General features: G+C 56.5%; 84 protein-coding genes, 1 tRNA gene, 1 other RNA gene and 22 pseudogenes (1 of these 108 running past the window's edge). 43 read left to right on the forward strand and 65 right to left on the reverse strand.

What is annotated here, in order from left to right:
* Positions 1-211: 211 nt before the first annotated feature.
* On the forward strand, positions 212-1639 hold the full coding sequence (gene pdxR, locus JCM25354_RS00010; RefSeq protein WP_025884488.1) for a MocR-like pyridoxine biosynthesis transcription factor PdxR: 1428 nt from the start codon (positions 212-214) through the stop codon (positions 1637-1639).
* A 21-nt stretch (positions 1640-1660) separates the two neighbouring features.
* Here the strand turns inward: pdxR and JCM25354_RS00015 are convergent, their stop codons facing one another.
* Positions 1661-2077, reverse strand: a complete 417-nt coding sequence (locus JCM25354_RS00015) for an EVE domain-containing protein (RefSeq protein ID WP_025884489.1) — start codon at positions 2075-2077, stop codon at positions 1661-1663.
* A 174-nt stretch (positions 2078-2251) separates the two neighbouring features.
* Here JCM25354_RS00015 and JCM25354_RS00020 point away from each other — a divergent pair, with 174 nt between their 5' ends.
* From JCM25354_RS00020 to JCM25354_RS00085, 14 genes and pseudogenes are all read left to right on the forward strand, one after another.
* Entirely contained in the window at positions 2252-3040 is a 789-nt protein-coding gene (locus JCM25354_RS00020) for a heme ABC transporter permease (protein WP_025884490.1), read from the forward strand.
* Positions 3037-3204 carry a heme exporter protein CcmD gene (ccmD, locus tag JCM25354_RS20870; protein ID WP_148301318.1) on the forward strand — a complete coding sequence of 56 codons (168 nt, stop codon included), beginning with the start codon at positions 3037-3039 and terminating at the stop codon, positions 3202-3204. The genes JCM25354_RS00020 and ccmD overlap by 4 nt, the downstream gene beginning before the upstream one ends.
* 47 nt (positions 3205-3251) lie before the next feature.
* Positions 3252-3766: pseudogene (ccmE, locus tag JCM25354_RS15410) on the forward strand (cytochrome c maturation protein CcmE).
* 457 nt (positions 3767-4223) lie between these two features.
* Positions 4224-5757: pseudogene (locus tag JCM25354_RS15415) on the forward strand (heme lyase CcmF/NrfE family subunit).
* Positions 5757-6317, forward strand: coding sequence for a redoxin domain-containing protein (locus JCM25354_RS00040; protein WP_035446525.1), 561 nt, complete (start codon positions 5757-5759; stop codon positions 6315-6317). The pseudogene JCM25354_RS15415 and the gene JCM25354_RS00040 overlap by 1 nt, the downstream one beginning before the upstream one ends.
* Entirely contained in the window at positions 6314-6787 is a 474-nt protein-coding gene (locus JCM25354_RS00045) for a cytochrome c-type biogenesis protein (RefSeq protein ID WP_025884492.1), read from the forward strand. Before JCM25354_RS00040 ends, JCM25354_RS00045 begins: the two co-directional genes overlap by 4 nt.
* Positions 6784-7518, forward strand: a complete 735-nt coding sequence (gene ccmI / locus JCM25354_RS00050; protein ID WP_025884493.1) for a c-type cytochrome biogenesis protein CcmI — start codon at positions 6784-6786, stop codon at positions 7516-7518. The genes JCM25354_RS00045 and ccmI overlap by 4 nt, the downstream gene beginning before the upstream one ends.
* A gap of 67 nt (positions 7519-7585) precedes the next feature.
* Positions 7586-7996, forward strand: coding sequence for a hypothetical protein (locus JCM25354_RS21835; protein WP_243443802.1), 411 nt, complete (start codon positions 7586-7588; stop codon positions 7994-7996).
* A gap of 64 nt (positions 7997-8060) precedes the next feature.
* On the forward strand, positions 8061-9212 hold the full coding sequence (lptF, locus tag JCM25354_RS00060; RefSeq protein ID WP_025884495.1) for an LPS export ABC transporter permease LptF: 1152 nt from the start codon (positions 8061-8063) through the stop codon (positions 9210-9212).
* Positions 9202-10350 carry an LptF/LptG family permease gene (locus tag JCM25354_RS15420; protein WP_243443803.1) on the forward strand — a complete coding sequence of 383 codons (1149 nt, stop codon included), beginning with the start codon at positions 9202-9204 and terminating at the stop codon, positions 10348-10350. The genes lptF and JCM25354_RS15420 overlap by 11 nt, the downstream gene beginning before the upstream one ends.
* Positions 10350-12662: an LPS-assembly protein LptD gene (locus JCM25354_RS00070; protein WP_025884496.1), complete on the forward strand. Its 2313-nt coding sequence runs from the start codon at positions 10350-10352 to the stop codon at positions 12660-12662. The genes JCM25354_RS15420 and JCM25354_RS00070 overlap by 1 nt, the downstream gene beginning before the upstream one ends.
* A gap of 10 nt (positions 12663-12672) precedes the next feature.
* Positions 12673-14178: a peptidylprolyl isomerase gene (locus tag JCM25354_RS15425; protein WP_084294588.1), complete on the forward strand. Its 1506-nt coding sequence runs from the start codon at positions 12673-12675 to the stop codon at positions 14176-14178.
* A complete protein-coding gene (gene rsmA, locus JCM25354_RS00080) occupies positions 14175-14993 on the forward strand; it encodes a 16S rRNA (adenine(1518)-N(6)/adenine(1519)-N(6))-dimethyltransferase RsmA (RefSeq protein WP_025884498.1) in 819 nt (272 codons plus the stop codon). The genes JCM25354_RS15425 and rsmA overlap by 4 nt, the downstream gene beginning before the upstream one ends.
* A gap of 165 nt (positions 14994-15158) precedes the next feature.
* Positions 15159-15365, forward strand: a complete 207-nt coding sequence (locus JCM25354_RS00085; RefSeq protein WP_025884499.1) for a cold-shock protein — start codon at positions 15159-15161, stop codon at positions 15363-15365.
* 284 nt (positions 15366-15649) lie between these two features.
* On the opposite strand, the gene JCM25354_RS19560 is transcribed toward JCM25354_RS00085, so the two are convergent.
* From JCM25354_RS19560 to JCM25354_RS00130, 10 genes and pseudogenes are all read right to left on the reverse strand, one after another.
* Positions 15650-16741, reverse strand: coding sequence for a TonB-dependent receptor (locus tag JCM25354_RS19560; RefSeq protein WP_084294572.1), 1092 nt, complete (start codon positions 16739-16741; stop codon positions 15650-15652).
* On the reverse strand, positions 16699-17889 hold the full coding sequence (locus JCM25354_RS22855; protein WP_051537103.1) for a TonB-dependent siderophore receptor: 1191 nt from the start codon (positions 17887-17889) through the stop codon (positions 16699-16701). The genes JCM25354_RS19560 and JCM25354_RS22855 overlap by 43 nt, the downstream gene beginning before the upstream one ends.
* Positions 17890-18052: 163 nt before the next feature.
* Positions 18053-19266, reverse strand: a pseudogene (locus JCM25354_RS15435) (class I SAM-dependent methyltransferase).
* Positions 19267-19403: 137 nt separating this feature from the next.
* Positions 19404-19982, reverse strand: a complete 579-nt coding sequence (rplI, locus tag JCM25354_RS00100; protein WP_025884500.1) for a 50S ribosomal protein L9 — start codon at positions 19980-19982, stop codon at positions 19404-19406.
* A gap of 10 nt (positions 19983-19992) precedes the next feature.
* Positions 19993-20274, reverse strand: coding sequence for a 30S ribosomal protein S18 (rpsR, locus tag JCM25354_RS00105; RefSeq protein ID WP_023977644.1), 282 nt, complete (start codon positions 20272-20274; stop codon positions 19993-19995).
* A gap of 5 nt (positions 20275-20279) precedes the next feature.
* Positions 20280-20744: a 30S ribosomal protein S6 gene (gene rpsF, locus JCM25354_RS00110; RefSeq protein WP_025884501.1), complete on the reverse strand. Its 465-nt coding sequence runs from the start codon at positions 20742-20744 to the stop codon at positions 20280-20282.
* A 188-nt stretch (positions 20745-20932) separates the two neighbouring features.
* Positions 20933-21523: a GNAT family N-acetyltransferase gene (locus tag JCM25354_RS00115; protein ID WP_025884502.1), complete on the reverse strand. Its 591-nt coding sequence runs from the start codon at positions 21521-21523 to the stop codon at positions 20933-20935.
* Between the two features lie 2 nt (positions 21524-21525).
* Positions 21526-23472: pseudogene (gene rpoD, locus JCM25354_RS23650) on the reverse strand (RNA polymerase sigma factor RpoD).
* A 247-nt stretch (positions 23473-23719) separates the two neighbouring features.
* Positions 23720-25528: a DNA primase gene (gene dnaG / locus JCM25354_RS00125; protein ID WP_025884503.1), complete on the reverse strand. Its 1809-nt coding sequence runs from the start codon at positions 25526-25528 to the stop codon at positions 23720-23722.
* A gap of 14 nt (positions 25529-25542) precedes the next feature.
* On the reverse strand, positions 25543-25995 hold the full coding sequence (locus tag JCM25354_RS00130) for a GatB/YqeY domain-containing protein (protein WP_025884504.1): 453 nt from the start codon (positions 25993-25995) through the stop codon (positions 25543-25545).
* Positions 25996-26160: 165 nt separating this feature from the next.
* Between JCM25354_RS00130 and carA the strand changes: the two are divergent.
* The 4 genes and pseudogenes from carA (at position 26161) to JCM25354_RS15455 (ending at position 32827) form a co-directional block, all read left to right on the forward strand.
* A pseudogene (gene carA, locus JCM25354_RS15445) lies at positions 26161-27511 on the forward strand (glutamine-hydrolyzing carbamoyl-phosphate synthase small subunit).
* A 3-nt stretch (positions 27512-27514) separates the two neighbouring features.
* Positions 27515-30768 (forward strand): annotated as a pseudogene (gene carB, locus JCM25354_RS15450) (carbamoyl-phosphate synthase large subunit).
* A 319-nt stretch (positions 30769-31087) separates the two neighbouring features.
* Positions 31088-31561 carry a transcription elongation factor GreA gene (gene greA / locus JCM25354_RS00145; RefSeq protein ID WP_025884505.1) on the forward strand — a complete coding sequence of 158 codons (474 nt, stop codon included), beginning with the start codon at positions 31088-31090 and terminating at the stop codon, positions 31559-31561.
* Between the two features lie 163 nt (positions 31562-31724).
* Positions 31725-32827, forward strand: a pseudogene (locus tag JCM25354_RS15455) (threonine ammonia-lyase).
* A gap of 13 nt (positions 32828-32840) precedes the next feature.
* Here JCM25354_RS15455 and JCM25354_RS21245 read toward each other — a convergent pair.
* The 9 genes from JCM25354_RS21245 to aroA all read right to left on the reverse strand — a co-directional run bounded on the left by JCM25354_RS21245 (position 32841) and on the right by aroA (position 44804).
* Positions 32841-32990 carry a hypothetical protein gene (locus JCM25354_RS21245; protein ID WP_159103418.1) on the reverse strand — a complete coding sequence of 50 codons (150 nt, stop codon included), beginning with the start codon at positions 32988-32990 and terminating at the stop codon, positions 32841-32843.
* Between the two features lie 217 nt (positions 32991-33207).
* Complete coding sequence (locus JCM25354_RS00160) at positions 33208-34221, reverse strand: CgeB family protein (protein ID WP_025884506.1); 1014 nt, start codon at positions 34219-34221, stop codon at positions 33208-33210.
* A gap of 58 nt (positions 34222-34279) precedes the next feature.
* Complete coding sequence (locus JCM25354_RS21850) at positions 34280-36154, reverse strand: glycosyltransferase (RefSeq protein ID WP_243443804.1); 1875 nt, start codon at positions 36152-36154, stop codon at positions 34280-34282.
* 384 nt (positions 36155-36538) lie between these two features.
* Positions 36539-37237, reverse strand: a complete 699-nt coding sequence (locus JCM25354_RS21855) for a hypothetical protein (protein WP_243443805.1) — start codon at positions 37235-37237, stop codon at positions 36539-36541.
* Positions 37238-37257: 20 nt separating this feature from the next.
* Entirely contained in the window at positions 37258-37911 is a 654-nt protein-coding gene (locus JCM25354_RS21860; protein WP_243443806.1) for a hypothetical protein, read from the reverse strand.
* A 26-nt stretch (positions 37912-37937) separates the two neighbouring features.
* On the reverse strand, positions 37938-40613 hold the full coding sequence (locus tag JCM25354_RS15465) for a glycosyltransferase family protein (protein ID WP_243443807.1): 2676 nt from the start codon (positions 40611-40613) through the stop codon (positions 37938-37940).
* Between the two features lie 201 nt (positions 40614-40814).
* Entirely contained in the window at positions 40815-42509 is a 1695-nt protein-coding gene (gene rpsA / locus JCM25354_RS00175; RefSeq protein ID WP_025884507.1) for a 30S ribosomal protein S1, read from the reverse strand.
* 319 nt (positions 42510-42828) lie between these two features.
* A complete protein-coding gene (gene cmk / locus JCM25354_RS00180; protein WP_025884508.1) occupies positions 42829-43461 on the reverse strand; it encodes a (d)CMP kinase in 633 nt (210 codons plus the stop codon).
* Positions 43461-44804 carry a 3-phosphoshikimate 1-carboxyvinyltransferase gene (gene aroA / locus JCM25354_RS00185; RefSeq protein ID WP_243443808.1) on the reverse strand — a complete coding sequence of 448 codons (1344 nt, stop codon included), beginning with the start codon at positions 44802-44804 and terminating at the stop codon, positions 43461-43463. The genes cmk and aroA overlap by 1 nt, the downstream gene beginning before the upstream one ends.
* Before the next feature lie 183 nt (positions 44805-44987).
* Here aroA and JCM25354_RS00190 point away from each other — a divergent pair, with 183 nt between their 5' ends.
* From JCM25354_RS00190 to JCM25354_RS19575, 3 genes are read left to right on the forward strand one after another with little or no spacing between them, the layout of a single operon-like run.
* Positions 44988-45314 carry a TIGR02300 family protein gene (locus JCM25354_RS00190; protein ID WP_025884510.1) on the forward strand — a complete coding sequence of 109 codons (327 nt, stop codon included), beginning with the start codon at positions 44988-44990 and terminating at the stop codon, positions 45312-45314.
* Positions 45314-45571 carry a hypothetical protein gene (locus JCM25354_RS19570; protein ID WP_051537104.1) on the forward strand — a complete coding sequence of 86 codons (258 nt, stop codon included), beginning with the start codon at positions 45314-45316 and terminating at the stop codon, positions 45569-45571. The genes JCM25354_RS00190 and JCM25354_RS19570 overlap by 1 nt, the downstream gene beginning before the upstream one ends.
* Complete coding sequence (locus tag JCM25354_RS19575) at positions 45568-45867, forward strand: hypothetical protein (protein ID WP_051537106.1); 300 nt, start codon at positions 45568-45570, stop codon at positions 45865-45867. The genes JCM25354_RS19570 and JCM25354_RS19575 overlap by 4 nt, the downstream gene beginning before the upstream one ends.
* A gap of 15 nt (positions 45868-45882) precedes the next feature.
* Here JCM25354_RS19575 and JCM25354_RS00200 read toward each other — a convergent pair whose 3' ends face one another.
* The 9 genes and pseudogenes from JCM25354_RS00200 to JCM25354_RS00235 all read right to left on the reverse strand — a co-directional run bounded on the left by JCM25354_RS00200 (position 45883) and on the right by JCM25354_RS00235 (position 55580).
* Positions 45883-47820 carry a glycosyltransferase family 2 protein gene (locus JCM25354_RS00200; RefSeq protein WP_025884511.1) on the reverse strand — a complete coding sequence of 646 codons (1938 nt, stop codon included), beginning with the start codon at positions 47818-47820 and terminating at the stop codon, positions 45883-45885.
* The gene (locus tag JCM25354_RS00205; protein WP_035446527.1) at positions 47789-48553 is read right to left on the reverse strand and encodes an SDR family oxidoreductase; all 765 of its coding nucleotides are present in this window, start codon (positions 48551-48553) and stop codon (positions 47789-47791) included. Before JCM25354_RS00205 ends, JCM25354_RS00200 begins: the two co-directional genes overlap by 32 nt.
* On the reverse strand, positions 48550-49146 hold the full coding sequence (gene recR, locus JCM25354_RS00210) for a recombination mediator RecR (RefSeq protein ID WP_025884513.1): 597 nt from the start codon (positions 49144-49146) through the stop codon (positions 48550-48552). The genes JCM25354_RS00205 and recR overlap by 4 nt, the downstream gene beginning before the upstream one ends.
* 28 nt (positions 49147-49174) lie before the next feature.
* Positions 49175-49497, reverse strand: a pseudogene (locus JCM25354_RS15475) (YbaB/EbfC family nucleoid-associated protein).
* An 18-nt stretch (positions 49498-49515) separates the two neighbouring features.
* Positions 49516-51566: pseudogene (locus tag JCM25354_RS15480) on the reverse strand (DNA polymerase III subunit gamma/tau).
* A gap of 32 nt (positions 51567-51598) precedes the next feature.
* An RNA gene (ffs, locus tag JCM25354_RS20455) (signal recognition particle sRNA small type) lies at positions 51599-51695 on the reverse strand.
* 58 nt (positions 51696-51753) lie between these two features.
* Positions 51754-53477, reverse strand: a pseudogene (gene ggt, locus JCM25354_RS15485) (gamma-glutamyltransferase).
* 92 nt (positions 53478-53569) lie between these two features.
* A complete protein-coding gene (gene map / locus JCM25354_RS00230; protein ID WP_025884514.1) occupies positions 53570-54388 on the reverse strand; it encodes a type I methionyl aminopeptidase in 819 nt (272 codons plus the stop codon).
* A gap of 121 nt (positions 54389-54509) precedes the next feature.
* The gene (locus JCM25354_RS00235; RefSeq protein WP_408734970.1) at positions 54510-55580 is read right to left on the reverse strand and encodes a D-alanyl-D-alanine carboxypeptidase family protein; all 1071 of its coding nucleotides are present in this window, start codon (positions 55578-55580) and stop codon (positions 54510-54512) included.
* A gap of 238 nt (positions 55581-55818) precedes the next feature.
* Here JCM25354_RS00235 and clpS point away from each other — a divergent pair, with 238 nt between their 5' ends.
* Both clpS and clpA read left to right on the forward strand, forming a co-directional pair.
* Positions 55819-56235: an ATP-dependent Clp protease adapter ClpS gene (gene clpS / locus JCM25354_RS15490; RefSeq protein WP_025884516.1), complete on the forward strand. Its 417-nt coding sequence runs from the start codon at positions 55819-55821 to the stop codon at positions 56233-56235.
* Positions 56236-56356: 121 nt separating this feature from the next.
* Positions 56357-58692 (forward strand): annotated as a pseudogene (gene clpA, locus JCM25354_RS15495) (ATP-dependent Clp protease ATP-binding subunit ClpA).
* A 53-nt stretch (positions 58693-58745) separates the two neighbouring features.
* Here clpA and JCM25354_RS00250 read toward each other — a convergent pair.
* The 8 genes from JCM25354_RS00250 to JCM25354_RS00285 all read right to left on the reverse strand — a co-directional run bounded on the left by JCM25354_RS00250 (position 58746) and on the right by JCM25354_RS00285 (position 66132).
* Positions 58746-59162, reverse strand: coding sequence for a DUF3465 domain-containing protein (locus JCM25354_RS00250; protein ID WP_148301339.1), 417 nt, complete (start codon positions 59160-59162; stop codon positions 58746-58748).
* A gap of 59 nt (positions 59163-59221) precedes the next feature.
* A complete protein-coding gene (locus JCM25354_RS00255) occupies positions 59222-59434 on the reverse strand; it encodes a hypervirulence associated TUDOR domain-containing protein (protein ID WP_025884518.1) in 213 nt (70 codons plus the stop codon).
* A gap of 128 nt (positions 59435-59562) precedes the next feature.
* Positions 59563-60303, reverse strand: a complete 741-nt coding sequence (locus JCM25354_RS00260; protein WP_035446558.1) for an HAD family hydrolase — start codon at positions 60301-60303, stop codon at positions 59563-59565.
* Between the two features lie 951 nt (positions 60304-61254).
* Entirely contained in the window at positions 61255-61494 is a 240-nt protein-coding gene (locus JCM25354_RS20460) for a porin (RefSeq protein WP_159103419.1), read from the reverse strand.
* Positions 61491-63041, reverse strand: a complete 1551-nt coding sequence (locus JCM25354_RS00265; RefSeq protein WP_025884520.1) for a porin — start codon at positions 63039-63041, stop codon at positions 61491-61493. Before JCM25354_RS00265 ends, JCM25354_RS20460 begins: the two co-directional genes overlap by 4 nt.
* Entirely contained in the window at positions 63038-64375 is a 1338-nt protein-coding gene (gene tcuC / locus JCM25354_RS00270; protein WP_084294576.1) for an MFS transporter, read from the reverse strand. Before tcuC ends, JCM25354_RS00265 begins: the two co-directional genes overlap by 4 nt.
* A gap of 530 nt (positions 64376-64905) precedes the next feature.
* Complete coding sequence (locus JCM25354_RS00280; RefSeq protein ID WP_025884523.1) at positions 64906-65610, reverse strand: HAD family hydrolase; 705 nt, start codon at positions 65608-65610, stop codon at positions 64906-64908.
* Positions 65611-65862: 252 nt separating this feature from the next.
* Positions 65863-66132 carry a putative hemolysin gene (locus JCM25354_RS00285; protein WP_025884524.1) on the reverse strand — a complete coding sequence of 90 codons (270 nt, stop codon included), beginning with the start codon at positions 66130-66132 and terminating at the stop codon, positions 65863-65865.
* A gap of 398 nt (positions 66133-66530) precedes the next feature.
* Here JCM25354_RS00285 and JCM25354_RS00290 point away from each other — a divergent pair, with 398 nt between their 5' ends.
* The 3 genes and pseudogenes from JCM25354_RS00290 (at position 66531) to JCM25354_RS20465 (ending at position 68802) form a co-directional block, all read left to right on the forward strand.
* A complete protein-coding gene (locus JCM25354_RS00290; protein WP_025884525.1) occupies positions 66531-67322 on the forward strand; it encodes an SDR family NAD(P)-dependent oxidoreductase in 792 nt (263 codons plus the stop codon).
* Between the two features lie 130 nt (positions 67323-67452).
* A pseudogene (locus JCM25354_RS15500) lies at positions 67453-68252 on the forward strand (SDR family NAD(P)-dependent oxidoreductase).
* A gap of 271 nt (positions 68253-68523) precedes the next feature.
* Positions 68524-68802, forward strand: coding sequence for a DUF1090 family protein (locus JCM25354_RS20465; RefSeq protein WP_159103420.1), 279 nt, complete (start codon positions 68524-68526; stop codon positions 68800-68802).
* A 92-nt stretch (positions 68803-68894) separates the two neighbouring features.
* Here the strand turns inward: JCM25354_RS20465 and JCM25354_RS00305 are convergent, their stop codons facing one another.
* From JCM25354_RS00305 to JCM25354_RS15505, 8 genes and pseudogenes are all read right to left on the reverse strand, one after another.
* Positions 68895-69392, reverse strand: a complete 498-nt coding sequence (locus JCM25354_RS00305) for an MliC family protein (RefSeq protein WP_051537111.1) — start codon at positions 69390-69392, stop codon at positions 68895-68897.
* Between the two features lie 185 nt (positions 69393-69577).
* A tRNA-Thr gene (locus JCM25354_RS00310) sits at positions 69578-69652 on the reverse strand.
* A gap of 68 nt (positions 69653-69720) precedes the next feature.
* Positions 69721-70134, reverse strand: a complete 414-nt coding sequence (gene dksA / locus JCM25354_RS00315; RefSeq protein WP_025884528.1) for an RNA polymerase-binding protein DksA — start codon at positions 70132-70134, stop codon at positions 69721-69723.
* 446 nt (positions 70135-70580) lie between these two features.
* Positions 70581-71240 (reverse strand): glutathione S-transferase family protein, encoded by a 660-nt coding sequence (locus JCM25354_RS00320; protein ID WP_025884529.1) that lies wholly within the window; start codon positions 71238-71240, stop codon positions 70581-70583.
* A gap of 15 nt (positions 71241-71255) precedes the next feature.
* Complete coding sequence (mnmA, locus tag JCM25354_RS00325) at positions 71256-72320, reverse strand: tRNA 2-thiouridine(34) synthase MnmA (RefSeq protein WP_025884530.1); 1065 nt, start codon at positions 72318-72320, stop codon at positions 71256-71258.
* A gap of 56 nt (positions 72321-72376) precedes the next feature.
* A complete protein-coding gene (locus JCM25354_RS00330; RefSeq protein WP_025884531.1) occupies positions 72377-72691 on the reverse strand; it encodes a ferredoxin family 2Fe-2S iron-sulfur cluster binding protein in 315 nt (104 codons plus the stop codon).
* Between the two features lie 23 nt (positions 72692-72714).
* Positions 72715-73863, reverse strand: a complete 1149-nt coding sequence (locus JCM25354_RS00335; RefSeq protein WP_025884532.1) for a cysteine desulfurase family protein — start codon at positions 73861-73863, stop codon at positions 72715-72717.
* Positions 73860-74962 (reverse strand): annotated as a pseudogene (locus JCM25354_RS15505) (cysteine desulfurase family protein). Before JCM25354_RS15505 ends, JCM25354_RS00335 begins: the two are co-directional and overlap by 4 nt.
* Before the next feature lie 471 nt (positions 74963-75433).
* Between JCM25354_RS15505 and JCM25354_RS00350 the strand changes: the two are divergent.
* The 4 genes and pseudogenes from JCM25354_RS00350 (at position 75434) to JCM25354_RS00365 (ending at position 79544) form a co-directional block, all read left to right on the forward strand.
* Positions 75434-76099, forward strand: coding sequence for an alpha/beta hydrolase (locus JCM25354_RS00350; RefSeq protein ID WP_025841477.1), 666 nt, complete (start codon positions 75434-75436; stop codon positions 76097-76099).
* Positions 76100-76256: 157 nt separating this feature from the next.
* A pseudogene (tyrS, locus tag JCM25354_RS15510) lies at positions 76257-77512 on the forward strand (tyrosine--tRNA ligase).
* Positions 77513-77838: 326 nt separating this feature from the next.
* The gene (locus tag JCM25354_RS19580; protein WP_025884533.1) at positions 77839-78933 is read left to right on the forward strand and encodes a sensor histidine kinase; all 1095 of its coding nucleotides are present in this window, start codon (positions 77839-77841) and stop codon (positions 78931-78933) included.
* On the forward strand, positions 78930-79544 hold the full coding sequence (locus JCM25354_RS00365) for a response regulator transcription factor (protein WP_035446531.1): 615 nt from the start codon (positions 78930-78932) through the stop codon (positions 79542-79544). The genes JCM25354_RS19580 and JCM25354_RS00365 overlap by 4 nt, the downstream gene beginning before the upstream one ends.
* Here JCM25354_RS00365 and JCM25354_RS00370 read toward each other — a convergent pair whose 3' ends face one another.
* From JCM25354_RS00370 to JCM25354_RS00385, 4 genes and pseudogenes are all read right to left on the reverse strand, one after another.
* Positions 79545-80702, reverse strand: a complete 1158-nt coding sequence (locus JCM25354_RS00370; protein ID WP_051537114.1) for a glycosyltransferase family 4 protein — start codon at positions 80700-80702, stop codon at positions 79545-79547.
* Positions 80699-82465: a heparinase II/III family protein gene (locus JCM25354_RS00375; RefSeq protein WP_025884536.1), complete on the reverse strand. Its 1767-nt coding sequence runs from the start codon at positions 82463-82465 to the stop codon at positions 80699-80701. Before JCM25354_RS00375 ends, JCM25354_RS00370 begins: the two co-directional genes overlap by 4 nt.
* A gap of 27 nt (positions 82466-82492) precedes the next feature.
* Positions 82493-83166: pseudogene (rpe, locus tag JCM25354_RS15520) on the reverse strand (ribulose-phosphate 3-epimerase).
* A gap of 31 nt (positions 83167-83197) precedes the next feature.
* Positions 83198-84460, reverse strand: coding sequence for an RsmB/NOP family class I SAM-dependent RNA methyltransferase (locus JCM25354_RS00385; RefSeq protein ID WP_025884537.1), 1263 nt, complete (start codon positions 84458-84460; stop codon positions 83198-83200).
* Between the two features lie 127 nt (positions 84461-84587).
* Between JCM25354_RS00385 and JCM25354_RS15525 the strand changes: the two are divergent.
* The 5 genes and pseudogenes from JCM25354_RS15525 (at position 84588) to JCM25354_RS00410 (ending at position 90137) form a co-directional block, all read left to right on the forward strand.
* Positions 84588-85216, forward strand: a pseudogene (locus JCM25354_RS15525) (YggS family pyridoxal phosphate-dependent enzyme).
* Positions 85217-85391: 175 nt separating this feature from the next.
* Positions 85392-87331: pseudogene (locus JCM25354_RS15530) on the forward strand (potassium transporter Kup).
* Positions 87328-88485 carry a radical SAM family heme chaperone HemW gene (hemW, locus tag JCM25354_RS00400; protein WP_035446561.1) on the forward strand — a complete coding sequence of 386 codons (1158 nt, stop codon included), beginning with the start codon at positions 87328-87330 and terminating at the stop codon, positions 88483-88485. The pseudogene JCM25354_RS15530 and the gene hemW overlap by 4 nt, the downstream one beginning before the upstream one ends.
* Before the next feature lie 141 nt (positions 88486-88626).
* Positions 88627-89711, forward strand: a pseudogene (locus JCM25354_RS15535) (nucleoside hydrolase).
* Between the two features lie 3 nt (positions 89712-89714).
* Complete coding sequence (locus tag JCM25354_RS00410; RefSeq protein WP_025884539.1) at positions 89715-90137, forward strand: DUF1489 family protein; 423 nt, start codon at positions 89715-89717, stop codon at positions 90135-90137.
* A 6-nt stretch (positions 90138-90143) separates the two neighbouring features.
* On the opposite strand, the gene JCM25354_RS00415 is transcribed toward JCM25354_RS00410, so the two are convergent.
* The 13 genes and pseudogenes from JCM25354_RS00415 to rimP all read right to left on the reverse strand — a co-directional run.
* Positions 90144-92093: an FUSC family protein gene (locus JCM25354_RS00415; RefSeq protein ID WP_025884540.1), complete on the reverse strand. Its 1950-nt coding sequence runs from the start codon at positions 92091-92093 to the stop codon at positions 90144-90146.
* Between the two features lie 28 nt (positions 92094-92121).
* A pseudogene (locus JCM25354_RS15540) lies at positions 92122-93550 on the reverse strand (NAD(P)H-dependent flavin oxidoreductase).
* Between the two features lie 57 nt (positions 93551-93607).
* A pseudogene (pnp, locus tag JCM25354_RS15545) lies at positions 93608-95759 on the reverse strand (polyribonucleotide nucleotidyltransferase).
* Positions 95760-96007: 248 nt separating this feature from the next.
* Positions 96008-96277: a 30S ribosomal protein S15 gene (rpsO, locus tag JCM25354_RS00430; protein ID WP_025884541.1), complete on the reverse strand. Its 270-nt coding sequence runs from the start codon at positions 96275-96277 to the stop codon at positions 96008-96010.
* Entirely contained in the window at positions 96261-97214 is a 954-nt protein-coding gene (gene truB, locus JCM25354_RS00435; RefSeq protein ID WP_025884542.1) for a tRNA pseudouridine(55) synthase TruB, read from the reverse strand. Before truB ends, rpsO begins: the two co-directional genes overlap by 17 nt.
* 10 nt (positions 97215-97224) lie before the next feature.
* Positions 97225-97650 (reverse strand): 30S ribosome-binding factor RbfA, encoded by a 426-nt coding sequence (gene rbfA, locus JCM25354_RS00440; protein WP_025884543.1) that lies wholly within the window; start codon positions 97648-97650, stop codon positions 97225-97227.
* Complete coding sequence (infB, locus tag JCM25354_RS15550; protein WP_408734972.1) at positions 97647-99944, reverse strand: translation initiation factor IF-2; 2298 nt, start codon at positions 99942-99944, stop codon at positions 97647-97649. Before infB ends, rbfA begins: the two co-directional genes overlap by 4 nt.
* Positions 99933-100453: pseudogene (locus JCM25354_RS23655) on the reverse strand (translation initiation factor IF-2 associated domain-containing protein); the annotation flags it as partial. The gene infB and the pseudogene JCM25354_RS23655, both read right to left, overlap by 12 nt.
* Positions 100454-100661: 208 nt before the next feature.
* Positions 100662-100928, reverse strand: coding sequence for a hypothetical protein (locus JCM25354_RS23195; RefSeq protein ID WP_369345700.1), 267 nt, complete (start codon positions 100926-100928; stop codon positions 100662-100664).
* A complete protein-coding gene (locus tag JCM25354_RS23200) occupies positions 100925-101098 on the reverse strand; it encodes a hypothetical protein (protein WP_369345701.1) in 174 nt (57 codons plus the stop codon). Before JCM25354_RS23200 ends, JCM25354_RS23195 begins: the two co-directional genes overlap by 4 nt.
* A 31-nt stretch (positions 101099-101129) precedes the next feature.
* The gene (nusA, locus tag JCM25354_RS00455; protein WP_025884544.1) at positions 101130-102674 is read right to left on the reverse strand and encodes a transcription termination factor NusA; all 1545 of its coding nucleotides are present in this window, start codon (positions 102672-102674) and stop codon (positions 101130-101132) included.
* A gap of 67 nt (positions 102675-102741) precedes the next feature.
* Entirely contained in the window at positions 102742-102864 is a 123-nt protein-coding gene (locus JCM25354_RS22860) for a hypothetical protein (protein WP_279379521.1), read from the reverse strand.
* A gap of 10 nt (positions 102865-102874) precedes the next feature.
* Positions 102875-103365, reverse strand: a pseudogene (rimP, locus tag JCM25354_RS15560) (ribosome maturation factor RimP); the annotation flags it as partial.
* Between the two features lie 199 nt (positions 103366-103564).
* Between rimP and JCM25354_RS19585 the strand changes: the two are divergent.
* From JCM25354_RS19585 to JCM25354_RS00480, 4 genes are read left to right on the forward strand one after another with little or no spacing between them, the layout of a single operon-like run.
* Entirely contained in the window at positions 103565-104176 is a 612-nt protein-coding gene (locus JCM25354_RS19585) for a hypothetical protein (RefSeq protein WP_025884545.1), read from the forward strand.
* Positions 104173-105441: an AAA family ATPase gene (locus JCM25354_RS00470; protein ID WP_025884546.1), complete on the forward strand. Its 1269-nt coding sequence runs from the start codon at positions 104173-104175 to the stop codon at positions 105439-105441. The genes JCM25354_RS19585 and JCM25354_RS00470 overlap by 4 nt, the downstream gene beginning before the upstream one ends.
* Positions 105442-105462: 21 nt before the next feature.
* Positions 105463-106251 carry a P-loop NTPase family protein gene (locus JCM25354_RS00475; RefSeq protein WP_025884547.1) on the forward strand — a complete coding sequence of 263 codons (789 nt, stop codon included), beginning with the start codon at positions 105463-105465 and terminating at the stop codon, positions 106249-106251.
* A complete protein-coding gene (locus tag JCM25354_RS00480) occupies positions 106245-106439 on the forward strand; it encodes a hypothetical protein (RefSeq protein WP_025884548.1) in 195 nt (64 codons plus the stop codon). The genes JCM25354_RS00475 and JCM25354_RS00480 overlap by 7 nt, the downstream gene beginning before the upstream one ends.
* Before the next feature lie 114 nt (positions 106440-106553).
* On the opposite strand, the gene JCM25354_RS00485 is transcribed toward JCM25354_RS00480, so the two are convergent.
* The 3 genes from JCM25354_RS00485 to acnA all read right to left on the reverse strand — a co-directional run bounded on the left by JCM25354_RS00485 (position 106554) and on the right by acnA (position 111542).
* Positions 106554-108089 (reverse strand): ABC transporter substrate-binding protein/permease, encoded by a 1536-nt coding sequence (locus JCM25354_RS00485; protein ID WP_035446532.1) that lies wholly within the window; start codon positions 108087-108089, stop codon positions 106554-106556.
* On the reverse strand, positions 108086-108778 hold the full coding sequence (locus JCM25354_RS00490; RefSeq protein ID WP_084294579.1) for an amino acid ABC transporter ATP-binding protein: 693 nt from the start codon (positions 108776-108778) through the stop codon (positions 108086-108088). The genes JCM25354_RS00485 and JCM25354_RS00490 overlap by 4 nt, the downstream gene beginning before the upstream one ends.
* A gap of 70 nt (positions 108779-108848) precedes the next feature.
* Positions 108849-111542 carry an aconitate hydratase AcnA gene (gene acnA, locus JCM25354_RS00495; RefSeq protein ID WP_025884551.1) on the reverse strand — a complete coding sequence of 898 codons (2694 nt, stop codon included), beginning with the start codon at positions 111540-111542 and terminating at the stop codon, positions 108849-108851.
* 116 nt (positions 111543-111658) lie between these two features.
* Between acnA and ccmA the strand changes: the two genes are divergently transcribed.
* The 3 genes from ccmA to JCM25354_RS15570 all read left to right on the forward strand — a co-directional run.
* Entirely contained in the window at positions 111659-112351 is a 693-nt protein-coding gene (gene ccmA, locus JCM25354_RS00500) for a heme ABC exporter ATP-binding protein CcmA (protein ID WP_051537115.1), read from the forward strand.
* Positions 112296-112961: a heme exporter protein CcmB gene (ccmB, locus tag JCM25354_RS00505; RefSeq protein WP_025884553.1), complete on the forward strand. Its 666-nt coding sequence runs from the start codon at positions 112296-112298 to the stop codon at positions 112959-112961. Before ccmA ends, ccmB begins: the two co-directional genes overlap by 56 nt.
* A gap of 72 nt (positions 112962-113033) precedes the next feature.
* Positions 113034-115343 carry the 5' portion of a S41 family peptidase gene (locus JCM25354_RS15570; RefSeq protein ID WP_051537118.1) on the forward strand. The gene runs 912 nt beyond the window's last position, so the window shows 2310 of its 3222 coding nt (coding positions 1-2310); its start codon is at positions 113034-113036; its stop codon lies off the right edge, out of view.

Below are 115343 nucleotides of genomic sequence, written 5' to 3' on the forward strand. Positions count from 1 at the left end.
CCTTCGGCAACAAAACCAACATGGCCCACAAGACCCGTATCAAGAATGGCGTGAATGGTCGCCTCGTCATAATGCGCGCGCCTGCCCTGACGGGCCTTTGCGTAATCGGGAACCATCTTCCTCTCCTGCTTTCCAGAAAAACCAGCTTGACGTCAGATGATCTATCAACCGAACTGGACCACTTCGATATCCGGTTTCTTGGTATTTTTTCATGCCAGTTTTTCTGCCTGCCTTCTGGTCGCCTGATCCCGCAAGCAACGAGACGCTGCCCGTGCAGCTTTTTCACGCGCTTGGTGCCGCGATACGAACTGGTCGTGTTTCTGATGAGGCCGTTCTTCCGTCTACCCGTCAGGCGGCTGCGATACTCGGTTTATCGCGCAGCTCGATCAGCAGTGCTTACGACCTTCTGCGCGCTGAAGGGCTTGTCGAGATGCGGCCTGGTAGCCGTCCAGTAGTCCGTCTGCCTGCTGCACCTCCCGTCAACCGGCAAGGCCCTGTCGCGCCAGATCTGTCTGAACGAGGCAGACAGATGTCTCTCGATGCACGCGCCCCGAGCTACGCAACCAATGCTGGAAGACTGGCGCCAGGCCTGCCAGACGAAACTGAATTCCCTGCTGATCTCTGGGCACAGATGCTACGTCGTCAGGCACGCCACAGGTATGGAGACGAAGCCGGATATGAAGGCTATTGTGGAGCTCGCATTTTACGGGAGACGCTTTGCACAAGGCTTGCCCGTGATCGTGGCCTTGACATAAGTCCCGATCAGATACTCATCACATGTGGCACACAGGCGTCGCTGGATCTGATTACCCGGATCATGACGGATCCGGGTGACAGCATTGCGATCGAGGATCCTGGCTATCTTGGTGCAAGAGCTGTTTTTCTGGCCAATGGGGTGCAAATCCGGTCAGTGCCTGTTGATGAGGAAGGCATGCAGGCCGGGGCCGTGCCAACGGATGCCCGTCTCATCTATATCACGCCGTCAAACCAGTATCCGCTTGGCGGACGAATGGGGCTGGAACGACGCCTCGCTCTGCTCGATCAGGCACGCCGGCAGGGTGCGCTTATCCTTGAAGATGATTATGACAGCGAGTTTCTCTGGCACGGGCGCGAAATTGCTGCGCTTACCGCTCATTCCTCCGGGGCAGAGTGCGTGTATCTTGGCTCGGTATCAAAGACACTTCTGCCGGGCCTGAGGCTTGGCTGGATGGTCGTGCCTGAACCCCTCATCACTCCCATGAGAACAGCCCATCGCAGTACAGGGTGTGCCGCCAATCTGCATGCACAGATGGCGCTGGCCAAATTCATGCAATCCGGTCATTATCGCAAGCATCTTCGACATATTTCCCGGCTCTATCAGAAACGGGGAAACGCATTATTCGATGCGCTTTCCACCTGCCCGGATCTCGTTGTCATGCGCCCTCGAGGCGGTGTTCAGCTCAGCGTCCGTTTCAGAAAACCGGGCCATGAAACACGATGCCAGAATGTATTGGCCAACGCAGGCTATCGTGTGGTCCGTCTTTCTGCACTTTGTCTGACAGCCCGGCATGAAGGACTTGTCATCGGTTTTGCATCCCTCCGCCCCGAGGATCCTGCACGCATTACTACCCTCCTTTCTGACGCGATCGCCCTGGACTGAGTTGAGGCACGACAGCTCCTGTCAGGGTTTCTGCCACTGTCCGATCTGACAGAGATAGTGCCACTCCGCCTCACGCACCGGCGCAACAGAAAGGCGCGACTGACGCAGAAGGGCCATTTCTGACAGTGCCGGATCAGCCTTGATCATGGCGAGGGAAACCGGCACAGCGAACGCACCCCTCGCTGCCACATCGACACAAACCCACTTCCCCCCTTCGGCGGTCGGATCGGGATAGGCTTCGCGCACGACTTCAACGACCCCCACGATCTCCTTGTCTGAGACCGAATGATAGAAAAAGGCGAGATCGCCGCACCGCATTGCCGAAAGATTGTTACGCGCCTGATAATTCCTGACACCCGTCCAGGGTTCGATCCCGTTCCCGACCTGCTGCTGCCAGGAAAAGGTCTCAGGCTCGGATTTGATCAACCAGTACTGCATCGACACCCTTTCATTATAAATCCAACCTGTCACACCTGCCGCGACAAACCATCGGCTCTCACTCTCTTCCGGGATTTTTATCGTGCCGAGACGGGTTTCGATCAAAAAGAACTTCATAGGCCGGGGCCTTTACGGGCTATATCACGGCCACAGACCCCAGAAGAGAGGCCAAGAGTGACGAAAGCGACGCAACAGACCCTCGCAGGGCGTCCCGTGCCGGGGCGATTCCTGCATCGCTTTGCCAATCCCGGTCAGTTCCTGCGCCTTTCCCATTGGCTTCTTCCGCTGCTTTGTCTTCTGTCTTTCTGTTTTCTGGCCGTCGGCCTTCTCTGGGGATTGCTTTTCTCGCCTGCAGACTGGCAACAGGGTGACAGCGTGAGAATTATGTATCTGCATGTTCCCATGGCGATCCTGGCTTCGACAGGCTATGCCGCACTGGCCATATGCGGCGTCCTGTCCCTCGTCTGGAAGCATCCGCTCGCCGATCTGGCCGCTGTCGAGATCGGCCCTGTAGGCGCTGTCGTCACTGCGCTCTGTCTGATCACTGGTGCCTTATGGGGCAAACCCATGTGGGGCGCCTGGTGGGTATGGGATGCAAGATTGACTTCCGTGCTGGTACTGTTCTTTCTTTATCTCGGGCATATCGCGCTTATTCAGGCCTTTGACGATCCGCAACGCGGTTATCGGGCGGCAGCGGTTCTGGCGATTGCGGGTATCATCGACTTGCCGATCATCAAGTTCAGTGTCAGCTGGTGGAACACACTGCATCAGCCGGACAGCATCACGCTGACCCATGCCCCCACCATGCCAGCCTCAATGCTGATACCGCTCTCCCTCTGCATGATCGGTTTCGCAGCCGGGTTTGCTGCCCTGGTCACGGGCCGACTCAAAGCCGCTGTTCTGGAGTCGCGTGCCCAGCAACTGATGACCCGACGCTCCTGGGGGATGGGAGACACTGCATGATCCATCTCTCCTTTACCCACTGGCCTTATATTGCGGCTTCCTATGGCTGCACGATAATGGCTGTTTCTGCTCTGGCCCTTCAACTCACTCTTCGTCTGCGTCGTGCGCGTGTCCGTCTGGCCCTGCTGGAAAAAAATGACCACGGAATGAGGCCGACTTCGTGACAGATACGCCCGCCTTTCACACCACCGGAAAACGCCCCCCAAGAAGAATGACCCGCAAGAGCCGCCGCCTGTGGCTTGTTCTGGCCTGTCTTGGCAGTTTCTCCATTGCTACAGGCCTTGTACTGAACGCCTTTTCATCCAGTATCGTGTTTTTCATGGCACCTTCTCAGGTTCTGGCAAGCCCGCCAGCTGCTGATCGCGTAATCCGTCTTGGTGGCATGGTGGTTGCAGGTTCCGTCAGAAGAAGCATCGAAGGACAGACGCCAGTCAACCGGTTCGAGATTACAGACGGACAAGCCGCCATCGATGTACGCTATGAAGCATTCTGCCTGATCTGTTCCGTGAAGGACAAAGCGTGGTGGCGCTGGGGACCTATCGCAAGGGAACAGCCTTCATCGCTTCGGAAGTGCTCGCCAAACACGATGAGACCTACATGCCCAAAGAGGTCGCCGAGGCTTTGCAACGAAGCGGCAAATGGGACCCACGCTTCGGCAAACCACCCTCTGCTGAAAGCCTTGGCAGCATGACGCGCCGTGATACGCACAGCCAGGCCGTCCCCTGATGCGTTTTCTGGGTCCCGAACAGGGACATTATGCCCTCGCTCTCGCCTGCGTACTTGCCCTGACGCAATGCGTCCTTCCTCTATGGGGAGCCTGGCGCAGAAGGCGCTTTCTGCTTGATCTGGCACCAAGGCTGGCTTGCGCCCAGTTTCTTGCGCTTGCCTGCTCCTTTGCCTGTCTGATTGCCTGCGCCGTACAGGATGATTTCTCGGTACAGAACGTCGCAGCGAACTCGGCGCTCAGCAAACCCCTGCTCTATAAAATCACCGGGGTCTGGGGTAATCACGAAGGGTCAATACTCCTCTGGGCGTTCATCCTATCGCTCTGCGGCGGGACTGTCGCCGTGCTGGGCCGGGACCTTCCCCTAATTCTGAAAGCGCGTGTTCTGGCAATACTGGGTGGGGTTTCAACCGGGTTTCAGCTTTTCTGTCTTCTGACTTCGAACCCGTTTGCCCGCATCTGGCCCGCTCCTGCAGATGGGCAGGGCATGAATCCGCTACTTCAGGACCGGGCCTCGCATTCCATCCGCCTGTTCTCTACACCGGCTATGTCGGGTTCGCTGTTCCTTTCGCCTTTGCCGTGGCCGCCCTGATCGAGGGGCGCGTCGATGCGGCATGGGGTCGTTGGGTACGCCCCTGGACCGTTGCCGCATGGTGCTTTCTGACCTGCGGCATCGCCATGGGTTCCTGGTGGTCCTATTATGTGCTGGGCTGGGGCGGATACTGGTTCTGGGATCCGGTCGAGAACGCCTCTCTTATTCCCTGGCTGACAGGAACGGCACTGGTGCATTCGGCCATTGTCGTCGAGAAACGCGATGCGCTGCGTATCTGGACCGTGCTTCTGGCCATAGCCACCTTCTCGTTTTCGCTCTCGGGCACTTTCCTCGTACGTTCAGGAATTCTGAACTCGGTCCACGCCTTTGCCAATGATCCAGCGCGAGGGGTTTTTATTCTCGGGCTTCTGGGTCTCGTTATCGGTGGGTCTCTTCTGCTTTTTGCATGGCGCGCGCCCGGTCTGACAACCGGGGGAATCTTTGCCCCGGTCTCGCGTGAAGGCGGGCTCGTCCTGAACAACATCCTTCTTTGCGCGATTTGTGCTGTAGTCGTCACTGGCACCATGTATCCGCCTTTCATGCAGATCCTGACCGGACGCACACTCTCGGTCGGCAAGCCATTCTTTGATGCCACCACCATACCACTGGCTCTTCCCCTCATGGGCACCATGGCATTCGGCACAATGCTACCCTGGAAGCGCGGCAATCTTCGCCCTGTGATGCATCGCTTGCGTCTCGCCGGGAGCATGGCCCTTCTGGCCCTGATGGGAGGCTTCTTCCTGCTGGAAGGAATTCTGCCCGTTCTCTGCGCTGCGGCGGCGATCTGGGTGATCGTCGCAAGCCTGACCGATCTGGCCGGCAGACTTGGCATGAAAGGAGGATGGCGGATCACGCGTCAGCGTATACGCGGCCTGCCCCGTTCGATCTGGGGCAGTGCTATCGCTCATATTGGCATGGCTGTGACCGTGCTCGGCATTACGGGCATGTCCCAGGCACATCATACGATTGTCGAAATCGGTATCGGCCAGACTATCCGTCAGGGCACGCTCGATTGGACTGCTTGCTGTCAGGGAGCAGAACGGGCCGAATTACAGGGCGCTCGTGGCAGATCTGTCAGTATCACGCCAGGGTCATGCTATTGCAGAGCTCCACCCGTCGCGACGCGATTTCGCCAGCCAGCATCAGATCACGACCGATGTGGCCATTCGCACGAATCTGTTGCGCGATCTGTATGCTGCCCTTGGTGAAAGCCATGGTCGGGGCTCCGATGCCCGATATGTGCTCCGGTTGCACAACAACCCGCTCGCACCCTGGATCTGGCTTGGCGGCATCATCATGGCACTGGGAGGTGCGCTCTCCTTAAGCGACAGGCGCCATCGCTTCGGCGCCCCCAGAAAAACGCAGAATTCTCTCGTCCCAGCTGCACAAGAAGGCCATTGATGACGATCCCGACAAGACGGCGTCTGCTCATGACACTTCCTGTCGCCGGGGCTGGTCTGGCAGGTTTCGGATGCTGGAAAATGCTCTCTTCGATGCAGGACGGCTCGTTTGATCCTCGTGCCATCCACCGTGAGATAACCGGTACGAAGGTGCCTAAATTTTCCCTGCCCGGCCTAGACGGACAGAAAGACGGCTTCGACGCTGAAACGCTCAGAAAAAGCGCAAAGCCGGTTCTGGTCAATTTCTTTGCCTCATGGTGCATTCCCTGCGTCACCGAGATGGCCGCCTTACGCAGTATTGCGCCCCAGATCCCGCTCTGGGGCATAGCCTACAAGGACAAGCCTGATGATGTCCGCCATTTCATCACACGCGATGGCTCTCCTTATGCACGGGTGGCTCTTGATGAAGATGGCATGACGGCAATCAACTGGGGCGTGAGCGGTGTGCCGGAAAGCTTTCTGATCCTGCCCGGTGGCAGAATTGCCTGGCATGGAGCTTCAGCACTTGATGAAACACTGTTCCGGCGAGAGATTCTGCCCCTTGCGACGGCAACACCATGAACAGGGCGCTCCAGCTTGGCCTAGCGTTTTTCTGCTTTGGCATCACGACTCCCGTCGCCCTGGCCCTCGACGATCCTTCCGAGATGCTCCCCAATCAGGCTCAGGAAAAACGGGCAGAACTTCTAGGAGCCAGGCTGCGGTGCCTGGTTTGCCAGAATGAATCCATCGAAGACAGCTCCGCCTCTCTGGCCCGTGATCTGCGCCATGTAGTACGCCAGCATGTAGCCGCCGGTGAGAGTGACCGACAGATCATGGACTGGATGACACAACGTTATGGCGAGTTCATCCGTCTGCAGCCGCGCTTTTCCTTCGCCACCATGATACTCTGGACCACGCCGCTTCTCGCCCTTGTTACAGGTATCTTCCTGGCGGGCAGAATGCTGCGTCGCACTGGCGAAGCCATACCGCTCAGTGAGGCCGAACAGAGACGCCTCGCCGAACTGCTCGGGAACAGGGAGAAAAGAGAATGACCCTGACCGGCTTTGTTTGTATGACGCTGGTCGTTCTTCTGCCGCTGATCCTGCTTCTATGGCGCAGGCACAAACCGGAAGATCTCCCGGTTACTGCCCGTGTCTCCGCACTCAGCCTTTATCGCCATCAGTTGCAGGAGCTTGACCGTGATCGGAAGAACGGGCTTCTGGGCGATGATGAGAGAGCACGGGCCGAGCTCGAGATCCAGCGCCGTATTCTCCTGGCTGACCGTCTCGTGGAGACAAAGACAACAATAGAATCAGGCCAGAAGCGACGCCTCATCCTGCTGCTTGTCATGCTTCCCTGCTTCGGCTTTACGCTTTATCTCATCAATGGTCATCCCTCCCTGCCTGCTCAACCGCATAAGGTCCGTCAGGTCGTGGTGCCCGCCGACATGCTCGCGCTTTTTGAGAAGCTTGCAAAACAGGTTGCCGCCATGACACCGGATGACCCCGATTTCGTGCGTCAATCCGTTCTGCTCGGTCAGGTGGATGAGGCAATGGGCCATCCGGATGCCGCGCTGCATGCCTATCGTCAGGCTCTTGCTGTAGCGTTCATTCCTGAACTCGCTGTGCAGATTGCCGAGCTGCAGACCCGGCAGGAGGGTCACATTTCTGCTGACAGTCTTGCCCTTTATTGCAGGGCGCTTGACGCAGCTCCTCCCGATGCGCCCTGGCGCCTGGCCGTCGAAGCCCGGATTGCAACCGGTGAACACGATCTGGCCCGATAGAGCCTTTCTCAGCCTCGTGCAGTAGACCTTCCTTGTCAGAAGAACACTTTCTTGCAACGGGATCGGCATGAAACGGCCATTTTGCTGTTGCACCAACCTCACCGATAACGGCAAGAGCAGTGTCATGGTGCGTCTCTCCCCCCCTCCCCGGCAGCGTTCTGTCCTGACCGGGAATTATCTTCCCGTGCCGCGCCCCCCTGCGCAGGAAACGATCGTGCTATGCCCGGTTTGCCACGGCAAAATGCAGCGCACTGATGAGGAGTGCCCCAGCTGCCACGCAGAGCGCCATTTCGGCCCAACCAGACGTGAAACCCTGATCAGCGCGCTGACAGGCGTCGTGGGAGCGCCTGCCTTGTCACTGCTGATCATAAGCCCGTCATTCTGGACCGCGATCGTAGCCGCTGCCGGACTGGCAGGTGGCTTCTTCGTGGCCCATAGCCGTCATGCGGGCGACCGCTGGCTGCGCAATCCGCGCTAGAGCGAAGACTTCGTAACAAGATGCAGCTTTCAGCAAGTCTGGCGAAACGCTAAGGGCAATGGTCATGTCTGTTCCGGCTCCACGCCCCCAACGTCGTTCCCCCCTGCTCCTGCGCGAGCGCTATATCCTCCGTCAGCTCTTTCTCGGGTTGCTGGGGATTACAAGCGGCGCCATCGCGCTGATCTGGCTGATGCAGTCACTGCGCTTCGTCTCGCTTGTGGTAGATCGGGGCCTGTCTCTCAGGGTGTTTATCCAGCTTACCTCTCTGATGATTCCCTCTTTTCTTGCGGTAATTCTGCCCATTACGACCTTTCTGGTCGTACTGTTCGGCTATCAGCGCATGTCGGGGGACCGGGAACTGACCGTCATGCAGGCGGCCGGACTTTCACCCTTCCAGCTCGCACGCCCTGCCATAGCCTGCGCTCTTGTCACCACGATCCTGGGTTTTATCCTCAATCTCTGGCTCGTACCCGTTTCCTATCATGCCTTCAGGCGCTACGAATTCGAGATCCGGAACCGCATGGCGGCCTTTTTGCTTCAGGACGGTGTATTCGCCCAGCTTTCGAAGGATATGACCGTCTATGTGCGGAAACGCGACAGCAGCGGAGAGATGCATGGCGTCTTTGTCGAAGATGACCGGCTACCCAATGCACGTGCCACGATCATAGCAGAACGCGGCAACATGGTTGTGATCGACAACCAGCCGCGGGTGGTACTGTTCAATGGATCGCGACAGGAAATAGACCATCATACAGGCCGCCTCAACGTTCTGACCTTTGAGCGGAACTCGATCGATCTTTCAAGCAGCAAGCAGGCTGACAGAGAGGTACGTGATGCTTCCGAAATGTCCCTGCGCGAATTGTTTCATCCTGATCCGCGCTATGTCTCCCAACGCGACTGGGGCAAGTTTGCCGTCGAGGGCTGGCGACGCCTGACTGCCCCACTGACAACCCTCTCCTTCACAATGATCGCCCTGGTGGCCATACTGAGCGGTGTATTTTCGCGTCACGGCAACATCAAACGCCCCCTTGCCGCCATTCTGTCTGTTGTCGGATTGATGGCCATGTCGCTGATGTTGCAGAATCTGGCCGGACGTAATCTCAGCCTTGTTCCCCTGTTGTGGATTGTCGCCGTTGTGCCCGCAATCGGATGCAGCTTATGGCTATTCCTGCCAAGAAACCTGGCTGCAGCGCGAAAGAAAAACCATGGCGCGTAGTCCCATAACCCTGTTCAAGGGGAGCTCGGCCGGTGTCTCGGTTACGCTCTCTCTCTATATATCACGCATCTTCACGCTTTTCGCTCTGGCGATGATCGCGGCACTCACCGGGTTGGTATCGCTTTTCGATTTCATCGATCTGCTGCGGCGCGTTGCGACAAAACCCGACGTCCCCACCAGCCTCGTGACAGAAATTGCCGGGCTGCATGTACCGTATTTCATGATCATGATCATGCCTTTCGGTATCCTGCTTGGCGGTATCGTCTGCTTCTGGCGTCTGACCCGCTCTTCCGAGCTGATCGTCGCCCGCGCCGCCGGAATTTCGGCGTGGCAGTTTCTGGCAGCACCGCTGGCTTGTGCCATCCTGCTTGGCACTTTCGGCACCATGCTCTGTCGCCTCTTTCCTCTTCGATGTTCCGCAAGGCCGAGCTGCTTGACGAGGCCTACCTCAAAACAGGTGGAGGGCCCTTATCGCTCAATGGTGGCGCCCTGTGGCTACGCCAGCTCGATGATGATCAGGGCGCACATGGTGTTGCCATTCTGCATGCGCGTCATGTTTTCAAGCACGATCGAAGATTGCTCATCAACGATATCAGCATTTTCCGTCTCGATGCACATGACCAGCTTATGGTCCGCATTGAATCTCCACGAGGGGAACTGGTGGAAGGAGCGTGGAAGCTCGAGGATGCCGCGACGGTACGCCCCAATCATCTACATACATATCGGGGATTATCTTCTGCCCACCAATCTCTCCCTTACCCGTGTCGAACAGAGTTTCGCGTCGCCCGACACACTCTCGGTATGGACACTGCCCGGCTTTATCCGGTTGCTCGAACGCTCGGGTTTTTCGTCCATTCGGCATCGACTGCACTTCCAGACTCTGTTAGCTCTTCCGATCCTGTGCGGTACAATGGCACTGGTTTCGGCTGGTTTCTCCATGCGCCCCTCACGGCGTGGGGGTGTGGCGCGCATGCTGGGCTCAGGAATCGCGGCGGGGTTTGCGCTTTTCACCATATCCAAGGTGGCAGCGCAGTTTGGTGAATCCGGTGCCCTGCCGCCTGTCATGGCGGCATGGGCTCCGACTGGCGCAGGTCTATGCTTGGCAGTGGCTTTGCTGCTGCATCTGGAGGATGGTTGATGTCGAAACGGCGCGTTGCGCATCACAGACGCAGGTCCTGGCTGGCTGCGTCTATGCTGGCTGGCACTGCAACTTTCGGGGCAATACCGGAAGCCGATGCCACAATGCAGCGCCAGACAGGCCCTAAGGTTGCAGTTGGCAAACCCTCCTCGCAATCTGATGCTGTGACCTATCTTGCCGACCAGGAGAGCTACAGCCGCACCGGGGTTGCCACATGGACAGGCAATGTTCAGGTCTGGCAGGGCGAACACGCCCTGCGTGCCGACAAGATCGTCTATGATCGCAATACCGGGGTCATGACGGCAACCGGCCATGTCGCCATGGTCGAACCCGACGGCAGCACCAGCTACGCAAGCTATGTCGAGCTGAGCAACGGGATGCATGATGGCATTTCGCGTGCGATCTTTCTGCGTATGGAAGATAATGCCAAGCTTGCAGCCAACGGCATGCGCCGGACGAATGGCAAGATCAACGATATGGCCAAGGCCGTTTATACGGCTTGCGAAATCTGCGCCAAGGATCCGTCACGGGCGCCATTCTGGCAATTACGCGCCTATAATGCGACCCAGGATACCGAACACAAGCGCATCGAGTTCAGCCACGCCTATCTCGACATGTTTGGCATTCCGATCGTCTATCTGCCTATCTTCTCGATGACTGATCCCAGCGTCAAACGTCAGAGTGGCTTTCTCATGCCGGGTATCAACCCGCATGACCGCTATCTTGGTACCTATTTTACCATTCCCTATTTCTGGGCGATCGATAACCAGCAGGATCTGACCGTTCAGGGCCTCGTCTCGACCCGAACAGGCCCTCAGATCAGCGGACAGTACCGAAACCAGCTCAATTTCGGCAAGGTGAACCTGACCGGAGGCATTGCCTACAGCACCCGCAAGGAAGGCAGCTACGTCAATACCTTCGGCAATACTGTTGACGGTACAAATGATAATGGCGTGCAGGGTTACGTACGCGGCAACGCCATTTTCGATATCGATGATCACTGGCGCGCAGGAGCAAATGTCAATCTGGCCTCTTCCGCCAACTACATGCGCGATTACCGCATCACGGGTTACGGCAACGAAACCCTCAGCTCTACAGCCTATCTCGAGGGTTTCGGTGTCGGATCCTATACCCGTCTCGATGGCCAGTTCTACCAGGGCCTGAACCAAGGCGTCATTCGCAACTCGAATCTGCCTTTCGTTCTGCCTCGTCTCAATTATGCCTTTCAGGCCGAGACCGATCCTCTGGGCGGCACCTTCTCCCTGAACACAAACGACTTCAACGTCTATCGTCCGGAAGGCACCCGTGATCAGCGTGGCCAGATCCAGATGAACTGGAACCGGCCGTTCCATAATGTGCTTGGCCAGATATGGCTTCTGACAGCACGTCTTGATGCGACCGTTTACCAGGCCAGCCATCTGACCGAGCAGCCGCTCTATTACACATCCACCGGCACCCATACGACCGGCTGGGTTCTGCCTACTGTCGCACTGAAAATGAACTGGCCGTTTCTGCGTAGCTTCGCTCACGGACATGGTTCCCAGATTCTGGAACCGATTGTTCAGGCGATTGCCGCCCCGAACATGGGCAACAGTGCCGCACGCATGATCCCCAATGAAGACAGTCTGCAATACGAGTTCACCGACAGCACGCTGTTTTCACTCAACCGTTATACCGGCACCGATCGTCTTGACGGCGGATTACGCGGCAATATCGGCGTGCACGGCAACTGGACGTGGCGCGGTCATGTAGTGGATTTTCTTGTAGGTGAGAGCATCCAGCAGCACATAACGCATAACCGCATCGCCTATTCAGGCCTTGATCATCATCTTTCCTCGCCAGTTGCCCGTGTGCGCGTAAGCCCCAACCAGTATCTCGATCTGACGGCACGTGGCCGCTATGATCCCTGGCGCAAAAGCTTCGATTATGGTGAAGGCCTTGTCAGTGTCGGTGTGCCAGTATTTCATGTGAATGCCGGCTATATCTACGAGCCGGTAACGCCGTATTATTTCTATGCGACGAATTACCGGCTGAATGGCCCGACACAGGTCTATTACACTAAAACCAATGAGGTAACGGCGGGCGTTTCGACGTCATTCAGGCAATATCATGCTTCGATTTACGGACGTCGCTCGCTCTCTCGCAAGGAATTTGTCAGTCTCGGTGGCGATATCGGCTATTCAAATGACTGCTTCGGCTTGGACATCCTTGCGATCAAGCAATATACGTCGATCGGTGGTCAGCAGCGCAATACGACCGTGCTGTTCAATCTCACCTTCAAGACGATCGGTACCTTCGGAATCAATGGCTGACGGACGCGCAATGAGCTTTTCTGCCCCCATCCTTCGGGCTGCCCCGCACTCCGGCACCTCGCGCCTGGTGCGTGCGTCGCTTCTCGGCTTTACGGCTCTGATCGCCTTTCCGGTGTTCGGCGCACAGGCCGCCACAACGCATCATGGACATACGCAACGCGCGCGTCCGGGTCATGGCAGCGTTACCGAACCGGCAACCCCTCCCGAAGATGCCATTCTCGGCACGATCAATGGACAGGTACTGACCGAACGCGACGTCGATAACCGTGGCAAGCTTTTCGCGCTTTCGACCGGACTGAACATCAGCCCTGATCTCATGCAGCGTCTGCGCCCGCAGATCATTCGCCAGCTGACCGACGAACGCATCAAGACGCAGGAAATTCTCAAGCGTCATATCAATGTCGAGCCGCAGCAGATTGCTCAGGCCATCAACAACATTGAAGCGCGCAATGGCATGCCCAAAAATGCCCTGCGTGACCGCCTGGCGCAGGACGGGGTATCCCTCACCACACTGATCGACCAGATCCGCGTCCAGATCGGCTGGATGCAGGTACTACGCGAGGAAATTTCGGGGCGTGGCCGCATCACGGCGCGCGAGATCGCCCAGCGCGAGGAAGCGCTACGTGCAGAAGAAGGCCGTCCCCAGTACAATGTGAGCGAAATTTTCATACCTGTGGCCGATCCCCGCCATTCGGAGACGGAACTCGAATTCACAAAGACGATCATTACCCAGCTGCGTAATGGTGCGCCTTTCCCGATCGTGGCAGCACAATTCTCCCAGGCCCAGACGGCACTTGACGGCGGGACAATGGGATGGGTCCAGGAAGACAGTCTCGATCCACCTGTGGTGGAGATTGTCCGCCAGATGCCGATTGGCGCCATTTCAAATCCGGTCAAGGTCGCCGGTGGTTACGTGATTGTCACGGTCAATGGCAAACGCACCATCGGTCATCAGAACGTCACGATGATCACAGTTCGTCAGGCTTTCTTCCCGTTCTCCTCCCCCCTGAACCCCCAGGCCCCCACAGACCAGCAGAAACTGACGCTGCAAAAAGCCACTTCTGCCGCCCAATCCGTTCATAGCTGCGAAGCGATGGAAGCCCTCAACCACTCACTGGGTGAGAAACATCCATCTGATCCGGGCGGCCAGCTTGTTCTCGAGCGTCTCAATCCGCAGATGCGCCAGGTTCTGTCTGAACTGCCCATCGGTCAGTCAAGTCGTCCGCTTGTTTCAACAGATGGCATTGCCCTGCTGACAGTCTGCAGCAGAGGTCAGAAGAACATTGCCCAGCAAAGCCCCAGCGAAATAGCTGACAGCCTGATGAACGAGCGTGTCGAACAGGCCTCGCGTCAGCTTGAACGCGATCTTGAGCGCCGCTCCGTGATCGAGATGCGCAAGGACGACAAGGCAGCTGTGGCAAAGCCAAAGGAAGAAACTCCCAGCGATCTGACGCCCATTGATGACGAGAAGCCAGCCAAGAAGCCGCATGGCAAGCTGGCATCGGGCCAGGAATGACACTTCCAAGCCTGCGGGACGCCATCCGTATTCACGGCCTTGATGCAAAAAAATCCTTCGGACAGCACTTTCTTCTCGATCCGGGCATTGTCGCCCGGATTGCCGCACTTGCCGGAGACATGAATGGCCGTCATGTCGTTGAGATCGGCCCTGGTCCCGGTGGCCTGACCCGCGCCCTGCTTGATACCAAGGCAGAGGCTATTCATGCGGTAGAAATCGATCAGCGTGCCTGGCCTCTGCTTGATGAACTCGTTGCGCATGCCGCGGGCAGGCTTGTTCTGGTTAAGGCGGATGCAACAGCTCTCGATACGGCGACCCTTTGTCCGGCACCACGCAAGATTGTGGCAAACCTGCCCTATAATGTCGGCACACCACTCCTTGTCGGCTGGCTGCGCCAGGCGGCATTGTGGGAACGTATGACGCTCATGTTCCAGCTTGAGGTTGCCGAGCGTATCTGCGCAGCACCTGACACATCATCTTACGGGCGCCTCGGGGTTCTGGCCCAGTGGTGTGCGACCTGTAATGTCGTCATGAAAGTCCCTGCCGGAGCTTTTTCGCCGCCTCCCAAGGTAGAGTCAGCCGTGGTCGATCTCGTGCCGAAGCCCGAGCAGCCATCACCTGCCCTTTTCAAGGCCATGGAACATGTCACACATCTGGCATTCGGCCAGAGGCGCAAAATGCTGCGCGCCTCTCTCAAGCCGATTGGTGGTGAGACATTACTTGAAAAGGCCGGAATCCTCCCGACCCGTCGTGCAGAGACCCTGTCGATAGAAGAATTTGCGTCATTGGCAAAACTGGTCTGCCCGGAAATCTGAAAGCGAGAGGCACTTGCACTACAGACCATAAGCGCCCATACCTGTCGCAGACGGGTGCACTTGCCCAAAATCTTGAACGCATGTGGCGTTTCGAGTCGTTTCGCAAGAGCATGTCTGCACGCATAATTCTTCTGCGTGCCCGTCGTACTATCAAGGAGCCTTGTTATGGCAACAGGCACCGTCAAGTGGTTCAATTCAACCAAGGGCTTTGGCTTCATCAAGCCGGATGCCGGTGGTGACGATGTATTCGTACACATCTCTGCTGTTGAAAAAGCCAATCTCTCCACTCTCGCCGACAATCAGGCTCTTTCATACGAGACCGAAGTTGGACGTAACGGCAAGACATCAGCTGTTTCACTCAAGCTGAGCTAAATGCCTTACAGAAGATGAGGCAGGTTGCGGCGGATTATTCGGGACTTAAGGTCCTGAAAGACAGCCCTGCCACATCTCCGAGCCAGGAGACGGGTTTTCCCCTCTCCTGTTATCGCTGAAAATCACAGCGACATGACTGCCCTGCTATTCAGGGTATTTTCTTTATATCCCCTCCTTACATAAACAGTCGTATTCCCGCTTGCTGTTGCATGTGAAGGATATTCTTCTGATTGCCTAGGTTCCTGCCTGACCACGAGTGCCTGACAGGAATGACATTGATGCTTTCAGAAGGCGACCGAAGTCGCAACCGCGAAACTGCGCCCCTGCCCCCAGCTATTGCGAAAGGCCGAACCGGTTGGCGCAATAATATAGCCCTGATTGAGCAGATTGACCGCGTTAAGCTGCAGATTCATCTGCCGCGAAAACAGCTTGGGTACTGTCCATGATGCAAAAGCGTCAACCGTACCATATCCCGGCACCTGAAAACTGTTGTCGAGCGTGGCTGCCCGTGTACCCACAAGGTGGACACCGCCTCCGGCACGCATGGCGACCCGGTACCAGGGCAGTACACCATTCCACGTCAGGAACAGGCTGCCAGCATTCCTTGGCACGCCGATGAGCTGATGCCCTTCTGTTTGCGGTGTATCACGCAGGGTCCGCGCATCAGTCCAGGCATAAGAAAGTATCGTGCTCCAGTGCCGCGTTAAAGTACCTGTCAGACTGGCTTCCAGCCCTTTCGATCCGGCCAGTCCGGTCAGACGCTGGATCAGGTCTCCGTTGGAATTAAGCCCGGCTGTCTGAAGCACGTTTTTCTTCCGTATATGAAACAGCGCGATATCAGCCGTCAGCCCATGGCTTTCATAACGGGCACCCACTTCAAATTCACGACCGGTGGTAGGCTTGTACCCCCCTTCGAGAACCGTCCCTGCAGACAAGAGATTGGCCCCGAATGATTGCGAGTAATCACCATAAAACGATATCCTCTTCAGAGGCTGCCAGACCAGCGCGGCAAAGGGCAATGCCTTGGTGTAGGATGCATCTGTCGTCTGCACGAAAGGGATACCGCTGCCATAGCGAAGGGCAAACCACTGATAACGCACGCCGCCACTCGCAATAAGGCTTTGGGTCAGGTGGATATTATCTTTCAGATAACCTGATACGCTATTGATGTTCTGCTGCAGGTTACTGTTCGCCGCATTGATACGCCCCGTCGGAAGGAGCCTACCATAAACCGGTTTCAGGGGGTTGAAACCTCCCTGACTGGCAGACTGGATGAAAGCGCCCTGATCCTGGTTACGGTTCTCGTAATCGGCCCCGGCAGTGATCTCATGCTTCATGTACCAGAGCTCATGGGTACCGATATAGTCGAGCGCCACGCTGCCATTGGCCTTATCGTGCCACTGTTTGCGCGATACCGTCGGATGAGAATACCCGTGCGCGGGTTATAGCTCGACGGGTCGGCCTGACGATCATGATAGTCATCCCGGTTATAGCCGCCCGACAGACGCAGGCGATCATGCTCACCGATGCGATAGCCGAGATGGGAGGCGATCAGATGACGCGCGCCATATGAGGCCGTCCATGGTTCGTCCAGCCGCTTCTGCGGGCCTGAGATAGGGTTATTACCGACGAACACCGCACCACGGTCGAGCACATTGTCGTAATCGACATATTCATACGACAGGGCTCCATCCCAGCGATCATGTCGCCAGTTCAGGGTAGGCGCGACAAGGATCTGCTTGTTTGCACCAAAATTTCGCCAGTAATTTTCGTTCCGCAGACTCCCGATCAGACGAAAGGCAAGATCGCGGCCAAGAGGACCTGTGAAGTCAACATGACCATTACCACCACCCAGCGAACTCCATTGCGTACCGAACCCTGCGCCCCAACGATGGAAGTCCGGGGCCTTGGTGACAACATTGATCACACCTCCTGGCTCCTGCATGCCATAAAACAGGGAAGCAGGACCTTTCAGCACCTCCACCCGTTCGGCTGTGTCGCCCTGATAATTGCGCCCGATCGGCATTCTGACGCCGTCACGCAGGATCGACCCGTCATCAATTGCACCAAAACCACGTTTGATCAGGGCATCCTGCGTTCCACCGAAATTATTACCTATGGCCATACCAGGCACATATTTGGCCATATCTTCCATGGTCTGGGGTGAAAAATCAGTCAGTGTCTGATGCGTGACGACATTTGTGGTCTGGGTTTGTTGCAGAAAAGGTGTCGAGCGCTTGTCACCAATGCCACTGTCCGGAGCCGCGTAAGAGCCCCGCTCACCATTGACGGTGATCACCTCGTGCCGGTGCGCCACACCTGCAGAAGACTTCCTGCGGTTGCTATTGGCTCTGGAATCCGTGGTTCTGGCACCACTCTCACCAGCAGGATCCGCTTTTTGGGTACCTGTACCTGCTGTATCAGGGTTGCCCTGCGCCGCTTGGGCTTTTGACGGAACCACCGGGCCAAGTACAGTCATGCAGGAGGCAACCAGAACGGAACGTGCAAGCCATAACGCTGACACGTTTTTGTTATTGCGAATTGGTCTCATTCGCTAAAACTGACACAGACAGTGACATCGCGAAACAGTGAATCACGATTCCGGGAGCTCTTGGTGTTACTTATCGTTACTGGAAATCAATTCTGGTTAAACTTTTCTTCCCATTCTCTGTGCAGGCCACAGGAATTTAACGATCAGAGCCGCTCTCACGATAAAGATATTCACGTGTAAGAGGTACAGTATCAATGTCAGGCGTAAGCTGCAGCTGGAAATTCATATGCCCCTGCAACCTGAAGGAGAGTTCTGCCCCGGTGAGATAGAATTCGAACATGCGGCAGAAGCGCTCATCGTAAAGCGCTATGATCCTGTCGCGATTGGCAGCAAAACGCTCTCTCCAGATCCTGATTGTCTTGGCGTAATGCAGCTCAGGATTTCGCAATCAGTCATCCAGAGTCCTGCCCGCTCTATCGAAGGCAAGACCTCACTAAGCGCAGGCGAATACCCGCCCGGGAAGATATATTTGTCCAACCACGGATTGGTTGAACCCGGACAGTCCATGCGCCCGATCGAATGAACAAGGGCAATCCCGTCGGGTCTGAGCGCCTGACGCACCGTTCTGAAATAGATATCGTACTGACCAATCCCGACATGCTCGAACATGCCAACAGAGACAATGCGATCAAACTGTCGGTTCAGGGTCCGGTAATCCCTGAGCAGAAACTGTACCTGTCCCTCCAGCCCCTCGTCGCGCGCGCGCTGCTGCGCCACCTGCAACTGCTCACGTGACAGGGTAATACCTGTTACCTTCGCACCGAACTCCTTGGCCAGGGTGAGCGCCATACCTCCCCATCCACAACCGATATCAAGGACTTCAAGCCCGGGCCGATCAAGACGCAACTTCGCTGCGATATGGCGTTTTTTGGCTAGCTGGGCTTCTTCAAGGCTCATGTCATCAGAAGTGAAATAAGCGCAGGAATACTGACGGTCTTTATCGAGAAACAGATCATAGAGCGCGCCATTAAGGTCATAATGATGAGCGACATTGTGTCGCGAACGACGCTGATTGTTCCACTGCCTGAAAAAGCGTGTAATGAACCGGGCTTTTTCCTCCAGCCGGTTCAGAAAATGATGGCTGCCCTGAATATTCAGCATCAGCACGCCGAGAACATCTTCAAGACTACAGTCAACGGCGACGATCTCGCCGTCCATCCAGCCTTCTCCAAACGCGAGGCCAGAATTGAGCAGAAGCGCCTTGAGTGCTTTCTCTGTTTTGACATGGATTGTAGCGAAAGGACCGGGCTGCTTGCCCTGATAGTGTCGCTTCGTCCCGTCAGGCAGGATGACATCCAATACGCCCGCCTTGATGAACCGCTTCAACACCTGATCAAGCAGAAATACCATTACAGACCCCGATCTTTTCCAGACAATCCAAGTATTTGAACGTCTAAAATCATCGGCCGTCAACAGAGTCAGAAAAAACAAAACCCGACTGCCACAGGCAGCCGGGTTTCATAATTAGCCGGAAATGGCGCTGTCGATCAGACGGCTGCGCCTTCGACTTCACCTTCAGCGTCGGACTCATCGCCCTCGACTTCGGTTTCGAGAACATACTCGTCCTCTTCAGCCACGATGGCTTCGCCACGTGCCTGACGTTCGGCTTCTTCTTCCGAACGGGCAACGTTCACCGTCACCGGAATTGACACTTCCGGGTGAAGGGCAACGCGTGCCTCAACCAGACCAAGCAGCTTGATGGGCTCGGCGAGAACAACCTGGTTACGACCAACGGTGAGACCGGCTGCCGTCACGGCAAGCGCGATATCACGCGTGGTTACGGAACCGTAGAGGCTGCCGCTGTCACCAGCCTGACGGATGATGATAACGCTCAGGCCATGCATACGCTCGGCAAGACGCTCGGCCTCTTCACGGCGCTTGAGGTTCTGGGCCTCAAGCTGAGCGCGTTCGGTTTCGAAACGCTGACGGTTCTGGGCATTGGCGCGGAGCGCCTTGCCCTGCGGCAGCAGGAAGTTGCGCGCATAACCGGGCTTGACGCGGACGATATCGCCCATCTGGCCCAGATGCTCAACGCGCTGCAACAGGATGACTTCAGTCTGTGACATGCCTGGCTCCTCAGTTCATCACATAGGGGAGCAGGGCAAGGAAGCGGGCGCGCTTGATCGCCTGCGCCAGCTCACGCTGCTTCTTGGCCGAAACCGCCGTGATGCGGCTCGGGACAATCTTGCCGCGCTCGGAAAGGAAGCGGCTCAGCAGACGCACGTCCTTGTAGTCGATCTTCGGCGCATTGGGGCCGGAGAACGGGCAGGACTTGCGGCGGCGATAGAACGGACGACGGGCACCTACAGCAATGCGACGGGCGGCCGGGTTGATTTCGTTTGTGTTCTCGTCAGACATCGCGATTACTCCGCATCCATCTCGGCACCCTCACGGGCGCGGTATTCTTCACGATCGTCACCACGACGGCCGCCACGTCCGCTGTCAAAGCGACCAGCAGGCTTGGAGTTGCCACCACGGAAGTTGCCACGATCGCCGCGATCATCGCCCTTGCGGGACAGGATCGGAGACGGGTCCTGGGTGATCTCCTCGACGCGCAGCGTAAGAACACGCAGAACGTCTTCGTTCAGGCTCAGCTGACGCTCCAGCTCGCGGATCTGGTCCGGACGGGCATTCAGACCGAGAAGGACATAATGGCCCTTGCGGTTCTTCTTGATGCGATAGGCGAGCGAACGCAGGCCCCAGAATTCGCGCTTCTCAATGGAACCGCCATCCTGGGTAAGGAGGGTTTCGATCTGCTCGACCAGGGCTTCGACCTGCGCCTGCGAGATATCATTACGTGCGATAAGCACGCTTTCGTACAACGGCATATGAGCTCCCTTCGGATTGCTTCAACCCAACCGCCGACCGCAACCGGCCGGATCAGCGCCTCTTCCACAAGGCTCGGGTATAGCCGGGACGATGCCTTCGTCCGGCAGGGAAAGGCGGGATAAAGCACATTCATCAGGGCCGGAGCAAGACAAAACCGAAGAAACAGAGGGAATAAGTCCGGAAAACCCTACCGTCTTGCCTTCACAAGATGTTCCGGCAAAACCAGCCCCAGATCATCGGGGATATGCCAGTGTTCCTGCTCGACCATAATCGGCACAAATCCGGCGGCCCGGTAAGTGGGCAGAGCATTGGGATGATCGGCCGTACAGGTATTGACACGCAGAACACGGGTCTCGTCCTGCCATGCTTGCTGAATAGCGGCCTTGAGCAGACGCTTGCCCAGTCCTTTCCCTTGTGCAGCGGGAAGCAGACCAAGATAGGAAAGATAGGGCGTCTCAGGCTTTTCAAGGTCAATTTCAAAAAAACCCGCAACACCGTCAGGACCATGCAGCCGACAGATATGGGTGTGCGGTGACGCTATGATCCGGTGCAACATGGCATGCGACATCATGTAGCGCATCCACCAGCAATGCGGTGCACCGACAGCCCTGTAAAGGGCCAGATATTCCTCAACACCGGGATGCCAGCGTGCGATATGGTAGCCGTCGGGCCAGAGGATCCGGCTTGGCAATGGTGGCCTGAGACGCTCAAGGAACGTCACGTCAACCGTTACTTCGGTTGCCGGACGGTCCGGAGCGACCTCAAGCCAGCTATCCACGATCAGTTATCATCAAGGAACGAACGCAGCTTGCGGCTGCGGCTCGGATGCTTGAGCTTGCGCAAAGCCTTCGCCTCGATCTGACGGATACGTTCACGGGTCACGTTGAACTGTTGTCCGACTTCCTCAAGCGTATGATCGGTATTCATGCCAATGCCAAAGCGCATACGCAGCACGCGTTCCTCACGGGGTGTGAGCGAAGCGAGTACTCGTGTGGTTGCCTCACGCAGATTGGTCTGGATCGCGGCATCAAGCGGAATGACCGCCGTCTTGTCCTCGATGAAATCACCCAGATGGCTGTCTTCCTCGTCACCGATCGGGGTTTCGAGAGAGATCGGCTCTTTGGCGATCTTGAGTACCTTGCGCACTTTTTCAAGCGGCATGCCAAGTTTCTCGGCCAGCTCTTCAGGCGCAGGCTCACGACCGATTTCATGCAGCATCTGACGCGAGGTGCGGACCAGCTTGTTGATCGTCTCGATCATATGCACCGGGATACGGATGGTGCGCGCCTGATCGGCGATCGAGCGGGTAATAGCCTGACGGATCCACCAGTCGCGTAGGTGGAGAATTTGTAGCCGCGACGGTATTCGAACTTATCAACGGCCTTCATCAGACCGATATTACCTTCCTGGATCAGATCCAGGAATTGCAGACCACGATTGGTGTATTTCTTGGCGATCGAGATCACGAGACGCAGATTAGCTCGATCATTTCCTTCTTGGCGCGTGTCGTGTCACGCTCGCCGCGCGAGACCACAGCATAGACGCGACGGAACTCTCCAACTGGCAGGCCGGTGCTATGCGCCAGATCGGCCACCTGATTACGCAGATCGATAATCTGCTCGGCGTAGCGCGTCGTGAAGTTCTTCCACGACTTGCCGGTCAGGGCAGAAACCGAAGCCAGCCAGTTGGGGTCGAGTTCGTAGCCACGATATTTCTGAAGAAAATCGTCACGCGATACGCGGCAGCTTTCGGCCATGCGCAGCATGCGGCCTTCAAGGTTGTTGAGGCGCTGGAACTGGACCTTGAGCTGGGTAACCAGCTCTTCAATCCGGTTGTTATGCAGATGAACCTGCTCGACCATCTTGACCAGATCGGTGCGCAGCTTCTCGTATTCCTCTTCCGAGGCGCCGGTCGCTTCAGAACCACTCGTCAGTGTCTCGATGCGACGGACCTGAAGGGCACGCAACGCATCGTAAAGCGGCTCGATGGCCTCAAAATGGGCGAGGATCTCGGGCTTGAGCTTCTCCTCGAGGGCTGAAAGCGACAGGCCGGAGCTCTCCGGATCGCCACCCTCCTCGTTTGCGGGCTCTTCGTCGAGCGAATCGTCGTTTTCTTCGCCATTCTCGCTTTCGGCGGTCTCCTCCTCGGAGGGGCCACCCTGCATGGCCTCAAGATCGACGATGTCGCGCAGCAACATCTCGCCTTCCTTGAGTTTATCATGCCACGAGATAATGGCGCGGAATGTCAGCGGGCTTTCGCACAGCCCACCGATCATTTCATCGCGACCAGCCTCGATACGCTTGGCAATGGCGATTTCGCCTCGCGCGACAGAAGCTCAACAGAACCCATTTCGCGCAGATACATGCGAACGGGATCGTCAGTACGCCCCGCACTTTCACTCACATTGCCGGTAGGGGACTCTTCGGACTCTTCGGCTTCTTCCTTCTCCTCGACTTTTTCCTCGGAGTCGTCAGCTTCCTCATTGTCTTCGTTCTCGACAACCTGAATGCCCATTTCAGAGAAGATCGCCATGATGTCTTCGATCTGTTCCGAAGACATCTGATCCTGAGGCAGAACGGCATTCAGCTCATCGAAAGTGATATGGCCGCGCTCACGTCCCTTGGCGATGAGCCGCTTGACCGCACCGGACTGCGTGTCGAGGACATTGGTATCACCGTCCTGGTCCTGCGCGTTCCGCTCCGTTCCCGTGGCCGCTTTCGTCGCCATACCCTACTCCCTGCATCCGCACGCCCTGTCGAGCGCAACGCTTAAAACCAGCCATGAAAGAAACGCGTCGACCCAGCGCACTGCCAGACAATGCGCCGCCCAACCCGGTCAGCCCACCGGCCAACCTCTCTTCCAACTGCGATCCACCAGCGTCAGCGCTAGCAATTTCGGCAGCGTGCAGGTGGGCGATCCAACGCCCGAAGTCAAGGGTCTGCCCTGTCTTTTCACGTTTGATTACTTGGTTGCGTCAATCCTCGTCATCGCTTTCCTCACCGCGACGCAGGCGATCAAGCGTTCGCAGGCGAACCAGCAATGCTTCAGGCAGCCCCTGAAGAGAGGGATTAGCCAGAGCCGCCTGCATGTCCTGCTCGACCTCACGCACGAAGGCAGGAAAATTCACCAGACCGAAAAAATGCCACCACTGTTGTGCAGGTTCGAGCGAAAACAGTCCGTTCTTCTCTGCCTGTGAAGCCGGCAAAAGACTGTTCTGCAAAAGCGCGCGCGCCTCATCCCCCAATCCGCTCCTGTCGAGGGCCTCCAGACATCCGGATTGGGTCAATTCCTCTTCTGACGATACATCCGCAAACCAGTCCAGAATTCTGTCACGCATGTCATCAAGGGGCTGAGGCAGTTCCAGACGACCGAACTGGTCCTCGATCTGGGGAAGCAGAGAGGGTGTCCGCAGGACCAGAACTGTCAGCAAACGCAGACGTTCCAGCGCACCCGTATCAACGGAAACATGCCGAGAGGAATTCCCGGTCCTTGCTGGCTTCTGACTCCCTCCCCGTGTGCCACGTCGTGATGAAGCAAAAAAACGCTCCATCAATGCTCGGCGGTATTCCGAAGCCAGATCCTTGTCAGCAACAAGCGCCGCCGCCGCTTCCAGACGTTTTTTCAGTGCCGCACGCTGCTCGGGCACGTCCTGCTGAACACCAGCCATCATAAGCTGGAAGAGCTCGTCAGCCAGGGAGGAAGCGCCATCAAGTACCCGGCGCATGGCCTGAGGACCTTCTCGTCGTATCAGACTATCCGGATCGTCCTTGGGATCCAGACGACAGAAACCCAGACTGCGCTCAGGGGTAAGCAACGGCAAAGCCAGTTCGGCGACGCGCAACGCAGCACGTGCACCTGCTGCATCGCCATCAAGACACAGAATCGGATGAGACGCCTCACGCCAGAGCAGTTCGAGCTGCTCAACCCCCATGGCCGTACCGAGAGGAGCAACCGCTGCCTCGAATCCGGCCTGAGCCAAGGCTATGACGTCCATATAGCCTTCGACCACAATCAGTTTCTGTGCTGGATCACGCAGGGCAGCACGGGCCAGATCAAGATTGTAGAGTGCGCGGCGCTTTGAAAAGAGCGCCGTCTCAGGTCCATTCACATATTTCGGCTGGGCATCACCCAGGGTACGCCCTCCAAAGGAGATCAGCCTGCCCCGCCGGTCTCGTATTGGGAACATGACACGAGAGAAAAAGAGTTCTCCTCTGGGTGCGCCGCGCTCATCAACGCGCATGAGTCCGGCCTGCACCAGCTGCTCTGGTGAGATATCCTGGCCACGCAGGGCTTCAAGCAGAGCACCACGCCCCTCACCCGCCCAGCCAAGACCAAAACGCTCAATTGTTGCATCGGACAGGCCGCGTCGACGCAGATAATCCAGAGCCTGGCGCCCACCGGGCTGAAAGAGGGCCAGGCGATAAACCGTCTGCACGGCATCAAGCACATCACCGAGTGACCGCGCCTCCTGGGCACGCGCCTCCTGACGCGGGTCCTGGCGGGGCATCTCGAGCCCGGCCTCGTTGGCGAGTTGCTCGACAGCCTCGGGAAAGCTGCGCCCCTCGCTCTGCATGACAAAGGAAATGACATCGCCATGTACGCCACAGCCGAAGCAGTGGAAGTGGTCGTCATACACATAGAAAGATGGCGTCTTTTCCCCATGAAAGGGGCAGCATGCCTTCCAGTTGCGGCCCGAACGGCTGAGCTTGGTCCGACGCCCGATCACCGCAGCGATCGGGGTACGGGCACGCAATTCATCAAGAAAACCGGGATCGAACGCCATCTTTCAGCCCGAACTCAGGACAGGCGGGCTTTGACAACCGGATTCACGCGACCCATATCCAGCGCACTACCGAATTTGGCCTTCAGCACGCCCATGACCTTGCCCATTTCCTTCATGCTCGTGGCACCTGCCTCGGCAATGGCGGCATCGATTTCAGCTTCGAGCGTGGCCTCGTCCATTTCCGGCGGGAGATAGGCCTTGATCGTCGCAATCTCGGCCTCTTCCTTCTCTGCCAGTTCGGGGCGGCCGCCCTCGCGATACATGGTGGCAGACTCGGTGCGCGACTTGATCATGCTGCGTAGCATCGGGAGAATATCCTCATCCCCGATTTCCTTGCCGCTAGCGCGTGCTGCAACATCCAGATCCTTGATACGCGCTGTAATACCGCGGATCTGCGCTACACGGTCCATTTCCTTCGCCTTCATGGCAATTTTGAGATCGGCAGAGATCTGTTCTCTCAGGGACATTGCTTCTTCCTTTTCCTGACCTGCACCGCATGAGAGTGGGAAAATTTTCCCGCATGTCGGGCATAAATCGGGAGTGGGAAAAAACTTCCCATTCCCATCTCAAAGGCCTATCTAGCACCAACCACGCGAGCGTCCGAGTGGAAAAGGACGTAAGGGAGTACGGGTATGGATATCGAAGAGATCATCGAGAAGGCAGGCGGCGCAGAAGCATTGGCCAGCCTGACCGGCGTCGGCACCGAGGCCATTCGCAAATGGCGCCAGTCGCGCGCCATCCCCGGCAAGCACTGGGCGGCGCTGCTGCGCCTGCCCGGCATCACCCTTTCGGACCTCGATCCGCAGACGCCCAAGGAGGAAAACCTGACCATGACCGATACCTGCCCCGAAGGCGCCAATGCTGTCCTCGTTCTTGCGGACGGGACCGTTCTGTGGGGTGTCGGTTTCGGCGCCCATACCGATGGCGCGGCCATTGGCGAGCTATGCTTTAACACCGGCATGACCGGTTATCAGGAGACGCTCACCGATCCGTCCTTCGCCGGTCAGATCGTGACCTTTACCTTTCCGCATATCGGCAATGTCGGCACTAATGCCGAAGATGACGAGGCCCAGCGCGTGGCCACACGCGGCGTTGTGGTGAAGGAAGATGTCACCCTCCCCGCAAACTGGCGCTCGACCCAGAAATTCGCCCAGTGGATGATCAGCCAGAATCTGCCAGGTATCGCAGGTATCGACACACGTCTGATCACGCGCCGCCTGCGCGATGGCGGCGCACAGACCGCCGTGCTCGCTTTCCGGAAACGGTCAGTTCGATATTGCCGCCCTGCGCGCCCAGGCGGTCTCGTGGCCTGGCCTCGAAGGCATGGATCTGGCGAAGGACGTCACCTGCACCCAGAGCTACACCTGGGATCTCGGTGTATGGCAGAAGCCCGCCGCAGAACGCAGCACGCGCCGCCGGGTGGTGGCCGTTGATTACGGCGCCAAGCGCAATATCCTGCGCTGCCTCGTGACGGCTGGATGCGATGTGACCGTCGTGCCCGCTACAGCCACGGCTGAAGAAATTCTGCGTCACAACCCTGAAGGGGTCTTCCTTTCCAACGGTCCTGGCGACCCGGCCGCAACCGGCGTTTATGCCGTACCTGCCATCAGGGGCGTGCTCGACGCCAATGTGCCGGTTTTCGGCATTTGCCTCGGCCATCAGCTTCTGGCGCAGGCGCTGGGTGCGAAAACCTACAAGCTTGAGCGCGGCCATCGCGGCGCCAATCAGCCGGTGAAGGATCTGGCCTCGGGGCGTGTGGAAATCACCAGCCAGAATCACGGCTTTGCCGTGGATGACAAATCCCTGCCCGAAGACGTGATCATCACCCATACCAGCCTGTTCGACGGCTCGAATGAAGGCATTCGCAGCACAAGGCTCGATGCGTTCTCGGTGCAGTACCATCCCGAGGCGAGCCCCGGACCGTCCGATTCATTCTATCTCTTCGAGCGCTTTGTCGCCCTCATGGACAAGAAGGCAGCCTGACCCATGCCGAAACGTACAGATATTTCGTCGATCCTTATCATTGGCGCTGGCCCCATCGTGATTGGTCAGGCCTGTGAATTCGACTATTCCGGCACGCAGGCCTGCAAGGCACTGAAAGAGGAAGGCTATCGCGTCATCCTCATCAACTCGAACCCGGCAACGATCATGACCGATCCGGGTCTGGCCGATGCCACCTATGTCGAGCCGATCACCCCGGAATTCGTCGAGCGCATCATCCTCAAGGAAAAGCCAGACGCGGTTCTGCCCACCATGGGTGGCCAGACAGCCCTGAACGCCGCCATGGCACTCGACAAGTCGGGCTTTCTGAAGAAGCATAATGTCGAGCTGATCGGCGCCAATGCCGAAGTCATCGACCGCGCCGAAGACCGTCAGAAATTCCGCGAGGCTATGGACGAGATCGGTGTGGAATCACCTCGTAGCACCATCGCGCATACGCTCGAGGAGGCACGTGCAGCCCTCGAGACCGTGGGCCTGCCTGCCATCATCCGTCCTTCCTTCACCATGGGCGGCGCCGGTGGCGGCATTGCTATAACCGTGAGGAATTCGACCAGATCGTGGCTGGCGGTCTCGATGCTTCACCAACCACCGAGGTTCTCATTGAGGAATCCGTGCTGGGCTGGAAGGAATTCGAGATGGAGGTCGTCCGCGACAAAGCGGATAACTGCATCATCGTCTGCTCCATCGAGAATATCGATCCGATGGGCGTACATACGGGCGACTCCATTACCGTCGCCCCTGCACTCACCCTGACCGACAAGGAGTTCCAGAAACTCCGTGACATCTCTATTGCCTGTCTCCGCAAGATCGGTGTTGAGACCGGCGGATCGAACGTACAGTTCGGTATCAACCCCGATGATGGCCGCATCGTCGTCATCGAGATGAATCCTCGCGTGTCGCGCTCCTCGGCCCTGGCCTCCAAGGCGACTGGCTTCCCCATCGCAAAGATCGCGGCCAAGCTGGCCGTCGGCTACACGCTGGACGAACTCGCCAACGACATTACCGGCACGACACCTGCGAGCTTTGAACCGACTATCGATTATGTCGTGGTGAAGATCCCGCGCTTTACCTTCGAGAAGTTCCCCGGCGCCCCCGCCCTGCTCTCGACTTCGATGAAGTCTGTTGGCGAGGCGATGTCAGTCGGCCGCTCCTTTGCCGAGGCCCTGCAGAAGGGCCTGCGCTCGATGGAAACGGGTCTGACCGGCCTCGACCCGGTCGAAGCGCCGGGCGATGGCTCGCTGGATGCCTATCGCGCCGCGCTCTCCGAGCCGCGCCCTGAGCGTATTCTCATGGCTGCCCAGGCCATGCGCGCCGGGCTGTCACTTGAAGACATCAATACAGCCTGCCGCTTTGAACCCTGGTTCCTGCGTCAGCTGCACGACATCATTGTCACCGAGAACGAGATTGCCGCCAACGGCCTGCCCAAGGATGCCCGTAATCTGCGTCGCATCAAGGCGCAGGGTTTCTCCGATCGCCAGCTCGCCCGCCTGACGGGCCAGAGCGTCGAAAATATTGCCGCCTTCAGGCTTAAACTTGGCGTTACGCCCGCCTACAAGCGCATAGACACCTGTGCTGGCGAATTCGCTTCTGACACACCCTATCTCTACTCGACCTATGAGGGCGGGTTCGGCGTGCCAGAATGCGAAAGCCATCCGACAGACCGCAAGAAGATCATTATTCTGGGCGGTGGCCCGAACCGCATCGGACAGGGCATCGAGTTCGATTACTGCTGTGTGCATGCCGCGTATGCACTGCGCGAAGCCGGGTTCGAGACCATCATGGTCAATTGCAACCCCGAGACCGTCTCGACCGATTACGACACGTCCGATCGTCTGTATTTCGAGCCGCTGACCGATGAGGATGTGATCTCCCTCATCCGCACAGAGCAGGCCAATGGCGAAATTCTGGGCTGCATCGTCCAGTATGGCGGCCAGACCCCGCTCAAGCTGTCGCGCGCGCTCGAAGCCGCCGGTATTCCGCTGCTCGGCACACCGGCTGACGCCATTGATCGCGCCGAAGATCGCGAGCGTTTCCAGGCTCTGCTGCGCAAGCTTGGCTTGCGTCAGCCCGAGAACGGCATTGCCCGCACGCCGAGTGAGGCCGAGGCCGTGGCCGAGAAAGTCGGCTATCCGGTCGTTGTGCGCCCGTCCTACGTTCTTGGTGGTCGCGCAATGGAGATTGTCTATGACCCGGCCGGTCTGCAGCGCTATCTGCGCAACACACTGGTTCTGGCCGGAGCCGAAGTCTCCTCCGGCCCCATCCTGCTCGACCGCTATCTGAACGACGCCATCGAGGCCGATGTGGATTGCATCTGCGACGGCCAGGACGTCTATGTGGCGGGCGTGATGGAGCATATTGAGGAAGCCGGCATCCATTCCGGTGACTCTGCCTGCTCGCTACCGCCCTATACGCTGTCCCCCGCCATCGTGACCGAGCTGAAAGCCCAGACCGAAGCCATGGCGCGTGAACTGGGCATCGTCGGCCTGATGAATGTGCAATACGCTATCAAGGACCATGAGGTTTTCGTACTCGAAGTGAACCCGCGCGCCTCACGCACGGTCCCCTTCGTCGCCAAAGCCACTGGCGTGCCGGTGGCCAAGATCGGTGCCTGCGTGATGGCAGGAGCCAGACTGTCAGGCTTCAAACTCGATGGTGATGCCATTGCTCCGCATGTGGCGGTGAAGGAAGCCGTCTTCCCGTTCCATCGCTTTGCCGATACCGACACCATCCTTGGTCCGGAAATGCGCTCGACAGGTGAAGTTATCGGTCTCGACAGCAGCTTCGAACGTGCTTTTGCCAAGTCGCAGCTCGCTGCAGGCGTTGTGCTTCCGCAGACTGGCACGGTACTGCTCTCGGTGCGCGACGGGCACAAGACCCAGGTTCAGGCACTTGGCCGCAAGCTTATCGAAATGGGCTTCAGCATTATGGCCACACGCGGTACCGCTGCACGCCTCGAAGAAGCCGGCATCGCAGTCAAGCGTGTCAACAAGGTTCTGGAAGGTCGCCCGAACTGCGTGGATGCGATCCGTTCAGGTGATATCCAGCTTGTCATCAACACGGCTCAGGGCTCTCAGGCCGTGCGTGACAGCTTCGATATCCGCCGCTCGTCCCTGCTCGGTGGCGTGCCGCATTTCACCACACTGGCTGGTGCGAGGGCTGCGATTTACGCCATCTCGGCTATCAAGGATGGCGGACTCGACGTTGCCCCACTGCAGTCGTACTTCAAACGGGAATTCTGAAGAATACGGGGCTATGCCCCGCTCCCCGGAAAGGGGCATAGCCCCTTTCCTCCCTCAGATGAACCTGCAACAGACAACTGGTCTCTGACTGCTTTCAGAGCAGAAAACCGGGACAATATCGGTAAAGCCCGATCAATTCTGCATAAAACCAGGGTGGAACCTGCGGCTTGCCTTGAACTTGCCCCCCGGAAGACCTAGCTTAGATGATCAATTTGCGGGCTGGGATTGTCTCAAGCCCGGCTATGCCCCGTGCAGGGCCTCGGGACAGGGTGTTCCAGAGGCGCTGCGCGTGGGCCAAACTCGTTTTGGGGAATGCGCTGTGCAGAAGATTCCGATGACCGGTGAAGGTTTGACCCGTCTAGAAGATGAACTGCGTCGTCTGAAAAGCGAAGACCGCCCAGCAGTCATCCGTGCCATTGCGGAAGCCCGCGCCCATGGGGATCTGTCCGAAAATGCCGAATATCACGCTGCACGTGACCGCCAGTCTTTCATTGAAGGGCGCGTGCTCGAGCTTGAGGAGATCATCTCCACAGCCGAGGTTATCGATCCGTCACAACTCTCGGGCGATACCGTAAAATTCGGTGCCCATATCGAGCTGGTTGATGAGGAAACCGACAAGGAAAGCGGGTATCAGATTGTTGGCGTGCATGAAGCCGACATCAAGCTTGGTCGTCTTTCTGTTTCCTCTCCGCTTGCCAAGGCACTGATCGGCAAATCAGTCGGTGACAGTGTAACTGTTCCGACACCAGGCGGTGACAAGAGTTACGAGATCCTGACCGTCACCTACAAGTAATCCGCGTCCTGAAACCGAGCGGGTCGGCCTGACCCGCTAACGAGAAAAGAAGAACGTGTCCGAAGTCCTCACTCTCACTTTCGCTGATATCCTTTCCGCCCACGAGCGGATCGCTCCGTATATTACACGCACGCCCAGCATTCGATGCGCGGCGCTTTCGAAAATGACGGGTGCGGATATCTGGCTGAAGCTGGAGAACCTGCAGGCTGTGGCATCTTTCAAGGAGCGGGGAGCTGCCAATAAACTGGCACTTCTGACCGAGGAGGAAAAAAGACGCGGTGTTATTGCAGTCTCGGCCGGCAATCATTCACAGGGCGTTGCCCGCCATGCCAGTCTGCTCGGCATCGACGCCACCATCGTCATGCCGCGTCACACGCCTTCAGCCAAGGTAGAGCGTACACGAGGCTGGGGCGCACGTGTCGTGACAGAAGGCGAGGACTTCGCCGAAGCTCGAAAGTCGCTGAAGAATTGCGACAGCGTGAAGGACTGGTGCTTGTCCACCCTTTCAATGACATTGCTGTCATGGCGGGTCAGGGTACATTCGCCATCGAACTGATCGAGGACAGCCCTCCTCTTGATATCCTTGTACTGCCAATCGGTGGCGGCGGACTGATCAGCGGATCGGCCATTGCAACCGCATCTCTGAGCCCGAAAACGAAAATTATAGGCGTCCAGGTTGAGAGCCATGCCTCACTTTCTGCCTTTCCGGAGGCTGCTGTAACCGCTCGTGGCGGCTCAACCATTGCCGAAGGCATAGCGGTACTGCAAATCGGGGATCACTGCCTGCAGACGGTCAGTCCATTGCTTGACCGTGTGCTCGTTGTGAGCGAACTTCAGGTTGAGTCAGCCATTGCGCATCTGGCAGAACAGGCCAAACAGGTTTCCGAAGGTGCAGGCGCTGCAGCTCTGGCAGCCGTGATGACCTATCCGGAAATCTTTTCGGGCAAACGCGTGGCTCTACCCATAACAGGCGGAAATATCGGTACGCGTATTTTTGCCAATACGCTGCTACGTGCCTTGCGCCGCGACGGACGACTTTTGTCCCTCACCCTGCAGATTCCTGATCGTCCGGGCGTGTTGGCAGATATTTCAACGCGTATTGGTAATGCAGGCGGGAATATCATCGAGGTATCGCATCAGCGCCTGTTTGCCGCGCCATCAGTCCAGACCGCCGAGCTGGAAATCATGATAGAGGCACGTGACGGAACGCATGCGGATGAAATCGAGGCCGATCTGCGCCGTCATTATCATCTTACACGGGGTTGAACGCACTGCCCGCTCAGGGTGAGCGGGCTTCTGCGTAAAAATGCTCGGCCATCCAGTTCACAGCGTCAGATCGATTGTATCCCTCCGGCAAGACATAGGGCATTCTGAACAGCGCCTTGTCGTAGGTACCTCCCATCGCTGAAGCAGGCGAATAGATCGACACAATAGCCTGATGACAACGCACTCAGTGTCGAACTGACGCTCGCTTAGTGGAGCCGGACGATTTTTTGGAGAAAGATCCGTTTTTACAGTCGCTGCATATCCGGCTCTCCAGGTACGAAACGATGCAACATAAAGAGCATTACAGAAATCTTGTCCTGAACCATTCCGACAATTCCATTGAAATAAATCTCAATGGAATTGGGGAAAAAAACCCAGGATCAGCCCTCCATGAGCCCTTCTCTTTTGAGAACCTCGATAGCGTCACGGATGCGGTGACCATAAGTGTGTTCATTCATGGTACGCGCCTGGGCCCGGCGGGCCATTTCGATACAGAGTGGTGTATTGTCGATATAGCGTGCAACAAGGTTGTCAAAATCGATCTTGTTGGAAAAAGTCGGAATTTCCTCTGCCGTGAAATAACGGCGCAACTCGTAAGTATCTTCATGAAAGATCTGAAACGCCCCTGCTGCTGCAGCCTCGAACGTGCGCGGCCCCGGTGTTGAAGGCGCAATCATGAAGCGCTTGTTTTCGAAATGCAGAGAGCGACCCAGATTCAGCACCAGCTTCGAACGACGATACAGTTCAATAAGCTGGGCCTTTTCAATACGCGCATCCGAGAAGCCAATACCAAATTCGCCCCAGCCCGGGCCAATAATCTTGATGTTTAGATTACGCAAAGTGGGCATCAGATTGCGTACGATATCCTTGCGGCTGGTGAACGCCACGCCACAGAACAGCACGTCTATGGTTTTCTCGAACTCTGTCTCGATCGGAGCATAATGCAGCTTTCGGCTGGCCGCGAGAGGTAGATGGTACACCCGTTCACGCTGGTAGAAATTATGGCCCCAGCGGTCACACGAGAAAATGGCGTCAAAATCATCCGTGATGCGGTAATTCGCATCCTGCTCATAGGGATCTTCCGTAGCCCAGAAAACGGTTGTTGCGCCTATCTTCTTGGCTTCACGACAAACCTCGCCGAAATAGGTGCTTTCAGGCAGATAGGAGCCGATCGCAAAGACGATAGTCGGTTGCAGTCGTGCGATCGACGCTGCCGCGCCACTGATATGCACGGCGATGACATTTTCCTCGCCGAAGCATTCTGCCCAGCCATCCATGATCGACTCACGAATCTGCGCATTGGCCTGGGATTCGTAACGACCACCGCTGCAAACGAGCACGCGTTGCGTTGTGCCAGCGGCCCTGGATCTTGCGTTTTTCTTACCTGCTGACATGGTTTCTCATTCCGTTTCTTTAATGGAGCGACACTTCCTGGAACTGCCGATCCTTATATCAGATAGGGCCATCGGACTGGACAACGCTATTCTCGATAATCTCGTTTAGCGTCATCCGGAACTGTGCAGGATCACAATCACGCTCGATGGCCTGCAGACCACCAGCACGGATCATTTCCCATTTTTCTTCGTTTTCGTAGGTCTCAGCCATTGCGAGCGCAAAGGCGATCGGATCTTCGCATGATGCGCTGACAAGATGATAACCATCCATCCAGTCCATCTGCTTGGCAAGCAGTCGGGTGGCAACCACGGGCAAACCGTAGGAGGTAGCTTCATGGACCTTGTAGGGCAGACCGCCTGCATAGCGCGTCGGGGCTACAAAGAGACGATGCGTCGCATAAAGGGCTGCGAGATCATCGACCGGTCCCAGCCAGTTCACGCGTTTCGTGCTTCGCAGAATTGTCACATCAACAGACGGATGTACAAATCCTGCGACTGTCAGCTTCACATCCTCAGGCAGATACTCGTCAAGCTCCGGCAGCACCTCATTGATCAGCCAGAGAAGACTGTCGAAATTCGGAGCATCGACCTCATGAAGTGCGCCGACAAAAAGGAAATCACGACGATCCGAGAACGAGGCCGGCGTTGGTCTCAGGGGCAGAGAGTGTCCAAGTATTGAAACATTCTCATACCCTGCCTTTCTAACCAACCCGGCATCATGGGCTGAAACGACCACGATCTGCTGACAATAATTGGCTGTTTCCAGCTCATTCGTAACCAACTGATCGAGAGAAGGAAGAGTTTTTTTCGGTGGATGAAAACGGGCTTTCTCTATCGTTCTTGGTGCCGCAATGACTTCGGTATCAAGTATGATGCTCCCGAAAGGCAGGTGACGACTCTGCTCGGAGAACAAGGGCAGCAAACGCACCAGATTATGCGTGCGACCGACCCAGATAGCGTCGTAATAGCCTGCTCGCTCCTCAATAAAGGTACCGAGCGTCTCCATATCGCTCTGGATCATCAGCTCAACATCATCGGGAAAATCGGTGGCCAGATCTGTCTGGCTGGCAGCGCGGGGCAGGACAGGAAAGACCGTCACCTGAAAGCCCAATGCACTCATCGCCCAGACGAGATCATTGGAACGCACGTATCCCGAGCCAAGAGACCGCAATGGTATACGATCCTCTATAAAAAGTATCTTGCGGCGTGTACTGCGATGCGAACGGGCCAGAACAGCATTATGTAGATGCGCCGGCATTTGCTTGCGCAGGTAATCCTGATGCTGACGTCCGAAAATACGGTGATTGATGATCATCTGCGCCTGGGAACCGGCCGTGCCAGAGCTCCCGTATTCCAGATGTTCAACCATCACAGACGGATCATAAACGATACGTTTTCCTGACCGTGCAATACGCAGGCAGAAATCGGTATCCTCGAAATAGGCAGGCCGAAAAATCGTATCGTATCCGCCCATCAGCCGGGCTGTCTCGGTACGCACCAGCAGGAATGCCGCCGAACAGTAATCCACATCACGCACGAAATTAGCTTCAGCAATATCCGGATGATCATCACGCCGATAACCGTAGGTTGACCCATCCCGCCAGATAATCGATCCGGCCTCCTGCAGGCGCATATTGGTCCGGACCAGCTTGGCGCCAACGGCAGCACAATCCTCTGACTGATGCAGACGCTTGAGCGCATTACGTATCGCGTGAGGATAAAGACGCAGATCGTTGTTCAGATAGAGCACTGCAGGCGCACGTACATGTGCCAGAGCTTCGTTACAGCCATCGAGATAGCCGATATTATACCGGTGCCTCAGAACCAGCGCGCCCTGTACGACCTTTTCAATATGAGCTGTATCGTCACTTGAAGCCGAGTCAACAAGTATAAGCTGGATGTTACCAGGATAATTGGCACGCAGAGACGCCAAGGCTGGAGAGTCAAAGCATATTTATTGTACAGGACAACGATAACTGATATTTCAGGAATATTCTGATAAGAAAAATCAAGCCCTGTGCGATCCGTAATTTTTCTCTGTAGTGTAGCCTCGGCCTCAAAATAACGACGGGTCTGAGGCTCACCAGGCGGGGGTAGGTCCACGCTTTCGCCGTAACGCAGGCGTTGGGCAACCCAACAGGCGTAAAGACTGTCATAGCTCCCGACTTGATCAGAGCCCTGACCTCGGGTCGTTCGCCGAAAGCCTTTAATACGACGCCATCTACAGGATTGCGTCCCTCCTTTCCGCCGAACTGAACGAAATGGTCATATCCATTCCGAAAAATTCCACCCTCGACACATTCCGCAACATCGGCATTTACACGGGTATAATATGTCTCATCGAATTGGGCCTGAGGGCTGAAGCGCTTGGAGTCTGATTGGTCAGATAATGATTCAGGGTCGAACTGTAGCGGCCTGTTTCAATTTCACGAATGACTTCCGGATAGGTCTCCCGATACCAGACCGGATCAAAATACCAGGACAGCCGTCCATTATCAGGCAGATCAGGTGCATGCTCTATAATGGTACGAAACGCGCCCTGCTTTACTCCTGCGTCATCCTCCCCGACAAGCATGGCAAAGCATTCGGCATCGAGAAACCAGTGTCCTGTCAGACCTTCGCTATCACCTGTTTCAAGAAAATGATCATATCCATTACGATACAATCCGCGAATGACTGGCTCAAGCACCTGATCCGCATAGCGTGTACGATAATACCGCTCAGAAAAAAGCCAGTGCGGTGAGTTCGATGCGTATCCTGCCGTACAATAGTGATCGAAACCGGAGCTCAATCCACCACGGCATATCTCCGCATAGACATCCGGATAGGCCTGACGATACCAAGCCTCGTCAAAGTAACGGTTGGGAGAAAGTCCAAACGACTTTCCCACACCCTCATAATGTTCTGTAGCAGTGGCATACCCATGAGTGGCCATTTCCTCAGCCACTGACAGATACTGACCAAGGTACCATTCTTCATCGACGACTTGCCACTTGGGTTTGCGCTCGTACTGCATGCAGGCGTTCCGTACGCGTTTCAGGCGGCCAATACAGGGACAAGGCTTGATTCAATGGTCCGAACGGCATGCCGCACAGCATCTTCATCCAGATCTGCATGCACTACCGAAGTAATAACACCTCCTGAGACTGTCACGATTACATCAAGCGCCTTGATACCAATCTGTTCCCCCACCGTATTGACAAGGCAAAGTCTGTATCTACCGTTCATTTCGACTGCATAGCCGGAAGAAACTGACAGCCAGCCCTCAAACCCGACGCAAAGCGGCGCATCAGAGAAAATCGTCTTTACATCATGACGCAGGAAGCGGTTGAGAGAAAAGAAAAAGGCTTCGTTTGTTTCGCCACCAGTCAATGCTACCGACATTGTGCCTGCGCGCTCGAGGTGACGCAGGAAACCCCAGCCACGGATAAAGAGATTTCCATCATCGGTCAGCAAAGGCGCCGGATCGCCGATCAGTCCACTGAGCGAGTCTATATAATGCTGGAAGTCGTTATCTGTAGCATGGAACTGGATCTGACGATGTAGCCGGTTCAGTTTGATACCGCGCAAATGACCATCAGCATGAGAGACCCGGTCAAAATCGCGCATGATCTGGTCGTTGGAAGGACGCTCAACCTGAATTTCTTCGATCTTGCCTTCCTTGACGGTTATTTCAATCGAAGTAACCATGAAGGCGCCCATGCCATTAATGACATTTACCAGAGCAACGCGGAATATACCCTCACACCATTTACCGCGCAGTGCTGCCTGCCCGGAAAACCCTGCCCGACGAGGTGCGTTGGGTAGATGGAGAGAATGTCCGCACGTGTTTCCCTGATGCAAGGCAGAAAGATCAGTGGTGTTCTGTCATCGCCAACCAACACGGCATACATCGAGCCCGCAGAACTGACACCTGGGAGGACATGCCAACCCCGGATGTGAAATTCATGGGCACCGCCGAAATCTTCCGGTTCATTATCTGCCAGAACAAAATGACAAACGTCATCAATATAATATTCAGCCCCTTGGATAGCGAACCAGTCCGAAACGGGCTCAGGCATTTCTACAGAGAGATCGCGAATGGTTGGCGGATCGAAAATATGACGCGGCGGAGCCTGGTGACGCCATGAAGCATGCGGCAGCAGATGCACCTGTCCGGCATCAATCTGCATCTCCGCCGTACCCAGCTCACGCACGGGTGCCGCTTCGCGATAAACAGTACGCATGTCGTTTGCGTAGGTCTCGGCCTGCGTCCAGAGGGCGGGAGTAATATTCTCCATAATCGATCGACGGATCGTTTCGGAAGAACGCAGCAGTTCAAGACGCTCCAGAACCATATTGGCACGACCGATCGGCACCTTGAACCCGTTAATGCCGTCTTCCACACGATCGCCCAGCGCGCCCACATCAGTCACGATCGGAATCAGGCCGTTCTGCCAGGCCTCGGAGAGAGAAATGCAATAGGTCTCAGGCCATATGGAAAGATTCAGAGCAACATCAGCCACCTGAAGCGCTACGATATCACCTGCTGAATAACGGCCATAAACCTTCACATTCGGGCGCGGTTTGCCACTGATCACCGCATCATATTCGGGGTGGATATAGCCGAATATATGGAACTCGATATGTTCGGGATGGGCAATCTCGATCAGATTCAGGATCGTGTCAGCACCTTTGGTACGCAGGAAATTACCGACAATCGCAACCCGAAGCGGACGATCACCCAGCGGTTCATAAACCTTGGGCACAATGGGAATTGTATTCTCGGGTGAAGGAATACCGAGAACCAGACTGCGCTTCTGATCAAGGATCGGGTAGATTTCATGTGTCAGGTTGCGCGAATGCCTGGTACCGAACAGGATCATATCAACCGAGTGCAACATCTTCGCAATGAAGGCACGTCGTGTTTGTTCGCCACCATATTCGATATTCTCGGCAACCTTGAGAATAATATCGCTAGCGACGACTGATTTTACCTCATCCTCGACATAGCGTAGATCCTGATTGAGCAGATTGTAGCGCGAAGAGATCAACCAGAAATCATGAGCTGAGAATACCACTCCGGTGCCACACGCTTTCGCGATAATGGGGAGTGACAAGGCGTGGTGACCAAGGTGCTGGAAATGCACAATATCGAAATTATACTGACTGATCGCATTCGAAAAGGCCATCTCTTCCGGCCCATCGCACATTGCATCCATCCAGCCTACTTCAGGCACGTCATAACGTTCGACTTCCTGCCCGTTTGCCGTGGTCAGACGGCAATGAGTACCACGACGCAGCCAGTAAAAGAATTCTATCTCGCGCCCCAGCATCGAGCAGAGGGTTTGCTGATAAACCTCGACCCCTCCCCAAGCTGCTTCATGAATTGTGGAATGAGTGCACATCAGCACGCGCAGACGACGGCGACGAGGCAGCAATTCGGTTCCGGGCGTAATACGACCGAAATTGGCACCTGTAATTTCTGCCATCCGAAGCAGACGATGCTCGTAAAGATGCGCTTCCTGCGCAGATTTCTGACCTGACAAGGCCGCATCATGTCGCAGTTTGTGATCACCAAGCAAGGCAGCAACGGCGCTTACTACGCCATCGACATCGCGGGCGAGAAACGTACCTTCGATATCTGCGAAATATTTTGTATCCATACTCTCGGGGGCCTCGACCACCTGAGCGGCACCAGCAAGAGCAAGCTCATAAAACCGGGGCCCAGGCGCCGTGGCCTGACTGACATCACCATGGCTTGCATAATCGCGAAACATGGTAAGCGTTACGGCACTCGCATTCGCGAAATCGATGAACGCCTCATGACTCACCGGCCGCTGAATGGCCAGTTCAGCCAGATCAGCCGGAAGCGGAGGCAGATATTCATTGCCTGGGCAGATCAGCTTGAGCCGAGCCTGTGGAAAGGCCGCGATGATGCGACGAAGCGTTTCGACACGGTTGGGCCACATGGTGCCCGCGAAAAAAATATCGTAATCGAGTGCTTCACCATCCTTCACCTCACGCTGATGGATAGTCCGACTGGCTCCAAGCGGCAGATAATGCCCCTTGCCACGATAATGATCGACGCAGGAGGGATCATTGGTGAAGACATAATCAAAGAGACTGGAATTCTGAACATTGAAATCCAGCATGAAGGGATCTTCAAAGGTCCAGAGAATCATGGTCTTGAAAGCCGGGCGGATACGACGCATCAGCTGCATGTTGATCCGCTGCCCGTCAATACAGATCAGCGTATCATGCTCGCCCGACGCAGCAGCAGCACCAAGGGTCATATTATCTGCCAGCAGGATCTGATCGGCACCAAACAACTCACGTGCCGCACGCTCTACCGCAAGGGTCAGATATGAATTGGGGTTATGGGTGTAATTCGTATTGTAGATAACAGCCATAAAGCCCCCCGCTATCGTGTCTTCGCAACAAGTAGGGGCAATTCCCTCTTGCCGTTCAGATTATCCTTACCTCAAAGACCATATTAGCAAAAGTCTCAGAAGACAGATTTCAGATCAAGTTACCTTCCGGGGAAACAATAAAAAAAGAAAAAGGGCTGCCGAAGCAGCCCTTTCCCAGTGTCTCGATAGATGATCTATTGATTACACTTCTGTATTACGACGACGGATCGCTGCACCGAGGATATCACCAAGCGATGCACCACTGTCGGACGAACCGTATTCGTTAATCGCTGCCTTATCTTCCTCGACCTCACGGCCACGGATGGTCAGAGCCAGCTTGCGCGAAGCGCGATCGACGGACACAACCTTCGCATCGACCTTCTCGCCAACGGCGAAGCGCTCGGGGCGCTGCTCGGCCTTGTCACGAGCCAGTTCGGCGCGACGGATGAAACCGGTCAGAACATCGTCAACCTTGACTTCGATGCCGTTGGTCTGAACCGACGTCACGAGGCAGGTCACGATGTCGCCCTTATGGACGCGCGACAGGGTGTCGGCTGCCGGATCTTCCTGCAGCTGCTTGATGCCGAGCGAGATACGCTCCTTTTCGGCGTCAACGTCGAGCACCTTGGCCTGAACGACCTGCCCCTTCTCGAACTTGGCCATGGCTGCTTCGCCGGCTTCGTCCCAGGAAAGATCGGACATATGCACCATGCCGTCGATATCGGCAGAGAGACCCACGAACAGACCGAATTCGGTGATGTTGCGGATTTCGCCTTCGATGGTCGAACCGACCTTGTGCTCTTCGGCGAACTGCTCCCACGGGTTGCGCTGAACCTGCTTCAGGCCGAGCGAGATACGACGCTTGGCGCTGTCCACGTCGAGAACCATGACGTCGACTTCCTGCGAGGTCGCGACCAGCTTGCCCGGATGGACGTTCTTCTTCGTCCAGGACATCTCGGAAACGTGCACCAGACCTTCGACGCCCGGCTCGAGCTCAACGAACGCACCGTAATCGGTGATGTTCGTGACGCGACCCGAATAGCGAGCACCCGGCGGATACTTGATCGCCACGTTCTCCCACGGATCAGCCTCAAGCTGCTTCATGCCCAGCGAGATACGCTGCGTGTCGGAGTTGAAGCGGATGACCTGAACGCGAACCGGCATGCCGATCTGCAGCGCTTCGGACGGGTGGTTGATGCGCTTCCAGGCAATGTCGGTGACATGCAGGAGGCCATCAACGCCGCCGAGATCAACGAACGCACCGTAATCAGTGATGTTCTTGACCACGCCATCAAGGATCATGCCTTCCTTCAGGCCCTGGATCAGCTCGGAACGCTGCTCTGCACGGGTCTCTTCAAGAACGGCACGACGCGAGACAACGATGTTGCCACGGGCGCGATCCATCTTGAGAATCTGGAAAGGCTGGGGCTGGCCCATAAGCGGAGCGACATCGCGCACGGGGCGGATATCGACCTGGCTGCCCGGAAGGAACGCCATGGCGCCGCCGAGATCAACCGTGAAGCCGCCCTTGACGCGACCATAGATCGTGCCGTTGACGCGCTGGTTGTTCGCGAATGCGCGCTCGAGCGAGGTCCATGCCTCTTCACGACGGGCCTTCTCGCGCGACAGCACGATGGAGCCGTCACGATCTTCGTAGCGCTCGACATAAAGCTCGATCACGTCGCCCGGACGCACGTCAGGCGCAGCGCCCGGCGGTCCGAATTCCTTGAGCGAGACGCGACCTTCGCTCTTGAGGCCGACATCAACGATCGCGAATTCATCCGTCAGGCGGATAACGCGACCGGTAACGACGGAGCCGTCAAAGCCCGTGTCCTGGCCGAGGGTCTCGTCAAGAAGAGCTGCGAAGTCTTCGACGGTATTGGTGGCTGAAGCCATGTGTTTTCGTAATCCTGGGCCGATCGTGATGATCGGGCCAATGTCTGCGCCCGACACTTCGGCCGGACGTCCTGCTCATGATTTCAGGTCCACCCATGAGCCTTCCTGGAAAAAATTCCGCCATGCCAAACATGAGACGGGAAAGCGCAGGGGACAATACGCTTTGCCCCCTCAGACACCCGCATGAGGGGGCTTGTCAATGAAAACCTTGGAAAAGAGATTAATTCTGGCAATTCTGTCCCGAGAGACGCAGGACATTGACCTTCCTGCCCTGAATTACTGCCCTATCTGACTCCGGAATTCTTTTGAGGACCTGCAATCAGGTTGCAAAACGCGTTTTCACAATGGAAAGAGCATGGGCCAGGACTGCCTGGGCATCGAGATGATCAGTTTCGACCAGAATTGCGTCATCTGCCTGACGCAAAGGGGAGACGGGACGCTCAGCATCCTTGCGATCTCGCGCTTCAATCTCTGCAGCCAGAAGATCAAGGTCAGCCTGATCCGGCTTGGCCACGCCGTGTAGCTGCTGATACCGACGCAGCGCCCGCACAGCCGCACTGGCCGTAACAAAAAACTTGAGATCGGCATCGGGAAAAACCACTGTGCCGATATCACGCCCGTCAATCACGGCCCCGCTCGCAGTAGCGAATTCGCGCTGACGCTTCAGGAGCGCCGCACGTACGGGTGTCTGTGTTGCAACGGCACTTGCACCCCGGTCGATTTCAGGCACGCGCAAATCATCACGAAGCAGGTCTGCCGGCTGGAGCGCATGAGCGGTCTGCTCGCCGTCATCGGATGCAGGATCGAGTCCTGACAGAATCATCTGACGGGCCACCGCTCTGTAAAGAAGTCCCGTATCCAGATGGGGCAAACCAAGCGCCATAGCGAGCGCCTTTGCCAGAGTACCCTTACCCGCAGCTGCAGGACCATCAACAGCAATAATGAGGCGCATCACAAGGACGCTCCGATTGCCGCCATAAGGGAAACAAACCCAGGAAAGCTTGTATTGATGAAGCCCGTGTCATCAACCGTCACCGGCTTTTCTGCCGCAAGGCCAAATACAATCGCGCTCATGGCAAGACGATGATCCATATGGGTCTCGACCAGACCGCCCCCGAGCCCTTCAGCGCTTCCATTCCCCTCAATGATCATGTCATCACCTTCAACACGCACATCGGCACCATTGGCTTTGAGCAGGGCAACGGTCGCCGCAAGACGGTCGCTTTCCTTGACACGTAGCTCTTCCAGACCGCGCAGACGTGAAGCGCCAACAGCAAAGGCACAGGCCACGGCCAGTACGGGATATTCGTCGATCATCGAAGGTGCACGACTGGCCGGCACATCGACACCACGCAATGTCGCATGACGTACCACCAGATCACCTACAGCTTCACCTCCCTCGATCCTCTCATTCTCGATATCGAGTACTGCCCCCATCTCACGTAGCGTAGTGAAAAGCCCCGTACGCAGCGGATTGAGACCTACGCCAGGCAACCGGATCTCCGAACCCGGAACCAGGCTTGCTGCCACGATCGGGAAAGCGGCCGAAGACGGGTCCGCAGGTACCACCACATCCCGCGCCCTCAGACGGGCACGGCCTTCGAGCGTGATAACCCTTCCACCCGTTGGTGTGAGACCAACATCCACGTTGACACCGAAATGACGCAGCATGTTTTCGGTATGATCACGCGTTGCCACGGGTTCTTCCACACGTGTCTTGCCCGCCGCGTTGAGGCCGGCAAGCAGAATGGCAGATTTGACCTGCGCCGAGGCAACCGGCAAGCGATAGGAGATCGGTGTTGCCTCGCCTGTTCCGATAATCGCCATCGGCAGCTTTTCACCAAGGCGCGTCGCAAAACAGGCACCATTGCCTGAAAGTGGCTGGGTCACGCGACGCATTGGCCTTCCACGCAGACTGGCATCACCGGTCATGAAGCTTGTCAGAGCATGACTTGAGAGAATGCCTGTCAGAAGGCGCGCCGCAGTGCCTGAATTACCCATATCCAGTACATCCGTCGGCTCCGTAAGAGCACCGACGCCCCGTCCGTCGATTATCCAGCGATCCGCCTCCCGGGTAATCGTTGCACCCAGGGCACGCATGGCATCGGCAGTACGAAGGACATCCTCTCCCTCCAGCAGCCCTGTCACGATGGTCCGCCCCTCTGCAAGAGAGGCCAGCATCAACGCGCGATGACTGATCGATTTGTCACCGGGGACGCGAATCGCGCCCTGGAGTGGACCAGGATTACGCGCTACGGACAGAGGAATGGCGGGGGCAGAGGGATGATGTTCCATGATAGCGTTCATTCCGATGCAGCGCCGCGGCTGTCAATTGCCGCAGTCCGTTTTCATGGCTGTTTTAACATGAAAACCCGAGCTTGCATTTGACATGACGTGCGCAAGCTGGCATGGCCCCGTGCTTCGCGGCGCAAGCCGCTCTCCTTCTTTCAACCGGTTCAGGATCGACAGGTAGTCATCATGGCAAAACCAGAACTCGGTCTGAAGCGCATATGCGTCTCTTGTGGCGCGCGTTTCTACGACCTGAATCGCGCTCCCGCGATTTGCCCCAAATGTGGCGCTGAACAGCCCAGCGATCTGCCCCCCCCCAAGCGCGGTGGCGATATTCCCGTCGACCAGACGAAAGACGCTCCGAAAGGCGACGACGATGATATCGACGTCGATCTGGATGCCGATGACGACGGTGATGATGACGTCCTGGAAGATGCGTCCGATCTGGATGATGATGACGACGATCTCGGCTCGGAGATCGAAGTCACGTCAGACAACGACGATAACGAGAATTGATGACGTTGGGAAAAGCCGGTCTGACCGGCTTTTTTCTTTTCTGCATGGCTCCTGTTCCCTCACTGGCAGAAACCGCAGCTCAGTTGAGCAAGGCGCTCGATACGCAGGCCAGTGCCACTGCTGTACTGCAGAGCTACTGCCATCGGCTTTATCCCGGAATGGCTGTTACGGCGATCAGCTCCCCGCCAGCAATCTCTCTCCTCCTTATGATGCCTTTACTCTGGCTCCGGGCGAAACGATCCGTGTACGACATGTGAGCCTGCGTTGCGGGAATATTGCCCTTTCGGATGCATGGAACTGGTATGTCCCCCAGCGTCTGACGGCAGAAATGAACCGGGAACTGGAGACCTCCACGACTCCTTTCGGCCGCGTTGTCGCCTCGCTTCATTTCACGCGCAAACCTCTGAAAAGCCAGATTTCAGATCTGCCGCCAGGTATTCTTCTGCGCAATCGCGCGCTTCTCGCCCGTGGCAATGACGGAAAATCCTTTTCTCTGGTCGAGGAAAATTACCTCATTGCAGGTTTCAAATCGCTAAATAGCTCGAACGAATAGAAATTTGCCTCTCCTTCAACGGGAGAGCTGCCGCCAAGCATCAACCAGAATACGCCATTTGTCCTTCACATCAGAAGCAATGCGATCATCTTGGGTCATGATTTCAAGGCTCTGCTCGACATAGGCAGAAGACTGGGACCGAAAATGATGCTCGACTTCCGCCTGCGCCTCGGCAACGCCAGGAAGACGAAGAAGCCGCCTGATACCGTATTGAATATCTTCCAGTAAAATACGAGCGGGCTGCGGCCCATCGAGATCGAAACGAGTAACAAAAAGCTCAAAAATACCGGGGTTGTTGTATCGGAAATGCTTTTTCTTCAGAACACCGGTTCCATCATTTTCACCACGGGCAAATTTCCAGACGTATTCCTCAAGAGATCGCACATGGTAATGGCAAATAAAAGCATTGTTCGTTGGATGAGCAGAGAAATTGATATCATAATTCGTCAGATCCCCGTTCTTATGCTGCTCTCCGTCAATAGTCATGTAGGGAATAATATCCCGCTCGCGGGAAACAGGATGGTGTGCCGATGCGCCAGAGAACAGGTTGGTTCGGAATGCCGTCTTGAGAAGGACATGCTTCTCTGTTTCGACAAAACGTTCTGCTGACAGAGCCGGTGTCCAGGCAAGGTGACGGTTTGATGTCAGCACCCGCCACGACATCGTTACCGCTTCAGCTCCCTCCCGCTCTCGTGCTTCTAGGAGAGGCGGCAAACGATGATCGACTTCCTTCGAGGGCAAGACCACTTCATCCAGATCGACCACGAGGCACCATCGATAATCAAGGATTTCAGGCAATATCATCAGGGCATGATTATACGCCTTGTCCTGCATGTTGATGCGCTCCGGCGCCGCACCGCTGTTATCAATCCAGATGATCTCACCAGCCTGGGCCAGATGATACAGCAATCTGTCCGATCCGTCCGTAAGGTCGTTGGTATAGATAAAAAACTGCTCCACACCTATACGCCTGTGATGGGCGATCCATTCCAGAAGATAGACACCTTCGTCACGCGCGGTTGCCAGTAATGCGAGGGTTTTCGTGGGGGATATGGCACGCCTAGCGACGCTCAGAAGCCGGGCCCCAATGCAGTAAACCGCATCCTTGCCGATATTCTCCTGAAAGCCCAGGAAATCATACGACGCCCCCGCAGCCTGAACAGACAGGAGCTTGCCGGATTGCCATTCATGAAGACGCTGGAACCCTTCTGAGATCCAGCCGCCCTGCGGTAGCGTGGATAGAATACGAGAACAGAGAGAAGCGACACTTTCCGTGCCTGCCTTGAGATCAGCGATAAAGAGTCTGGCAAAGACGTCCAGTATCCCGGGAGCCAGAAAATCACACATCATATCTAGCAAGTGCGGCAGAAAGGACGGCGGACAGGCAGCGAGCGCCTTCAGAACGGCAGGAGGATCTTCACGCCCCTTGACCAACTCGGCAAAGGCAGCTGCGAAATCCCTGAGGCAGACACTAGGAACGGTGTCAATCGATAGCAACTGGTAACGTTCCCAATCCGATATGAGCTGCCCGTCGAAATAGACACGCCCGGTTCCGTCTTCAGCTCTTGCAAAAAAGGAATTGCGATAACGCTTTAAGGCCCACTTCTCCTCGGGCATCGCAATCACACTCAGGGGTAAAAAGACAGGTGACCAGCCATTCGGACAGGTCGCCGATGGAGCCTCTGGCCATGTTCCGTCCGAACCGATCAGCAGAGCGAAACCAGGCATGAGGGACCAGGTGACCACCACTGTCTCACGGGAAAACTCTTCAGGTCGATGACTCAACAGTCGCGTTGCGGGGTCGAGGTCGAGAAGGGTCTCATGATGGGTCATGATCCGCGTTACGCGACAGGTTACCTGTTCGCCATCGGCCATGCGAAACTGGAATGAGGCCATCTCGTCCGGTACACCTTTTTCTATATCAAGCACGCCACTGTAGATGCTGACCACCATCCAGCGCAATCATCTGCCCAGTTACTGAGGGCATACGCAGTAATGATCGCATAGCAACAACAATTTCCTCTAGATCTGCTCCTGTTTGTAGTGGAGAATTATTACGAATCCTCTCAAAATGCTCATCGCTCTGCCCGATTGCAGGCAGAACCGGGCCAGGACCAATTGCATTGACGCGGATACGTGGTGCAAGCGCAAGGGCCATGGTCTGGGTGAGGGTCCATAGTCCCGCCTTTGAAAGGGTGTAGCTCACAAAATGCGGTGTCGGGTTCCAGACACGCTGATCAAGAAGATTGAGTATCATTCCTTTTGCATCATCAGGCAGAAGACGGGCGAAATCCTGCATAAGCACAAAAGGTGCACGCAAATTAGTTTCGATGTGGCGGTCCCATGAATCACGGCTGGCGTCATGCCATTCATCCCGCTCAAAGACCGATGCATTATTGATCAGCACCCCCACCGGGCCAAGAACATCCCGGGCCTCACTGACGAGGCGTGAGACCTGATCTTCCTGTGAAAGATCCGCCTTCAGAACATGGCCAGGCACATCAAGCGTCCTGAGCAGAGCACGCGCCTCGTCAGCATGGCTTCGACAATGGAGAGCAATCGAGAATCCCTCCTGAGCCAGAGCCACGACCACTGCCCGACCGATGCGCCTGACGCCACCGGTCACGAGAGCTACGCGGGGAATGGCAGGTGATATAGTTGCTCCCCCTCCTGACTCCTGCCTCATTGTGCAGGCCGTCTTGCAGAAAGCGCCGCCGCCAGGGTGCCGTCATCCAGAACATCGAGAGCACCGCCGATGGGCACACCATGACCGACACGCGTCACTGTTACCTCGTAAGCTGCAAGTTTTTCCTGAAGCCAGTGCGCTGTACTGGCGCCTTCGACCGTGGCACCAAGCGCAAGAATGACTTCACGTACCTCACCGGAGGCAACACGCGACAGGAGCGAGGCTGTGTTCAGATCTTCCGGTCCTGTACCGGAAAGCGCCGAGAGCACCCCACCCAGTACCTGATATGTCCCAGGATGCAGGCGTGAACGCTCCAGAGCCCAGAGATCCCCCACGGTCTCGACCACACAGATCAACCCGTGATCACGGGTGGGATCGGCGCAGATACTGCAGGGGTCGCTGCTGTCCAGTGTCCCGCAGACATGACAGCTCCGAACTGAATGCGCTGCTGCCTCCATGGCCTGGGCCAGAGGCAGCAATCTTGCCTGCGGCGCGCGCAGGAGCACAAGCGCCGCTCGCCGCGCCGAACGCGGGCCCAGACCCGGCAGGCGTGATAATAGCTGGATCAGCCTTTCGACATCGCCACCGCCCATCATAGCCCTGCCCTCTCGGAAGAATCAGTCAGAACGGGAATTTCAGCCCGGCAGGCAGGTCGATCCCACCAGTGACCTTGCGCATTTCTTCTGCATTGGCCGATTCGACCTTGGCCTTTGCATCGGCAAAAGCCGCAACGATCAGATCCTGAAGCATCTCAACTTCATTCGGGTCGGCAAGTTTCGGATCAATCCTGATAGCCCGCATATCACCCTTGCCGCTCAGGGCGACACTTACCAGCCCCGCACCGGAGGATCCCTCAATTGTCAGCGCGTTAAGCTATTCTGCACATCTTCCATACGCGACTGCATCTGTGAGGCCTGTTTCATCAAACCCGCAAGATTTTTCATAACTCTTACTCCTTGAAACTAGAAAGAAGACCCGCCCCCAAAATCATGCCAGTCATCATCATCCATCAGATCGGCATCGATAGGGGCAAAGTCCAGATCGGGCGCCGCCGGTTCTGTCGCCCAGCTCTCAGGGGCTTCCAGCTCCTCTGGCGGCAATCCGTATTCATCGAGCGAGAGATCCTTGGGCTCCCCCACGCGCGCATCGGGAAAGACATCGAGAATGGCGCGCAAAAGCGGATGCGCATGCAACTCCTCACGACGCAGCGCGACAATCTCGGCACCCTGTTCATCAAGTGTCGGCTCGCCTTCTTCCTGCGAGGTCTCGATCTGCCATTGACCCGGATAGACGCGCTCAAGCAGGGCCTGAAGCCGTGTCTCGATGCGTGGCGGTGTGCCACGCGCCATGCGCAGCGCGACACGCGGCGGCTCGAAACGCACCAGATGCGCTGAATGGCGCAGAATACCGTGCAGCATCGCCTCTGACTCACGCGCCACGAAGGCCACCATTTCGCGCCAGGAACGCAAAGGCATCGGCGCCTCGACGCTTTCGATCTCAGGTGGCGGCGGCGCCGGTGTCAGAATAGGATTCGGCGCAAGGATTGGCGCTTCATAGGCCACACCGCCATTGGCGACGAGACGCAATGCAGCGCGAGGGCGATCATCACCACCATCGGGTGCGCCCCCGACCATCGCGCCGCGAGCCGTGACACCTGATCCATCGCCAAGTGCGTTACCCGACAAAGCAGCAGAGCCACCGCCTTCCTGCCCGTCAGCCGGCATCTGCATGACCAGACGCGCCAAACGATCGGGGGTAGGCAGCGTACTGGCATAGCAGAGCCGGATCAGCACCATTTCTGCCGCAGCCCGTCGATCGGGGGCCTGTTCAACCTCCTGAACACCCTTGAGCAGGATCTGCCACGCACGGCCGAGCTCGGCATTGGGTAATCTATCAGCGAGCGAGGCACCACGATCGCGCTCTGCCTCAGGCAGTTCGCGGCTATGACGAAGGCTGGGAATGGCCTTCAGACGCGAGATGATATGAATCAGATCGAGCAGATCGGTCAGCAAAATGCCAAGATCGGCACCCTGCGCATAAGCCTGACCGCTGATCTCAAGCGCCTGATCGGCCTTGCCCTGCATCAGCACTTCGAAAAGGTCGAAAACGCTCTGGCGATCTGCGAGACCGAGCATCGCGCTGACCATCGGTGCTTCGATACGTGCTGAGCCTTCCCCCTCGCCCTGGGCGATGGCCTGATCGAGCAATGACAGCCCGTCGCGCACGGAACCGTCGGCGGCGCGGGCGATGAGCGATAACGCCTCATCGGAGAACGCGACCGATTCCTTCTCGGCGATTCCGGCGAAATGCTGCATCAGCATTTCCTGCGGCACACGGCGCAGGTCGAAGCGCTGGCATCGGGACAGCACAGTGACCGGCACCTTGCGCAATTCGGTCGTCGCGAAAATGAACGTCACCTGCTCGGGCGGCTCTTCGAGCGTTTTTAGCAAGGCATTGAACGCATTGCGCGAGAGCATGTGGACCTCATCGATAATGAAGACCTTCATGCGGCCCTGCATGGGCCGAAAGCGCGTTGCCTCGATGATTTCGCGTATGTCGTCTACGCCCGTGCGCGAGGCGGCATCCATCTCCAGCACGTCGGGGTGACGATCGGCGAGAATCGCCGTGCAATTGGCACAGACACCACAAGGTCGGCAGTCGGGCCACCCTGCCCGTCAACGCCGATGCAGTTCAGCGCACGGGCAATGATACGCGCGGTGGTGGTCTTCCCGACGCCGCGCACGCCAGTGAGCATGAACGCATGCGCCACGCGGCCGAGCTGGAAAGCACGGCGCAGAATACGCACCGTTGCGTCCTGACCGATCAGATCGTCGAAATGCTGGGGGCGGTATTTGCGCGCGAGAACGCGATAGGGCCCGCTGCGCTCTGCCGTTTTCCTGGGCTCGGGGGGCGCAACTGGCGCAGGCGCCAAAGGGGCATCGAAGAACCCGCCCTCCTCAATCGGGGGGAGCGGGATATCTTCCGGTGTGGGGGTATCGTCTGAAGGCGTCATGCGCAAAAAAGCGAGACCGGCTGCTTCAGGGGGTGGGAGGCCGAACACATGACCCGAACAAAACTCACTGCGGCTGCTTCCTTCCGGACCTGACCGGGTTCGCAAGCCGTCCGTCCAAGGCCGACCTCCCGGTGCAGGGTTAACACCATTCTGCCTCTTCTGCGCAAGAGGCAGATGCAGGTTTTTTTTACAACCCGCTTGCACCACCATCAGCATGACGACGGTCCCAGCCACCATAGAGCTTCCCGGTTTCGAGCGCATCAACAGAAGGACGCCCGAAAAGAATTCCCTCTGCAACGCCCCAGGGACGATGCGGTGAGAGCGTATAGCCTTCACGTTCCAGGGCCTGCATCACATCGGGGCCAAGCGCACGCGGTTCCAGTTCAATGGCCACCGGCTTCCACTGTTCATGGATGCGTGGCAGGTCAACAGCCTGCTGGATATCCAGACCGCCATCAATCACGCCCAGCACCACTGACAGAATAATGGTTGGAATGCGTGACCCGCCAGGACTGCCAATCACCATGAAAGGTTTGCCATCATGGGAGATGATCGTCGGAGCCATGGAGGAAAGTGGCGTCTTTCCTGGCGCAATGGCGTTAGCCTCTGAACCGACGATGCCGAACATATTGGCACTGCCCGGTTTTGCCGAGAAATCATCCATTTCATCATTGAGGAAGAAACCGGTATCCCCGCCGATCACCCCGGCACCGAACCAGCCATTGAGTGTATAGGTGGCCGAAATGGCAAAACCCGAACGATCGGCGACGGAAAACTGTGTCGTCTCGTGCTTCTCGCGGGTGTCGCTCGCTGCTGGCTGGGCCGCCATGGGCAGGGCTACGCCGGCCACCAGCGAGTCGGAATTGAGCGCATGATCGAGCGGAATACCCTTGCGGATTTCTGCAGCATAAGCCGGATCAATCAGATGGGCGACCGGGTTTTTCACGAAATCGGGATCGCCCAGATCGCGCCGGTCTGAATAGGCATGGCGCATGGCCTCGACCTGACGCTGTACACCGGCAACGCTGCGCAGGCCCAGCGCCTTCATGTCATAGCCAGAGAGGATATCGAGCATCTCGCACAGCGCGACGCCGCCGCCGCTCGGAGGCGGTGCGGTATCAATATCATACCCGCGATAGCGACAGTGAATCGGGGCGAATTCGCGTGATGATAGGCAGCGAAATCGGCAAGGGTCAGAATGCCGCCGTTTTTCTCACTGGCCGCCACAACTTGCTGCGCGATGGCACCCTTGTAAAAAATATCTGCACCCGATTGCGCGATACTGCGCAAAGTCCTTGCAAGCACCTTCTGAACCAGACGATCTCCCTTCTGAAGCGGGGTACCATCAGCACGCAGGAAAATGGCGCGCGCATGGGAATCCTTCCGAAAGGCCTCGGTACTGGTATGCAGCAGATCGGCGTCCCCCTGCCCCAGCACAAACCCCTTTTCCGCCAGAGCAATCGCCGGAGCCATCACCTTGGCGCGGCTCAGCTTGCCCCAGCGGCGATGGATTTCCTCAAGCCCGGCCACGGTCCCGGGTATACCGACAGCACGCCATCCCTCTATTGAAGCCTTTGGATCAACCTTGCCCTGGCCATCCTGATACATAGTGGGGGTTGCTGCCCCAGGGGCACGCTCACGGAAATCAATAAATGTCGTCTTGCCATCAGGCAGACGCAGGGTCATGAACCCGCCACCGCCAATATTACCCGCTGCCGGATAAACAACCGCCAGAGCATAGCCAACAGCGACAGCAGCATCTGCAGCATTACCGCCAGACGCCAGAATCTGGCGACCGGCTTCCGAAGCCAGATGCTGTGCCGACACCACCATTCCACGACTACCTTCAACCGGCCTGACTGGCGTCAATTCAGGATTGACCGTACCGAAGGCGAGCGGATCAAAGGGCATCGTAGCCGTTGCAGGAGTAGCGAGAGCAAGGCACGGCAGAGAAATACCAGTAAAAAGGAGCGACAGAGCTGCCGTCCGGATGCAGACACGCTTCACGTGGATCGTTCCTTGTCAATCAGCAGTATATAAGGGGGTTTGGTGTAGCCCGCAGGGGAAAGCGTAAAGATCTCGTATCCATCCCGCGTTACGGCAAGCATATGTTCGAACTGAGCCGAAAGAGATCGGTCACGCGTAACCGCTGTCCAGCCATCTTCAAGCGTCTTGGTAGCCTCCTTGCCGAGATTCAGCATGGGCTCAATGGTAAATACCATCCCTTCCTGAAGCCTGAGCCCCTTGCCTGGCTTGCCGTAATGCACGACCTGAGGTTCCGCATGAAATTCCCGGCCAATACCATGGCCGCAGAAGTCACGCACGATCGAGAGCCGATGCCCTTCGGCAAAACTCTGGATGGCATGACCCACATCTCCCAGAGTCTTGCCCGGAGCAACTTCGGCAATACCCAGCATCAGGGCCTTGTAGGTCGCCTCCACCAGATTGACTGCCTTGCGCGGCACATTACCTACCAGATACATGCGAGAGGTATCACCATACCACCCGTCAAGGATCGAGGTGACATCGATATTGACGATGTCGCCATCTTTCAGACAACGCTCGCCGGGTATGCCATGGCAGACAACATGATTGATCGAGATACAGCAGGACTTGGGAAAGCCACGATAATTCAGTGGCGCCGGGATCGCTCCATGATCAAGCGTAAACTCGTGAATAAGGGTATTCAGATCATCGGTTTTCGCGCCGGGTACGACATAAGGCGTGATCATATCCAGGGTTGCAGCAGCAAGCTGCCCCGCTTTTCTGAGACCGACGAAATCCTCCTCGGTATGAAGAGGTACCCCGTGATACGTGCTCATGCTGTCCATAAACTGTTACCGCCTCCTGCTACATTCTCTGATCATGCAAAATGTTCAGAGAAAATGCGCGCCAGAGACGTATGGGGCAAGGTCAGGACTGTTTTTTTTACAGTCCCAGACTTCACCCCTTCTGATGACGGGCCTTTTTCTTTGTGGAGACGACATGGCGTGAGGTCGCCATACGGACATTGGCAGCTGCTACCGTATGATGTCTGGCAGCATGAGTCAGAGGCTGATAGCGACGTGGACCATTTGGCGCCTCGGCCACTTCGAATACGGCGCTCGACCCACCTGCGGCACGACCACGACGACGCGTATTACGCGCCAGGACGGTGGGCGGATGCAATGGCGCCATGGGGGCGACACCCTCCGAAGCAAAACCCTGATCGAGTATGCTCGCCATCATGGCATTACGCTGTGGATTGGACCGTGCACCAAGAACAACACCGACCAACCGTACGTTACTGCGCAGGGCCGACGTAATAAGATTGTGGCCTGCCAGATCGGTGTAGCCCGTCTTCATGCCATCAGCCCCGGCATAGGTCTTGAGCATCGGGTTGTGATTGGGGATCATCCGACCATGGAAGGAAAATACAGGCGTCGAGAAATAGTGATAATATTCAGGAAAATCCTGAACCAGATGCTGCGCCAGCATTGAGAGATCACGGGCTGTCGTCACCTGATCGGGATCAGGCAAACCCGAGGCATTGCGGAAAGTGGTGTTCGACATCCCCAGCGCACGGGCCTGTTGGGTCATCATATTGGCAAAACGCACTTCATCACCGCCACCCAGCAACTCTCCCAGTGCGCAGGCAGCGTCATTGGCCGATTTTGTTACCAGACCCAGAATGGCCTGCTGAACCACAAAACGGGTTCCAGGCACAAGACCAAGTTTCGAGGGCGCCTGTGTTGCGGCATGAATCGATACCGGCACAGTTGTATCGGTTGTGATTTCACCAGCCCGCAGAGCACGGAACGCCATGTAGAGGGTCATCAGCTTGGTCAGGGATGCCGGGTAACGCTGAAGATCGGGATCGACTTGCGACAATACTGCACCGCTGTTCACATCCACAACGTAGGAGCTGACATGACCTGCATACTGGGCACGGGCTATTTTTGGCATCCCGATCACGCTTGCACCCAGACAGACGCCCAATGCAGCGCGCGTAAAAACCCTCAGCTTACGGTGCATAACCGCTTTTTCTGCCCCAGGGAGGCTGTTCTCTCTTGCGGACTGCATGCTGTAGGTCACTCGTGCCCCCGGTTGACTGGCGGTTTTCCCATCATAGACAGACGCCTTTCCTGTAGTCCATGATCATCTGCGTCAAATGCGGGGAAATTAAGGTAAAAGCTCCCTGCAAGCGGTTTTTGCAGGTTTGTCCCATGTTAGATCTTTGCGATCATCTATTTCATCCCATATGCTCATGACCATGCACCATCGCGCGACGACCCTCGAGACATCCAGAACGTCCGGCCTTCCTTCCGGCACCCATGCGCTCCCTCGCGCCTCGGCACCCGACACCCCCCCCGAGAAGAATGGAAACGGCGACGAATCACACATCAGCGTTGCTATCCAGGCCCGCCCTGAAACACGACGTCCGGCGATGTACAAGGTCCTGATGCTGAATGACGATTACACGCCTATGGAGTTTGTCGTACATGTATTGGAGCGTTTTTTCTCCAAATCGCGGGAAGAAGCGACAAACATTATGCTGAATGTTCACAAAAAGGGCGTTGGCGTCTGTGGCGTCTTCACTTTCGAAGTAGCAGAAAGCAAGGTAACGCAGGTGATGGATCTCGCGCGGCAGAACCAGCACCCGCTACAATGTATGATTGAAAAGGCCTGAGCCGGCTGCCTGCCGGTTACAGGCCCCGCAAAATCGCCCGGAAAGTACCCTTTTTCTAAACCAGAAACAGCTTACATCCAGTCTCGTTGGCCCGTCACGCTTGACCCAAAGGAGCGCCCCCATGTTGTCTCGTATGCTCGAACAGACGCTCCATCGCGCCCTCACCCTCGCCGGAGAGCGGCGACACGAATACGCGACCCTCGAACATCTGCTTCTTGCCCTGACTGAAGATACCGACTCGGTGACTGTATTCCGGGCCTGCGGCATTGATCTTGAAAAACTCCGCGCCGATCTCACCGAGTTTCTTGACAAGGACCTCGCAGGACTCGCTTCTGACCGCCCTACCGAGCCCAAACCAACAGCCGCTTTCCAGCGTGTTATCCAGCGCGCCGCCATTCACGTGCAATCGACCGGTCGTGATGAGGTAACAGGCGCCAACGTATTGGTCGCGCTTTTTGCCGAACGTGAAAGTCATGCCGTCTACTTCCTGCAGTTGCAGGACATGACCCGCCTTGATGCTGTCAATTTCATTTCCCATGGCATTGCAAAGGCTCCCGACAAATCGAGCCGTCGCGCGCCCAGCGGATCACGTGACAAGGAAGAAGGCGAACGCGAAGAGAAACAGGGCAAGGCCGCCAAGCCGCAGGAAGCTCTGGCCGCCTATTGCGTCGACCTTAACAAGCGCGCTGAAGACGGCAAGATCGACCCGCTGATCGGACGTGACAGCGAAGTCGAGCGGACCATCCAGATCCTGTGCCGTCGCACGAAAAACAATCCGCTTTATGTGGGCGATCCCGGCGTGGGCAAGACGGCGATTGCCGAAGGCCTGGCCAAGCGTATCGTTGAAGGCGATGTACCTGAAGTCCTGCTTGACGCAACCATCTTCTCGCTCGACATGGGCGCGCTGCTGGCCGGAACACGCTATCGCGGTGATTTTGAGGAGCGTCTCAAGGCTGTGGTCACTGAGCTGGACCAGACGCCGGGTGGCATTCTATTCATTGACGAGATCCATACCGTTATTGGCGCGGGCGCAACTTCGGGCGGGGCGATGGATGCCTCCAACCTGCTCAAGCCCGCCCTTGCCGCCGGTACACTGCGTTGCATCGGGTCGACCACTTACAAGGAATATCGCCAGCATTTCGAAAAGGATCGCGCCCTAGTGCGTCGCTTCCAGAAAATCGATGTGCCGGAGCCCTCGATCAGCGATACCATCAAGATCCTTCGTGGATTGAAAGGTAACTACGAGCGTCACCATAAAGTCCGTTATACTGACGATGCTCTCAAGGCAGCGGTCGAGCTTTCGGCAAAATACATGCATGATCGCAAACTGCCGGACAAGGCGATCGATATCATTGACGAAGCCGGCGCATCGCGCATGCTCCTCCCCGAAAGCAAACGACGCAAGACGGTCACGCTCAAGGATATTGAGGAAATCGTGGCCAAGATCGCGCGCATCCCGCCCAAATCGGTCTCAACCGATGACCGTGAGACTCTGCGTCTGCTGTCACGTGATCTTAAAAACATGGTCTTCGGTCAGGATCGCGCCATTGAGGCCCTTACCTCGGCCATCAAGCTGGCACGCGCCGGGCTGCGTGACCCCGAGAAACCGATTGGTAATTATCTGTTTTCGGGCCCAACTGGCGTCGGCAAGACAGAAGTCGCCAAACAACTCTCTGCCTCACTCGGTATCGAACTGATCCGCTTCGACATGTCAGAATATATGGAGCGCCACTCCATATCACGGCTGATCGGGGCCCGCCGGGCTATGTTGGTTTCGATCAGGGCGGCCTGCTGACCGATGCAATCGACCAGCATCCCCACGCCGTACTCCTGCTCGATGAAATTGAGAAAGCGCATCCGGAACTCTACAATATCCTGCTGCAGGTCATGGATCATGGCCGTCTGACCGATCACAACGGCAAGACGATCGATTTCCGCAATGCCATCCTGATCATGACAACCAACGCAGGCGCTGCAGATCTGAGCAAGGAAGCTCTAGGTTTTGGACGTACCGATCGCGTGGGCGAGGATGAAGACGCGATCAAGCGGCTGTTCACCCCCGAGTTCCGCAATCGTCTGGATGCGATTATTCCGTTTGCCAACCTCACTCCGGAAACTGTCGGGCGTGTGGTGGAAAAGTTTGTTCTGCAGCTTGAGGCCCAGCTGGCTGACCGTCATGTGACAATCGAAATCACTTCTGCTGCCAAGGAATGGCTGGCTGAACGAGGCTATGATCGCCATTATGGCGCCAGACCGCTTGGACGCGTCATTCAGGACAACATCAAGAAACCACTCGCAGAAGAATTACTCTTCGGTGCTCTGGTTAATGGCGGGGCCGTACGGATTGGGCTGAAGGACAACGCGCTCAGTTTCGAATTCCTTGAAGCCACGCCTGCAGCAAGCAAGACAGGTGAGGAAGATTCCGATGAACGATCGGAAGCAACCAGCAATAACTAGGATCTGCTTTCTGGATCCCAGCAAAAAAGCGGTGGGGAGACCCACCGCTTTTTTTATTCGTATCGTTTTCCGTTGACCTGAACATAGCCGGGGCTGGCCCAGTGCCGCCCTGTGCCATGATGAGTCCAGTCAATGCCCTGACTGCGGGCAGAGTCGAAATAATAACGCCCGACAACGTCTACCGCATCGCCTGTTTTGACCCAGGGCCAGTCCGGCGCCTGCATGCGGTCAAGATCGGAAACGATGCGTATCTGACGACCAGGCGCCACCTGCATGATAAAGTACCCATGCACCCCGCTACGTGTGCGGCGAGATCTCTCTGTTACAGAAATCACCTCACCACAGACATGCTCGGGGAGGTCAACGCGTGTCGGCCCGGTTTGAAAAAATCCCGCCTGATCAGAGAGGAATTTCTGGTTGTCGCATTGCACAGGTGCAATCTGTGCCTGCGCCGCGCCAAGCGTCAGCATAACCAGACACCCTGCGACCAGAAGCGCGCGCCCATTGCGAACTGCGTAAGGGGAAATATTCATTTCTTGTGCAATGTCTCCGGCTTATGTGCCGCTTTAGCGCCCGTTTTGTTACTCTCGACAAGAATCTTGGGGTCGTCCTTTGACGCCTTGATCTCATTCTTCTTGATCTTCATGGGCTTGGTCACCGTTTTAAGCACGTGGCCTTCCGTCTCCCCGTTGCTGGTCTTCCAGGTAACATCATCACCTTTTTTGAAGTCTTTCACCGACATGAGTCCTGTCCTTGCTGTCCAAGGCACGAACGCGTTGAGCAGCCCCCATGTTTCCAACCAGCCCAGCTTGACCCATAAAAAAAGCCGCTCTGCGCGAGCGGCCCTTTTTTGCATAATGAGTTCGCAATTCAAGCCGCGATGGACTTATGGCTCGTCTGCGCCTCAAGAATCTGCTTGAGGATTTCCGGGAACTCCGAGAGGTGGCCAATACGCAGCAAACCCGGCCAGCTTGGTGCAGGCTTGTCGAGATCACGCAGGAGAACACAGGCCATACCGGCACGACGGGCCGCTTCTGCACCGGTATCGGAGTCTTCCAGCACAATACAGTTCTCGGGACCAACACCCTCAAGTTCGGCTGCATGGAGATAGAGGTCCGGGCGCGGCTTGGGCATTTCGAGATCACGACCCGAGTGAATGCGTTCTTCTTCAAGCAGCTCATCCAGACCGGTACTGGAAAATTTAGCTTCCATCTCCGCACCTGAGGAATTCGAACCAATACGGATCGGCAAACCAAGATCATGAACGCTCTGCAGCATTTCATGAGCACCGTCGATCGTCTCTGCTTCGGTTTCCATCATTTTGACGATGCGATCCTGCATCATCATGTCCCAGTCTGCGGGCATTTCCTTGCCGGTCTCACGACCGATGCGTTCACCGATCTTGACCAGTTCACCACCCGTAAAAATCTTGTGGGCTTCTTCATTCGAGAGATCCCAGCCGTGATGACGGGCTTCTTCAGCCATTTTTGCCGTGGAGAGATGTTCACCATCAACGAGCACGCCATCACAATCGAAAATGACGAGTTTCAGTGAACCGTCTTCACGAATGGCAGCGGGAATTTCAGTGGCGTGGGCAGAGGCTACGGTCATGGCATTGTCCTTTTCGGTGCATGCGTATGCGTCGCTCGACACACCCGCATTCAGGGTTGGGGCAATCACGAAATCGTGTGTATGACGCAAACATAGTCATTGAAAATAATAATTCAAGGAAAAAATACCCAATGACGCTCAACGTGCTACGCAAGAAGGAAACACCCTCTCATCATCGATAAATATGACAATATTATTAAAAAACAATAATATGAGAGGAAATTATTTCATAGAAAGATATTTACGCGACATTCAGATATGACATGTATAATAGAAAATATACATATCATATTATCTATAATTCCTGATATATACTTCCAAACCTGAAAAAATCAGGAACAATGATCATTCAGCTATCAGAGCTCCTGTCAGCCAGAGCTTCGTCGTCACACCACATGAGCCATAGAGCGTTTGTAGATCGCTGCAGTTCAGTGAAGATGTAATTCTTGTGGCTATCTCCAGAATATCTCTAAAACTACCAGGCATGATTTGGAGAGACCTGCCAGCCTCACGAAGTACCATCATCTCGCAAGCATCTCCATCATGAACGAGAAAGACAAAGCAGCAACATATCTGGTCCGAGTATTGATCAGGTGCCGGCATTCAGAAGCTCGTCAAAGGAACAGGCTGACGGGAATTACCGAAACCCACCTTTCTTTCACTTCAAGCTGATCTTTGTTCTTCGATGTCGAGCATACTCGTGCTGACCTTCCTTGCACCGAGGCTCGCCCGGTAACCCTATCCCAACAAGACAAACAAAACTGCGACAACCATGGCCGATACGCTTACAGATTTAAAAAAGCACTTCGAGCGCATGTTCAACAAAATCATGGACTGACCACATGTCACAATCTGATTTGATGAGACCACACGCTCACATCTGGACTTCCGTTCTGTCGTCCTGAGTTCCTGGAAGGCCAGCTCCGTCCATAAACGCTGACGTAAGTCATATCAAAATGTAATACCTGCTCTAAGCCCTACAATATTCCCTCCCGTCGGGCCAATATAGGGACCCTTTTTGTTATCGACATGAGCATGGGTATAGTTGAGCATCAATCGCATGTAATCAATCAACCACCAGTTCACCCCTGCAGTAAGCGACCACCCTCTCGTGCCGCCTTGCATTTTCCATCCATCCAGCCAGTCTGCTCGACCGGCGATTTCCCAAGCGCCAATTCCTCCATGGGTCACAGGTCGAGTACACGAGGGGAAGCCCATTGACCCGTAAGAGCGTAATAGTTGGGTGTTTCGCCTGTTAGAAAAATACCAGTCTGCACGCTGGCGGCTTGAACGGTGCCTTGGCGATGATCAAAATCCATAGCACCGTAGGTGTGCCTGAACTTGATATCGCGTATCCCATACTCGCCAAGCACCCATGCTGTCTTCCAGATGCCGAAAGCTTCCAATCCGCCAGCCATGGAATTTGCGATAGGCAACGTATTGATTCGCGCTGAAAAGGCATCATTGGTGCGCGCGAGCATACGTATATTCTGGGAGAAATTAGCGCCCGGCTTGACATCCTCATAAAATCCCCAGACTCCCAGATGCACTAGTGCATCCTTGTTTCTCCAGGGGATCCAATGCGCGCGAAAGGAATACGTCAGATCATCACGCAGATTGTTTGATATGTTAGTGGAGTTGACATTGTTACCCGTTATCTGCGTGGCAATATGCCAGCCTTCGCCATAGATTTTGAATGTTGCTCCGAGCCCGTACCACCCCCTGACCGGCAGGATGGATGTAGCGACCAGATCGCGATCCAGAAATACAGTTTCGGCCGAACCGGTAGAGCCGTCGAACCCGCGATCATTAAACTTGTTACCGAGCGTATATTCTACCAGATGTTTTGCCATACGGTCACTCCACGTAGCATAAGCACTCATCACCGAGACCCGGTTGTTCGAGTAATCTCCTTCAAATACCCAGGACAGCTGCCTTGCACGGCCTTCAACACCCAGCCTGACAGCGCGCAGACTTGTTCTGGAGACATTCTGATCGTGAAATTTCGATCCAAATGCCGATCCGTAATCAAACAGAATCCGACCACGAATTCTGAAGGCGTACTGCTTGTCTGGCGTTGTAAATTCCGGAAGTCCTTTACCCCATTTCAGGACAAGCCCACCGACATGCGTCGTTCGCCCCGCATAAGGAATGGACGAATCCACCCCCATGACCGGCGAAGAGTTGAGCGGAATCGCAGATACCGCCCCCCAGGATCCAGGAGCCGCAGCCTGCTCCGGATAGCGTGTACCGCCCTGTCCTATACTTCCGCCCTTTCCGGGAGGAGCGGACGACAAAGGTACGGTCGCAAAGTCGGATGAGGCAATCTGCAACGTAGGTGACTGTGAGCGGGCCGTCGAGGACGATACCTCTTTGCTTGACTTTACTGTCGGCGAAAGCGCTTTTTGCGATGTCTGGTCAGCCAGTGCCGTATCCGTCTTCTGACTGACCGCGATCGCTGCAGCTGGCGGAACGGCCTGGGCTCCACGTACCCCATGCGTTTTACGTATAGCCGGTTTATGACCTTCGAGAACTGCAAGTCTTGCCTGCAGATCGTGGATCTGCTGCGCCTGGGCTTTGACGAGAGAGGCCAGAGCCTGCATGTCGATTTCGTTCTTCCTGACAGAGGCTTCGGCCTGTGATCCCAGAAATGTCACGAGAATTACGGGGGCCAGAGCCCGACGCCCTGATACGACGGACTTTGGATAATCATTAACCGGAGCAGAAACAGAACTCATGATTGTCCTGCCTCCTGTTTGTAAGGACGGGCAATCAGCGCTGCTACCAGCCCGCACAGGGCCGCGAGCGAAAGCCAGGCCCCGGGTATGGATCGATCACCCGTTGCATGAATAAGCCAGGTGCAGATCATCGGGGTAAAACCACCGATGCAGGTTGCAAGGCTATAGGCGAATGAGAAGCCCGTTGTGCGAATACGCGGCGGGACGATTTCAGTCAGCCAGACAACTGCAGCACCATTATATGCGCTGTAAAGAACAGCAAGAACCATCTCGACGAGCAGAAGGCGACCGAAACTCGGTGCCGAAACAAGCCAGTTCATCATCGGCCATGCAGAAGCAAGGGCAAGGAGCGTCGCTGAGATAAGCAGCTTGCGTCGACCAACCCGATCCGACAATGCACCAAAGCAAGGAAGCAAAACGAGATTGGTCAGTCCGACACAGAGTGTGACGGCAAGACTTTCGCGATTTGTCAGATGGAGAACACGCGTTCCGAAAGAAGGAGTATAGGCCGTAATCACATAAAACGATGTTGTGGTCATCATAACGGTCAAAATCCCCGTACCGACGATCTTCCACTCCTTGCAAAGCATATGCACGACTTCACGAAACTTCGGCGGCGCATGTGTTTCACGAAAGCTTTGGGTTTCCTGCAGGTTGCGTCTCAGGAAAAACAGGACGGGCACAATAAGGCATCCCAGAATGAGAGGAATGCGCCACCCCCACGCGGCCATGGCCTGATGATCAAGGTAAGTTGTCAATACAACACCGAGCAATGCTGCGCCGATAACGGCAACCTGCTGCGATGCAGACTGAAAGGCCACAATGAAGCCTTTCGTTCTTTCTGTAGCAATTTCAGATAGATAGACAGAGGTTGAACCCAGTTCTACCCCTGCGGAAAAACCCTGCAGAAGCCGGCCACACAGTACGAAGAAAGGCGCCAGTAACCCGATACTCGCATACCCTGGTGTCAATGCCAGAGTTGCTGTGCCAATTGACATGAGGGCAAGCGTCAATATCAGACCCTTACGTCGCCCGATACGATCGACATAGGCTCCCAGTACAAGCGCCCCGAGGGGCCGCATTAGAAACCCTGCGCCAAATGTCGTGAAAGAAAGTAAAAGTTCTGCGTGCTTGTCTTCGGAAGGAAAAAAAGCAGTACCTATAGCTGCGGCGTAATAGCCAAATATCATGAAATCGTACATCTCAAGCATGTTACCGCTTGCGACCTGACCCACTGCTTTCATGCGCTCAAATCTTGTTACGGGCGACTTCTGCCCCAAGGTCACGGCATCCTGAGTTTCGACCTCACAATCTGTCGCGTCTACGGTTCTCATGTCGCTATCCCCTACTTATCACAGGATAAGGACGCTCATTTTCTGCATATATTTTTAGCCATAGATACAAACAAAATGGTGATGTAACGAAATCAAGAGCTATTGTTGATGAAAAAAATTGCACAGTAGATGTACGAAATTGACTGGATTATCCCATTTATAGGTAGAGCTGGATAAATTAGTTAACATGATCAATACATCAGACATTTTTATCAAAGCGTTTCTATTTACTCTAACGGGGCATTCCTATCCACCCACCGCAGATAATCGTTAACTCATTAACGAAATAATCTGAACCGCCATCCAGATGTAAAGTGGCAACATCTGCCGTCCTGTCACGACAAGGGTAACGATATTTTCGGGCACTATTATTATTGTTGAGTCAAGCAGCACGTCTGCGAGTTTCAGCATGAAACTCCCATGAAGCCAGCAAACCATGATCAAACGGCCGATATGACACGGCCATAGGCTCATAGCTCGGGTTTTTTCTATCGCCTCAACTGCCTGTAGGTCGGCTCTGCCGATTTACGCTAGCGCCCGTAACGAGCCACATAATCCTGGACAACAGTAAGGTCACTCACAATGGCAAGCGCCTCTTCCCTGACCTCCGGCGTTAGTTCGGTCAGATCCGGCACAACTATAACTCTCATTCCGGCTGCAAGAGCTGAGCTTGCGCCACTCGTCGAGTCCTCGAGAACAAGACAGAGTTCTGGTACTACGCCAATCCGCGATGACGCGACGAGGTAGGTCTCTGCATCAGGCGTTCCATGGACAACATCCTCACGAGTGACAATTGCATCGAAACGCTCAATGAGGGAAACATGACGAAGCTGATTTCTAGCTTCTTCCCACCCTGACGAAGTTACGATCGCTCTGGGAATATGTCTCGTATCCAGAAGGTCGAGCAGAGGGAGGACACCCTGCTTTATTCTTAGCCGACCTTCTTCAAGGTAATACTTCATGTACTGCGCCTGCAAGGCAAACAACTCTTCGGCTGGAAAATCCTCGCCGAAAGTTTCCCGCATTTTAGACGCATAGCGACCCTCAACAAGGCCAATCATATGTACGCAGAATGACCGGGACAGATTGTGACCCAGATCACGCCCTGCGCGCATTTGAGCTTCTATTGCCAGGGCACCACTATTGAGGAGCAGGCCATCCATATCAAAAATAACACCACGAACTGAAAGTTGTGGACTTGAGACCAGATGGCCGGGCAGGCTGTGGGCGGGCATAAATTCATCTCGTTATGTCTGGAGAAGCTGCCAGAACACCTTGGTCAACCATATCCCTCTCAGGGAGATATTTACCGGCATACACCCCGGCACCAGAGAACCCGGAGCGGAGGCGCTCATAGCATGAAAGCGTCTGCTTCCCTCTCTCTAACGATTATCACACGCGGCTGTTCACCAGCTCTCTTCACATCCTCGGCACCATACCCGCCCAAACGCTGATTACCTGACTTCACAGCACCACGCAGAGCGCATTTATCTGGGAGCAGTCTGATGATGGGCAGCTCGATACAGAACCCATTCCTCTACAATCCGCCCATAAGCGAGATGACAATACCCGACCTCACCTCCCTTTTCTTTTCTGATTTCCAATTGCCCACCCTGTTCCTTGCAGTAAACCGATGCCGGATTGGCAAGCATTAGAGCCTTTTCCTGCCCGGATTTGCTGCCACAGCCAGTCAGTCCGCTCGCTGTAACAAGCAGGAGCAAAAACGCTGGAAAAGGCCGTCTGGGGGCCAGATTCATGGGTCTATCCTTTTATTCTGTCACCTTGTTGGTGGACCATCTGAGAAAAAAAAGCGAGTGAAGGAAATCTTGATGCCCCCACACCACTAATCGAAACAAGCTTTTACAGCACGTTCTTCTTATAATAGAGCAAATGGCAAACCGGCTCATCGGGGTCGAGCTTGTCACATTGACCGCATCGAAACTTGCCGGGATTCCTGATGCTATTCTCTGGCCCAGTACGAAACTGTTGATGCCGGAGTTGTCTGAGACAAAATCTTTCTGCCTCACCTGAGCGTGTTCAAGAACACCGCATCGTGTTCGACCTCCCCCCTTTTACTCGACCCGATATCCCCGTTCAGTCATTTCTTTCAAGCTGCCCATAATGGGCTGTGCTTTTTACATGAGGAAGCGATCAAATGGATATGGGCCTGAAAAACAAGGTCGCCGTTGTTACAGGCGGCAGTGTCGGAATTGGCCTTGCGGTAGCCGAAGGGCTGGCGCGTGAAGGAGCTCATATCGTCATGGTGGCCCGCGACAAGGAGCGCCTTGCGACAGCAGCGCACAAGCTCGCAGAAACCCATGGTGTGCGCTGTCTGCCAGTCTCTGCCGATGTCGCAACGGCAGAGGGGGTCGATAGTGTCATTCGTCAGATCGAAGAAGCTTTCGGTGGTGCTGATATCCTTATCAACAATGCAGGTACCGGCTCGAACGAAACGATCATGGAAGCCCCCGATGACAAATGGCAGTTCTACTGGGAACTGCATGTCATGGCAGCCGTGCGTCTGGCACGCGGTCTCGTACCCGGCATGAAGAAACGCGGTGGGGGCGCAATCATTCATAATGCCTCCATCTGCGCCGTTCAGCCCCTGTGGTATGAGCCGATCTATAACGTCACCAAGGCTGCGCTGATGATGTTCTCCAAAACGCTGGCAACAGAAGTGATCAAGGACAATATCCGCGTCAACTGCGTCAATCCCGGGCTGATCCTGACACCGGACTGGGTAAAAACCGCCAAACAGCTTACCAGCGAGAGCGGCGGAGACTGGGAAGGCTATCTGCAATCGGTGGCAGATGAGCATGCTACGATCAAGCGGTTCGGCTCGCCGGAAGAACTGGCCAATTTCTTCGTTTTCCTGTGCTCCGACAAAGCCTCCTACAGCGTGGGCTCGTCGTATTTTGTTGATGGCGGCATGCTCAAGACGCTTTAACTCGGTGTGATGCGACCCAGAGCTTTCTGACCAGTTAATGCGTAGTCAGTCGCCCCCCATTCGCGGGGCGACAGTATTTCACCTGTCTCGGGCTCCTGGCCCGTAACAGGCTCCTAAGGAAAACCAATCGATGAGTGATACGAAACGCTTTGCAGGCAAGACAGCACTGGTCACAGGTGCTGCTGGCAATATTGGCCTCGCCGTTGCCCGGCGTCTCGCCAGGGAAGGCAGCCATGTAATTCTGCTCGACCTCGATCAGGCCAAGCTCGATGATGCTGCCAAGGGCTTTGCCGAGCATGGAGTAAAGGTGAAGACAGTCGTCTGCGACGTTACGAATTACAAAAGCGTGGAAGACGCAGTGGAATACGCCGAAAAAACGGTGGGACCGATTGACTTCCTCTTCAACAATGCCGGCTATCAGGGGGCCTTTGCCCCAATCCATGAATACCCGGCGGAAGATTTCCAGCGTGTGGTGGATATCGATCTCGTCGGCGCGTTTCACGTATTACGCGCCGTATCGCGTCGCATGGTCGACCGTCGCTCAGGCAGTATCGTCAACACCGCCAGCATGGCCGGATTACAGGGCCCGCCCAATATGGGTGCCTATGGCTCATCAAAATTCGGCGTGGTCGGCCTTACCCAGGTAGCTCGAAAGACCTCGCGCCACATAATATCCGGGTCAACGGCATTGCTCCCGCATTGATGGGGCCAGGCTTCATGTGGGATCGCCAGACAGAGCTCCAGGCGGCTACCAATACCCAGTATTTTTCAACTGATCCCGAAAAGGTGAAAATCGATATGGTCGCAGGTGTCCCGATGCGGCGCCTTGGCGATATCGAGGAAATTCCGGGAACGGTCGCGTTCCTGCTCAGTGAAGATTCAAGCTATATCACAGGCGTAACGCTGCCTATTTCCGGCGGTATCCTCTGATCCAGCTCCGAACTGCGTCCTCGCTCTTGCGAGGCGCAGCCTCTGAGAGTTCTTTTCGAAAATTGCGAGAAACTCTCTTCAGGCACGGATGATTTACACTTCTGCGTCGTCGACGATACTTCGGAACCAGCACGCAGAAAACAAAAATCACGATTATACTGATATAGTGAGTCTGTAATTTCTCACAATCAATCCTATGATGACTTTCATATATTCTGCAGAGAATAGCTGATTTACACCGTATTCAGCGATCTCATCAGGGAGAGCACCATTGAAGCTGACAATCCTTACGCTAGGCACCTTGCTTGTTGGTCTTGCCGCATCGCAAGCTCAGGCAGGGACAAATTGCGACAAGAAAATCCAGAACCTTGAATACCAGATTTCGATAGCCAGAAATTATAACAATACCCAGAGAATTACAGGGCTCGAGAGATCTCTGGATCAGGTCAAACTGAACTGCCAGCAGAACCAGTATTACTACGACAAACGCAAGACCAACCGTCAAAGAAATCGCCACCACGATCACCACGACCGCAACAGAGATAACTAGACGCGCTCCAACCCGGCAATGCTACAGAATGGCGGTCGGAAATTGCCCGCCATCTCTGCCAAAGACTCTCGATAAAAGACAGACTGCTACGCTCAGCCCTTGATTTCATGACAATTCAGCATTGCGCTGGCATCCGTCTCACTCGAGAAAAGTGCCTCATCGCTTCGGGTCCACCAGACATATTGGCCTGCGACATATTTTGCACCATCCGCAGCAACGACATTCGAGAAGATCTGGGTTTTCCCCTCGATCTGCAGCACAGCCAGGCTGATATCGCCGGCATTGACGTAACTGACCTTGACCACTTTTTCTGCCAGAACACCGCGCAGCTTGGCCGAGCTGGCGCCTTTTTTCGCCTTGCAGACATAGGATACATCCTGCCGCTGAATCTCGGTTGAAACGGAGAGAGGGACCGAGAGAGACGTTTCTTTCTCCGCGTATGCCGGAGAGATCATCATAACTGTCGTCAGAACAACTGCAGCGATCGTCAGCTTACTGATCATGTTCCACCCTTTTTCGTCAGTCAGTCGAGAATAAGGGCCTTCGCTCGACAGAACAACACGCTCATCCCGCCTCCATGATCTCAGCATAAGCAGGCAGCTTCTGTCGCGTCGCCTACCAACGGTTCTGGAAGAATTGGAAAAGCTTGATCAGCAACGGATGATACGCGTCGAAGTGATCTTCTTCTGTTTGACAGATCCGATACGTGCCGTTTGTGTGTGCCTTCTGGGACAAGGGGCAAACGACGACACGGAATATATTTTCAGGAAAATCATGGTGCTGCTAGCGAGGATTGAACTCGCGACCTCTCCCTTACCAAGGGAGTGCTCTACCACTGAGCTACAGCAGCAACTGGAGCGCTTCGTAGCTTCTCAGCCCGAAAGCTGCAAGCCCCGAAAGCGCTTTTTTATAAAAGAATCAGTCGTCGCGGTGAATTTTTTCCATACGCTCATGGCGCTCCTGCGCCTCAATCGACATGGTCGCAATAGGCCGGGCCTCGAGCCGCTTCAGGCCGATCGGCTCGCCTGTCTCCTCGCAATAGCCATAGGAGCCGTTTTCGATGCGCTGCAGTGCAAGATTGATCTTGCCGATCAGCTTGCGGGCACGATCCCGCGTGCGCAGTTCAAGCGCACGGTCGGTCTCCACGCTGGCACGGTCGGTAACATCGGCTTCATGAATTCCACCCTCCGACAGGCTGGCAAGCGTCAGGTTAGCCTCCTTGAGAAGGTCATTGCGCCAGCGAAGCAACTTCTGTCTGAAGAACTCCACATGAAGCGGATTCATGAACTCTTCTTCGTCAGAGGGCCGATAATCCGGTGGGAGCGTGATCATGCACGTCTGTCCTTAACGCAAGTCGCTTGGGCCGCACCGTTCTGCGTGCCTTATGGGTGGGAACAGGATCGAACCCGTATCATGGGCATAACGGCAGGCTGGTTTGGCGCGGCTTATAGCCGGGCACGCAACGTTCGCCAAGTCCGAATTAAAAAAACATCTGTTCTCGAATGACGAGAGATGGAAATACCTGAAATTATGACATTGAAATAAAATTGACACATAGATTTGGTGAACAAATTACTACTTCTCAAGCAATAATCTTTTTCCACACCTCAAAACAAATACGTCGCGGAAAAGAACGTGACCTCTGCAGAATCATTACTCCTCCTTTTCCCGTTCAACGTCTGCTGCTCGGCGGTCTACCCCTGTCGCCGCATTCCGCGAGATATTACAGTCTGCCGGAATAATCTGTTCCTGGTCAAAAAAGGAAGATTTCCTTTTCCTCAGTCCAGACTTTCGTAACGATCAAGACGCCATTCTTCCGGTTCCTGCGCTGCAAGGCGATACCATTCGCGCATGAGCGGATGGTTAAGCACGGCATGACAATAGGTGCTGGCGTCCTCTGAGAGAGTAACCCCATAAGAAGCAAAGCGTGATGCAACAGGCGCAAACATAATATCAGCATTGGTAAAAACGGTACCAAAGAGATAGGGACCAGAGCCACCAAAGCACTCACGCGTCTTGCACCAGAGACGATCAATCATGCCGATATCGCTCAATGCCTCGTCCGGCATTGTCGCGCGCGGTCTCCCTTCCCGCCCCAGATTCATGGGCAGAGCCTGCCTCAGGGCACGAAAGCCGGCATGCATTTCAGAGGCAACGCTGCGTGCTGTGGCACGGGCCATCCAATCCCTTGGCCAAAGCGACGGACTGATTTCAGCGCAATATTCGCAGATCGCCAGACTTTCCCAGATCCTTGCACCCTGATGCTCAAGGTACGGCACCAGGGCATTAGGCGAGATTTCATGGATTTCCCGGGTCTGGCCTGCACCACGCAGGGGGATCACCTGATCCTCAACCTCCAGACCGGCGCACCGTACAGCCAGCCAGCCACGAAGAGACCATGAGGAATAGCGGCGTGTACCAATGACGAGACGATCCAAGGCGGGGTTTTCCTCTCAGGAAAGAATGAAGCCCCCGCCGAGCACCCTGCTCCCCTGATAAAGTACGCAGGCCTGCCCCGGCGCTGGCATGGCAGGCTCATCCAACACTACCCTTGCCCCATCAGCAAGGGGATAGACCCAGGCCTCACGCGAGACCTCACGCGCTCTGATCTGCACGTGACAGCGAACACCATCAGATGAAGGCTCAATCAGCCAGTTCATGTCACGCAGCGCGAATTCGATCCGTCCGGCACTTTCCTTGGGGCCGACAATGATACGACGTGTTGAAGCGTCGATCCGTTTCACGATCTGGCGGCGCCCATCCTTGGTATGAATATCGCCAAGGCGCTTGCTCTGCCCGACTGTGTAGCGGGCAATGCCTTCATGCTGCCCCAGAATGCGCCCCGTCTCATCAACGATCTCACCCGCACCGTTGGTTTCGGGCCGCAGCTTCTCCACAACAGAGGCATAGGTACCCGAGGGTACAAAACAGATATCCTGACTGTCTGGCTTGGCTGCGATGGCGAGGCCAAACTCCTGTGCCTTCTGGCGAACGGCATCCTTGTTGGGCATATCACCCAGCGGAAAACGCAGGTAATCAAGCTGGTCCTGGGTGGTCGCGAACAGAAACCATGACTGGTCACGCGACAGATCAGCGGGGCGATGCAATTCAGCCCGCCCCTCACCCTCGACACGACGTACGTAATGGCCGGTCGCCATCGCCTCGCATCCCAGATCGCGGGCCATGCTGAGCAGGTCGGTAAATTTTACTCCCTGATTGCAGGCAACACAGGGTACAGGGGTCTCTCCACGCGCATAGCTGTCGGCAAAACTCGCCATCACACTGCTGCGGAAGCGCTCTTCTGCATCAATAACGTAATGCGGAATATCCAAACGATCCGCTACGGCCCGGGCATCAAGAATATCACGCCCGGCACAGCATGCTCCCGGTTTGGAAACAGCCTGTCCGTGATCATAAAGCTGAAGCGTGGCACCAATGACCTCATGCCCTTCCTGTTTCAGGGTCGCGGCCACAACGGAACTGTCCACGCCTCCCGACATGGCAACTAGGATACGCATGAGATCTCTCTATGGTCTGAAAATGGGGAGAGCTCCGAAGCAAAACGCCCCGGAGTTCAGGATGATTTGGGTAAACGCACCACTAGGCCGTCCAGCGCTTCCGTCATAACGATCTGACAGCCCAGACGGGAAGTCTTTTCGAGACCAAAAGCCAGATCAAGCATGTCTTCTTCGTCATCCGTCGGTGCTGAGAGCTTGTCAGCCCATGCCGGGTCAACCACCACATGGCAGGTGGCGCAAGCCAGCGAACCCTCGCAGGCACCTTCGAGTTCGATATCGTGCTTATGCGCGATTTCGAGCACGGAAAGGCCGATCGGAGCGTCGACTTCCTTTCGGGTGCCATCCTGCTCGACAAAAATCATATGAGGCATGTTCTTGTTACCCTGGTTCTTCGTTACGAGGCACTACGGGCCTCGCGTGCCGCCACCCCGAACCGGTCGAGGGCCTGCACGATCTCGGGCGTGGAGGTAAAGCGTCCGACCGACAGACGCAAGCATCGTGCGGCCTCTTTTGCATCCAGTCCCATCGCGGTCAGCACATAAGAAGGGGTGATCGCAGCAGAGGTACAGGCCGAACCAGTCGAAACAGCGACATCCGGCATGGCATCCATAAGTGCGCGAGCTTCATAGCCGGGCGGAAACATGAGATTGAGTGCACCAGGAAGACGTTCTGCATCTGCACCATTAACGACAAGGCCGGGAAACAGTGTCTCAAGCCCAGCAAGAATCTGCTCTCTCAGCTTTTCGATACGGCATGTTTCCTCTGGCAACCAGCTCCGGGCAAGACGCGCCGCCTCACCAAAACCGACGACAAGAGGCGTTGGCAATGTGCCCGAGCGCAGTCCCCTCTCCTGCCCGCCCCCGGAAAAAAGAGGATGCAACCTTACGCGCGGCCGATGCCTGACATAGAGGGCACCGACGCCTTTCGGCCCGTAAAACTTATGCGCAGATAACGACATAAGGTCGATATTGGCACAAGTCAGTGCTTTTTTTCCCGCTGCCTGCGCTGCGTCGGTATGAAAAAGCGCCCCGGCCTGCCTCGAAAGCGACGACAGGACACCAATGTCCTGTATCACTCCGGTCTCGTTGTTGGCAGTCATGATGCTGACAAGCGCGGTAGGCACTTTCAGCGCTTGCTCAAGCACATCAGAATCAACCAGACCAGATCGGGATACCGGCAGGATGACCGGCTCGAAACCTTCTGAAGCAAGATCGCGCACGGATTCGAGGACGCATTTATGTTCGGTAGCGACCGTAATCACCCGACGGCGATCGCCCCCCAGACGGGCGATATGACGCGCGGCGCCCTTTATGGCGAGGTTGTTTGCCTCGGTTGCACCGGAGGTGAAAATGATCTCTCGCGACGTCGCCCCTATCAGACCGGCAATATCGTCACGTGCCTTCTCAACAGCCCGGGAAGCTACGGCTCCCGCCTCATGCCCTTCACTATGAGGGTTGCCATAATGCTCGCTGAACCAGGGCAGCATGGCCGATACCACCTCGGGATCGCAACGCGTCGTTGCCTGATTATCGAGATAGATCATGCTGTTTTCTTTCCAAGGCGGCGCGCCATATCAACATAGGCACCGACAAACCCTTCCACCTGACTCTCTGTGATATTCCAGGGCAGGGAAACTCTGATGGCGCAGGCGGCATCGTCTTCCAGCCCCATGGCCTGAAGCACATGAGAAGCCGACACCTTGCCTGACGAACAGGCCGAACCGGTCGAGACCGCATAGCCTGCAAGATCCAGCATCATGAGCTGCGTCTGGGCCGAGATACCCGGGAGGATCAGCGAAGTCGTATTGGGCAGACGCGGGCATTTCCTGTCTCCCGTGATACGGGCACCACAGGAAAGGGCGGTCATGTCTATCTGATCACGCAAGGAAGCAATGAGGGACCAGTCCTGTTCCATCGCCAGACCGAAAGCCGCAGCCATCGAAACAATGGCAGGCAGAGCCGGTGTGCCTCCACGACGCCCCCGCTCCTGACCGCCACCACGCAACATGGGCGATACATGTCCTTCAGCACCCAGAATCAGAGCCCCGGCTCCCTTGATCCCTCCAGCCTTGTGACCAGAAACCGCGAGACTGGTCAGCCCCGCGACCGAAAGTCTTTTGTCCCCCGCAAGCTGACGCCCTGCCACCTGCACAGCATCAACATGAAGCAGGGCGCCATACTGCCTGCAAAGAGTGCCGATAGCTTCGAGCGGATGCAGGATACCTGTCTCATTATTGGCCGCCATTGCACAGACAAGGGCGCCCCCCTCACGCTGAAGGGCCGCTTCAAGCGCCTGAAGGCACAAGCTGCCATCAGGAAGAACCGGCACAATCTCATGATCGGGCGACGCCATACGCACCGCATCATGCTCGGTTGCGCCGATCAGCAGGCGTCGTTCCTGACCAAAAGCATGGATGGCCAGGGCATTGGCTTCTGTGCCCCCTGAAGTAAATACCACCTGTTCAGGCCCGGCTGCCAGATACGACCGATTGCCTCCCGGGCTGCCTCAAGCACACGACGCGCCTCGCGGCCCGGCCCGTGAACCGATGACGGATTACCTGCCAGACGGGCAGAATCAAGCATGGCAGCGATGGCGCCATCACGCAGAATTTCAGTAGCATTCGCGTCAAGATAAACGGTCATGGACCTATAGATCGGGTTGCGTTGAGCAAGTGCAAGTCAAAACCTCACGGAGGTGAAATCGCTCCGATTGACGATTTCTGTGGAATTTTACCCTTTAGCCTCGTTATACACTGCGCCAATGATGACGTGACGGTCGTTTTTGCTGGTCGGGCTTACCCCCGGAAGCAGACGATGTCGCGTCAGGGGATGTCGGCCTGATATCCTCTCACCGTCGAGGAGCTTGTCCATGTGCGTTTCAACGCCAGTCGAATCCTTTTGTGGTTTCTACCCTCGACCAGCCGCTCGTCCGATAACCGGTCGCATAATACAGCAGGGCTGACATCTCCACGCCGTTCATCATGAACCATTTCGCACCGGGCCCGTGCCCTTCATTGGGCATGTCCCATGCGGTCAGGTTCCGTTCCCACAATAAAAACACCTTCCTTCAGCCGCATTCACATGCTGGCTGAGGGTCAATTCGGAAGCATTTTGATGCCTGAAGTCATGTTCGCCGGCCCAGACGGCCGGTTGGAGGGTCGCTACCACCATTCTGACGAGCCGAATGCGCCGCTCGCTCTGGTTCTGCATCCACATCCGCTTCACGGCGGTACCATGAACAACCGCATCACCTACACGATGTATCGGTCGTTCGAGAAAATGGGTTTTTCGGTCATGCGCTACAACTCGCGCGGCGTTGGCCGTTCGCAGGGGCGTTATGATGGCGGGATTGGAGAAATCTCGGATGCTGCTGCCGCACTCGACTGGATGCAGATGGTTAATCCCAATTCCAGCGAGCTCTGGATTGCAGGGTATTCCTTCGGCGCCTTTGTCGGCATGCAGCTTCTGATGCGCCGTCCAGAAATCAGTGGCTGGATCAGTGTAGCCCCCCCGGCCAATGACTACGATTTTGGTTTTCTTGCCCCCTGCCCCTGTGGTGGTCTGATGATTGCCGGCGACAAGGATGACATGGCTCCAGAGCCAGGCATTCGCAAGCTGGTGGACAAGCTGAACACACAGAAGAATGTCGAAGTCGATTATCGCATTTTTGAAGGCGCGAACCACATCTTTGCAAGCGAAGCAGAGAAAGTCGCTTCCGCCCTTGAAGATCATGTGACCGTCATGCGCAATCGCCGCGTTCTAGCCATTGCCGCAGACTGATCTGCGCGAGCTGACGCAGGCCCAGACAAAGGCGGAGAGGTCTTCTCCGCCTTTTTTTATTGCACCTTAACGGGGGTTTCTCACGACAGCGGTCGGCTTGGCGCTGTTTTCATGCTACGACCCCTGCTCCAAACCGACTGATAGTGGATAGACCGATATGGCAGAGCACGCGCTGAAAAGTCCTTTTCTGAAAGAGGCTTACGCTCGGGGCTATATTTTCCAGTGCACTGACCTGGCTGCGCTTGATGACGCCATGTGCGCAGGGCCGGTAACCGGTTATATCGGCTTCGACCCGACAGCAGATTCACTGCATGTCGGCAATGCCTTGTCTATCATGATGCTGCGCCTGTTGCAGAAGCATGGCCATCGCCCGATTGCCCTGATGGGCGGCGGTACGGCGAAGATTGGCGACCCGTCCTTTCGTGACGAAGCACGCGCCTGATGAGCCCCGAGAAACTTGCACATAATCTCGCTGGCATCGAAGTCAGCCTGCGCCAGTTCCTGAATTTCGGTGCGGGAACAAGTGATGCCATGCTTGTCAACAATGCAGACTGGCTTGATCGCCTTTCCTATATCGAGCTGCTGCAGGATGTCGGGGTCCATTTCTCGATCAGTCGCATGCTGTCTTTCGAGAGCGTAAAACAGCGTCTTGATCGTGAGCAGGGTCTGACCTTTCTCGAATTCAACTATTCCATTCTGCAATCCTATGACTTCCGTGAACTGAATCGCCGTCATGGGGCCGTGTTGCAGATGGGTGGCTCGGATCAGTGGGGCAATATCGTGGCCGGAATCGATCTGGCGCGACGCACGGATTCCAGACAGGTCTTCGGCCTGACAACTCCCCTCGTGACGACCTCTTCCGGCGCCAAAATGGGGAAATCGGCCAATGGAGCCACTTGGGTCAGCGCCAAGAAATTCCCGATATTCGAATACTGGCAGTTCTGGCGTAATACCGAAGATGCCGATGTCGGACGTTTCCTCAAATTCTTTACCGATCTGCCGGTTGAGGAATGCGAACGCCTCGGGACACTCGAAGGGGCTGCCATCAACGAAGCAAAAAAAATCCTGGCCACCGAGGCGACCGCCATCTGCCATGGACGGGAGGCGGCTGAAGCTGCTGCGGAAACAGCCAGACAGGCTTTCGAGACAGGCAGTCTGGCCATCGATCTCCCTTCTCGCGATCTCCCCAAAGCCGAGCTTGAAGCCGGCATTCCGGCTTTCAGACTATTCGGTGAATCCGGTCTCGTCACAACCAACAGCGAAGCCCGCCGTCTGATCCGTGGCGGTGGGGCACGACTTAATGACACGCAGGTCAATGATGAAAACCTGATTGTCACGATGGATGATCTGGTTGAAGGCGTGCTCAAACTCTCTTCCGGCAAAAAACGCCATTTGCTCATACGTCCGGTCTGATCTCTGGAGAGATCGGATCAACAGAGCAGCATGACCTTGCACTGCTTCAGCATCTGTCAGCAGTATCTCGCTTAAATTTCATGTAATTCCCTGTCATGAATAAGGCGTGATACTGCACACTATTTGCAGATCGTAATCTCCTCCATGGTCACCGACAGAAAACGGCGATCACAGGAAACGGAAATGGTTACCTTTTGCAAAATATTACCTTGCCCGCGTTGTACTCCGATTGATCCAGGCGGATTGGCCTTTGCCACAGCCCTGGAGATACACGACCATGTGCTGCGTCTGCCTGGTCGACCAGTCTGCGATGTGGAGGTCTTCACATGAGCTGCATCCATGACACGACACGTCTGGCGCTCACGCGGCGTCTCAGCTTTGGTATCTATCTTCTGCTTTATCCCCTGCCATGGCTTTCAAACGGCACAACGCCAGGCGCTGTTAGTGCCTTTCTGGCCGGAGCCGTTCTCTTTCTCATACTGCCATTCCTGCCAGGACATTTTGCGCTGACCGTGGGGCTGAGGGCCGGGATCTACGCAATGATCGGGGTCGCTCTCATTCCCTTCAGGGGATATTGGGATGTTTTCTTTATTTCGGCAGCCGCAACTTGCGGAGCCATTGCGTCTCCTGTGCCTAGAGTTGTGACCCTGGTTGCAATTCTCGTCCCTTACTGTTTTCTGAGCTGGTTCCTGGGTAACAATGCGCTCGGCAGTCTGATCACTCTCGTTGTGGCGCTGGGTGTTTTTGCCACCACCAAACTTTCAGCAGACCTATACAAACAGAATAACGCTCTGGAAGCTGCACAGGAAGAAATCAGAACCCTGACACTCATGACCGAACGCGAGCGTTTTGCGCGCGATCTGCATGATACGCTCGGCCACTCCCTCACACTCATCGCACTGAAATCCGAGCTCGCTCTTCGTCATCTGCCGGATAATCCCGAAAAAGCAGCTAGTGAACTACGTGAAATCGGCGAGAAATCGCGCCAGGCTCTAGCCGAGACCCGGCTTGCCGTTTCAGGCATCCGCCTGACAAGTCTCAGACAGGAACTTGCAGATGGTCGTCTCACATTTGAGACAGCCGGAATCAGGTTCAGGCTTTTTGGTAACCTAACGATAATACCCCCTGGGTCGGAAGATGTTCTGGTCATGGTACTACGCGAGGCGCTGACCAATATCCTGCGCCACGCTCGGGCGGAACTCTGCACCATACGCTTCAGTCGCAATGCGCAGGATCAGGTGCTGATTGAGATCAGCGACCACCACGTTCCTCCTGAGAACAGCGAAAATCCATTTTCATTCCGAGAGGGAAATGGTATTAAAGGCATGCGTGCACGTCTTGCCGGGCTTGACGGCCACCTCACCATCGAACGTCGTCGTGACGGGACTACCCTTCTCATCACCTTTGGGAATGATCAATGAGACAGAAGCTGCGGCTCGTTCTGGCAGAAGACCAGGTCATGCTTCTGGACGCTTTCGCCACCCTGCTCTCATTGGAACCTGATTTCGAAATTGTGGGAAAAGCCGGTAACGGACGCAAGGCTCTGGAACTGGTACAGGCTCACCGCCCGGATATTCTTCTGACCGATATCGAAATGCCCGAACTCGGAGGGATAGAACTCGCCGAAACGCTACAGGCTACCAAGGCTCACACAGTCGTTGTCATTATTACGACGTTTACACGCGCTGGCTATATGAAGCGGGCGCTCAATGCCGGAGTCAGGGGCTATCTGCTGAAAGACGCCCCTTTCTCCCAGCTTTCGGGAGCCCTGCGTCAGGTTGGGCGCGGAGGACGCGCCATAGATCCCACACTCGCGCAACAGGTCTGGAATGCAACTCATGACCCGCTCAATTCACGCGACCGGGCCATTCTTCGGCTGGTGGAGTCCGGACGCTCCGGGGAGGAGATTGCAACAATTTTCCATCTCTCACCCGGAACAGTGCGCAATTGTTTCTCGGATATTATCCAGAAAATAGGCGCTAGGAACCGGGTCGAGGCCAGCCGGATCGCACGTCAGAATGGCTGGCTCTGATCAACCCAGAATTTCAACAACACGTTTCAGCACATCTTTCTGGTCATAGAGAGCCAGGGCACGTTCACGTGCTGCCACGCCCATTGCCTGACGCATACCCGGATTTCTGACGAGCTCCGTAAGGGCACCGGCCAGAGGTACGGCCAGACCCGGGGGTACAAGCAGTCCTGTTTCACCCGGTACAACCTGCTCGGCAGGGCCACGGATGTTGGTTGCCACCACAGGGAGACCGGTCAGCATGGCCTCGATTACCGACATTGGCAGGCCCTCGAAATGGCTCGGCAGGGTAAAGATATCCGCTGCTGCCAGAAGACGCGGCGTATCCTCACGATAACCAAGCAACAGCAGACGAGGCCCCAGAATCTCGGTCGCGCGCGCGAATTCCTGTGCCATTACATCGCCATGGTCGGAAGGCAGACGGTCTCCGACAATCAGCAGAACCGCCTCAGGCACATTTTCCATGGCACGTAATAACTCAGGGTATCCCTTGTGCCTGACGATACGCGATACTGCGATAATGACGACCTGATCATCGGTCAGACCCAGCTCCTTGCGCACGAACGAGCGCAGCGCGGGAGCAGGTTTGTACTGGTCAGGGTCGCGCCCGTTGCCTATGCCGCGGGCGGCGTGATGGATATGCAATCGTCGTGCATCCTGCGCCTCCGCCCGGGAAACTGTCATATAACGATCCGTGATCTGACCCGCCCCCCATTCAAGCAGAAAGGACAGGACGCGCCGTTTCAGCGAACCGGGCTGATTGAACAGGAAACCGTGGCAGGTATAGGCAATACACGGAACGCCACACCACCACCCTGCCACACGCGCCAGGAAACCGCTGATTGGCATATGACCATGCACCAGATCAGGCCGTGTCTGCCGGATCAGCCTGACGAGCGCCCTGAACGCCCGGATCTGGGCGATCGGAGAAAAGGAACGTGCCATGGGCAGCGCATGCACGACAAATCCGTCTTCACGAAGCACCGCCAGATGCGGCCCTTCCGCGCATCCTCCCTCGACATGATGTCCCGCCTCACGCAGCGCCTGCATAAGGGGATGCAGAAATTGCCTCATGGCAAAATCCACATTGGTAATTTCGAGAATATGTTTGCTACCGGGTGCCTCCTTACCCGACACCCCTTTTGATCGGCGCCAGATCATTCAGGCACTCGCTCCATGACCCATTGCACGACCTGCCTGGCAGGCAGACAGCCGGGTCTGGGAGGAGGGTCAGACACTATAACAGACCCGTCATCAGCAGACGAAGGAACCTCATCACCTGCAGGACTGGAATGAGACGCCTCATCAGAAGTCTCTCCCCCTGGTTCAGTCTCAGCAACTGACAGAGGAGTCTCTTCCACGGGAAGAACATTGTCAGGCACAGCAGGACGAATCACAATCTGGGAACTTGCTACCGGCTTTTCGCCGCCGACATAAACGCTACGCTCAAGAGAAAGGGTGCCCCCCTCCTGGCGAAAACGCCAGATCATCCCACCGGCATGCATCAGAACCTCATCACCATCAGGCGCCAGTTCGGCCTGAACCGATGGATGAAGATGGAAACGCAGCGCAAAGGCGACACGTCTCTCTCCATCAATACATTCCTCACCACGCAAATCCTCGCCAACCGGACCAAGATAGAGCCGACGACGCCAGTTCACTCCAAAGCCGGGATACCAGCCGTCATGCTGGCCATCGAGCCAATGCGCGCCATCCTGGGTCTGATGGTTGAATGTTACATGAGCCGGACGACGCAGGATGGCCCCGTCCCTGCTGAAATCGCAACAGGATGTTCCCTCGATTACCAGAGAGGAATGCGCCGCGGTTTCGCGCAGGGCCTTCTTCCACTGCCCCGTCGAGGCCGAACCGCAATTGACAAAGAGGCGCTGCCTGCCATGCGAGAACTCCAGAGCAAGCGGTGCCGCATGAGCATTTGTATCATAGGGAGCCGAAGCAGGTAGCGCTCCATCGACAAAAAGGAGTGCCTTACCCGCGGCAATACGCCAAAAACCGCCATCAGGCATCGAGGGAGCAAGCAGACGCTGACGGGCCCCATACTGGATAATCCGGTCTATCTGCCGGTCATCCTGCTCCTTGCTGCCGTGAAACAGCGCCAGACTGCCATCGCCATGACGGAGAGCACGCAAAACCGGACAGATTCGCGCCAGGGCATTCTGTACTTTCTCTGATGGAGAAAGCTGCGCCATACGCATGAAAACGCTTATTTCAGCCAGTTCACGAGCGGCTTCCATCTGAGCCTGCGGACTCCGTTCACGCAAAGTACCGTCAGGCAGGATCAGACGATCCAGCTCCTGCTCCGTGTAACGATAGAAACGTTGCAGAAAACCCGTCTGGGACGGTATCGCGACAGCAACGGCAAGCAGCCCCTTGAGAGCAGCAAGATTGCTCCACCCCTGTTCGGGCAGAGGCAGCATGACAGAAATCAGTCGCCCTTCAACCAGAAGACGATCCATGACTCTCTGACGGAAGGCTCCACTCGCCGAGGCTGCAAAAAAATCGAAGTGACCCAGCCAGGAGGCCAGCCTTGCCCCTGTAGCAGGAGCATTCAGCACGAGAGGGTCTATAGGAGGCTGATCGATCCAGCTTCCAACGATCGAGCGGGCATAGAGCCGGGCCTCGTCACTGCCAAGCGCACGCAGATCACGCAACCAGGTAAAACCCTGCAACCACTCGCGCATTTCTGGCGCAAGATCCGCATATTCCCAGTCATGTGCACGCAGCGGAATACTGTGCCCTTCGAAACGGGCAGTGCCACCAACAAGCAACGCACCATGATCGGGATTACCCGGCCAGATATCGCGTATCGCATGAACGGGACGATCAGGCGCTCGGGCAATACCCGGCACGCTCGATGGAAGTCGGGCTAATGAAAGACGAGCTTCACGCGCCCAGCGTCCGAACATGCCCGTATTGTCCCTTTGGTCGGAGAATCAGGACAGGCTCCCGGCCTGTCGCAAAGATGTGATTGCTGCAGCATAGTCGTCTTGGCCGTAGATGGAAGTCCCTGCAACCATCATATCGGCACCTGCACCCGTCGCGAGAGGTGCCGTAGCAAGATCGATGCCGCCATCAACACCTATACGGATATCCCGTCCCGACGCATCGGCCATCTCTCTCAGCCTGCGGATTTTCGGCACCTGGCTATCAAGGAATTTCTGGCCGCCAAAGCCCGGATTGACCGTCATGACCAGAATGACGTCAACCAGATCAAGCAGATATTCGATCGTCTCGGGCGGCGTACCGGGGCAGATCGCAATACCGGGTTTCTTGCCGAGCGCACGGATATGCTGGAGGGTACGATGCACATGCGGGTTGTTTTCCACATGAACGTGAATATGGTCGGCACCCGCCCTGGCGAATGCATCAATGAAGCGTCTGCAGGCTCGATCATGAGATGTACGTCAAATGGCTTATCGGTGCGGTTGCGCAATGCCGCGATCATGCCGGGACCAAAAGTCATGTTCGGTACGAAATGCCCGTCCATGACATCGAGATGAAGCCAGTCTGCGCCATCGCGTACGACGGCCTCAACCTCTTCACCCATGCGCGCGAAGTCGGCACTGAGAATACTCGGGGCAATCAGGGGCGTTTTCAGCTGGGGCATAATCTTACCTTTTCTCTAACACGGGTCTGTTTCAAGTACTCTTGCGCAATCTCGCTGCAAAAAAACCATCCATGCCCCCCCGATCGGCCCACATTCCTGGATGGGTGCGAAATGTCCCCTGTCTCGTGAGCGCATCAGGAATCGCAGCCATTTCCTCAGCAGTGAAAGGCTCCAATATCCAGCCCCGCTTGAGCGCAGCGGCAACACGCTGCGGACCTTCCTCATCCTGAAGGGAGCAGACAGCATAGAGCAGAACACCATCCGGTTTGAGCATGGCACCCGCCGCATCAATCAGACGATCCTGATCCTTGGCCAGAGCCAGAACATCACGTGGACGCTTGACCCAGAGCACGTCAGGATGACGTCGAAGCGTGCCCGTTGCCGAGCACGGTGCATCAAGCAGCACGGCATCCACCTTCTCTTCCGGCTGCCAGTCAAGCGCATCGGCAATGACAACCTGTGCACCAAGACCCAGACGCTCAAGATTCTGTTTCAGGCGTTTTGCGCGCGTTTCCTCGCGTTCGACAGCAATGACCTCCGCACCTGCCACAGCAAGCTGGGCTGTCTTGCCACCGGGTGCCGCACAAAGATCAATTACACTCTGCCCGGGCCGGACATTCAGCAGGCGTGCTGGCATGGTCGCAGCAGCATCCTGAACCCAGAAGGCGCCCTCATCGAAACCCGATAGTTCGGTCACACGTGTTCCCGGGGGAAAACGTACACTGCCATTGGGCATGAGCTCTCCGCCTTCCGGGGCTTCGGCGCCAGGGCGCAAGGTCAGATCGATCGGCGCTTCGCGATGCAAGCCAGCGGCAATATCGCGAGCGCGATTGCCCCAGGCGGTCCAAAGCCATGCAGGCACATCGAGACGATCGGCATCAAGTCCCTCGGCAAGAACCTCAGCGTCACGCGCCACGCGTCGCAGCACCGCATTGGCAAGCCCGGCAAACGGCGCCAGACCGCGACGACGCAGAAGCGAAACGATGGTACCGACGGCCGCATGAGGAGGTGTTTCCAGATGGCATAGCTGGGCAACGCCCATAAGCAGCGCACAGCGGACAGGGGCAGGCGGTTCCCGACGCAGGAGTGGCTGAAGCAGTTCCGTCATGCTGCCCATATGGCGCAATACAGTCGCAGCCAAGCGATGCGCGCTGGCGCGATCCCGCGGATCTGTCAGCGGACTGCGGTCGAGCGTTGTCTCCAGCATGCGTCGATGCTCGACAACACCGCAGAGAATATCAAAAGCCAGATCGCGTGTCGGATCGGCGGGAGTCTGTGAAGGTGCTTTGGACATTGCCTTGCCAATGGCATTTCGCGAAGCGCCGCGCTACCCCTTCCTGCATTCCAACTGCAACAACTTACGGAGCCCGGTCATGTCGGACGACACACTTTCATCCCGGATTGGACTGATACGCGCCCGCATGGAACAGGCCTGTATGCTGGCAGGACGTCCTTCAGAACAGGTGAAACTGGTAGCTGTCAGCAAGTTTCACCCGGCCTCTGCCGTCGAGGAAGCGTTGAAATCCGGCCAGAATATCTTCGGTGAGAATCGTGTGCAGGAAGCCAAAGAAAAATTTCCGGCCCTGCGTGAACACTGGCCGGATCTGCGGCTTCATCTTATCGGCAGCCTTCAGACAAACAAGGCTCTCGAGGCCTGCCGCCTGGCCGACGCCATCGAATCCGTCGACCGTCCCGGGCTTGTCGATGCCCTGTCGCGGGCTGCAGACCGCCTGGGGCGTCTGCCCGATCTTTTCGTTCAGGTGAACACGGGAGACGAACCCCAGAAATCCGGCGTGCCACGCTATGAGGCTGATGATTTTATCATCCGGTGCAAGGAACGTTTCGGCGCCTCTCTCAAAGGGGTCATGTGTATTCCGCCCGAGGATCAGGACCCTGCCGTGCATTTCGCATTTCTGGCCCGGCTCGCACATGAACATGAATTAATCGACTGTTCGATGGGTATGTCTGCTGACTTCGAAACGGCCATCATGCAGGGAGCCACACTCGTACGGTTGGTACAGCGATCTTCGGTAACCGTTCGAAAGCCTGATGATCAGCCTTTCCTGAACATCAGATGCTTGCGGTGTCCGGAAAAACCATCGTATGGCAGGCTTTATGTCAGTGATCGCTCACGTCTATGTGTGCGACGCAGCGTGCTTGCCATGAGTTGGAACAGAAATGACAGAGAGGCCTGACGGACAGCCAGGTTCGATAAACGCTGCCGCATCGAAAGATGCCAAGACAGCGACCGGCGAACAGGTCCAATCCGTGAGTTCGGCGCAACAGAGGATCTGCACAAGAAGGCCCCGGTCGGTCTGGCCGGGCTTCTGGGCGTTCTGGGCGTTGTCTATGGTGATATCGGCACGAGCCCGCTCTATGCGTTTCAGGCATCAGTCCAGATTGTCGGCTCCATTCGCCATCCGGCGGAGAGCTGGGAGATCATGGGAATCGAAAGCCTGATCTTCTGGGCGCTGATGCTGGTTGTGACCATCAAGTATGTCATGCTGGTCATGCGCGCGGATCATGATGGCGAAGGCGGTATCATCGCCCTCATGTCACTGGCCCAGCGTGTCTGCAAATCACCCCGGTTCCGCTGGATCTTTGGCATTGTCGGTATCGGCGGTGCCTGCCTCTTCTTCGGCGATGGTATCATCACACCAGCTGTCTCGGTACTCTCGGCCATCGAAGGTATTGAGGTTTCCGTTCCATCAGCCTCACATATCATCATCCTGTCGCCATCATCATCCTGATTGCCCTGTTCAGTGCCCAGGCCCTCGGGACAGGAAAGATCGGTCGTGCTTTCGGGCCGATCATGATGGTGTGGTTTCTGACGCTGGCTGTGATGGGCATCCATTCCATCATGCAGACACCCGGCATTCTCATGGCGCTTTCGCCCTATTATGCCGCACAGTTCGTCCTCTATCACGGCTGGCTTGCTTTCATAGCCCTAGGTTCGGTCGTGCTTTCCGTCACCGGTGCCGAGGCTCTTTATGCCGATATGGGCCATTTCGGACGCGCACCTATCCGTTACGCATGGCTGTTCTTCGTACTGCCTGCGCTGACCCTTAATTATCTTGGTCAGGGCGCGCTGTTGCTCCGCAACCCGGCTGCCCTGCAAAATCCGTTCTATCATCTGGCGCCTGGATGGGCGCAGATCCCTCTGCTTCTTCTGGCAACCATGGCCACGGTTATTGCCAGTCAGGCAGGTATTTCCGGCGGGTTTTCACTATGCCGCCAGCTGATCCAGCTCGGCTATCTGCCGCGCATGCGCATCATGCATACCAATGCCGAAGAAGAAGCGCAGATCTATCTGCCTGTTTTCAACTGGGTACTGGCTCTGGGCTCAATCCTGCTTGTGCTTTCCTTCCGCTCTTCCTCGGCTCTGGCCGCAGCCTATGGCATCGCTGTAACGGGCACATTCATGTGCACTGCTATTCTCGCCATGGTTGTGTTCCGCCGTGTCTTCAAATGGAGTGTTCCCCTGTCCGGACTGGTCTTTGGTTTCTTCCTGATCAGCGACGGGACGTTCTTTGCCGCCAATGTCCTGAAGATTCCTGATGGTGGCTGGGTACCGCTGGCCATAGGCGTATCGGCCACCATACTGATGACAACATGGGCGCGAGGTCGCAGCCTTCTGCGCGCACGCCAGTCAGCAGACTCCTTGCCCATGGCCTCGTTCCTGGCACGTCTGCCGCAGTCACGCACTGTGCGCGTACCGGGAATGGCTGTATTCCTGACAGCCAATCCCGAGACGGTACCAACCTGCCTGCTGCATAACCTCAAGCACAACAAGGTCCTGCACGATCATGTGCTTTTTGTTACCGTACAGAACCTAGACAAACCCGAGGCCGAACGCGGTCATCGTGCCATGGTCCAGGAACTGGCGCCGAATATCTATCGCGTCATTGTCCGTTATGGCTTCATGGAGATGCCAAACCTGCCCAAGGCCCTTGAGGAACTGAATGCTGCCGGGGTCGAATTCGATGCCATTCAGGCTTCCTATTTCGTCTCACGTGAACTGGTCGTACGCTCGACCGTGCCCAAACTCTCCCTGTGGCGCATGTGGCTGTTCCTGCTGATGGTACGCAATGCCACCCCCAGCACCGAGTTTTTCCGCATTCCGCCCGATCGTGTGGTCGAGCTGGGCGTGAGGATCGCGATCTGAGCGACACGACACCGCTTTCGCTTTACGTGCATTGGCCATTCTGTCTGGCAAAATGCCCGTATTGCGACTTTAACTCACATGTCCGCGATACCCTGCCCCATGAGCGCTTCACTGCGGCATTGAGGCTGGAATTGGCATCGGATGTCGAACGTACCGGGCGTCGTCCATTGCGCTCGATTTTTTTCGGCGGGGGTACGCCTTCGCTCATGTTACCGGAAACGGTTGCCATACTGATCGAGGATGCGCGACGGTTTTTTGATGTAACCGATGATCTCGAGATTACGCTCGAAGCAAACCCGACCAGCGTCGAAAGAGGCAAACTGGGCGGTTTTCGTAGCGCGGGCGTCAATCGCATATCACTAGGCATCCAGAGCCTGGATGAATCGGCACTGCGCTTTCTTGGACGGGAACATTCCTCGTCGCAGGCCATAGCCGCTCTCGAAACAGCGCGCACACTGTTTCCGCGTCTTTCTTTTGATCTGATCTATGCCCGCCCCGGCCAGACCCTGACGGAATGGGAAACCGAGCTGCACCGCGCCCTTGATCTCGCCTCGGACCATCTTTCACTCTATCAGCTCACCATAGAACAGGGGACGAAATTCGAGGCTCTGTACCGGCAAGGGCGCTTCATTCTGCCCAAAGACGACGATGCGGCTCTTCTGTATGAGAAAACCGCCGAGATCGCCGCCCTGCACGGATTGCAGAATTACGAAATCTCGAATTATGCCCGTCCCGGTTCAGAGAGCCGCCATAACCTCACTTATTGGCGGTATCAGGACTATATCGGCATCGGACCGGGTGCCCATGGCCGACTCACCCTTGACAGCACGCTGCATGCCACACGCCGACATCGCGCTCCTGAAATCTGGGCTGAACGTGTGGAGCAACACGGCAGTGGCTCGACAGAAGAAACGCCCCTTTCTGCAGAAGAGCGCGGACGAGAGGCTTTGCTGATGGGACTGCGTTTGCGCGAAGGGATCGCCCTCGACTGGTTCGAGCAGCGAACAGGCCGGAAAATGGAAACCTGCGTCAATCCCCATATTCTTGAGGCAGCCCTGGAAGAGAATTATCTCACACTCAGTGAAACGCGTCTGATCGCCACAGATGAGGGCCGAGTCAGACTAGAAGCCTTACTAAGCGCTCTTGTAATGTGATGCTCACCCCGTAACGGCCAGAAGGTTTTTTTTGCAAAACATGACGGAAACAGGACATAAGCCTTGCTTCCCTTGTGGCCTCGTCAGGCTAGAAACGGATCCTCGGGGAACCCTCCCCACCTTACGGAGTAAGAGCTTTCCATGCGTCGTCTTCTTGCCAGCCTGGCTCTTGCAGCCCTTACGATGGGATCCGCCCATGCCGAAAATCCGAAAGGTCCTGAGCTCGTTATCGCGGATAACGATTATCTCGGTCCGGGTGGGTCCAATATCCAGTCTGTCATACCGCTGCTGAACAACCCGAGGCTGAAAGTACTTGGCCTCACCGTCGTGGCAGGTGACGACTGGGAAAATGCCGAAAGCGCACGGATACGCCGTTTTCTTGAAATCACGGATCATCGCGATGTACGGGTCTATGATGGCGCAACCCAGCCCCTGATCAACACGGTAGCCCTTACCCGCCTGCGCGAGCAGCAATTCGGTACCCTGCCCTGGAAAGGCGCCTGGGGCGGTATGGGATCAATAAACAACACGCCTGATACGCAACCCCCCGTCAAATCGACACCCGATGGCGCTCCCACCCTTCAGCCACAGGGTATTCCGGCAGCTCTGTTCATGATCCAGCAGGTTCATGCCCATCCGCATCAGGTAACGATCATTGAGCGGGCCCGATGACCAATCTGGCCCTTGCCATCAGGCTTGATCCCAGCTTTGCGGAAACAGCCAAACAGCTGGTTTTCATGGGAGGGTATCTCGATCTCTCGATGATGTCTGTCACGGGGAACGCTGACAATGGATCGGACTTCAATATGATCTTTGATCCCGAGGCTGCTCATATTACTCTCACAGCTCCCTGGGCACGCATTACCTCCGTAGCCAATGTCTCGAATGACGTCGTCCTGTCCAAGGAAGAGGTCGCGGCGATTGGCCGAGGTCATGAAACACCGGTTACGGAATATCTGACAAAATACTACGTACCACTCGCAATGTGGGATGAAGTTACCAGTGCTATCGTTGCTGATCCGACGCTCGTTACAAAAACCCAGGATGCCTATATGGATGTCGAAATCAGCAAGGGCATCGGATATGGCCACGCCTATGTCTGGCCTGACTCACTGGCTCCCAAGGCCATGGGCGTACGCAAGGTGCGGATCGTACAATCCATTGATGTTGATCGTTTCAAGAAGGCCTATGCAGGCTGGGCGCAGAGCTTCATGGGAAAGCACTGAGCCTTGCTCCATATGATCAAGCTGGTGGTCGGCTGTACCACGCTCGATGAACTCGCCGCCTGGATGCATCGCGGCGAGCGCATCGAAGGATATGGTGTCATCCGTACACGTACCATGCCCAAACAGGCCGAAGAGATCAGCGGTAAGGGCTCACTCTACCGCGTCATGGGAGGACTGGTTCTGTGTCGCCAGCCTGTTGTGGGGTTTCGTCCGTTTACACGACCGGATGGCCAGCTGGGTACGCATATTCTGGTCACGGATGACATCATTCCCGTACAACCACGCGCCATGCGTCCTTTCCAGGGGTGGCGCTATCTCAAGCCGGATGAAGCGCCGGAAGATCTTGGTGCGGGCGCTCTGGTCTCAGGCATAGAGAACTTGCCTCCTGCCCTGAGGCGCAGTCTTTCCGAACTCTGCCTGATCTGACGAAGGTCAATGTCGGGCGAGACGTTCGAACAGGGTCCCGTTTCCCAGCATTGTCATGATATCAGAGATAGGCTCTCCTCGCGCGAGCGCCCTGTTCCAGCTTTCGAACCGGACGGCTTCCTCCGGCTTCGGCTGGCGAAACCCGTTCTGCATGTCAAAGCGATAGAGAGTTATCTCCCCGCTCAAGCGCCGCAATGCTCTGAGCGTCTCCTGACGCAGAAGAAACCTGTGATCATGTAACTGCGCGACGATGCCCCCCAGAAGCGGCAATCCTCCCGGCAGAAACTCTGCCGAAATACTCGCTATTCCCGCCTCACGCTGCGCCTTTTCGATTGCCGCATCGTGGCAATTGCCCTGAAGAACAAGAGCCGCATACTGGAAATTTGCTTCTATGGCCCTCTTCAGGACCCCTTCATGGTCCGTTTCGATACGCTGGGGCCAGAGCAGCAGAACGCACAACAAGGCAATGCCGCTGCCGATGAGATTATCAAGTACGCGCGCCCATATAATGCCACCACCCGGCATGACCGCTTCGGCAATCACAACCACCAGACCGGTCAGGAAAAAGACCAGCAGGGTATAATTCACGGCTCTTGTGGCTATAGCCGCAAGAGACATGAAAACCGCCACAACAAGCAGGGCCGGTTTACCAGGTAGAGCCATAGCGCAGAGGGCAGCCATCAGACTTCCGCCAATACTGCCGATCACCCGTTCAACACTGCGCACAAGCGTCACATTGCCCGCTGGCTGCATTACGAGCAACGTGGCTATCAGGGCCCAGTAGGAAAATCCTTCGCCGCCATAAAGACAAATCCCTTGCGTCAGCAACAAGGCAAAGGAAAGACGGCAGGCATGCCGCCATATGGCAGGTGACAGCACCATGAATGATCTGTTCTGCGCTGCTTCCGTTTCCTGATGACCGCGCGCAAAAGCCGTTTTCATACGCTCGAAAGTCTCGGCGCAGGCAAGGATCGGCGCAACATGGACAAGTTCACCGATGCGCGCTTTTCGATCCATTGCCTGAGCCAGTTGACCCAGAACCGTGAAATCCGGCTCAGTGCGGCCAGCCTGACGCATCGCTTCATGACAGGCCGTGCCCAGTCCACCAAGGAGGTGTCGCAATCCGGGAGAAAGTGGCCCTGCTTCAGCTTGATGCTCCAGCGCCAGAAGCGCCGTAAAAACGCGCTCCGCAGCAGACAGCATGACCTCCATACGTCGTCTGAGTCGGAAATTACCATGACCTGCATCAAGCAGTGTCACAAGCGCGCGTGCGCGCTCGATTGCATTGCGCGCTGCCTGACGATGCACCGTCTCGCGCAGACGCCCGGCAGCCAGTTCACGCGCCATGAGATCAAGAATATAGTAGGTTGCAGCGATGCTGCGTCGTGCGGGAGCATAAGGCTGCTGCTTCCACAGAACGAGGCAGAAAAGCATTGCCAGCAAGCCACCGGCACAAAAAAGCCCAGCGATTCCTGCTGCTTGCAGGGGGGATGAAGGAAATCCCGTCGCCGCGACCGCAGCACAACCGGCAAGCACCCAGAGTTGCATGATGGCAGGCGAGAACGCGCGGGATAATCCGCAGCCCAGACCAATAAGAGCGACAATCGGGAGAGTGGCCAACGACCCGAAGACACTCAGTGAGGAAACGCTAAAAACAAGCGCCGTCCCTGCAAGCGTGAAGCCTCCCAGCACCTGCAGACGTTCACGATCAGGACCGCCCGGATCAATCAGGCAGGCCCAGAAGCACGCAAAGGCGATCCAGGCAAGAATTGCCTGATCGAAGAAAAGCGATGGCGCAAGCGCAAGCGCCGTTACCAGCGCGGCACGTCCTCCCTCGTACAGACTGAGCTGTTCGGGTGAGAGTGTGATGGCATAGCGCGCCAGATGATTGCTGGAAGTGGTAAGAAAAGCTGCAAAGGGGCGTGTAGCAGAAAGATGGGAGTGCCCCTTTATCATGCAGTACGCTCCCTGTGGGACCGGGCGCTTAGCGCCCCGTCATGATCTGCTCGACCAGCTGTCTGACTGTCGGTGTGAAACCAGAAGCATAGAACGGATCGTTACCGAAACGCCAAGCATTCGTACCACCAAACATCAGGTTATGGTCGACGACCTCATCAGCTGTCGTCTGACCGGCACTGTCGTCAACATGCGCAATATCCTGCAGACTTTTCTGAATGCAGAAAGAGCGTGGATCAGCTTTTGCCCCATTGGTGTAATTGGGGCCACGCTGGCTCCAGTTGGAAAAGCGACACTCCGAAAGACAACCCATGCACGCTACCTGATCGGCTACGATCACACGGCTTTCTTCAGGCGTTACAAAAACAAGCGTTGAATCAGGCGTGCGCATGGCCTCGGTATAACCGGCTGCCTCCCACGCCAGGACATGCTCGCGATCAGCTGCCGTCATCCATACTTCACGCTTGCGCGCACCAATGCCATGTGGTGTGTCATGTTCACCTACAGGCTCGCTGCTATAGGCAACCTGGCGTTCCGAGCGACCACGCAGGTTTCTCATGAAACTGTTATTGACCGCAGAGGAATAGAAGCCTGTCGGCGAAAAACGGTTGAGATAGACGTCTCCCTCATGCAGCTGGCGCAAACGACGCTTCCAGGCATCAGGAATAGGGCTTTCCTGTGTCAGCAACGGTCTCGTGCCAAACTGGAACACGATCGGTCCGATCTCGGGATTGTTGAACCAGTGGGCCCATTCCTCAAGCCACCAGACACCACCCGCCATGATGATCGGTACAGAGTCGAGACCAAACTGGTTCATCGCCTTGCGCAGGGCCGCGACACGCGGATACGGATCCTCGGGTTGCAACGGATTTTCGGTGTTCGACAATCCGTTATGTCCACCCGCACGCCAAGGATCTTCGTAAACCACAGCCCCCAGAAGCTCGGCTGTCTTGTGATAGGCGCGCTTCCACAGGGCGTTGAATGCCCGTGCAGAAGAAACAATCGGATAATAATGCACGTTGTGGCGTGCCGCAATTTCTGACAGACGATAGGGCATGCCAGCGCCGCAGGTCAAACCATCGATCAGCGGGTGCCTCTTCGAGAATGCCCTCGATAACCAGCTCAGCACCACCCATCTCCCAGAGGAGATTGACATTGAGCATGCCATTGCTGCCCGCAATCTCACGTGCAATTTTGACCTGAGTGATACCGCCATCAATGGCGTAGCGAATCAGTTCCTCATGACGTTCGCGCCGTGTACGGCCCGAATAGATCTGAGGAATACGGTTTCCAGCCTCATCGTAGCTGTCAGCATTGACGGCAGAAACGGTCCCCACACCACCTGCCGCGGCCCAGTGCCCGGCAGAAATACCAGTCGAAACCGAGACGCCCTTTCCGCCTTCAACAAGGGGGAGAACATTCCGGCCAGCCATACGGACGGTATCAATCGACATCATAATCTATGTTGTACTCCGAGAGGGGCAGCCGAGGCCGCCCCCTCCTGAAACGACAGGTCAGTCAGCGTCACGCTGCCTGGAAGGGCGGGACGGCTTTGCACCGACATTCTCCGAGATATCGGCACCCGTCTGCTGATCGACAACACGCATCGACAGCTTGACCTTGCCGCGATCATCAAAGCCAACGACCTTGACCTTTACGGCGTCGCCCTGCTTGACGACATCGGTGGTCTTGGCCACGCGACCATCGCTGAGTTCGGAGATATGCACCAGGCCGTCACGCGGGCCGAGGAAGTTCACGAACGCGCCGAAATCGGCAGTCTTCACGACCTTGCGTCGTAGATACGACCGATTTCCGGCTCTGCCACAATGCCTTCAATGCGCGAGATGGCTTTCTGAGCCTGCTCGTCATTGGACGCAGCAATGGTGATTACACCTTCATCGTTGATATCAACCTTGGCACCCGAAAATTCGACGATCTCACGGATAACCTTGCCGCCCGAACCGATCACGTCACGGATCTTTTCCTTGGCAATGCTCATGGTGGTGATCTTCGGCGCATTGCGCGACACACCCTCACGACCTTCGTCAAGAGCCTTTGCCATTTCACCCAGGATATGCAGACGACCGTCACGAGCCTGCTCGAGGGCCACCTTCATGATTTCTGGCGTGATCGAGGTGATCTTGATGTCCATCTGAAGCGCGGTAATGCCTGCTTCCGTTCCGGCCACCTTGAAGTCCATGTCGCCGAGGTGGTCTTCGTCGCCGAGAATGTCGGAAAGCACAGCGTAACCGCGATCTTCCTTGATCAGCCCCATGGCGATACCAGCTACGGGGCGCGGCAGCGGAACGCCGGCATCCATCAGGGCCAGAGACGAGCCGCAGACCGTTGCCATTGACGACGAGCCATTGCTCTCGGTGATTTCAGAGACAATACGCACCGTGTAGGGAAAACGGTCCTTGGCAGGCAGGAGCGGATGAATGGCACGCCATGCAAGCTTGCCATGGCCGATTTCACGGCGACCCGGGCTACCCATACGACCGCATTCACCGACCGAGTAGGGCGGAAAATTATAATGCAGCATGAAGTTCGAGCGATACTCGCCTTCAAGCGCATCAATAATTTGCTCGTCCTGCGTCGTACCAAGGGTTGCAACGACAAGGGCCTGCGTTTCACCACGGGTAAACAATGCAGAACCATGTGCGCGCGGCAGGATACCAACTTCGGAAACGATCGGACGCACGGTTTTGGTGTCACGGCCATCGATGCGGATGCCGCTTTTCAGAATGGCACCACGAACGACCTGGGCCTCCAGCTCCTTGAGCATGGGCTTGGCCAGTTCGACATCAAGGCCTTCTTCCTGAAGACCTTCAATGATACGGCCCTTGGCTGTCGCGATCTTCTCGTAACGAGCCTGCTTGGCTTTTTCCTTATAGGCATCAGCCATAAGCTTGGTGCCGATCTTCTCCACGCGCTTGCGCAGGGCAATCTGCTCTTTGGTGGGACCTTCGAGATCCCAGGGCTGCTTGGCAGCGTGCTCGGCGAGATCGATGATCGCATCAATGACGGGCTGGAAAGCCGTATGACCTGCGGTCACGGCTTCAAGCATCACCTCTTCCGAAAGCTCAGAAGCCTCGGACTCAACCATCAGCACGCCTTCACTCGTACCGGCTACGACGAGATCAAGCTCACTTTCCTTCATCTCCGAAAGAGTCGGGTTGATAACGAGCTTGTCATTGATGCGTGCAACACGTGCCACACCGACCGGACCGTAGAAAGGGATGCCCGAAAGGGTAAGCGCAGCCGAACAACCGATCAGGCAACCAGAGCCGGGTCATTTTCCATGTCATGGCTGAGAACGGTCGCCGTAACCTGCACTTCGTTACGGAAATTCTCCGGAAAGAGCGGGCGGATAGGACGGTCGATCAGACGCGAAATCAGGGTTTCGCTTTCGGACGGACGGCCTTCACGCTTGAAGAACCCGCCGGGAATACGGCCGGCCGCATAGGCCTTTTCCTGATAGTTGACCGTCATCGGGAAGAAATCCTGACCCGGCTTGACGGTTTTCGCACCTACAGCGGTGCAGAGTACCACGGTGTCGCCATAGGTCGCTACGACAGCCCCATCGGCCTGACGGGCAATCTTGCCGGTTTCCAGAACGAGCGGGCGACCTGCCCAGTCGATTTCCTTGCGGAAGTAGTTGAACATTGTTCTGTCCTGATTTGACGGCTTTGACACTGGGTGCGGGAGTCTGAAGGGAACGGGCCCTGACTGGCTGGCAGCGTTTCGGACGGCATGGCAAGAACGACCGGGATCGGACCGGCATGTCACCATGTGGCCTGAAACGCCGAAGGCCGGTTCTGTCTCCAGCTTCAACGCTCAGTGACGCAGCCTGTTGGCCCGCCGCCAGGAAAGCGGCGGGCAGTGGCGGAGACGAAGCGCTCCGCCCGAGCATGTTAGCGGCGCAGGCCGAGACGCTCGATAAGGGTCTGATAGCGGCCCTGGTCCTTGCGCTTGAGGTAGTCAAGCAGGCCACGACGCTGGCCGACGAGCATCAGAAGACCACGACGTGAGTGGAAGTCTTTCTTGTGCGTCTGCAGGTGGCCCGTCAGATTGACAATACGCTCGCTCAGCAGGGCAACCTGCACTTCCGGCGAACCCGTGTCATTCGGGGCGGTCTTGTATTCTTCGATCAGCGCCGTGCGGCGTTCAGCTGTAATCGACATCTCTGTCTCCGTATTTAAACGACTCGAATATCCGTATCGGCTTCAGCCGCCCCTCCTGGACGCGGCACAATCCGACAAGACACCCCCCCTCCCGGGCTTGCAGGATGTCGCCATCCTGTGCTGTCAGCATCAGATCAGCGCAATCGGACAAGACAAGGCTTTGTCCGTAGCGCAGGGCCTGTGCTTCTGAATCGGTCACGGCCAGAGCCGGGATGTCGGCCAGCGCGGTCGAGACCGGACGCAGAAGCGCTGAAAGTGCATCGGCCTTGTCGTCATTTTGGATCAGCTTGTCCAGTGTTATCGCATGTTTCTCCTCAAACGGACCGCATTTGGTCCGACGAAGAACGGCGATATGACCAACGGTCCCACAGGCCAGAGCAATGTCGCGAGCCAGGCTGCGCATATAAACGCCCTTGCCCGACTGCACCTCAAAAATCGCATGATCACGATCGGGTCGTTCCACCAGGGTGATCGAGTCAACACGAGCCGGACGCGGCGGCAGTTCAGGAGGTTTGCCTGCTCGGGCAAGATCATAGGACCTTTCCCCATCAACCTTGAGCGCGGAATAGACCGGTGGAACCTGCATGATATCGCCGGTCAGGGCGGGCAGAGCACCGCGCAGATCCTCATCGGAAGGACGATGATCACTGGTTACAACCACCTCTCCCTCGCGGTCATCCGTTGTGCGGGATTCGCCCAGAAAAAGCGTGAAACGATACCGCTTTGTCGCATCCATGATGTAGGGGATTGTCTTGGTAGCCTGGCCAAACGCGACAGGCAGTATACCCGTTGCAAGAGGGTCCAGCGTGCCGCCATGACCGGCCTTCCTGGCATTGATCAGGCGACGCGCCTTGTTCACCACATCGGTTGATCCGATATGCAGATCCTTGTCGACGACCAGCCAGCCGTCGATATCCAGACCTTTTTTTCGTCCCATGAGGGGTTACTCAGTCTTCTGAATCAAGATCACGACGAACTTCGGGCGTACGCATCAGCGCATCCATTTCCATCGCATGTTCAAGAGCTGTATCGGGCTGAAAATGAATCTCAGGCACCATACGCGAACGCAGTGTCTTGGACAGTCCGGTACGAAGGAAAGGCGCCACACGCTTGAGCGCGGGAAGAATTTCCTCGATATCGCTGCGGCCGAGACGACAGACGAATGCCGTCGCATGCCGGAAATCAGGCGAGATACGCACTTCCGTAACAGTCACGCGCACATCAACCAGTTCCGGGTCGCGAAACTCGGTACGGGCGAAAATCTCCGAGAGGACACGACGGACCTCTTCGGACATTCTCAGCTGACGCTGCGAAGGACCGGCTACATCACCGGGGCCAGAGAACCCCGGGACCTTGGAACGCGATCCCCTCATGCAGGGATCACTTCCATTTCGAAGCATTCGACCATATCGCCTTCGCGCAGATCGTTATAGCCGGCAAAGGAAAGACCACACTCATAGTTGCGTGCGACTTCCTTGACGTCATCCTTGAAGCGCTTGAGCTGGCTCAGATCGCCTTCATGGATCACAACGTTGTCACGCAACAGACGTACGCCACAGCCGCGCTTGACCACACCCTCGGTGACATAGCAACCAGCGACCTTGCCGACCTTCGTGATATTGAAGACCTGACGGATCTCGGCGTAGCCCAGGAACTTCTCGCGATGCTTGGGCGCAACTTTGCCCTTGACCAGCTGCTCCACGTCATCGGTCACCTGATAGATGATCGAGTAGTAGCGGATATCCACGTCTTCACGCTGGGCCATTTCGCGAGCCTGCGTCGTAGCACGCACGTTGAAGGCCACGATGATAGCGTTGGATGCCTTGGCAAGCTGGATATCACTCTCCGTGATCTGACCGACAGAGGCGTTCAGCACACGGATACGAACTTCCTCATGCTCGAGCTTGAGTACCGAAGCCTCGATAGCCTCAGCAGAACCCTGTACGTCGGCCTTGATGAGCAGAGCCACTTCCTTCTGCTCACCTGCCTGGATACGAGCCAGCATCTGGTCGAGCGTACCACGTGCAGCGGCACGACCGGCTGCCATCTTGTCCTTCTGCCGACGCTGACGGAACTCACAGATTTCGCGGGCACGGTTCTCGTTCTCAACCACAACGAACGGCTCACCGGCACCCGGAACACCGGTAATACCAAGAAGCTCTACCGGCATGGACGGACCAGCCTCCTTGAGCTGACGCCCCTTGTCATCGAGCATGGCACGCACACGGCCCCATTCGGCACCAGCCACCACAATGTCGGAGCGGTTGAGTGTGCCCTTCTGGACCAGAACCGTCGCCACCGGACCGCGACCGCGATCGAGGCGACTTTCGATGACAGAGCCTTCTGCAACACGGTTCGGATTCGCTTTGAGGTCAAGAACTTCCGCCTGAAGCAGAATGGCCTCTTCCAGCTTGTCCAGACCTGTGCGCTTCAGCGCTGAAACCTCGACATCCTGCACATCGCCACCCATAGCCTCAACCACGATATCATGGCTGAGCAGGGCCTGACGCACTCGGTCAGGATTGGCACCCGGCTTGTCGATCTTGTTGATCGCCACAATGATCGGAGCATCAGCCGCCTTGGCATGCTTGATGGCCTCAATTGTCTGGGGCATCACACCGTCATCAGCAGCGACAACCAGAACAACCACATCAGTGACAGAGGCACCACGGGCACGCATGGACGTGAATGCCTCATGGCCTGGCGTATCGACGAAGGTAATCTTCGCACCGCTCGGCACAGTCACCTGATAGGCTCCGATATGCTGGGTAATGCCACCGGCTTCGCCTGCTGCCACATCCGTCGTGCGAAGTGCGTCGAGCAGTGAGGTCTTGCCGTGATCGACATGCCCCATGACGGTAACAACCGGAGCGCGGGTCTGGAGCTCGTCTTCACGATCTTCCACGCCCTCGATACCCAGCTCAACATCGCTCTCGGCAACGCGACGGACGCGATGGCCGAATTCGCTGATGACCAGCTCTGCGGTGTCAGCATCGATCAGCTGGGTCGCCGTAGCCATGACACCCATCTTCATGAGAGCCTTGACCACTTCAGCCTGACGCAGCGCCATACGGTTGGCCAGCTCGGCCACCGTGATCGACTCCGGCAGGATCACGTCACGTACAACGCGTACCTGATCGGCACGCAGACGTTCCAGCTCGGCCTGACGACGCTCACGATCGCGCTGACGACGAACAGAGGCGAGCGAACGCGTCTTGTCATCATCACCTTCAATCGCAGCCCGAACATCAATACGGCCCGAACGGCGCGAGTCGCCACTTTTCTTGGGTGCGGCTGGCGCACCACGGCGTGGCGGCGCTGCAGGCGCACGACGCGGGCTGGCACGACGGTCATCTTCAGCCTCACCACCCGCGGCACCACCCCGACGCAGATGCAGCGTCTCATTGCGTGGTGCAGCAGCAGCATTGTTGGCAGCCGGTGCTGGCTTGGGTGTGACAGGGCGAGGCGCCATAACAGCACGTTCTGCCAGCGGACGCAGTCGTTCCATCGGCGCAGCAAGCTGCACACCGCCAGTACGACGCACGGTCTCCGCCGCCTCGAGCGGTGCACGTCGGGCAGCTTCCTCACGTTCACGCTCAGCGGCTCGCGCCTTGCGCTGCTCTTCGAGAGCTTCCTGCTTGGCCTTGTCTTCGGCGGCCGCCGCCATCTGGCGCTCGTGTTCTTCCGCCTCGCGAGCCGCTTCAGCTTCGCGAGCCAGCGCTTCGGCACGGGCCTCTTCCTCTCGCTTGGCTTCCTCAGCCGCGGAGAGAATGCGGATCTTCTCTTCCTCGATGCGGGCCGCCTCACGGGCTGCTTCCTTGCGTTGCTCTTCGAGCACACGCTGGCGGATAGCAAGTTCGGCCGGCGTCAGTGCGCGACCGGCGCCTGCGCGACCACCACGCCCCCCTGCTGAACCACGACCGTCCTTGCGTTCGTTGGCCTCACGCTTCTTGCGCACTTCCACCTGGACCACCTTCGAGCGTCCATGCTGAAGCTCTGACGCACTGATCCTGCGTCAACCGTCCGCCCGAGTTCCATGCGCCCGCCCGGACGCAGGGACAGACGTCCCTTACCCTGGTCACCCTGAGCCTGGGCGCCCTGATCCTGGACATTCTGGCCTTCTGTCTGGCCGCCCTGAGCCTGAGTGCCCTGGTTCCGTTCGTTGCCTTCGCTCATATACCTGCCTGTTCCCGTCCGAGCCGCTCAGTCAGCGGCTCAGGAACCAACCCATCGGTCAGCCCCAAAAATCGTTCATGCTCAGCCATCAGACGCTGCGCGAGCGCCCCAGGCGCTATCACAGCATAGACCGCATGTTCCCGCCCGAATGCCGTCGCAAGCATTTGGGCCGGTAACGTCAGTACCGGAAGTTTGTTGTTTCCCGATATCAGACGCCGCAACTCATCCGGCTTCCGCCCGATCCCTGGATTACCAGTCCGGCTTTACCGCCGACAATCCATTCGCGACACTTAACAAAACCACAGAGAGCCTGACCAGCCCGGCGCGCGAGACCGAGCCCCTGCACCAGCCGCGCTTCTATTCCTGAAACCAGTACCTGCGCAATATCCTCAGGTACCGTTACCGGCTGACGCGCTGCCCTCGAAAAGAGATGACGCGTCCGCGCGGTATCTAGCACATCCCGCCCGGCGCTCAACCAGATTCCCCGCCCCGGCAGCTTTGCCGCCAGATCAGGAACACCAAGCCATTGGGGGAGATAACAAAGCGCAGCATAACATCGGGGTTTCCACTCTTGCGAGTGACGATGCAGCGCCTCTGCGGTCCTTTTTCATCATCCAGCTCGATCGGATCGAGCAAGTCGGACAAAAAAATCTCCTGTGCTTCTTTATCCTGAAACTCAGACGTCGGAAGCCTCCCCTTCCTTGGGGGACTCGGCGTCCTGCTCACCATCGAACCAATGGGCACGTGCCGCCATGATGATCTCGTTGGCAGCATCTTCATCTATATTGTCATTACCCAGCATTTCGACAAGCTCATCACCTGCAAGATCAGCCAGATCATCAAGGGTTTTTACACCCTTTTCACCCAGCGTAACCAGCATGGCATTGGTAAAGACACCAAGCTCGGCAATCGAATCCTCGACTCCCAGACCACGGCGCTTGTCATCAAGTTCCTGCTCTTTCTGTACAAGGAACTCTTCGGCACGGCGCATCAGCTCTTCAGCCACGCTTTCATCGAAACCTTCGATTGCGTGCAGCTCGTCGGGCTCAGCGTAGGCCAGCTCCTCGATCGTATGAAAGCCTTCTGTCACCAGCAAACCGGCAATCACGTCGTCGACATCAAGCGCATCAACAAAAAGCTGGGTGCGTTTGCGGAATTCTTCCTGACGACGCTCTGATTCTTCCGCCTCGGTCAGGATATCGATATCCCAACGTGTCAGCTGGCTTGCCAGACGCACATTCTGGCCGCGACGACCAATGGCAAGAGAAAGCTGCTCGTTCGGCACAACCACTTCCACGCGCCCGGCTTCCTCGTCCATGACCACCTTGGTCACTTCGGCCGGAGCCAGTGCGTTCACCACAAAGGTTGCAGCCTGCGGGCTCCAGGGGATGATATCGATCTTTTCACCCTGGAGTTCGGCAACAACGGCCTGAACGCGCGAACCGCGCATACCGACGCAGGCGCCGACGGGATCGATCGAGGCATCCTTGGAGATGACGGCCATCTTGGCGCGCGAACCCGGATCACGGGCTACGGCCTTGATCTCGATGATGCCATCATAGATTTCAGGCACTTCCTGCGCGAACAGCTTGGCAAGGAAGGCCGGATGCGTGCGGCTCAGAAAGATCTGCGGGCCACGCGTCTCGTCACGCACATCATAGATATAGGCACGAACGCGATCCGAGTTGCGGAACGACTCGCGGGGAATCAGTTCGTCGCGGCGCAGCAGAGCCTCGGTATGGCCGATCTCGACCATGAGGTTGCCGTATTCGGTGCGCTTGACGGTACCGTTGACGATCTCGCCTACGCGGTCCTTGAATTCGTTATACTGTTTCTTGCGCTCATATTCGCGCACGCGCTGAACGATAACCTGCTTGGCAGTCTGGGCCGCGATGCGTCCGAAATCGATCGGCGGCAGCGGATCGACCAGATGCTCGCCAATCTTGATCTCGGGCTGAAACTTCAGCGCGATGGCATGAGGAATCTGCGTGTCCTCATTTTCGACGGTTTCAACCACCTCGGTCCAGCGCGACAGACGCACTTCACCGGAGCGACGGTCGATGGTCGCGCGGATATCCTTCTCATGACCGTATTTGGCGCGTCCGGCCTTCTGGATGGCCTGCTCCATCGCCTCCAGCACTTCTTCACGATCAATGTTCTTTTCACGTGAAACGGCGTCTGCCACCAGCAACAGCTCAGGACGGGTAACGGAGGTGTCCATCAGACGAAATCCTCAAATACGGAGCGCGAAACCGCGCGGAACAGCAAAAACGGAATAGACGATAAACTCAGTGCGCCTTGCGTCCGGGCTTGGAACCCTTGCCCGGTTTGGCAGGATTGAGCTTCGGCGTCTTGCGGCGCGTAGCGTCCTCTTCTTCTGCCGCTTCATCTTCCGATGCAATACCCATCATGCAGCGCTTGCTCGATCAGAGCATCAGTCAACACCAGACGCGCCTTGCGTATGGCCTCAATCGGCAAAACGGCCTCTTCTCCGTCATCAAGACGGATCACGGCCGCATTCTCGCGCGTACCAGTGATAATTCCCGAGAAACGCTTCCGACCATTAAGCGGCAGATCAAGCTCAGCCTTGACCAGATGACCTGCAAAACGGTCCCAGTCCTTGAGGCGTGTCAAGGGACGATCGATTCCGGCAGAGGACACTTCCAGCGTCCAGGCACCGGGGATCGGATCATCAACGTCGAGCACGGCGCCGACAGCGTGGCTGATCTGCTCGCAATCCTCGATACCGATCAGCGAACCATCTGCCGATCTGCCATGATCTGGATGGTCGGGGTCTCACGCCCCAGAACGCTCAGACGCACGATCTCATAGCCGAGATCGGTCAGAGTCGGCTCGATCTGCTGCGCGATACGCGCTTCAAGACCGTTCAGGCTGGGAATTTCATTGGCCAAGACAAAAAAGGCGGCCCGTCAAGGCCACCCCCCGATAAGACGAAAGATGAAAGGAATTGCGTCTGTCTAGGCCAGTTTTGGAAGAGATGCAAGACTCGCCCCGTTTTACATACGAGTCACACACGTTACGCTCGTTTACATTATTAGGGTTTCGCAATGGTTGCGAGCAGGTACGGCCGCCTGCCATCGTTCACCGGACATGAATGATCAAGAGCATCCACTCCCGCAGCTGTTGGAACAACACCCGGATGGACCGTCCCATCCGGAACGGCGCGGCCCGCGTCTTGCCGGGTTTGCCCTGATTGCCGGGCTGGCCCTTTCCGGCCTGGCTGGTTTGCATCACATCACAGGGCATAATTCCGTATCCGGCGTACCCGCCTCAGTCGATAACCTGAAAGCCGCCGATCAGCCCACACAACATCCTGAAGCTCAACTCCCCCAGATCCCCCCGGGAAGTGCGGAACGCGCTCTGGCACGATCGAACTACAGCCAGAAGGACCAGGCCCGCATTCTTGCCGCTTACAAGCGACGCGAGATCTCTCTGATCCAGATGCCCATTGCAGAACTCGACGGCAGGATAGGCGAGACCGTCCGGATCGATGCCGGAGGATTCACCCAGATCGTAACCCTCAGCGACAATCTGAAAGCCGTTACCCTGCCGATCTATCATGCGGGTGAAGTGACCATATCGCCCGTCCATATGATTGCAGGCAATACGCTTGCAGCAGGAGTTTTGACTGTTTACGGGATGTACACCCTCCCAACGCTCAGCCCTTCGGAGCTGGTAACCCTGGACGTCATTGCGCAATGAAAGCCCTGCTTCCCGCCCTGACCCGTTTCATGCCCGTTATGATGGTCATCTTCCTGATCCTCGCGAGCATTCAAGCGGCAGTAGCTCTGCATCTGTCAGGTGGCATGTTCGTGCGTTTCCTTTCCTGGGCGCGTGAGGCGTATCTCCCTCTGGCCGGCATCTCGGCCCTGACAGTTCTCTGCGGGATCATATTCGAAACCCATTCCGAAAAACTGATCCGAAAAGGCCTTCGTAGAAGGAGAGGTATCCTCATGGACTCACTTGCGAGACTGACAAACCGTGACATGCTTGAGGCCCTTATGGCCCAGGAACAGAGAGAGACGACGCTCGACGCTGAGGAACTGGCGGCGGCACTGCGCGCGCGGGTTATCGGGCAGGATCAGGTCTGTGAGGATATCGCCCAGCAGCTGCGCCGTCGTCTGGCCCTCCATGTGCGGAACAAGCCTGTCGGCATCTTTCTCATGGCCGGCCCGCCGGGAACGGGAAAAACCTATCTGGCCAAACAGATCGCCCGCCAGATGGAACGTCCACTGCTGCATTTCGATATGACGCAGATGTCCAGCCCACATGCGGCAACGCAGCTTTTCGGCTCACCGAAAGGCTATGTCGGGTCTGATACTTTCGGCAAGCTGACCGGCGGATTACAGGAAAAACCTGATGCAGTCGTTCTGCTGGACGAAATCGAGAAAGCCCATCCGGATGTGTTCAAGAAATTCCTGACTGCATGGAATGACGGACATGTCACCGAGGCCTCCACAGGCGCACAAATATCGACCACGCGCGCCATTTTCTTCCTGACCTCGAACATCGCGACCGAAGAGCTGACCGAAATTGCCGATCGCCTGCCTGACGATGCAGAGCGCATGAGAGCCGAGTCGACCGAAGCCCTGCGCAAGGCCGGTTTTGCACCGGAAGTCCTGAACCGCCTTGACCGCATCTTCGTGTTCCGTCGCCTGCATGGGCTCGACCTTGCGCGTGTCGCCGCACTTGAAATCGAAGCCATGATCAAAGGCTACGGCCTGAGTGTTGAAGCCGGTGGCATTGACGCGCATCTCCTCTTCCAGCTTCTGCAGCGCCAGCAGAAACTTGGAACCGGGGCCTCCGCACGTGATCTTGTCAGGTCGATCGAGGATATGGTTAGTGAGAGCCTGATTCTGGCTCGCCAGAATGGAGCCAAACTGGTCCGCCTGATCATGACGGATAACGGTGTGATCGCTGAAATTGCCGAAGAGAAACAAGCACTCAATGCCCGTCTTATCCCCTAATTCTCACGGGTATCCCCTCTGATGTCTGCTGTATCACGTCTGTGGCGCCGGGCTCCCGCATGGCGCTTCTTCCTCTATGCCAGTGTATTGTTTCTGATTCTCGGAGTGCTCTTTCCTACGCCTATCGTGGCCCGTCACATGGCATGGACAGAGATACTCACACGTTATCTGCCTTCCTGGGCATCGCCCTCACCCAATGCCCAGGACAGTACTGCCAGCAATGACAACGCGAACCCGAGCCAACCCGACACCGGCAACCCGAAGGGCGATCTAACAGACCCGGCACGCTTCATTACACCAGACATCACGTTGGCCATGACAGGGGTGATCCCATTCGGAGGCCACAGCCTGCCCTTACCGGCCGGGATATGGCACCCTGTCCTGAGCGGCCAATACGGCCCCAATGCCAGAATGTCACTAAACGTTCTGGCCCGTACGGATCGTGGAATTGTCACGGGGGTGATCATTGCCAGCACAACAGACCAGGACGTACCTCGGGATGTTGTCGAAGATGCCTATAATCACTGTCATGATGACAGAAACTACCATTCAACCGTGCTTGCCGACCGTCCCGATGGCAAAACAGAATGTACCTATCTGACTGCTGCCTATATGGGACCGAACGCGTCGATCTCCTCAGACCCGCTCATCCAGCTCGCATTCAAAAGACTGGTAACGCTCGGCTTTCCAATGCTTCATTGTTCATTGTTGCCAGCTGGCTACATAGCAGCGGGGCACAGGAAAGTACAAAAGGCTCATCATCGATTACCTATCTGCTTGCTCCCACACAGCCAGGGACAGTGGTGCTGAAGGCCCCTCTCCCCTATTGGGACAAGAACATGATAGCCAGAGCCCCAGCAGCTCTGGAGTTTTTACGCCGGGTGGATATCTGGTTTACCGATTGGGTTCCAACACTCCGTCACGGCATGTTGAACGATTACAGTAGTGCTCTGGCAGACAGAAAACCTGCCAGAGATCCGGCTGCACCGGAAGAATAGCGATCTGATACCATGGCGACCGGGGACGGCGACTCCGTGATCCAGCGAGAGCTGTGTCTGCGAAGCAAGGCAGCCTGACATCCGTACAGGCTGCTGTGTTTGTAACAATTCGCCTCAGTGATGTCCCGAACGCATCAGACTACGCCCGAGCTTACGTTCCACATGGCGCGCAAACCGTACAAAAGGCAGCCCGAGAAGGAGATAGGCGCCACCGATCAGCAGACCGGTGCCTATATAATCATAATAGGTCGAAGAGAGACGGATATAGGTTTTTGTCAGCTCGGTCAGCGTGATTACGCTGACAAGCGATGAGTCTTTCAACAATGCGATAAAATCGTTGGTCATAACGGGCAAGACGGTACGAAACGCCTGAGGTATGATCACAAGACGCAATGCCTGCCAATGCGTCATGTTCAGCGCAATGGCGGCTTCCATCTGACCGCGAGGTACTGAAGACAATCCGGCACGATAATTCTCGGCCTCATATGCCGCGTAATTCAGCCCCAATGCGAGCACGCCGGCAAAAAAAGGCGAGAGTTTTATACCGATCCCTGGCAAGCCATAGAAAATAAACAGAATCTGAATCAGAAGCGGCGTACCACGTACGATCTCGATATAGAGTCCCGTCAACCAGCGCAGCCATGCCGGACCGTAATGACGCCCCAAAGCCAGCATCAGACCGAGACATACGGCCATGACCATCGACAGAGCCGATACCAGCAGGGTCAGAATTGCAGCTTCACCGATATCAGGCAGAAAGCCGATATAACGCCTGAGCTGACCCAGCCACCCTGTCTGGGCGCGCATGGCATCACGATAACGAAGCCATTCTTCCGGCTTCACATCGCGTTTGACATGATCACCCGTCATAATGGCCATTTCAGGTGTCCACAGATTCCAGCGCGCCAGCAGAATCTGCAATGTTCCATCCTGCATCATGGCGCCAAGGGCGCGATCAACCTCATCATGCAGTGCCGTATCACCCTGCTTGAAGGCGATGCCGTAACGGGTCTGCCCTACCGGGGCACCGACAATTTCGAGATCATCTGTGATGCCGGCATAATAAAGCGCAATAGGACCATCCAGAAGCAGGGCATCGAGTCTTCCGTTGCGCAGATCCGAGAACGCATAGGTTTCTTCTTCATAGGAACGTACCGTGATGCTGGATTCACGCTGAAGCAAACGCTCGGCAAGAGTCTCCTTGATCGTGCCGACAACATGACCATGCAGAGCTTCGAAACTGTTGAGATCCATACGGTCGCGCCGTACGACGATACGATCACCTGTCACATAATAGGGGCGAGAGAACAAAGCTGCCTGCAGATGGTCAGGCGTCATCTCAATGCCGTCGACCACCATCTGATACATACCGCGCTGCAAGCCCGGGATCAGACCGTCCCAGTCATTCTGGATAAATTTTGCTTTCCGGTTCAGTCGACGGGCAATCTCCTGCACCATATCATACTCGAACCCTTCCAGATGATTGAGTTTTGCCGGATCGTGGAAGACATAAGGCACGTTGGCCTCACCATCCGAGGCCCAGCTCAGCTCCGGCAGGGACGCGCCCCCTGAGGCAGCAGCATGGACAGGCAGCGTCAGGCAAAGCGACAGCAAACAGAGCGTCAGCCGGGCCAGAAAGCGGAAATTCATAATAACGTTCTCAGGAATCGTCGTGTTCGCGGATCTTCCGGAGCAGCAAAAAGCTCGTCAGGGTCGCCACTCTCAACAATATAGCCCCCTTCGACATAGAGGACACGGTCGGAGGCTGCCCGAGCAAAGCGCATGTCATGCGTCACGACAATCTGGGTCATGCCCTCCTCATCGAGCCGACGCATGACCTGAAGCACTTCTTCCGCCAGTTCCGGATCCAGCGCGGAAGTAGGCTCGTCATAGAGCATCACGGCAGGCTTCATTGCCAGCGCCCTGGCGATCGCAGCACGTTGCTGCTGGCCGCCAGACAAGGTCGAGGGATAGCGATCCGCCATACCGTCAAGACCGACCTTGGCAAGAAGCGCCCGGGCAAGAGGCTCGATCTCACCAAGGGTCTGTCCCTTGACCGTACGCGGCGCCATCATGACGTTGTCCAGCACCGTACGATGGGCAAAAAGATTGAAGGACTGAAAGACCATGCCAACATGCGCCCGGAGTGCATGGGCACGGCGTTCCTGCGCACGGCTCCAGCTCTGGGAGAGCTGTTTGTCAATCTCGACATCCTCAATGCGAAGTACGCCTGAGTCGGGAATCTCAAGAAAATTGAGGCAACGGAGAAAAGTGGATTTCCCGCAGCCTGAGGGGCCGATAATCGAGACCAGTTCCCCTCGCTCAACGCAAAGCGACATGTCGTGAAGCACGACATGTCGCCCGAAGCTTTTGATAATGTTTCTAGCGTCGAGAACGGACTCGGCGTTGTCAGTCAGTTTCTGTCATCCCACGCAGGACATAAGGAAGAATACCTCCATGCCTGTAATAGGCGACTTCATCAAGCGTATCGATACGGCAAAGCAGATCCACCTGTTCCGTTTCACCATTGGTACGGGTGATCGTCATGACAACAGTCATGCGCGGTGTGATCGCCTCAAGTCCGTTCAGCGAGATGGTCTCGGAGCCGTCGAGTTTGAGTGTCTTGCGTGACGTACCCTCCCGGAAGGTCAGGGGCAGTACGCCCATACCAACCAGATTGGAACGATGGATACGCTCGAAACTCTCGGCAATGACTGCCTTGATCCCCAGAAGTTTCGTTCCCTTGGCCGCCCAGTCTCGCGACGAACCCATGCCATATTCGCGACCGCCAAAGACTACCAGGGGCGTACCATCCTGCTGGTAACGATACGCCACGTCATAGATCGACGCGACCGTACCATCTGGCAGATATTTGGACATACCGCCTTCGACGCCCGGAAGCATCTCGTTACGAATGCGGATATTGGCAAAGGTGCCACGTACCATCACACGGTCATTGCCACGACGTGAGCCATAGGAATTGTAGTCAGATACCGAGACCTGATGCTCACTCAGGAATCTCCCTGCCGGTGAAGAAGGCTTGATGGCCCCTGCAGGAGAAATGTGATCGGTAGTGATGTTGTCACCCAGAAGCGCAAGGATACGCGCATTCTCGATGTCATGCGTCTCGCCGGGTTCCTTGGTCAGTCCTTCGAAATAAGGAGGCTTCTGGATGTATGTCGAGCTGTCCGACCAGGCAAACGTACGGGCGTCACTGGCAACAGCAAGGGCCTGCCACTGGCTGGTTCCCTTGGTAATGCTGCCATAACGCTCGACGAAGCTTTCGCGGGTTACAGACGACTTCATGAGGGTCGCGATTTCCTCATTGGTCGGCCAGACATCACGCAGGAAGATTTCCTTGCCATCCCTGGATACGCCCAGAGGCTCTTTCGTGATGTCCTTGCGCAGCGTACCAAGCAGGGCATAGGCAACCACAAGCGGCGGACTTGCAAGGTAGTTGGCCCGTACGTTGGGCGAAATGCGCCCTTCGAAATTGCGGTTCCCCGACAGCACAGAAGTGGCCACCAGACCATTTCCCTCGATCGCATCCACGATCGGCTGGGCTATCGGCCCGGAATTACCGATGCAGGTCGTGCAGCCATAACCGACGGTCTCGAAACCGAGCGCATCCAGATCAGCGCTGAGACCGGCCTTGTCCAGATAATCGGTCACGACCTGAGAACCGGGAGCCAGCGAGGTCTTGACCCAGGGCTTGGGTTTGAGACCCAGTGCCCGTGCCTTGCGCGCCAGCAATCCTGCCGCGACCAGAACTGCCGGATTCGACGTATTGGTGCAGGAGGTGATGGCAGCAATCACCACATCACCATGACCGATATCATAATCCGATCCGGCAACGATGGCGCGTTTGCGCACGTCATCGGGCTTCACGCCAAGGGTCGTGGTCAATGCCTCTTCAAAGGCCGCGGTCGCATTGGTCAGTGCCACGCGGTCCTGAGGGCGTTTCGGCCCCGCGAGTGAGGGAATAATGGTCGAAAGGTCGAGGGAAAGCACCTTCGAGAATACTGGTTCAGGTGTATTCTCATCGCGGAACATGCCCTGAGCCCGCAGATAAGCCTCGGTCAAACGAATACGATGCTCGTCACGACCAGTCTGATGCAGGTAGTCCAGGGTCAGGGTATCGACCGGGAAGAAACCACAGGTCGCACCATATTCCGGCGCCATATTGGCAATAGTCGCGCGATCGGCTACCGGCAGATGATCGAGCGCCGGACCAAAAAATTCGACAAATTTGCCGACCACACCTTCGGCGCGCAGCATTTCCGTGATGGTCAGAACCAAGTCGGTCGCGGTCGCCCCTTCGGGCAGCACGCCATCGAGACGCACGCCAATCACATCAGGGATGAGCATGGCAATAGGCTGACCGAGCATGGCGGCCTCAGCTTCAATACCACCTACCCCCCAGCCCAGAACGCCCATACCGTTTACCATCGTTGTATGGCTGTCCGTTCCGTACAGCGTGTCCGGATAGGCATATTCCTTGCCATCGACCTTGGCAGTCCAGACCGCCTGAGCCAGATATTCAAGATTGACCTGGTGGCAGATCCCCGCCCCCGGCGGCACCACCCGGAAATTTTCGAAAGCCCCCTGTCCCCAGCGTAGGAATGCATACCGCTCACCATTGCGCTCGAACTCGATCTCGACATTGCGATCGAGCGCGTCTGCGCTACCCGCGACATCGACCATGACCGAGTGATCGATCACCAGATCAACCGGCACCAGCGGGTTTACCTTCTCCGGATCCCCGTCAAGTGCGATGATGCCATCGCGCATCGCAGCCAGATCAACCACGGCGGGCACGCCGGTGAAATCCTGCATGAGGATACGGGCCGGCTTGAAGGGTACTTCCTGATCGGAATGACCTTTCGCGGTCCAATCAACAATCGCCTGGGCATCTTCCGTGCGGTAGCTCAGTCCATCCTCGAAACGCAGAACGTTTTCGAGCAGGACCTTGAGGCTGACCGGCAGCCGGGAAAGATCGCCCAGCCTAGTCGCCGCATCCGGCAGAGAGAATATGTGGTACTTTCGGCCATCAACCTCCAGATCCCGCATTACGCCCAAGGAATCCCGTCCAACGGTTCTCATGGCTTATCCTCCTGCCTTGTCACCTGGCCCCTCAGGGCTGGGCCTTCTATACAGTCTCACCCCTTATTCGCACAGAGTCGAATGAAACTCTCTCAGGAAGATGTTATCTTCGCACAATGTCAGGTTTTTCCTCGCCTTCTGCCCCGTTTCTGCATGTCAATGACATAACCGTGATCCGAGGCGGCCGTCTTGTCCTGAAAAATGTGAGCTTTTTTCTTGATCACGGCGAAGCTCTTTTGCTGACCGGGCCCAATGGCGCAGGCAAATCAACCCTGCTGCGCGTTCTTGCCGGATTATGCCCCATACAGGCCGGTTCCTTTACCCTGGGCGGCCTCCGGGGAGGTATTCCGGAGCAGGCACAGGATATTGCCTATCTTGGACACCTTGATGCCCTCAAACCCGGTCTGACCCTGCATGAAAATCTTGCTCTTGAGGCCAGAATCGCCGGCTCGAAGTGCGACAAGGCTCTTGAGACCCTTGATCTGGTGGAGCTGGCTGACCTGCCGACCCGTCTGCTGTCAGCAGGTCAGAAAAGGCGCGGTGCCTTTGCCCGCATCCTTCTGCGTCAGGCTCCGCTCTGGCTACTCGACGAACCCAGTCTCGGTCTCGATACCAGAGCCATTGAGACACTTGGCAGGGTGATGGCGGCGCATCGGGCAAATGGCGGCATGATCATCGCCACCACGCATATTCCCCTTCCTTGCCGGGAGCCCGTCCCTTTGTTCTCGGACAGCAGGAGGCACTCTCGTGAACCTGAAGGCATTCCTGGCCCTGATACGCCGCGAACTTCGTCTTGCCCTGCGTCATAGCGCCGATACCCTGGCTGCACTGCTGTTCTTTATTCTCTGCGGCAGTCTTTTCCCCCTGGCTCTCGGGCCCTCGCCATCCCTGCTGCATCGCATGGCCCCCGGCATCATCTGGGTCTGCGCCCTGCTTGCAAGCCTGCTCCCGCTGGACCGGCTGTTCAGTGCCGAACTGGAGGATGGTGCGCTCGACCATCTTCTTCTTGCGGGCCTTTCTCCGGGTTTCGTCGCCCTGGCCAAGATCCTGTCACACTGGCTGACAACGGGATTGCCGCTCCTTCTCGCCGCGGCACCCCTAAGCCTCATGCTGGGCGGCTCTCCTCATGATCTCCCGTCGCTCATTCTCGGACTGGCACTCGGGACGCCCCTCCTTTCACTCCTGGGCGGCATGGCAGCGGCTCTCGTGCTTGGCGCGCGTCGGGGAGGCGTATTACTCCCTCTGCTCGTTCTGCCCCTTGCAACACCGGTTCTGATCTTCGGTGCAGCGGCCGCTGATACCGGCCTGTCCGGTCGCGGCTTTGGTCCGGAGATTGATTTTCTCGGCGCCTTTCTGGCTCTGGCGCTGGTATTTTGCCCTCTTGCCGCCGGGAGTGGCCTCAAAGCAGCGTGTTCCTGAGATACAGGGCACTTGAATTTCACCTCCGTTCACGGTCTCTAGCAGGGATTTCATTTACCCCGGAAGGTGTTCATGCGTTTCTCTCCGCTCCTCGCCAGCGTTGCCCTGATGAGCCTTGCACCTTTCTCGGTCCATGCGACCCCGGGCTATCTGCGCGACCCGGCTCTCGCCGGAACAACACTCGTCTTCGATGACGAGCAGTCACTCTGGCAGGTCCCTCTGACAGGTGGAAACGCAAGCCGACTGACTGCACCTGTCGGCATCGATCCCCATCCCGTTCTTTCACCTGATGGTCGACAGGTCGCCTTTCTTGCTGATTATGACGGGCCGACAGAAATCTACGTCATGCCGATCGATGGCGGTACGCCACGACGAGTCACCTTCGAGCAGCAGAGTGTGATGCCGATCGGCTGGGACAAGAAAGCTGGTATTCTCTATAGCACGGCGCCAGCTACCGGCCCGGGATTGAGCCGTATCGTCGCATCGATCCATCCAACAAGTGGCACGCGACATGTCTATCCTCTTGCCGACGCGAATGACGCCGCATTGAGCGCTGACGGGCAATGGATCTACTTCATCCGTTTCGGAACCGCTGTCAGTCACGATCACCTGCGGCTCTATCGCGGAGGCGCCATGGCACAGCTCTGGCGCTACCGGCTCAAAGGTGGCGGTGAGGCCGAACGGATCGGCCAACAGGACGCCAATCTGCGCCGTCCGATGCTCTGGAACGATCGACTGATCGTCGTAAGTGACAAGGATGGCCGCGATAATCTCTGGAGCTTCGCACTGGATGGCAGCGACGGTCAGCAGCTTACCCATCACGATGATTTCGGCGTCAGGCAAGCCAGTCTGAGTGGCAATGATATTGTCTACCAGCTCGGTGCCGATCTCTATCACTTCGATCTGAAAACCGGCCGCGACGCAGTTTTGCCGGTTGATATCGCAAGCGACCGCGCAGCCAGACGGCCACTCTGGCTTGACGATCCTTTTCCCTTCCTGACTGAGATCACTCTCGCCCCCAATGGCAGGCAGGTTGCACTCACTCTGCGAGGACACGTCGTTCTGGCCTCGCCCGGCATGCTGAGAAGCGTAACCCTGGCCAGTGCCGCAACCACCAGACTGCGCCACGCCACACTCTCCCCGGACGGCAGGACTCTCTACGCCTTCAGTGACAGAGGCGGTGAGTCGGAACTCTGGGCATTTCCGACATCAGGCAGCGCCGAAGGTACACAGCTGACCCATGGCTCCAGAAGCGAGCCAATGGGGCTCTGGGTCTCACCTGATGGTAAACATGTCGCCCATACTGATATTCTAGGGAGGCTTTTTCTGTACGATGTTGCCGCCCGCAGTGACAAGATGATCGACGACGCCCGCCTGGACGGGCGCAGCGAATATGATTCGCTCACCTGGTCTCAGGATGGACGTGCGCTGGCTTTTGTCAGGCCCCGTGGTGAGACGATACGCCGGCAGATCGCGCTCTATACGCTTGATAACGGTACAACACTCTGGGTCACCACGCCTGACTACGAATCCTATGCTCCCCGTTTCAGCCCCGATGGCCAGTTTCTCTGGTTCCTGTCGGATCGACTTTTCAGACTTGGCAATGACGGCCCCTGGGGCGATCGTAACCCTGCCCCGGTCTACACCCAGCGCACAGGCGTTTTTGCACTTGCCCTGCAAAAGAACGGGCATTTCCCTTTCGCTCCGCATACGGAACTTGACCAGCCCCTGCCTGCCAGATCCCCTGACACAACCGTTCTGCCTCCCGTAACCAGACCCGTTGCCATTGAGGCAACAGGTCTTGCCAGCCGGCTTTACCAGCTGCCGGTTTCTGCCGGTGATTTCTGCAAGATCGAGGTGAGTGCCGAATATCTGTATCTTCTGACGCGCAAAGCAGACCATCCTGCGGACAGGAATGATGATCTTGTCCTGAAAACCCTGAAAATCGGCCCCGGTGAAGCCAGACCGACAGATTTTGCAAGCGGGTTGCGCGATATCGCCCTGACACCTGATGGCAAGACCCTCATGCTCGTTTCGGGCAAGGACAGGAAGCGCCCCAAAATCCAGCTTGTGCCTGCACTCGCCACAATGAACGGCGTCAACACCACCGACACGACCGTATCGCTTGACGCTCTGCGCCTGCGTATCGATCCGGGTGCTGAATGGCAGGCCATGTTCAATGATGCTTGGCGGTTACACCGTGATCATTTCTACGACCCCGCTTTGCATGGTGTGGACTGGAATGCCGTACGCGATCGCTATCGTCCGCTTCTGTCGCGTCTGGGCGATCGCTCCGATCTTGATGATCTGCTGGGGCAGATGATCGGCGAACTCAATGCCCTGCATTCCCAGCTTCGCCCTGCCGAGATCACAAAGCGCGAC

Source organism: Asaia prunellae JCM 25354 (assembly GCF_000613885.1).
Taxonomy (GTDB): Bacteria; Pseudomonadota; Alphaproteobacteria; order Acetobacterales; family Acetobacteraceae; genus Asaia; species Asaia prunellae.

Bases quoted from the DNA above. Each gene is read 5' to 3' on its own strand.
- pdxR (WP_025884488.1), top strand. From the start codon at position 212: ATGCCAGTTTTTCTGCCTGCCTTCTGGTCGCCTGATCCCGCAAGCAAC.
- JCM25354_RS00015 (WP_025884489.1), bottom strand. From the start codon at position 2,077: ATGCAGTACTGGTTGATCAAATCCGAGCCTGAGACCTTTTCCTGGCAG.
- ccmD (WP_148301318.1), top strand. From the start codon at position 3,037: ATGATCCATCTCTCCTTTACCCACTGGCCTTATATTGCGGCTTCCTAT.
- JCM25354_RS00040 (WP_035446525.1), top strand. From the start codon at position 5,757: ATGACGATCCCGACAAGACGGCGTCTGCTCATGACACTTCCTGTCGCC.
- JCM25354_RS00045 (WP_025884492.1), top strand. From the start codon at position 6,314: ATGAACAGGGCGCTCCAGCTTGGCCTAGCGTTTTTCTGCTTTGGCATC.
- ccmI (WP_025884493.1), top strand. From the start codon at position 6,784: ATGACCCTGACCGGCTTTGTTTGTATGACGCTGGTCGTTCTTCTGCCG.
- JCM25354_RS21835 (WP_243443802.1), top strand. From the start codon at position 7,586: ATGAAACGGCCATTTTGCTGTTGCACCAACCTCACCGATAACGGCAAG.
- lptF (WP_025884495.1), top strand. From the start codon at position 8,061: ATGTCTGTTCCGGCTCCACGCCCCCAACGTCGTTCCCCCCTGCTCCTG.
- JCM25354_RS15420 (WP_243443803.1), top strand. From the start codon at position 9,202: ATGGCGCGTAGTCCCATAACCCTGTTCAAGGGGAGCTCGGCCGGTGTC.
- JCM25354_RS00070 (WP_025884496.1), top strand. From the start codon at position 10,350: ATGTCGAAACGGCGCGTTGCGCATCACAGACGCAGGTCCTGGCTGGCT.
- JCM25354_RS15425 (WP_084294588.1), top strand. From the start codon at position 12,673: ATGAGCTTTTCTGCCCCCATCCTTCGGGCTGCCCCGCACTCCGGCACC.
- rsmA (WP_025884498.1), top strand. From the start codon at position 14,175: ATGACACTTCCAAGCCTGCGGGACGCCATCCGTATTCACGGCCTTGAT.
- JCM25354_RS00085 (WP_025884499.1), top strand. From the start codon at position 15,159: ATGGCAACAGGCACCGTCAAGTGGTTCAATTCAACCAAGGGCTTTGGC.
- rplI (WP_025884500.1), bottom strand. From the start codon at position 19,982: ATGTCACAGACTGAAGTCATCCTGTTGCAGCGCGTTGAGCATCTGGGC.
- rpsR (WP_023977644.1), bottom strand. From the start codon at position 20,274: ATGTCTGACGAGAACACAAACGAAATCAACCCGGCCGCCCGTCGCATT.
- rpsF (WP_025884501.1), bottom strand. From the start codon at position 20,744: ATGCCGTTGTACGAAAGCGTGCTTATCGCACGTAATGATATCTCGCAG.
- dnaG (WP_025884503.1), bottom strand. From the start codon at position 25,528: ATGGCGTTCGATCCCGGTTTTCTTGATGAATTGCGTGCCCGTACCCCG.
- JCM25354_RS00130 (WP_025884504.1), bottom strand. From the start codon at position 25,995: ATGTCCCTGAGAGAACAGATCTCTGCCGATCTCAAAATTGCCATGAAG.
- JCM25354_RS00160 (WP_025884506.1), bottom strand. From the start codon at position 34,221: ATGTCAGCAGGTAAGAAAAACGCAAGATCCAGGGCCGCTGGCACAACG.
- JCM25354_RS21855 (WP_243443805.1), bottom strand. From the start codon at position 37,237: ATGCAGTACGAGCGCAAACCCAAGTGGCAAGTCGTCGATGAAGAATGG.
- JCM25354_RS21860 (WP_243443806.1), bottom strand. From the start codon at position 37,911: ATGGTTACTTCGATTGAAATAACCGTCAAGGAAGGCAAGATCGAAGAA.
- JCM25354_RS15465 (WP_243443807.1), bottom strand. From the start codon at position 40,613: ATGGCTGTTATCTACAATACGAATTACACCCATAACCCCAATTCATAT.
- rpsA (WP_025884507.1), bottom strand. From the start codon at position 42,509: ATGGCTTCAGCCACCAATACCGTCGAAGACTTCGCAGCTCTTCTTGAC.
- cmk (WP_025884508.1), bottom strand. From the start codon at position 43,461: ATGCGCCTCATTATTGCTGTTGATGGTCCTGCAGCTGCGGGTAAGGGT.
- aroA (WP_243443808.1), bottom strand. From the start codon at position 44,804: ATGGAACATCATCCCTCTGCCCCCGCCATTCCTCTGTCCGTAGCGCGT.
- JCM25354_RS00190 (WP_025884510.1), top strand. From the start codon at position 44,988: ATGGCAAAACCAGAACTCGGTCTGAAGCGCATATGCGTCTCTTGTGGC.
- JCM25354_RS19570 (WP_051537104.1), top strand. From the start codon at position 45,314: ATGACGTTGGGAAAAGCCGGTCTGACCGGCTTTTTTCTTTTCTGCATG.
- JCM25354_RS00200 (WP_025884511.1), bottom strand. From the start codon at position 47,820: ATGGTGGTCAGCATCTACAGTGGCGTGCTTGATATAGAAAAAGGTGTA.
- JCM25354_RS00205 (WP_035446527.1), bottom strand. From the start codon at position 48,553: ATGAGGCAGGAGTCAGGAGGGGGAGCAACTATATCACCTGCCATTCCC.
- recR (WP_025884513.1), bottom strand. From the start codon at position 49,146: ATGGGCGGTGGCGATGTCGAAAGGCTGATCCAGCTATTATCACGCCTG.
- map (WP_025884514.1), bottom strand. From the start codon at position 54,388: ATGAGCACGTATCACGGGGTACCTCTTCATACCGAGGAGGATTTCGTC.
- JCM25354_RS00235 (WP_408734970.1), bottom strand. From the start codon at position 55,580: ATGCACCGTAAGCTGAGGGTTTTTACGCGCGCTGCATTGGGCGTCTGT.
- clpS (WP_025884516.1), top strand. From the start codon at position 55,819: ATGCACCATCGCGCGACGACCCTCGAGACATCCAGAACGTCCGGCCTT.
- JCM25354_RS00250 (WP_148301339.1), bottom strand. From the start codon at position 59,162: ATGCTGACGCTTGGCGCGGCGCAGGCACAGATTGCACCTGTGCAATGC.
- JCM25354_RS00255 (WP_025884518.1), bottom strand. From the start codon at position 59,434: ATGTCGGTGAAAGACTTCAAAAAAGGTGATGATGTTACCTGGAAGACC.
- JCM25354_RS00260 (WP_035446558.1), bottom strand. From the start codon at position 60,303: ATGACCGTAGCCTCTGCCCACGCCACTGAAATTCCCGCTGCCATTCGT.
- JCM25354_RS00265 (WP_025884520.1), bottom strand. From the start codon at position 63,041: ATGAGTTCTGTTTCTGCTCCGGTTAATGATTATCCAAAGTCCGTCGTA.
- tcuC (WP_084294576.1), bottom strand. From the start codon at position 64,375: ATGAGAACCGTAGACGCGACAGATTGTGAGGTCGAAACTCAGGATGCC.
- JCM25354_RS00280 (WP_025884523.1), bottom strand. From the start codon at position 65,610: ATGCCCGCCCACAGCCTGCCCGGCCATCTGGTCTCAAGTCCACAACTT.
- JCM25354_RS00285 (WP_025884524.1), bottom strand. From the start codon at position 66,132: ATGAATCTGGCCCCCAGACGGCCTTTTCCAGCGTTTTTGCTCCTGCTT.
- JCM25354_RS00290 (WP_025884525.1), top strand. From the start codon at position 66,531: ATGGATATGGGCCTGAAAAACAAGGTCGCCGTTGTTACAGGCGGCAGT.
- JCM25354_RS00305 (WP_051537111.1), bottom strand. From the start codon at position 69,392: ATGCTGAGATCATGGAGGCGGGATGAGCGTGTTGTTCTGTCGAGCGAA.
- dksA (WP_025884528.1), bottom strand. From the start codon at position 70,134: ATGATCACGCTCCCACCGGATTATCGGCCCTCTGACGAAGAAGAGTTC.
- mnmA (WP_025884530.1), bottom strand. From the start codon at position 72,320: ATGCGTATCCTAGTTGCCATGTCGGGAGGCGTGGACAGTTCCGTTGTG.
- JCM25354_RS00330 (WP_025884531.1), bottom strand. From the start codon at position 72,691: ATGCCTCATATGATTTTTGTCGAGCAGGATGGCACCCGAAAGGAAGTC.
- JCM25354_RS00335 (WP_025884532.1), bottom strand. From the start codon at position 73,863: ATGATCTATCTCGATAATCAGGCAACGACGCGTTGCGATCCCGAGGTG.
- JCM25354_RS00350 (WP_025841477.1), top strand. From the start codon at position 75,434: ATGCCTGAAGTCATGTTCGCCGGCCCAGACGGCCGGTTGGAGGGTCGC.
- JCM25354_RS19580 (WP_025884533.1), top strand. From the start codon at position 77,839: ATGAGCTGCATCCATGACACGACACGTCTGGCGCTCACGCGGCGTCTC.
- JCM25354_RS00365 (WP_035446531.1), top strand. From the start codon at position 78,930: ATGAGACAGAAGCTGCGGCTCGTTCTGGCAGAAGACCAGGTCATGCTT.
- JCM25354_RS00370 (WP_051537114.1), bottom strand. From the start codon at position 80,702: ATGATCTGGCGCCGATCAAAAGGGGTGTCGGGTAAGGAGGCACCCGGT.
- JCM25354_RS00375 (WP_025884536.1), bottom strand. From the start codon at position 82,465: ATGTTCGGACGCTGGGCGCGTGAAGCTCGTCTTTCATTAGCCCGACTT.
- JCM25354_RS00385 (WP_025884537.1), bottom strand. From the start codon at position 84,460: ATGTCCAAAGCACCTTCACAGACTCCCGCCGATCCGACACGCGATCTG.
- JCM25354_RS00415 (WP_025884540.1), bottom strand. From the start codon at position 92,093: ATGATAAAGGGGCACTCCCATCTTTCTGCTACACGCCCCTTTGCAGCT.
- rpsO (WP_025884541.1), bottom strand. From the start codon at position 96,277: ATGTCGATTACAGCTGAACGCCGCACGGCGCTGATCGAAGAATACAAG.
- truB (WP_025884542.1), bottom strand. From the start codon at position 97,214: ATGGGACGAAAAAAAGGTCTGGATATCGACGGCTGGCTGGTCGTCGAC.
- rbfA (WP_025884543.1), bottom strand. From the start codon at position 97,650: ATGAGGGGATCGCGTTCCAAGGTCCCGGGGTTCTCTGGCCCCGGTGAT.
- infB (WP_408734972.1), bottom strand. From the start codon at position 99,944: ATGGCGGCGGCCGCCGAAGACAAGGCCAAGCAGGAAGCTCTCGAAGAG.
- nusA (WP_025884544.1), bottom strand. From the start codon at position 102,674: ATGGACACCTCCGTTACCCGTCCTGAGCTGTTGCTGGTGGCAGACGCC.
- JCM25354_RS22860 (WP_279379521.1), bottom strand. From the start codon at position 102,864: ATGATGGGTATTGCATCGGAAGATGAAGCGGCAGAAGAAGAGGACGCT.
- JCM25354_RS19585 (WP_025884545.1), top strand. From the start codon at position 103,565: ATGAATGATCAAGAGCATCCACTCCCGCAGCTGTTGGAACAACACCCG.
- JCM25354_RS00470 (WP_025884546.1), top strand. From the start codon at position 104,173: ATGAAAGCCCTGCTTCCCGCCCTGACCCGTTTCATGCCCGTTATGATG.
- JCM25354_RS00475 (WP_025884547.1), top strand. From the start codon at position 105,463: ATGTCTGCTGTATCACGTCTGTGGCGCCGGGCTCCCGCATGGCGCTTC.
- JCM25354_RS00485 (WP_035446532.1), bottom strand. From the start codon at position 108,089: ATGAATTTCCGCTTTCTGGCCCGGCTGACGCTCTGTTTGCTGTCGCTT.
- JCM25354_RS00490 (WP_084294579.1), bottom strand. From the start codon at position 108,778: ATGTCGCTTTGCGTTGAGCGAGGGGAACTGGTCTCGATTATCGGCCCC.
- acnA (WP_025884551.1), bottom strand. From the start codon at position 111,542: ATGAGAACCGTTGGACGGGATTCCTTGGGCGTAATGCGGGATCTGGAG.
- ccmA (WP_051537115.1), top strand. From the start codon at position 111,659: ATGTCAGGTTTTTCCTCGCCTTCTGCCCCGTTTCTGCATGTCAATGAC.